Raw genomic sequence first — 112,931 nt, 5'->3', positions numbered from 1 at the left:
TGAGCAGAATTACCGCTCCACCGGGCATATCCTCGCCGCAGCGTCGTCGCTGATCACATCAAACGAAGGCCGCCTTGGCAAAACCCTGTGGACCGATGCTGGCGACGGCGAGAAGGTTACCGTCAAGGGCGTGTGGGACGGCCCTGAAGAAGCGCGGTCCATCTGTGAAGAGATCGAAAACCTGCAGTCCAAACAGCATGCGCTCAGTGAAATCGCGATCCTGGTGCGCACCGGTTTCCAGATGCGTGAGTTTGAGGAACGGCTGATCACCCTCGGCGTGCCTTACCGCGTTGTGGGTGGCCCGCGCTTCTATGAGCGCGCCGAAATCCGCGATGTGATGGCCTACCTGCGGGTGATCGCCCAGCCCGATGACGCGCTGGCGTTCGAACGCATCGTTAATGTGCCCAAGCGCGGCTTGGGCACAGCCAGCATCCAGAAGGTGCATGGGCTGGCGCAGTCGCACGGTGTGTCGCTGCCCTATGCCGCGCGCATGATTGGCGGCATGGATATCCTCAGGCCCGCCGCACGCAACAAACTATCCGCCCTGATGGATGATTTCGACCGCTGGCGCGCCATGCTTCACACCCACAGCCATGTGGAAGTCGCGGAAATCGTGCTCGAGGAATCGGGCTACATGGAAATGTGGCAGAACGACAAATCACCCGACGCACCCGGCAAGCTTGAAAACGTCAAGGAAATGGTCTCGGCCATGGGTGAATTCGAGAACTTGGGCGGCTACCTTGAACATATCGCACTGGTGATGGAAAACGACAATAACGACACCCGCGAGAAGGTATCGCTGATGACGCTCCACGGCGCCAAGGGCCTTGAGTTCGACACCGTCTTCCTGCCCGGCTGGGAGGAAGGCCTGTTCCCGAACCAGCGGGCGCTGGATGAAACCGGCGTCAAAGGGCTCGAGGAAGAGCGCCGCCTGGCCTACGTGGGCATCACGCGGGCGAAGAAGAAGGCCAATATCTATTTTGCCGGCAACCGGCAGGTGTTCGGCCAGTGGCAGTCAAGCCTGCCCAGCCGCTTTATTGACGAACTGCCCGGCGACCATATCGAGATGGAATCAAGCCAGGGGCTGTACGGCAACCAGCGCCAGAGCCGCGGCTGGGGCGATGATTTTGCCGATGAGGGCTATTTCACGTCCGGCGGCGACAAATATGGCCCCGGATGGCAGCGGGCCCAAAGTTGGCGGCAGGAGCAGTCGTTTGACCAAACGCCGCACCGCGGCACGCCACCGACCATCACCATGAAGCCCTCGCGGCCCAAGAAGAAAAAGGCCCCTGCCCCCATCAGCGATTTCGCCATCGGGGAACGGGTATTCCATGACAAATTCGGCTACGGCATGGTTGAAGACGTTGAGGGCAACAAGCTGCTCGTCGAATTCGACAAGGCTGGCGCCAAGCGCGTGGTTGACACGTTCGTCACCCGCGCCTGAGGAGATTATGATGAGTGATATCTGGTGCCTGAATGGCGAACTGCCGGAAGCCCGCGCACGCGAACTTGAAGCAACCCTGGAGATGGTCGCGGACGAACGCGGCGAGTTTCCGCCCACGCTGTCCTATTTCGAACAGCCCGGCGAAGCTGAATGGCGCGTGGAAATCTTTTTCGCGACCCAGCCAGATAGCGAGTTCCTGACGGCTGTCCTCTCGCGCATGGGCCTCGGTGACTGGCCGCATGAGCTTGCCCCGGTTGAGGATAAAGACTGGGTCAGCGAAAGCCAGAAGCTGCTGGCGCCAGTGGAAGCAGGCCGCTTCTTTGTTTATGGCAGCCATGACGCAGACAAAGCCAAGGCGGATGCCATCAACCTCCAGATTGACGCGGGACAAGCTTTCGGCACCGGCAAGCATGAAACCACCGCCGCCTGCCTTGAGGTGCTGGATCAGCTCGCGGACGACCTCAGCCCCAAGACCATGCTTGACCTGGGGACAGGCTCGGGCGTGCTGGCGCTTGCGGCCCAAAAGGTCTGGCCCAAAATGCGTATCACCGCATCAGACATTGATCCCATCGCCATCGAGGTGACGGCAGAAAACATCACGGTTAATGATGGTGTCGCGCGGCAAGTGGGCTCTGGCCTGCCCGGCATGGCTGTTGTGGTGGCGCCCGGCCTTGATGACCCGGCCTTCAAGGATGAGAAACCGTTTGACCTGATCACCGCCAATATCCTGGCCGGCCCGCTTGTTGACCTCGCGCCCGATATTGTCGACGCGCTGGCGAAAAGCGGCACGCTTGTGCTGTCCGGGCTTCTTGTGACGCAGGAAAAAGAAGTCCTCGAACCATATTTGGCTCGAGGACTAGTATCTCTGGGCAGAGTAGAGAAAGGGGAGTGGCTCGCGCTTGTTTTGCGCAAGCCGTGAAGCATTCCCGGGAAGGTGAAATGCTCCGGGGAGGATGGGCCAGCCTTGTTTCAGGAGAAGGCTGCCCCACTGGGAAATTCTAATGGTTGACTGTCAGGCCAGAGCCGCGTCAACCGCAGGGACTAATGAGCGAACGCTCCGCCGCCGAGAGCACCACCGCTCATGCCACCAAAACCACCACCGAGGCCGCTTGGGCGGGTGATTTTGATCCGGAACGGTTTCTTCTGCTTTGGCTCGACAGGGCGCATCATGCCTGCTTCGGTCATCAGGGCGAAGAAATCACCAGTTGCTGTAAGGTCGGATGCCAGCTCGTTAGCCGCTTCTTCGGTTGCTACCAGGAAGAACTGCTTGTCAGCAGCACCGCTTACCACACCAGGAATTTTACCTTCGCTCGCCATCAGGCCCATAAAGCTGAATGCTGCGATTTGTTCGTTCAATTGCGCTGTCTTAGCCATTGGTCTTCTCCTTAACCAATCATGCCCTTTGTGGGCTCCGTCAGCCCTTGCTGACAGGGCTTAGATAGGCCTGTCGGTCATGATTAAGAAGTGGTTAAAAACGCAAACAAGATATGCATTAAACGCATAGCTTGAAAGTTTAAGCCTCCCGCTCACCGAATGGGGAAGCAAGGATATACGCCAACTTTTTCAGGAAGGTGTCGCTCCTATGACGAAAATAAGAAGCAGCAATAAAAGGCTCCATACCGCCATGCCTGACAGAATATAGGGTGTGGCCATGCGCCGTTCGAACCACAGGCGGGGCCGAATACCCTTGGCGAAGAAAACCAATAAACCTGCAAGGTTCACACACACCACATTGACGATCAGCAGCAGAAGCGCCCCATTGGCCAGCTGCCACTGTTTAATACCCAGCATGAAACCAAGCGTCGCAGCCGGCGGCAGCAGCGCCACGGCCACCATGACACCCACAAGCGTCATGGACAGCCCGGACGTCAGTGACAGGACGCCAGCAATACCGCTCGCGGCCGCCAGCGCCATGCCGCCAAGGCCGACTTCGGTGCGACCAAGAAGTTCCTGGCTTTCAGGAAGCTCACCCCAGATCATGCCCACAATAGCAGCCATGGCGATCGCCACCGACATGCCCGTGAAAGCGGTCGTGAAGGCGTCGCTCATCAGTTTCTTGTCGCCCAGAGACGTGCCAAAGGCAAAGGCAAGATTGGGGCCCAACAGCGGCGCAATCACCATGGCGCCAATCACAACAGCCACATTGTCCTGCACCATGCCAATAAGCGCCACAATGGTGGACAGAAGCGTCAGCACCAGATAGCCGCTGTCCAGATGCGCGCCCTGGCGCATCTTGATCATCAGTTCTTCACGGGTGTCTCCCGCCTCGCGCGCCTCCACGTCAGGCAGCGTTGCTTCAACCGGCATGATATTGATGCGCGCCCGGGAGGATGTCGCCAGCAGCTTCTGGATATCGTCGATGACCTTCTGGCGTTCGCCCGCACGCGTCAGCAGGACATATTGGACATGGTCGCCATCAAGCTCTGCCAACCGTTCGCAACTGACCACGCTATTGCTGGCAGCGATTTTCTTGACATGCGCTTCGGCCGCGACCGGCACGGTAACCTGCAACATCTTGAGCGGCATAGACTTTCTCCCCTAGAGGGGGAAATCTAGCGAAGCCACTGCTCAAGCACAAGCTTTAGCCTGCGATGTGTGCGAGCCACTCGTCTTCGGTCATGACCCTGACGCCAAGCTCTTCGGCTTTCTTGAGCTTCGAGCCCGCGCCGGGGCCGGCCACAACGATATCCGTTTTCTTGGAAACAGACCCCGCCACCTTGGCGCCCAGAGACTCGGCTTTCGCCTTGGCTTCATTGCGGGTCATCTTTTCAAGGCTGCCCGTGAACACGACGGTCAGGCCAGACACTGGGCTGTCGGTCGCCTGTGCTTCCACTTCGCGGACATTCAGCGCATCCAGAAGCCTGTGCAGCACCGCACGGTTGCGTTCCTCCAGATAGAAATCCGCGAGGCTCAGCACCACATCACCGCCGATGCCGTCGATGTCTGTCAGTTCACTGTTGTGCGACCTCAAGGCCAGCAGGCCTTCGTTGGACAGGCTGACGCCCTTAAGCCCAGCCACGGTACGCAAGCGGCTGACACGGATATTTTCTGCCTTCAACGTCCCCGCATCAATGCGCGCAAGCCGCGCAGCCACTAGGCCAATAAAGCCCTCGCCCGCCGCGAACAGGTCTGTCGGCTGCAGGGCCGCTTCGAAATCCTTCAGGTGCCCAAACGCCAACAGGCAATAGTTTATAGCGCTGGCTTCATGGGCGGTGAGCCCGGCAGATGTCAGGCCGTTCATCAGCTCCAGCCCACGCGCGAGGTAAGCCACCATGGCGTCCGGTGTGCCGAAATTGCGCGCCAGCAGCTTTGCCGTTTCTGCTCCGATGCCCGGAATGCCCAGGCCAAAAATCACCCGGTAGAAATCAATATCGCGGCGCTCGTCAATCGCAGCCATCAGGTTGGAGACGGAGAGGTCACCCCAGCCTTCCCATTTCTGCATGGCGCCGCCTTCTGCCTCGTTCTTCTCTGAAAGCGCGAAAATATCGGCGGGCTCTGCGATCCAACCGCGTTCAAACAGCTGTTCCACCTGCTTAGAGCCCAGGCCTTCAATGTCGAACGCACCACGGGAGACGAAATGGCGCAGGCGCTCAACCTGCTGGGCGGAACACACCAGGCCGCCGGTGCAGCGAATGACCACATCATCGTCTGACGCTTCGGCATGAGAGCCACACACCGGGCAGTTTTCCGGGAACTCAAACGGCACCGCGTCCGCCGGGCGCTGGTCCGTCACCACAGACACCACCTGCGGGATCACGTCACCCGCGCGCTGGATGACAACCGTATCGCCAATACGGACGTCCAGGCGCGCGATCTCGTCCCTGTTGTGCAGTGTGGCGTTAGAAACAACCACGCCGCCCACAGTGACGGGCTCCAGCTTGGCAACCGGTGTCAGCGCGCCCGTGCGCCCCACCTGAATGTCGATGTCACGCAGGATGGTCATGGCCTTTTCGGCCGGAAACTTGTGGGCAATGGCCCAGCGGGGAGCGCGCGCCACCATGCCAAGCCTGTCCTGCAGCGCCAGGTCATCCACTTTATAGACGACGCCGTCGATATCGTAATCGAGCGTCGGGCGCTCGCGTTCGATCAGGCGGTAATGCTCGATGGCGCTGTCCGCGCCGTCGCATTTCACCAGAAGCGGATTAACGTCGAAACCCCAGGCCTTGAATAAGTCGATCATACCCATCTGGCTGGTGGACGGCATCTCAGACACCTCGCCCCAGGCATAGGCGAAGAACTTGAGTGGGCGGGACGCAGTAATGCTGCTGTCAAGCTGACGCAGGGAGCCTGCGGCGGCGTTGCGCGGGTTCGCAAATACCTTCGCGCCCTTTTCTTCCTGCGCCTTGTTCAGCGCGAGGAAATCTTCCTTGCCCATATAAACTTCACCGCGCACTTCGATCACATCTGGCCAGCCTTCACCAGCCAGTTCGGTCGGGATACTATCCAGCGTGCGGGCATTGGCCGTGACATTCTCGCCCACACTGCCGTCACCACGGGTCGCGGCCTGCACCAGTTTACCCTGCTCGTAGCGAAGCGCCAGCGACAGGCCGTCGATTTTGGGTTCAGCCGTCAGATCGACAGGAACATTGTCGCCCACCCCCAGGAAACGGCGCACACGGGCCACGAATTCCCGTACGTCATCATCATTGAAGGCATTATCGAGCGACAGCATCGGTTTCGCGTGCTTGACCTTCTCGAACTTGCTGGCACGAACGGACGCGCCAACACGTTTCGAGGGGCTGTCCTTCCTGACGAGGTGCGGGAACTGGGCCTCGATCTCATCGTTGCGGCGACGAAGGGCATCATAATCCGCGTCGGAAATGCGGGGCGCATCCTCACCGTGGTACAGGCGGTCATGCGTCGCGATTTCCATCGCCAGCTGCGCCAACTCGCGGCGCGCCTCGGCTTCCGTTAAATCCGTGGCGGGTACTGTAAACAAGTCAGTCATCAACTATCCATCAAGATGCAAAAGTTGGTCTGCCGCCGCGCGGGCCGCATCCGTAATCACATTGCCGGCCAGCATGCGGGCGATTTCTTCGCGGCGGGCTTCGTCTTCGAGCGCAACCACATCGGTGCGCGTTTCTGCGCCATGGTCGCCTTTTGAAATCTGGAATTGGCGGTTGCCGCGCGCGGCCACCTGCGGGCTGTGGGTAACAACCAGCACCTGCGCACTTTCAGACAGACGCCTGAGACGTTCGCCCACCGCACTCGCGGTTGCCCCGCCAATACCCTTGTCGACTTCGTCGAACACCATGACGGGCGTGCTGGAACCGCGCGCCAACACCACCTTGAGCGCCAGAATGAAACGTGCGAGCTCGCCGCCCGATGCGATCTTGACCAGCGATCCAAACGGCGTGCCGGCATTGGTTTTCACTTCAAAGCTCACCCGGTCCGCGCCTTGGGCAGTCCAGTCCCCTTCTGGCAGTGTTTCCACGGCCGTACGGAACTGGGCGTTTTCCAGTTTGAGGGGCGGAAGTTCCGCCATCACGAGCTTGTCCAATTCTGCAGCGGCAGCCTTGCGCTTGGCAGTCAAAGCTTCAACCGCCGCCTTCATCGCCTGTCTGGCGCTGCCCACACGGACGCGGGCTGCGGCAACCATTTCATCGCCTGCACTAACGGCGGCGTAGCGCGTTTTCAAATTCTCAAGAAGGGCCGGCAGTTCATCGGGCTGGCAATTGTGCTTGCGTGCCAGGCGGCGGATTTCAAACAGGCGCTCCTCGGTGCGCTCCAGCTCATGCGGGTCGAAATCCAGGTCCTGTGCCAAACGGTCCAGCGCTGCCATGCCCTCGCCCAGCTCGATCGCTGCGCGGTCCAGTGCTTCAATTACGGGAGACAGCAAATCACCGGCAGCACCCTCTGTGCGTTCCATGCGGCGAAGCACACCGCGCACGGTTGCGTCAACACCGCCATCTGCGGCCAGGTCATCCTGATAAGCCTTGAGGTCATCCGCCAGCTTTTCGCCTTGCATCATCAGGGTCCGGCGTTCCGCGAGTGCTTCTTCTTCGCCTTCTTCAATGCCCAGCGTATCCAATTCAGCCACCGCATGCTCAAGAAATTCCTCGTCTGCTTTGGCATTGGCCAGCATCTCTTCGGCTTCTGCCAGTGCTTCTGACGCTTCACGAAGCTCATTGTGTGCTGCAGCAACCGTTTTCAATTCCGTGCCATAGCGGCCAAAGTCGTCCAGCAGGCCACGGTGTCCGGCGCTATCGAGAAGGCCGCGGTCATCGTGCTGGCCATGAACTTCCACCAGCAAGCTGCCCAGTTCAGCAAGAAGCCCCTGCCCGATTGGCTGGTCGTTGGCCCAGGCCTTGGAGCGGCCATCAGCGGTAATCTGACGCCTGAGGATGATTTCACCCTCGCCGCCATCCAGACCTTGGTCTTCAAGAAGCGCGCAGGCGGGATGACCGGTAGCTACCGTAAAGGCTGCCGAAACCATGCCTTTTTCCTGGCCCTGACGAACGAGCGCCCGATCCGCACGTGCGCCGGTCGCAAGGCCAAGACTGTCCAGCAGGATAGATTTGCCCGCACCGGTTTCACCGGTCAAGACCGTAAGGCCCGCCGCAAAGGACAGGTTCAGCTTTTCGATTAAAACTATGTCACGAATGCTGAGACTGGTCAGCATCGCGCTCTCCCCTTAATTGACCAATCCCTAGAATGGCCAGAGTTTGCTCAGCCAGGAACCGCTTTTGCCTTCCGGCTTCATATCCTTGCCGCTGAGTAGTGCATAGCTATAGCGGTACCATTTGCTGCTTGGATAGTTGTGTCCCAGAACCGCCGCAGCCATCTTGGCTTCGTCATAGACACCAAGCGCCAGGTAGGATTCCACCAGTCGGTGGAGGGCTTCAGGCGTGTGGCTGGTGGTTTGGTAATTCTCGACCACATTGCGGAACCGCATTGTGGCCGCCAGATACTCCTGCCGCTTCATATAAAAACGACCGACCTTCATGTCCTTACCAGCCAAGTGGTCCAGCGTCAGGTCCAGCTTCAGGCGGGCATCACGGGCATATTCCGTGTTCGGAAAGCGGCGGATCACTTCTGTCAAAGAGCTTTGTGCCCTTAGCGTCTGCGCCTGGTCCCGGCCAACGTCCGAGATCTGCTCATAGTGGCTCAGGGCAATCAGATAATAGGCATAGGGTGCGGACCGGTTGCCCGGGTGCAATTGCAGGAAGCGCTCGGCAGCCAAGGTCGCATCGTCATAGTTGTTGGTCATATAGTGCGAATAAGCCGCCATCAGCTGCGCACGGCGTGCCCACACCGAATAAGGGTGCTGCCGCTCAACCTCATCGAAGGCGTACGCTGCCAGTTGGTAGCGCTTTTTCTTCAGATTGTCCTGACCGAGGTTGTAAAGAACCTCAACGTCGCGCGCGACATAGACGTCTTCTTCATCCTTGGAACTACACGCAGCCACACTGATAAGCGCAACGCCCAGAATAGATGTTTTCAGCCAATTTGCTGTCATGTCAGTCCCTTACTCCCGCACATCTTAAATGCATGCTTGCAATTCCCGCGTAAGATTTCTAGTCTCAGCCTAATGCAACCATTAGTATATTTTCAACAATCACTGAAAGGTAATTCCCACCCAACAATTCAGCGTAGGCGAATTCTCTAGCACAGGAAGCCGCAAGCGCCAACGGGGAATAGCCCTTTCAACAGAGAAGGAGACTCTATGGCGCCGCAAAGTGACGAAATTGAGGACAAGCAGGATGGCTTGTCGGCGCGCAAAGCAGACCTGATCGACAAACATGTCGGAAGGCGCCTTCGGGATCGCAGGCGAACACTTGACCTTAGTCAGCAGGACATCGCCAATATCCTTGGCATATCCTATCAACAGGTCCAGAAATACGAAAGCGGCCAGAATCGTGTCAGCGCGGGGCGGCTTTATCTGCTTGCCCATATCATGCAAACAAGCGTGTCCCATTTTTATGAGGGGCTTCCGGCCGGTGATGAAATCCTAAGCGGCCGGATCACAGACATGGACCTGATCATTCCGGAACTGGAAACGCTCCCGAACGTGAATGTCCGGGATGCGCTCAGCGATTTGGTCCGTGCAATCAAGGATTCGAAAATCATGACCTCTTGAGGTCATGGTAAAAAAGCATACGGGGGTCGGGAAGCCGTTCAGGCTTCCCCTTTGACCAGCGCGTCATAGTCCAGCATCAGCGTTTTGGTGATTTCACCAACTTCAAACCTGTAAGGCCCGATCTCGCTCAGCGGTGTCACTTCGGCGGCGGAGCCAGTCAGGAACGCCTGCTCGAAGCCTTCCAGTTCTTCCGGCATGATAGCGCGTTCGATCACCTTGATCTGACGCTTTTTCGCGAGCTCTATCACTGTCTGGCGGGTAATCCCGTTCAGGAAGCAATCGGGCGTTGGTGTGTGAAGGTCACCGTCTTTGACGAAAAAGATGTTAGCGCCGGTCGCTTCGGCCACCTGGCCACGATAGTCATACATCAGCGCGTCGTCATACCCTTTGGCTTCAGCCGCATGTTTCGACATCGTACAGATCATGTAAAGGCCGGATGCCTTGGCATGCACAGGCGCAGTGTCTGCCGCGGGACGCCGCCACTTGGAGATGTCGAGCCTCAGGCCCTTCATCCGAGCTTCCGGCGAGAAATAGGACGGCCATTCCCACACGGCAATCGCCGCGTGAATGGTGTTATTCTGGGCCGAAACACCCATCATTTCGCTGCCACGCCACACAATCGGACGGCAGTAGGCATCAACAAGCTTGTTCTTTTCAAGAAGCTCCATGCAGGCGTCATTGATCTGGTCCTGCGTGTAGGGGATTTCATAGCCCAGCAATTCAGCCGACTTGAAAAGACGCTCGGTATGCTCTTTAAGCTTAAAGATCTTTCCGTTATAGGCTCGCTGTCCTTCAAAGACCGCGCCGCCATAGTGCAAGGCATGGGTTAACACATGGGCGTTACAGTCGCGCCAGGGGCGGTATTCACCGTCCATCCAGATCCAACCGTCGCGGTCATCATAAGGGGCAGATGCCATTTTAGTTCTCCAAACACACGAAACAAATAAGAATATGTCGCTTTTTACTTGATCGATGTAACATTCTGTCGATATTATGTCAATAACACTGACATATATCGCTAATCAGGCTTATGCAAAGAAAATTACCACATTCAAACCTTTATTTACGTGAGGAAGAGCTCAGGCGCGGCATCGAGTTGCTGTATTTCGCCTATCGCGACTTCACGCGTGACCCAGACAATATCCTCGCTGATTCGAGCTTCGGCCGGGCCCACCACCGCGTGCTCTATTTTGTCGGGCGCAATCCGGGCACGACTGTCTCCGGGCTGCTGAGCCTGTTGCGCATTACAAAGCAAAGCCTGTCGCGGGTTCTGGGGCAACTTGTTGAGGACGGCTATGTGGACCAGGTGTCCGGCGTTGAAGACCGCCGACAGCGGCTGTTGTATCTGACCGACAAGGGCAAGGCGTTTGAAAAGGAACTGTTCGAAACCCAGCGCCAGCGCGTAGCCGAGGCTTACAAGAAGGCTGGCCCCGAAGCAGTGGCGGGATTCTGGGAAGTGCTTCTCAACATCGTGAATGAAGAAGAACGCGAAGCGGTCTTGCGCCAAATCGAAAAATAACGTGCAATAGGGCCTTCAGGTTGCAAAAGGAGCAAACCAGGCCCGAATGTTTAATCTGCCACCAGAGCTGGACCGTTTCTTTACCGTATGGAAAGCCCTCCCCCGAACGGCCCATTCCCTGCTTCCCTGCAAGAATGAAATAACGCCTGCTGCGCTCGGCGATCTCCTGCACTCTACGGGCATCGCCAAAATGGTCGCGCCCTTTAACCTGCAGGTCACATATGCTGGCAGTGGATATGAAAAAAGTGCAAGCACCCAAGTCACCGGCAGCAATTATTACGACCTGTTGCCACCCGCGTTCCACAAGCCCATGGCCTTGTTCCACAACAACTTGTTGGGCACCCCCTGTGGCGCCTTTGTCGCAGATGTGATTACCACCACATCAGGCAGTCAGTATCTGCACGAGACCATTCAGCTGCCGATGGCCGACCCTCAGGGTGATCCGGTTTATCTGGTTGCTTATGCCCATGGTCGCAGGCCATACGGTGATACTGGCGAACGGAAGCCCGGTAACCACAATGCTTCCAGTGTCAGAGATATGTTTTATCTGGATCTTGGGGCCGGTGCGCCTGGGGACTATATCAAAAACTTCCGCCTTTGCGCGCCAGCGGGTCGGCAGCCTGTTTGAACCACCCGCCCTTTCACCGCGTATCAATTAAGCAAAAAATAACCGGATTGCGCCATGCTGAACAAGCGCGCAGCTGAAGGAAAAAGATGTTTGTACCACCCGGAGAATTTTCGCCGTTTCTGACAGCGTGGGAAAACCTGCCTCGCAAGCATCACCCTCTACTACCTCACAAGAAGGATATCAGCCCGGTGCGGTTCGGCGAATTCCTGCATTTGGTATGCATCAGTGAGTTTATCGGGCAACGGCAAATGGAGATCAGGTTCGCCGGCACCGAATTCGAACGCCTGGCGGGTTTCGGGACCGAGCTCAAGAATTATTATGACATGTTGCCAGAAAAGTTCGTCAAGCCCACCGAAACATTCCATCGCCTGATAAGAACCACCCCCTGTGGGGCGTTCGTTGGTGATGTCATCACGGCCACATCGGGTGCCCGCTACCTGCATGAAACCCTTCATCTGCCGCTGGTGGACGACGCCGGCGACGCCAGGTACCTGATGGTTTACGGTGTGGGCCGCAAGCCCTACGGTGACCAAACGCCCAGGTCGGCGGGCAACCATAACGAATCCAATATCAAGGAACTGCATTATCTTGACCTTGGCGAGGGCGCCCCAACGGCGCATGTAAGCGACTTCAGGTTTCATGCAGGATAAGCCTGAGCTACCTTCCCCCCATAAAAGATATGCCCTGGATCAATCGCTGCAGAATTGCCATGCCCCCGGTTGCGTGCCAAGATAGCGCCTCTTGCACGAGGGGAAGCTGCATGAAGGTTTTACCGGAAACATTTCGTCCATTCACGGAACGATGGAACGACCTGACACGGGGCGCGCATACTATCCTGCCCTGCCGCTCAGACCTGTCGCCCCTGCGGTTTGGGGAATTCCTGCCCCACATTTGCGTTACTGAAAGGATTGGACCAATGGACTTGCCAATCCGCTATGCCGGCAGCGCGTTTGAACGGGCCGCTGGCTATCCGTTGACAGGCAGGAACTATTACGACCTCCTGCCCGAGGCCTTCAAGAAGTCGGTAGCCGTTTTTCACGATTATATTGTGAACACACCATGTGGCGCTTTCGTCCGTGATATCATCTCAACTGACACAGGCAGCCGGTATCTCCATGAAACCATTCACTTGCCGCTGGCAGACGATGCCGGACAGGTTCGGTATGTCATGGCTTATGGCCTGGGCCGAAAAGATATTGAGGACCGGGGCATCCGGCCACTGGAAGACCAGAGCGACTCACACATCAAGGATTTGTTCTATTTGGACCTCGGTGCCGGGGCACCGACAGATTATATTGAAAACTTCATCTTCCATAAAAACGGGTCCGGCAAAATCCCCGTCAAATTGACCTTGCAACACTCCGAAAAATGGACGAGTTAAGTCATATGAGCAAGATCGACGATCGCCTTATCAAGGGCTACCAGAAATTCAGGGATACGGTTTTCGAAAGTGACCGCGCCCTGTATGAAGAATTGGCATCCTCTGGCCAAAAGCCCCATACCTTGATGATTGCCTGTTCAGACAGCCGTGTACTTCCGCAGCAGATCCTTTCTGCCGGTCCTGGCGACTTGTTCGTTGTCCGCAACGTGGCGGCCATGGTCCCACCTTATGAACGCGACAGCGGGTATCACGGCACATCTGCAGCCATCGAATTCGCAGTCACCGTGCTTGAGGTCGACAACATCGTCGTGATGGGGCATGCGGGCTGCGGCGGTGTGGCCAGCGTTATCGACCACAGCATGCCTACTGACAGCTTTGTCCATAACTGGATGCGCCCCCTCAGGGAATGGCTGCGCGCCCACGAAGACTTCGACGAACAGGATGACGCCGAAAGCAAACGCATGCTGGAACGCGCCGCGGTACACCTGAGCCTGCAAAACCTCAAGAGCTTCCCCTTTGTGCGGGAGCGCATGGAAGCCGGGACCCTGTCTGTCATCGGCTTCATTTTCGACATCCACAACGGCGACCTGAGCCAGGTTCGGGCGAAACAGAAAATCACGCTTGATGTCGAGAGCCTGGGATAGTCATGTCACAGGAAACCCAGCAATCTGTTGCCGCCTGGGCAGAGGAAACCTTTGGTCCGGCCGGAGACCAGACTGTGTTGGTCCGCCGCGCACAGGTGGAACTTGATGAGCTTCTGGAAGCGACAGCGGCAGGCGACAAAACAGAAATCGGAAAAGAAACCGCCGATATCGCCATCCTGCTTTATCGCCTGATGGAACTGAATGGCCTGGATCTCGGGGCTGAAGTCACCAAGAAAATGGCGGAAAACAGGGCCCGAACCTGGCGCGCCAAAGGCGACGGTACCGGCAGCCATATCAAGAATTGAATCTGTCCCAGCTTGCCAGCTGGAATGCCTATGCCTAAGCTCTTCCGAAATCCCAAGGGAGGGGACAGCAGCATGATTATGCCCACCATATTCCGGACTCTTTCGTCAGTAGCATTCATTGGTGCCTTTAGTTGGGTATCGAATGCCGATACGCTGACTGACCTGATGCCTGAACCCGCGCTTACGGCCATTGCCGAAGAAACTTCAGGCGTGCTCGCCAAACGGAATCTTGACCGGATAACGCTGTATCACCGCATGCGCGCCAGCGATCAATTCGACGAGGCGGCGGCCTTTGTTCTGTCGGAACTGAAGTCATACGGCTTCGACACCGCCGAGATCATGGCGTTCCCGGCCGACGGAGAGACAATGTTCGGAACCCAAAAATCCCGGCTCGCGTGGCAGGTGGATTTTGCAGAGCTTTGGGAAGTTGAAGGAAAAGACGCCGGGGAGAAACGTATTCGCCGCCTTGCTGACTGGAAAGCTCGCCCACTGACCCTGGCCCAGGATAGCGACAGCGCCGACGTAAGCGCAGAGCTGGTCTATGTTGGCAAGGGTACAAATGCCACAGACTATGACGGCAAGACAATAGCAGGAAAAATTGTACTGACCTCCAGCCAGCCGGCAGCTGTTGAGGCCCTTGCGCTCCGCAGATATGGCGCTGTAGGCATATTGTCCTATGCAGCCAATCAGAAGACGGCATGGTGGCAGCTTGACGGCAGTCTGGTACGCTGGGGGCACCTGTCATCTTTCCGTCAGGAACCTGCATTCGCCTTCATGACCAGTCTTGGCGAGGCCCGCGCGCTGCAGGCACGCCTGACGGCAGGGGAAACGATCCGCCTCCACGCCAAGGTGGTCGCACGCCGTGAGCCCGGCGAATATCGTATTGTCACGGCAACCATTCCCGGGAGTGACCCGAAACTGGCCCAGGAAGAAATTGCCTTCAGTTGCCATCTGGACCACCCCCGCCCGGGCGCCAACGACAACGCCAGTGGGTGCGTGGCAATCCTGGAAGCCGCTCGTGTAATCAGGGGGCTGGTAAATGACGGCGCCCTGCCCGCCCCCAAACGCACTATCCGTTTTTTCTGGCCATCCGAGATAGAAGCCACTTTGATCATGCTCAATGCCCGCCCCAAGCTGGCAGCGCGACTGAAGCATGTCATTCATATGGATATGGTTGGCGGCGGGCCTGCCACCAAGGCCGTCTTCAGGGTGTCGCGCGGGCCCAAAAGCAGTGCGGATATCTCAGGCGAAATCGCTTTTGCTCTTGCGGACTTTGTCAACAGCCACACCCAGGCGTACGCGGACGGTAAAGCCACAGCCTTCACGCTTGCATCCCCTGAAGGGGGGCGCGAACCGCTAATGGCACTCAAGGAATGGCTGTCGGTTGGCAGTGACCATGATGTATTCGCCTCCGGCAGTTGGAACATCCCGGTAACCTATCTGCATGACTGGCCGGACCGCTATATCCATACGACAAAAGACGTGGCAGCCAACATTGACCCGACAAAGCTGAAGCGCGCTGCCTTTATCGGCGCCGCTCAGGCGGCCATTCTCGCGGGCCTGACAGACAGCGATGGCGATACGCTGGTCTCACTTATGGGGCCCAATATTGTGACGCGAACGGGCGAGCTGATGGCGCAAACCTCTAAGCTTGGGACAGATGACCGCAAGGCAGCCCTGCGAGGCCACTGGAGCATCGAGAAGAGGATAAGACACAGTATCACGTCCTATGTCCCTAATGTCGACATTGGGGCACTACACGCACTTCAGTCCGCCCTTGAACAGCTTGTTGGAAATGGTGGCCAAAGCACCGCGGGCACCGTTTATATCCATAACCCCAATCTCAAGGGCACCATGCATGGCTTTGGATATTCTTATCTTGAGGACAAGCTAGGTACAGCGGCGACAGCCGCTCTTGCGCTGCCAAGGCTGGAACTGGGATATGAAAAGGCCTATGAAGCGCTCAATTTCGTTGACGGCAAACGGACCGTAAATGATATTCACGACCTGCTCGTAGCAGAGTTCGGTCCCGTACCCTTCACGGCCCTGTCAGACTATCTGCTGGCGCTATCCAGCATCAAGGTGATCAGCGCACGTTGATCATTGCGCGTCGGTCACTGTTGCCAGACACTCAATCTCCACCCTGGCGCCCAGCGCCAGGCCTGACGCGCCCATGGCGCTGCGGGCAGGAAACTTCCCATCAGAGAAGTAAGTGCGGTACACGTCGTTCATCGCGGCCCACTCGTTGATGTCCGCCAGCATTACAAGACATTTCACCACATGGTCCATGTCTGACCCGTTGGCTTCCAGCGTGGCCTTGATATTGTCCATCGTCTGTCTGGTTTCAGGGCCAATACCGCCGGGTACCAGTGCCATCGTGCCTGGCTTTGCCCCGAGTTCCCCGGATAGATACAGCATGTCGCCCACACGCACCGCTTTGGAAAAGGGCAAGGACGCCTGTTCATCCGCGATGGCAGCGCTTCCGACACCAGCCAATGTGCACAGGGCGACCATCGCAGCACCAACTTTCAAGTTCACCTTCATAGGTCACCTCTTTTAATGTTGCGTTTGATCATACGTGTCCCAACACATGCGGGCAATGGGGCGGCAAATCGAATGCGGCAAATCAGGCCAAGTCTCGCGCAACCCAGATATTGGCAAGATTAGGACAAATCCAATAGGCATGGCGCCCCAGAAGTGCTGATGTCAGGCGCAGATATAGGCTCAGCCACACCGGCGGGGCATGCTTCCATACACCACCACCATAAGGGCTATAAACCGGATAATGATCACGCCATGCACGATGATCTTCAAAGATCAAGGTCTTTGCCTGCGGTTGAAACCGTTGCCGCAACCGCCGCAGATGCCACGGCGTTGGGAAATGATTGAACTCCCTATGCCTGACACCAAAAATCCTGCAGAAGCCACTACGCCAGGCAATGGGCAACCAATGGGAAAACGGCACGCGGGCATCATGGCTAACCAATGGCGAAAGCTGGTTCGGCGCTGTTAGAATAATAGCCTGACGGGTTATGCGGTCCATGTTGGCAACCGCCGCTGCAATATTGGCCCTCCCCACGTGCTCCAGTGTCTCGACAGACGCAAAGACATCGACGGACTTGTCAGGTAAATCCAGACCCTGGAGCAAATCGCTGCGGAACTCGCAACGATCAGCAACGCCCAGTATCTCTGCCAGCTCCCGTGCTGCTGACAGCTTACCGGCGTGGGGCTCCACCAATATGGCGCGGGCGCCACCCGAGAGCAGAAAGGCAAAAGAGAGCCAACCGAAACCTGCCGCGCAGTCGCACAAAACAGCATTCTTGATCTGGATATGGGATTGAAGCGGCGTCACATACAATGTGGCCATATAGTGCAATGTGTCGGCTACCGACAGGGTGTTATGCTCCCTGTTCCCGCTCAACCCATTGACCTGCCCAATCGCTGTCTGCTGCACAGTAGAAACAGTGAAATCAGACACTTCAACCCCCGTTCGTGCCAGTCCTAATTTGTATAATTTACGCGATCTAAACACAGTGGCAGGAATCCAGCAAGACTGAACCGCTGGTTCATGGCTTTGACTTTGGCGAGAAACCTAATCCGAGCAAAGAAAAAGGGCCGCGCAACGCGCAGCCCTTTCAATCATTCACTCTGGAAAGGCTTACTTCTTGTAGAAGTTTTTGCCTTCTTTAACCGGCTTCCAGATCTTCTTCATGGAGAAGTAGAGTACAACAACCAGCACCAGCAGATACAGCAGTACATTGAGGCCCATGTGGTGGCGAGCCTCAAGCTTCGGCTCAGCCACATACATCAGGAAGTTCACAACGTCCTTGGCCATCTGCTCTTCCGTTGCGGCAGTACCGTCTTCATATTCAACGATACCTTCCATCAGCGGAGGTGCCATAGAAATGTTGCCACCCGGGAAGTATGGGTTGTAGCTCTTACCAGCTGGCGCTTCATGATCAGCAGGCGCGTCCTCGTAACCTGTCAGCAGGCTATAGAGGTAATTCGGACCATCGTGACGCGCTTTGGCGATCAGCGACAGATCCGGTGGCACGGCGCCGCCGTTGGATGCTGCAGCAGCTTCCGGGTTCGGGAACGGGCTTGGGAACGCATCCTGTGGCAGGCCATTGCGCTCTTTCGGATCCCCTGCATCGTCAACACCGTCAACAACGGTGTATTCAGCGGCCCATGCCTTGATCATATCCTCTTCGTAGCCCAGCTCAGCCAGGTTGCGAAAACGGAAATACTTCAGGCTGTGACACGCGGAACATACGTTCTTGTAGATTTGCCAGCCGCGCTGTGCGGAGGCAAGGTCATACGTGCCGGTTGGGCCCTCGAAGGACCATTCCATTTGCATTGGATGCTTCGCAGCACCTGCGCCCATCGCAGTGCCGGCAAAGCCGGCAACAGCAGTAAGGGCAATCGCGATAGTCTTAGCGAGTTTCATCGTCATAATCCCCTTACTCTGCAGCTTTGACTACTGGGTTCGCGATGCTTTCCGGCAGCGGCAGCGTCTTCTCGAATTTAGCGAGGAGCGGCAGGACCACCAGGAAGTGAGCGAAATAGTAGGCTGTGCCGATCAAACCAATCACTGGCCAGATACCCTCAGGCTTCTTGCCGCCAACGATGGTCAGAACAACCATGTCGATCACCAGGAACCAGAAGAACCAGCGGAACATCGGACGGAACTTGCCCGAGCGTACCTTGCTGCGATCCAGCCATGGCAGGAAGAACAGCACGAGGATGGCAGCGAACATTGCAATCACGCCCAGCAGCTTCGCAGGAATGATCACAACATCAGTGAACGGGATGCCAATGTCGAACGTGATCGAGCGCAGGATCGCATAGAAAGGCAGGAAGTACCACTCAGGTACGATCGAGCCAGGCGTCACCAGCGGATCAGCCGGGATATAGTTGTCCGGGTGACCAAGCGCGTTCGGCATGTAGAACAGGAAGGTTGCAAAGATGGCGAAGAATACCGCAGCACCGAAAGCGTCCTTGACCGTGTAGAACGGGTGGAACGGGATCTGGTCTGCGCTGGACTTCACATCGATACCCAGCGGGTTGCCGCTGTCGGATACCTTCTTGGCCCAAATGTGCAGGATAACAACACCGGCAATCACGAACGGCAGCAGATAGTGCAGGCTGAAGAAGCGGTTCAGCGTTGGGTTATCAACGGAGAAGCCACCCCACAGCAGGGTCACAATGCTGTCGCCCACAACCGGAATTGCAGAGAACAGGTTGGTAATCACGGTCGCGCCCCAGAAGGACATCTGGCCCCATGGCAGCACGTAGCCCATGAAGGCTGTTGCCATCATGAGAAGGAAGATCACCAGGCCCAGCATCCACAATACTTCGCGTGGCGCCTTGTAGGAGCCATAATAAAGACCGCGAAGGATGTGAATATAAACGGCAATGAAGAAGAAGCTGGCGCCGTTGGCGTGCATGTAGCGGATCAGCCAACCATAGTTGACGTCGCGCATGATGCGCTCAACGCTATCGAACGCCATCAGCGTGTTTGGCGTATAGTGCATTGCAAGCACGATACCGGAGATGATCTGCACCACCAGCATGAGGCCAGCCAGGGAACCGAAGTTCCACCAGTAATTCAGGTTGCGCGGGGTTGGTGTGTCCACACCCACGACATTGTTCACGAGACCGATGACCGGAAGGCGTTCTTCCAACCAGGCGGCAGCCTTGTTTTTAGGCTTTGCGTCGATCCATTCAGCCATGATTGCTCCCCTTAACCGATCTGCAGCGTCGTATCATTGAGGAAGGTGTATTCTGGCACCGCGAGGTTCTTCGGTGCCGGGCCCTTCCTGATACGACCAGCCGTGTCATAGTGCGAACCGTGGCAAGGGCAGAACCAGCCGCCAAAGTCGCCTTTATCTTCACCGTCGGATGTACCAACTGGCACACAGCCAAGGTGTGTACAAATGCCGGTTACGACCAGCCACTCGTCGCGGCCTTCCTGGACGCGCTCTGCGTCGGCTTGCTTGTCAACCAGCTCAGACATGTCAACAGAGCGAGCTTCCTCGATCTCTGTGGCTGTGCGGTGACGAATAAAGATTGGCTTACCCTGCCACATCACCTTTACCGCTTCGCCTACGCCAATGGCGCTAAGGTCCACTTCTACAGTGGCCAGGGCCAGTGTATCGGCTGCTGGGTTCATCTGATCGATGAATGGCCAGGCTGCCATAACGGCGCCCACGCCACCCAAACCGGTGGCAGCTACGTGAAGAAAATCACGCCGTGTGGCGCCCTCTTCACCCTCAATTGTTTCGTTGATTGTGCTCATCTAATCTTCCCTGACAGGAACGCGATGCGAAAGGCGATCACTCGTTTGCTTCCCGAATTTGCTTCCCGAAAGTTTATGTCCAGTCGCGCGTATTTCTACCCGAGCTTGGTTGCAAAGTCCCGCGTCACAAAGTCGCAGCAAATGCTTACCATAAATTCAATCGCCGGACAGCCCCTGCCCAGCGAATTGGGATTTGTTTAGTCGTCTGGACCACAAGAGGCAAGGCTTTATCCTGAATATTTCCAAAAAAAAGCCCAATTTCGCTCACCTGATCCCGCTTGTCATTGCACCGCCCGCGCCTTGCCATTAGCTTCGCCGCCATGGATATTGCAATTTTTCAACCAGACCAGCCACAAAATACCGGCACAATGCTGCGCCTTGCCGCCTGCATGGATGTGCCCGCGCACGTTATTGAGCCCTGTGGCTTTCCCTTCTCTGCCAAGGCCTTCCGTCGCTCGGCGATGGACTATGCTGACCTGGTCCAGCTCCACCACCATGGCGACTGGCAAGCTTTTGAGGCCTGGCGTACCGATCAGCGCAAGCGACTCGTTCTCTTGACCACAAAGGCTGATTGCGCCTACACGGAATTCGCTTTTGAGCCGGACGATATCCTGATGGTAGGCAGCGAATCTTCCGGCGCGCCGGATTTCGTGCATGATAACGCAGACGCGCGGATCACTATCCCGATGCAACAGGCAGCGCGGTCCATCAATGTCGCGGTCTCGCTCGCGATGGTAATCGGCGAGGCACTGAGACAGACAAACACTTGGCCAGATACAGGGCCGCGAGGATAACGAGATGAATATACAAGAAAAAAAGCAAGCCGCTGCAGACTGGTTCAAAGACCTGCGCGATCAAATTTGCGCCAGTTTCGAAGCCATTGAAGACGACAACCAGGGCCCGATGGCCGACCGGGAGGCTGGCCGATTCGAGCGTAAAACCTGGGACCGAACCAACCAGGCAGACGGAGCCCAGGGCGGTGGCGGCACCATGTCCATCATGCGTGGCGGCCGTGTGTTCGAGAAAGTCGGTGTGAACATCTCCACTGTGCACGGCACCTTCACACCGGAGTTCGCCAAGAACATCCCGGGCGCAGACGAAGACCCAAGCTTTTTCGCCACCGGCATCTCGCTTGTGGCCCACATGAACAGCCCGCGTGTCCCGGCTGTGCATATGAACACTCGGTTCATCGTTACCACCAAAGACTGGTTCGGCGGCGGGGCAGACCTGAACGCACCGCTTCCCAATGCTCAGGACACGGAAGATTTCCACAAGGCACTCGAGGGCTGCTGCAACCGGCACGACCCGGCCTACTACGCCAAATACAAGAAATGGTGTGACGAATATTTCTATATCCAGCACCGGAACAGGGCTCGCGGCGAAGGCGGTATCTTCTATGACCAGCTGAATTCGGGCGACTGGGCCAAGGACTTCGCTTTCACCCAGGATGTTGGCCGTACCTTCAACGAGATTTACCCGGCGCTTATTCGCCGTCATATGAATGAAGAGTGGACGCCAGAAGAACGTGAAACACAGCTTGAGTATCGCGGCTATTATGCCGAATTCAATCTCGTCTATGACCGAGGCACTACCTTCGGGCTGAAGACCGGCGGCAACGTGGAGGCCATCCTGATGTCCCTGCCGCCCGAGGCCAAGTGGCCATAGCATGCCTGACCTTGCCATCTATGCTGGCTTGTTCCTGAACGCCTTTGTGGCGGCGACCTTGCTACCGGCCTACTCGGAAGTGACATTCGCGGCATTGCTGGCGGCCGGCAAAGGCGACCCCGGCCTCCTGTTCCTTGCGGCGACGTCCGGCAACACGTTGGGCGCCATCCTGAACTGGTGGATCGGCCGTGGGATCGCCCGGTTCCGTGACAAGCGCTGGTTCCCGGTGAAGGAAGAGCAGTTTGAGCGCGTGTCGCGCTTTTTTGTGAAATACGGTCGCTGGTCACTCCTGCTCGCGTGGGCACCAATCATTGGCGACCCACTCACCGTTGTCGCTGGCACATTCCGTGTTCCCTTGCGCTGGTTTATTCCCCTGGTCGCGGCGGGTAAAGCCTTTCGTTATGGTGCGATTCTCTTCGGCATAGACGCCCTTGCGCTTGCACCCTGACAGGCCTAACCTGCACTGAAACTCCAACGAACACAGGCGGTTAGTATATGGCCACCCATACAGACTTTATGGCTGAAGCGCTCAAGCAGGCGCAAAAGAGCTATGATGAAGGCGGCCTACCCATCGGCGCCGTCATGGTCGAGAATGGTGAAATCATCGCGCGCGGCTACAACAGACGGGTACAGGACGGTGATCCCACCGCCCACGGTGAGATGGATTGCCTGCGACAAGCCGGGCGGCGGGCGCGCTATGACGGTGTTACGCTCTATACCACGCTCAGCCCCTGCATGATGTGTGCTGGCACCATCGTGCAGTTCGGTATTTCGCACGTGGTAATCGGCGAAGCGGAAAACTTCCATGGAAACGAGGCGTTTCTGAGGGAAAATGGCGTAAACGTGATCCGACTGGACGACCCGGATTGTATAGAGTTGATGAGTCGATTTATTGCTGAAAAACCAACCCTTTGGGACGAAGATATTGCTGGAAATGATCCGGCCTGAGGCCTGCTGTCACAGAGCTGCCACGTTTGCGGCATATCTCTGTTCCCAGGGACATAAACAAGAAAAGAGGCATCCCCATGAATGTACTTCGAATTTCGACAGTTCTTCTGTTGGTTTTCGCCGTTTCCATGCCCAGTTTTGCCGACAAACGGGAAAAGAAACGGCTGGAAATCCAGGAAATGCGCGAAGAGGTTCTCACTGACCTGTTCAGGGAACGCCCCCAGGCCCGGGCGGAAATTGATGAAGCCGAAGGCTATGCCGTTTTCTCGAACATCGGCGTTCAGATTTTCCTGATTGGCGGCGGCGGTGGTCGCGGCGTGGTTCGGGATTTGAAGTCAGGCAACGATACCTACATGAAAATGGCCACGGCCAGTGTGGGCTTGGGCCTCGGCCTAAAGGACTTCCGTGCTGTCTTTATCTTTCATGACCGCGAGGCACTGAACACCTTCATTGAAAATGGTTGGGACTTTTCAGGCGAAGCTGATGCCGCTGCTGTTTCCAACGACAAGGGCGGTGAAATCGGCGAAGCCGCGTCTGTCAGGAAGAAAGTCAGCGTCTACCAGTTCACGCAGGCAGGCCTTGCGCTTCAGGCATCGCTGCACGGTACCAAATACTGGCAAGACAAGAAACTGAACAAGAAATAGCCACTGTATAGGGGATGGGGACCTTCCATCCCCTTCTAACACTTGGCAATTATCGCTGTGCCCGCAGCAAGTCTTCTTTTGTGAGCTTAAAGTCGCTGGCGACCCAGGCTTCTTCCAACTGCTTCAATGTCTTTGAAATCGCGGGCCCAGGCTCCATACCACGAGCGATCAGGTCCCGTCCCCGCACCGGCAACTCAGGGATAGGCCAGTTAGCCACCATGTCCGCCAATTCATGTCCGCACGCTTCCGGATGGGCCATCACCACGCCCTGCCCGGCATCACGCCCCTTCCGGTAAAGATAGACCCGCATGGATTGCGCGTCCTTGGGCACGTCATCGTGGAAGCCTGCGCTGAAATCCTTCAGCGTCTGCAAGTCCCGGTTGGACATCTTTAGGAGCCGCCCGACAGACCCGGCCCGATTGCCCACCAGGCCAACCAAACGCATCAATATGTCCGCGCCCATACCAAGCGTTTTCTCTGCGGCCATAACACGCTTAAGGCCATTGAGGTCCACATCGACGACAGGGGTATGCGACCAAATATCTGCCTGCTGCATCGCATCAAGGCACTGCAGCGGATTCGGCGCCGCCAGGAGCTTGCACACTTCATCCCGGATGCGCTCAACCGACAGGCGCTCAAGCATGTTCACATTGGCCTTCGCGGCCTGAAGCCCGGCTTCGTCCAATAGGCCACTGCCATAATGGGCATGAAAGCGGAAAAAGCGCAGAATCCTGAGCGCGTCTTCGCGGATGCGTTCGCCTGCATCACCTATAAATTTTACATGCCCTGCGCGGACGTCGGCTTCGCCACCGAAGGGGTCATAGAGCGTGCCGTCCACGGCCATATAGATGGCATTCATGGTGAAGTCGCGGCGTTTGGCGTCCGCGAGCCAGTCGTCGGTAAAAGCCACGACAGCGCGGCGGCCATCGGTTTCCACGTCGTGCCTGAGTGTTGTGATTTCAATAACCTCCGCACCCCGGACGGCTGTGACCGTGCCGTGATCGAGGCCGGTTGGAATAACCTTGATACCGGCAGCCTGCAACTTCTCCATTGTTTCGCCCGGCCGCCAGCGGGTGGCGGCATCAATATCCTTGATGTCGCGCCCCACCAAAGTGTCGCGCACCGCCCCGCCCACAAACCGGATGTCCGCCGGGCCAAGGATGAAGGCGATTTCCTGTATGAAGGGGGATTGGAGCCAACTAGCCTGGATCTTGCTCACGCTGGTCGTCGCTTTCCGGGTTGGTTTTATCAGCTTCTGCTGGCTCTTCGTCTGCCGGCACCAAACGGCCAGGCACAACTCGGCCATTCTCGCTGTGGGGAGGGATATATTTGGTGCCGGGAGCACCTGTGTTGCTGTCAGTGAATTTCAGCCCCAAACCGGCTCCAACCGCAACAAGGATAAGGATAACAAGTGTCTTCCGAAGCGTTGCCACATCCCGCACCAAATCGTCTTCGGTGCGGTCCGTCCGCATTCGCCACCGAAGCCACATCAATACCGCAACCACAGGAAGCAGCAGCAGAACAATTCTCAAAATCGCAGCAATCACGTGGCATTCTCCCGCACGGCTTCCATTACATCACACAGATTGACAAGCATAGCAGCCGTCGCGCCCCAAATGAAATAGTCACCATATGGCATGGCATAATATTCGCGCCGGATACCCTGCCACATTGCGCTCTCGCGCTGGTGGTTGTTGCGGTCCAACAGGAAATGAAGGGGCACTTCAAACGCGGCCTGCACTTCAGATTCCTGCAATGTCAGCTTAAAACCAGGCTGGACCAAGCCAACGACAGGTACAATCTCGAAGCCTGTACCCGTGCGGTAAGTATCCAAAAAACCGCAAACCTCCACATGGTTAGGCTCCAGGCCCACTTCCTCATGCGCCTCACGCAGGGCGGCTGCAACAGCGTCTGCGTCGCCCTCATCCACCTTGCCGCCCGGGAAGCTGACCTGCCCGGCATGTTTGGTCAGATGGTCTGTGCGTTTTGTCAGCAGAATTGTCGGCTCGCCAGGGTGATTGACAACAGGCACAAGCACGGCTGCATCCCGAATGGATTTGCCCTGCTGCTCCAGAAGCTTGGCATCGCGGTTCAGATCATAGTCACTGCGCCGACCCCGGGCCGCCGGGTTACCCTCGCTGAGTGCATCGGCCAACCAGTTCCTCATGCGCCCTCAGCCTCCACACTGCCAAGGCTGAAACGCTTGCCAAGGCTTTCTACAGACAGTTCGCCGCCCTTCAGCTCAGCCCATTCCACCAGTTCATAGAACACTGACCGGTTGATCAACGCTTCCAGACGCCCCCGAACATGAATATACGGGCGCGGTTCACCGGTTTCCTCGTTCACTTCCACCCGGATTGGATGGTCGGGGCCTGCAATCACTTCATCGCCCACATTGGTAGTGAATTTGAAGGCTGTCTGGTCACCGTCTTCGATACGGTCCAGATGTACGGCCACAAAGGGCGCGTCATCAACGGTGATCCCGATTTTCTCAACCGGGGTCACCAGATAGGTTTTCCCGTCCTCGTCCTTGCGGAGGACTGTGGCAAACAGCTTGACCATGCGTTCCCGCGTGATGGGTGTGCCCATGTAGAACCAAGTACCGTCAGCCGCAATCCGCATATCGATGTCACCGCAGAAATCCGGGTTCCATTTTTCAACCGGCGGGCGCTTTTGCCCTTCCAGCTGTTTCAAAATATCTTCCAGTTTCAAGCCGGTATCCGTTTTCGCAGCCATATGATCCTCCTTGTCTCACTATATGGGAGTTCGTGAGCCAAAGAAAAGCATCAGGTTGGAAAAGATGCCTCGATGGTGGCTAATCAGGCCACTTCCGTCAGTAAGCTCGCAGCTGATGGCACATGCACAGGTTCCGGCGTTAGGACCACAATCTTGCCCACCGACGGCAGCGAACTGATGGTGGCTGGCTGACGCACCAGAAGCCGCCGTGCGTCCTTACCGCCTGGTAACGTGATATAGCGCGGCAGCACGGGCTCGAACCCGAAGCGGGCATAATAGGCATAGTCGCCAACCAGCAAAATCCGCTGGTGCCCGGCGCCAGTAGCCGCTGCCAAGGACTTATGCATCAACTGCGCACCGACACCTGCGCCCTGCAGGGCAGGCGATACCGCCAGCGGCCCCAACAGCAAGGCCTCCAAAGGCTTACCGCCCAGAAGATCATGCACGGCAATGGGCCAGTAACGGACAGTACCAACAATTTTGCCCTCATGCCGCGCGACATATGACAGGCCGGCAACAGGCTGGTTGTTTTTCCGAAGGCTGTAAGAAGATTTATTGAACCGGTCAGGTCCAAAGGCCACATCCAGCAGCTTCTCAATTGCTGCCTTGTCGAAGGGCCGTTCCCGATCAAGTGTGATCATCGGCTTTTCCCATATCCTTGGTGCATACAGCACCACTATGCAAATAACGCTTGGTGTTCAGTTGCTTAAGCGTCGTCGCATTCGGCAATGCCGTCTGATATGGGTGGTCTTTACCATGCCTAACATGATCCTTTTATGTCCGAATTGCGGAACATAAGTTGCAGTCGAAATGCGCATTAACAACATTTTATGCAGTTATGCAAGAATTTTCTGCAGATTATTCTGTTTAATACACTGTATGCTGAACAATATAAACTAGCAAGGGAGCGCTCCATGGACCTGATCCGTATTATCATTGCCATCCTTCTGCCGCCGCTTGGGGTCTTCCTTCAGGAAGGCCTTGGAAAGCATTTCTGGATCAACATCATCCTGACCCTGTGCGGCTATCTGCCGGGCATCATTCACGCGGTCTATATCATCGCCAAACGCTGATCCCGCGCAAAAAAGCGGCGGGACAAAGCCCGCCGCAAAAAGTCTTGTCATACGGTGAAACAGGGTTGGCTTACCAGTCAACCTGGAAGCGCAGGCCCAGCGTGTCAGCGGAATTTTCCCCGTCCGCGCCATTAGCCGCAACGTCGAACGCTTTGTCGATGTTTACATAGCTGTAGTTGGCAAGGAAACGCGTGTGGCGGTTCAGATACCAGTTCACACCGAGGGTCAGCGTATCCTGCTCACCGCCATAAACGCCGTCGCCAGTCAGGTCGATACGGTCAAAGCGCGCAGCAATCTGCCAGCCACCCATACCGCCCTCGTGTACCGGGGCTTTGATCTTTGGCCGGTTCCAGACGCCTTTGGCAAGGTTCAACGGCTTGGTTTCACCGGTGATGAACCAACCGGCTTCAACATAGCCGCCATAGAAGAAAGCATCACGGCCGCCAGCGCCACCGTTCTGGGCAGTCAGTCCAGCCCATTCCGCCGTCAGGTTCAGGGAACCATACTGAACGGCGCCTTCAAGGCCATAGAAAGTGTCTTTCTCTGCAATGCGGCTGGTTGCCAGCAAGCGGTCAGCTGAGTGCAGGTACGCCCGTTGGCGGTAGCGCAGCAGGTCGCCGTCACCACCCACGTCGCGGAAACGAACGGACGCACCAAGCATCCAGTTACCATTGTCAAACGTGTCACCATAGGTTGCGCGCGCGGCAAACACCTGGCCTTCATTGTCAACGGAACCATCATTACTGCCGCGGTACACACCGGCGTTAAATGTCCAGTTGTCGCCGCCGTTGCCGTACCCGATACCGATCATACGCGCCAGGGCGAAGGCGTCGGTAAAGGCTGCGCGTTCGATAAAGTTGCTGTTGAGGGAGGATTCCTGCTCCTCCAGCGAGTTAGGCGTCTTGAACTGACCGAATGTCCAGCTGCCCATGGAAGTCTTATACTGCATGTAGGCGTCTTTGACTTCAACATCGTTGCCGGCGAAATCAGCCTCGAACTTATATTTCACGTCTTTCCAGGCTTTGCCTTCAACGCCGATCCGTGCGGCGCGAAGCTCGGTCGTGTCTTTATCCATGCTGCCGTCGCTATCGGACGACCAGCCAGCATCAGCAAGCACACGGCCGCGGATGTTGAACTCAAACAGGCCGTCGTCGGAGCCAAGGCTGAAAGCAGGATCGGCTTTCTTGACCTTCGGTGTTTTCTTCTGCTGCTTTTCAAGCTCTTCAATGCGTTTTGAGAGCGCCTCAAGCTGAGCTTTCAATTCTTCGATGGATTGCGCTTGTACAGGCGCGGTCATCGCTGTGGCCAAGGCTGTCGCAGCCATAAAACCCGCGATACGTTTCCCTTTGAGCATCATAATTTCCTATCATAACTTTTTTTGGCTCGCACCCAACTGCGGCCTTTTTTCCTTGAACGGTTCGCCTCTTAAGCCTGGCTCGCATTTCTCGCAAACCGGCAGCGGGCGTTTCCGCTCATGATGGGCGCATTTAGAGCGACATATGTTTCCGTTTTATTACAAGCAGAAACAGAAAACAGCAACCAGAACTAAGTCTCTGATATTATTATATTTTTTAAATTTCGACCATTTCGGATGCCTATCTCAGGCAATTGTTACGGCAGATGCCTGTTAAGCGACTCAATTCTGTTGATCTGATTTCGCTCGGGTTACATGCTTCTGGCTTGCTCAAGAAAGCGGCTCACTTCCAGCTTCTCAGCTGCCGATAAAGAAACTGATAAAACTGCCATGCTTCTCGCTGCGGTGCTGCCCACAAAACAAAACCCCCGGCACTTTCGCACCGGGGGCCTGTTACTCGAAACCGAGTTTTGTAGTAGGTTAGCTGGCTTAGAAGCCCATGCCGCCCATGCCGCCCATGTCAGGCATGCCGCCGCCGGCAGGCATAGCTGACTTTTCTTCTGGCAGCTCGGCAACCATGGCTTCGGTCGTGATCATCAGACCCGCGATGGAAGCGGCGTCCTGCAGAGCAGTACGAACAACCTTGGTTGGGTCGATGATGCCTTTGGCAACCAGATCACAGTATACTTCGTTCTGTGCATCGAAGCCGAAGTTCACGTCGTCCTGCTCCAGAAGCTTGCCGGCAACAACAGCGCCGTCAACACCTGCATTGGCAGCGATCTGACGAACAGGAGACTGCAGGGCACGACGGATGATGTCGATGCCTTTGTTCTGGTCGTCGTTTGCGCCTTCGAGGCCTTCGAGAGACTTGGTCGCATAGAGAAGCGCAGTACCGCCACCGGCAACAACGCCTTCTTCAACAGCAGCGCGGGTTGCGTGCAGCGCGTCGTCAACGCGGTCTTTACGCTCTTTCACTTCAGTTTCAGTGGCACCGCCAACCTTGATCACAGCAACACCGCCGGACAGTTTCGCGAGACGCTCCTGGAGCTTCTCTTTGTCGTAATCGGAAGTGGTTACTTCGATCTGTGCTTTGATCTGCTCAACGCGGGCTTTGATATCTTCCTCGGAGCCAACACCGTCAACGATGGTGGTGTCTTCCTTAGTGATGTTCACGCGCTTCGCGGTACCGAGCATGTCGATGCCAACGTTTTCAAGCTTGATGCCCAGATCTTCAGAGATCACCTGACCACCCGTGAGGATGGCGATGTCTTCGAGCATGGCTTTACGGCGGTCACCGAAGCCAGGCGCCTTAACAGCAGCGATCTTCAGGCCACCGCGCAGCTTGTTCACAACGAGGGTCGCAAGTGCTTCGCCTTCGATGTCTTCAGCAACGATCAGAAGTGGCTTGCCGGATTGCACAACTGCTTCAAGAAGCGGCAGCATTGGCTGCAGGTTGGTCAGCTTTTTCTCGTGCAGAAGGATCAGTGGGTTTTCAAGGTCCACAGTCATCTTCTCGGCGTTGGTGATGAAGTAAGGCGACAGGTAACCGCGGTCGAACTGCATGCCTTCAACAACGTCCAGCTCGCTCTCGAGGCCTTTGGCTTCCTCAACAGTGATAACGCCTTCTTTGCCAACTTTTTCCATCGCAGCAGCGATGTCTTTACCAACCTGAACTTCACCGTTAGCGGAGATCGTACCAACTTGCTCGATCTCTTCAGTGGTGGTCACGTCTTTGGTGCGGGCTTTGAGGCCTTCGATAACCTTGGTGGTTGCGAGGTCGATACCGCGCTTCAGGTCCATCGGGTTCATGCCAGCCGCAACAGACTTCATACCTTCGCGAACGATGGATTGAGCCAGAACAGTTGCTGTGGTGGTACCGTCACCGGCCACGTCGTTGGTGCGGGAAGCTACTTCCTTCACCATCTGTGCACCCATGTTCTCGAACTTGTCTTTGAGTTCGATTTCCTTGGCAACCGATACACCGTCTTTGGTGATGCGTGGTGCACCGAAGGATTTGTCCAGAACAACGTTACGACCTTTAGGGCCGAGCGTTACTTTTACTGCGTTAGCAAGGATGTCCACACCAGCGAGGATCTTCTTGCGCGCGTCTTCCTGAAGTTTAACTTCTTTAGCAGCCATGATTTGGGCTCCTGTATTTCGTGTGATTAACTAACTAATCGAGACGGGTATCGAGTGGATTACTCGATGATGCCCATGATGTCTTTTTCCTGCATGATCAGAAGGTCAACGCCGTCAACCTTCACTTCAGTGCCGGACCATTTGCCGAACAGGATCTTGTCGCCAACTTTAACGTCGAGCGCGATCACTTTGCCGTCTTCGGCGCGGGCGCCAGCGCCAACAGCGATCACTTCACCTTCGGATGGTTTTTCTTGTGCGGTGTCTGGCAGGATAATGCCGCCAGCGGTTTTCGCTTCGCTTTCAAGACGCTTGACCAATACGCGGTCGTGCAGCGGACGAAGTGCCATGGTTTGTCTCCTAAATGATAAACCGTAAAATTAGGGTCTGTTAGCACTCACTAGCCTTGAGTGCTAACTGCGAGACCCTATGTATGCCTGCGCGGGGTATGGTTCAAGGGGATTCAGAAGATTTTTTTGTGATTTTTTCAGGCTGCTTTTGTCCCAACGATCACTGGCTGGAAGAAAATATCGTTGACGCGCTTCACGTCTGCGAAGCCCGCTTCCCGGAACAGGCCCATCATCCGCGCGGGCCGAAGGGCATAGAAGCTTGAGCGCATCACTTGGGTCTTGAGCTCCGCACTCCCGTCATCAGCCGTGAAATACATGCTGAAATCATAGATGTCGTTACCGTCTCGCCATTCCCAGACCTGATAGACACTCCAACGCACACCGTCCACATCCCGCACACCGAAGGGTTTGAACTGCACGCCGCCGCGCTCAACCGTATCATAGTCCCGCATGGAAACCAGGCATCCGCCGCCCGGTTTGGCGGCTTGATGGAATGACCTGAGCGCCCCAAGGATGGCTTCTTCGCTCAACAGATGGGTCACCGCATTGTCTGCCGACATCACAATGTCGAACGTGTCCTGATGGGCTTCATGCACCTTGCACATGTCTGCAACAGAAAAATCGATGCTGAGGCCGCGTTTTTCGGCTTCGGCCTTCGCCCGCTCGACGGCGGTTGCAGAAAGGTCGCTCGCCGTCACGTCATAACCAAGCCCAGCCAGCCCCAGCGCCTGGGTGCCAATCCCGCAGGTGACATCCAACACAGTCTCCGCCCTGCCCCATGTATCTTTGATGATCTGGTCCAGGGCTTTCGACTGGCGCGTGATCGAGGCTTCCCAATCCCCGTGGATCAGGTGATAGAAAGGCGCCATCGGGTCGTAGAAATCATTTGTGGTCATGTACAGGCCCGCCTAGCACTTATTGGTTAAGCCACCATAGTATGAATTGTAAAATAGCCACACAATCCGATCTTCGTCAAAACTGTATAAGGCGTTGAAGTCAGTGGGGCCGCCATCATGCATCCCTAGGTACGTTTGTGACGTTTCTTCAATCTCAGACGGACTTATCAAAGTCTCGAATATGTCGCGTGGCGCGCCCTTGACCCGTATAAATTTCTGACCGTCAACTTCAAAACCCACATATTGTCGAAAACTGTTTTGCAGGAGGTCCTCCAGTTGGTCCTCTTCATTGAAGTTGCAGAACAGCGGGCGAAGAAAGGATGGCGCATCGACCGCGTCGGATGGAGGGTGCTCATATACATACTGCCGTAATGCCTTCTCAAAACCCACCAACTGTTGCTCAGATGGCTGCCAAAATCCTTCAATAGGTTCTCCACGAAAATTCGCCTCCAACACACCACCAAATACCTTGATAGCAAGTTCGCTCTTGGGGTCCTCCACGGCCAACACCACGCCCGGCACACCGTTCAGCATCGGCAGGTCAACGGTATAGGTCGGCTTGTAAGGCTCCGGCCACAGCTCATAGACACCGTATGCGGCCACAACGGCAAGCAGCGCGAAAATACTCGCGGCAATCTTCAGGAAAATCTTCAAGTCGGCCCCCATCAAGTTTCAGCATCAATAGACCTAAGCATTCGAACGGTGCGATAAAAGCCCCAACCAGAATTTTCTCGCCTGTCCCTGTGATTTGAGGCACAGTCACGGACGGGGAAATATGGAAGACAGTTTTGAGTATCCACTGGAGCACCTTCCAAAGGGGAACTGAAACATGTCACGCATCATAATTATGGCTTACGGCCTGGTCTGCTATGTCCTGGGCGTTGCAAGCCTTGTCCTTTTCATTCTGTTTGCCAATAACCACATCGGCCTTCTGCTGCCGGAATACATGAGCCTGGGGATCGACCACGCCAACACGGCGCCAACGGGCCCGGTGATGGCCTTCGCGATCAATGTGGCACTGATTGTCCTGTTCGGGCTTCAACACACGGTCATGGCCCGGCAGAGCTTCAAAAGCCGGCTGGTCGCGCTGCTGCCGCCGGCGGCTGAACGCAGCACCTATGTGCTGATGACTGCCATTGTCATCATGGTGATGGCTCAATATTGGCAGCCGATGACAGGCAGCATCTGGCTCGTGGAAAACGAGACCGCGCGCCTGGTGATCACCGGCATCTATTATTTCGGCTGGGCCTTCACGTTGGCGGCAACCTATATGCTGAACCACAACCACCTGTTCGGCCTGCAGCAGAGCTTCAAGCCAGACGATCCGGACGCAGGGGCCAAGGAATTCGTCACCCCCATGTTTTATAAGGTGGTGCGCCATCCGATCCAGACCGGTGTCCTGATTGCCATGGTGGCAACACCGGACATGACAGTGGGCCGCGCCACGCTGGCGGTCGGCATGATCGTCTATATCCTTGTCGGCCTGCATTATGAGGAGCGCGACCTGATCACCGAGTTCGGTGACACTTACCGCGACTATATGAAACGCGTTGGCGGCCTGCTACCGCGCTTCCGGCACTAAGCACCCCCATATCAGGGCTTCGCGTCACCGTGCGGCCCTGACCGCTTTCCTGAATAAAACATAGGTTTACGTATCCCTGACAGCTTTCTATGCTGCGCCTACTTTTATCAGTTCTCTAGGGGGTAACACACATGGGACGTACAGCCATCCTGACCACAGCTGTGGTCGGGGCCGCCGCGATTGGCGGCTATTTCTTTCTTGCAAACAGCTTCGAAGCCCAGGTTCAGGCACAAGTTGACAGCATTATCAGCAATCCGGATCTCGACGTGGATGTCACCTATGACAGCCTGAAAACCGACCTTTTTTCCGGCACAGCCATGATTGAAGGCATCAAGGTTATCAATCCGGAAAGGCCGGACAGTGAGGCAACGGTCAAGTCGGTCAACCTGGATATTGGCTTCAACCCCATAGCGGGCAGCGCCACCGTCGACGGCTTTCGCATCGAAGGTTTAGATTTTAGCGAGAAGGATGGCTCTTTTTCCCTGGAATCTGGTGAAGTCAGGGGCGCCGACCTCCCAGCTGTCATGACTGCCTTCCAGGAAGAAACGCTGCAAGACTGGCCTTTCACGCTTGTGGAAGTTCAGGGCGCCAAAATGGAAGGCACGCCTGCGAATAACCCTTCGCAGAAAGTTATGATGTCCCTGAACACAGCACGCATGGCTACCAATGGTGACCTGACGCGCGTCAATGAATTTCTGATCGATGACTTCGTACTGAATGCGGCAAACAATGGGTCATTCACACTGGGACGCTACGAGGTCACAGGCTTTGACATCGGCTGGATCAAAGACCTGATAGCGATGAACAGAGCCCCGGAAGACGAAGAAGGCTCAGGCGACGCGCTTGAAATGGCTGCGGCTGCATCCCTCGCCAAGGCTTCCCTCAACTATATGGGTATCGACTCCTTCAAGATCGAAGATTTCAAGTTCGACATGCCGATGCAAGGCATGGCGATGTCCTTCAAGGAAATTTCAGTAAAAGATCTTGTCCGCCCAGCCGACCTGGTCCTGGGTGGCACCATGAAAATCGACGCGTTCGAACTGAAAGGCATGCAGAACACCTCACCGCAGGCGATGCAGATTCTCACCCTGGCTGACTTGGACACCATCCGGATCGACATGGACACCAGCACACGGTTTGAAAAAGCGACCGATGCAGTCACCACCGTCACGACCCTGGCGCTGGACAAGCTGATCAAGCTTCAAAGTGAGGGCACAATTGGCGGCATTGATGCCGCCCGGATGTCAGAAAAACTGTTGGCCTATCAAACCGAACAGATGCTTGAGGCCTTCCGTGCAGCTGACGCCGAAACGCCGCCACAGCAGGACCCGTTCGCCCAGGTTCTTGAGGCCCTCAGCGTCTACACAGGCTATTATGACAGCGTCGACTTGACGTTGGGCCTTGAAGACCAGGGCCTAATCTCACGCAGCCTGAAGGTCTATTCAGCGCTTTCCGGTATGCCGGAAGATCAGCTGCGCGAGCAATTCACCATGATGGCAATCGCCCAAACGGCGCCCGCGCTGGGTGAAGGCGCGCCTGAAAACCTGGCTGACGTCATCCAGGCCTATATGGCACCCCAGTCGCAACCGATGCGCATCAGCATGCGCTCACTAGTGCCGATGACAGAAGAAGCCCTGAACGGCATCACACCACAAACCTGGCAGGATGTATTCGGGCTGAAGCTGGAGACAGTTGCTTCCACAGGCACGCCAGCCAGCAACTAAACCACCATCACATAACAAAAAAAGAGGGCCGCGCGGCCCTCTTTTCCGTTCTGGCAGATACTGCCTGGTCTTGGGCTCTAGCCGAAGATAAAGTCATCGGCACTGATGTTGCCGGCATTAAAATCTTCGAGGATAATCAGCGTCTTGCCTACTGTAATGTAGGTGTCATCGCCTTCCTGTGAGACATCCATGTGTTTCACATGCCCCTTCGGCAGGTCAGACAGGTCAATCAGGTCGACCCCATCTTCGAAGTCGCTAATGACGCCGCCATCGGCTTTCTTCTCAAAGACAAAGACATCTGCACCGTCACCGCCGGAGACGGCGCCGTTCACTTCACCGCCCCGGCCGAAGGTGAAGCTGTCGTCGCCCGCACCCAAGGAAACATCACCGTCGATCAGGCCGTAGTTCACGACCGTATCGTCAACGCTGGATACCTCATCAGGAAGAGACGACAACAGAATGGCGTAGCCTTCGCCATCGCCATCTGTATCCGCTTCGATCACGCCATCTTCCCCGTTCACGATCGACACCGAGCTCAGGGCGAAAATGCCGTCATCCGCGCTGGCAATCAGACCGTTGTTCTCAATGCTGGCGTCACCGATCAGGCCGAACAGGCCCACGCCCACAGTATCCACGAGGCCTAAGCCGTCGCCGCTGCCGTCACCGCGGCCTTCAATCACGCCATTGTTTACCAGGCTGAACGGAGACTGGATGTCGCTGCCGTCCGGCTGGATGCCCTGAACACCGATCCCTGCTTCGCCGCCGGTGAACAGGCCATCATTGACCACATGGCCGCCGCCAGAGAGCATGGCGCCTGCGCGGATACCATCCAGCACACCGCCTTCATGGTTGTTGATGGTGGTCAGCCCTGCTGCGATGTCTGCCTCGTCAGTCGTGGAGAGCGCGAAAGACGAGATACCGTCATAGGCGGACCATCCGCCACCGATCACCCAATCGCCGGCGCTTTGGATCGTACCCCAGTTGTCCACGGTGCCACCATGCATGCGGATACCGTCATCGCCACCCTCAATCAGTCCATGGTTGACGATTGTGGTGTCGCTGGATGCAACAATACCACTTTCTGTATAGACACCGGCGATCTCAATGCCGAACCGCAAACCGGAGATAAGACCGGTTTCGTTGTTTGTAAGGGTCAGCGTGCCGTTTCCGATCGCCAGCGCCCCGCCCCAACCAAAAGGCTCCTCGCCGTTCGTCAACCAGGCGGTACTGATGATAGAACCATTGTTGGTAACAAGTGTCTGGTCAGCATCTGACTCTACGGCTCCGCGTCCTGTCAGAAGTTCACCGCCAAAGGAAATCACCCCACCATTGACCAGGCTGTTCACATCCCCACCTGCCAGATCGATGCGACCGTCAACAAGGACGCCGGATGTTACCAAAACCTCATCGTCTGCGTCGGTCAGCAAAACATCGCCCAGCTGATCGGAATCAATAATTGTTGTAGGCATGCCTGATATCCCCTTAAAGATGGCGAAGAAGCTGCTATCCTGCGCTTTTCGCTATGGTTAAAAAAGAATTAATAGAACAACCTATAGAAGATTTCCGGAAGATCAACCGCCCTGGACTATAATTTTTTCAGAACAAAAAAGAGGCCCGCGGGCCTCTTTGGAAACGCCATATTTTCTGCGTGTCAGAGGCGAATTGGTGCCACACCTTCCATGTCACGGCTTGCGTTTTTCAGTAACGCTTCGATCGCGGCAGCTTCGGCATTACGGCCCTGCGCCTCATGCGTCCGCATCAGGCCGTATAGCGACCAGGCACTGTTCGGATGGCGCACCAGACTGGCCTTGAAGGCTTGCTCCGCCTCATCCAGCCGTCCGGCTTCAAAAAGTGCACCGCCCAGGCTTTGCTCCACGGCGTAGTACCAGAAGGGTGGTTCGGTATAGCCCATGCTGTCCTGCACTTTCACCGCTTCAGTGAAGAGTGCGACAGCCGCATCTGGCGTGCCCGCCTTCATTGCCGACTTGCCCGCAATGGTCAGGCTGGCCAGCTTCAGAATGCTCGCGGCCGGAATACCCGCACTGGTAATCTTCTCGTGACTCATCAGCGCATCGATCGCGGCCTGTTCCACGGCTGCGCGTGCGTCCCCCGCTTCGGCCAGCTTCACGCCGCGGGCATAGTGCCACATGGCCTTCAGGTACGGCACCGCATCGCCGGGGTCCGGCAGTGCCAATACCTCATCAAGGTCCCCAAACTGGGCGTAGGCAAAATAAGGTGCGGCTTTGATCGGCGCGATCCATTCGGCGTGTGCCAATACCTCTGTCGGCACCAATGGGTCCAGGCGGCTGGCGTAATCAAGCGCCACATCCTCATCACCCGCCATCTGGGCCGAGACCAGAACAAAATGAACATTATGCGGGTAATAGCCGTACCGGTAGAGCATCGATCCACTCACACTGTCCAGATAGGCCTTATCCACCGCCACCGCATCGATGTTGGTATCCAGGCTGTCCAGATAGCGGCCAATCCGAAAATAGATATGCCCCGGCATATGCACCAGATGCCCGGCACCAGGCGCAAGACCCGCCAGTCTGTCGGCATAGGGTTCCGCCTTTGTGGCCATCGTGCTGGCTTCATAAAGGTGAATATACAGGTGGATGGCACCGTAATGGTCCGGGTTGGCACCCAGCACCTTTTCAATCTGGTCAAGCGCGGTCCTGATATGCGCCTTCGGCGTGGTGAAGTCACGCTCCCAATAATCCCAGGGGCTCAGGTCCATCAGAGATTCGGCATAAAGGGTCGCCACATCCTGATCATCGGGGAACTGGGCCGCTACAGCCGCCATGGCATCTGCGTATCCCTGCGCGTCCACATCCATGCCCGCCCGGTAGCGCACAGCAAGCGCATCAATCAATGCCTGTTCACGCGCATCGGCCTTATCTTTCAGCGCAACGGCCTGCGCGATGGCCGTCAGGGCCTTTTCGTTGGCGTCAGCGTCCATCCCCGCGTTGATATTGGGCCCCAAGGCCACGGCTTCGCCCCAATAGCAAGCTGCACAATCGGGGTCCAGCATCTGGGCGGTTTTGAAGGCCCGGATGGCTTCCCAGTGATTAAAGCCGTAAAGAAGTGCGAAACCTTGCCTGAAATAGGCACGTGCTTCGGCGCTTTTGCTTGAGATGGGGAATGCCCGGTGATCCAGCCCCGCAATCAACGGCACAGATGCATCAGCCGTATCGCTGGCCTGCACGGCGCTCGCGATCAGGTGGGCAATATCCGGACGGAACAGGCTACCCCGCTTGGACCCGATCGGGCCACAGATATTCTGGCGCACTTCGCCAGGATTGAAGCTAAAGCTGGCGCCGTCCTCAAGCGGCGTTGTGGGCAGCAAGGTGTGAACGCCCGCAATCGCGGCAAGGCACACCGCTGGTGCAATCAATGACTTCATAATTCCCCCTATGGCCCTTCATAGGCCCCGATTTCCTATCATCAGGTTGAACCCCGAGTGAGCTTACCAGAAAGTGGGGGCCAAATCACCTGCTACGGCCTCTTGGCCCACGCAGGAAATCATGGCATGCTTTCCTCAAATACAAGGGAGGGACATATGGTGGCTGACGATGCAGCGAATGGATCAGACACGCTATCGGTTGCTGTGATTGGCGCAGGCCCAGCGGGATATTATACCGCAGAGGCGCTCACCAAAAATGACGCCAATGTCCGGGTCGATATTATCGATCGCCTGCCAACCCCCTTCGGCCTGATCCGCGCGGGCGTCGCGCCCGATCACCAGTCCATCAAGAATGTCTCCCGCCGATATGAAGCCACCAACCAGCGTGAAAATGTCCGCTTCGTTGGCAACCTGTCCCTGGGGCGTGACGTCACGCTGGCCGAACTGCGCGACATATATGACGCTGTTGTTCTGGCGACAGGTGCCGCCAAGGACCGCTCGCTGGGTATTGACGGTGAAGACCTGCCGGGCGTGATCGGCTCCGGCCCGTTCGTCGGCTGGTATAATGCCCACCCCGATTTCAAAGACCTGAACCCGGACCTGCGGGTGGCATCCGTGGCTGTTATCGGCAACGGCAATGTGGCGATTGATGTGGCCCGTATCCTGGCCAAGACTGCCAGCGAAATGGCGGAAACCGACCTTGCCCCCCACGCTGCCAAATCAATCCATGGCTCTCCCATTCGCGACATTTACATTCTGGGTCGTCGCGGGCCGCTTGAGGCCAGCTTCACCCCCAAGGAACTGGGCGAATTGAACCAGTTGGAAAACTGCGTGGCCCTTGTGGACGGCAACCAGCTGCCAAGCGAAGACATTGACGACATGATGACCGGCGCCCAGCGCAAGAATATGGCGGCGCTCCGGCAGATGGCGCAAGCAGACCCCGAGAGTAAACCTGTGCGCCTGCATGTGAAATTCTTTCTACGCCCCATGGCGGTATTGGGCGACGAGTGCGTGTGCGGTCTGCGGCTGGAAGAAACCAAGGTCGAAGACGGCAAATGCGTTGGCACCGGCAAAACCGAAGTTCTGCCAACGGGCCTTGTGGTGCCCTGCATCGGTTACCGCACCAGCCCGATCCCGGATGTGCCATACGACGAACGCTATGGCTGCTTTGAAAATGAAGACGGCCTGATAGGCCCGCGCCTTTACTGTGTCGGCTGGGCCAAGCGCGGCCCCACCGGCACCATCGGCACCAACAAGCCGGACGGCGCTGAAGTCGCGCAAAAGATCCTCGCTGAGGTCAGGCCCGCAGGCCGCCCGGGACGGTCAGGTCTGGATGCGCTTGTCAAGGAACGAGACCTGCACATTGTAACCTTCCAGGACTGGAAGAAGATCGAAGCATCAGAAGAAGCCATGGCAGCAGAAGGTGCTCCGCGCCAAAAACTAACAGACATTGGCGAAATGGTGCGGATTGCCGAAAGCTAATCCGATCAGCCTTTATGCTCGCCCCTGCCCTTGACCTTCTTGATAATACCGCTGAAGGCCATGATCGTGCGGTCACCGGAAAAGATTTTACCACGCACGAAAATCAGCGACCGCGTGTCACGTGTGATCTCGCCTGTTGCCTCGACCAATTCCCCCGCCTGCCCGGCGGAAACGAATTCGCTGTTGAAAGCAACCGTGACGCCAAAGCCGCCCAGCACTTCCTTCGCAATGGCGAACAAGGCGAAATCAGCAAAGCTCATCAACAGGCCGCCATGTAGCATGCCGCCCGCGTTGCAGTGCCGTTCGGCTTCCGCCACAAAGGCCGACCGGTGTGTGCCGTCGCCATTGTCCTTCAGGTAGAAGGGGCCGATCAGGTCCTCAAACGGGTCCACGTCGCCCCAGGTTCTGTATCCTGCAGCAACAAGATCATCATTTGTTTCAATGGTCATAAAGCCCCGCCTTAATCAATCTCCAGCACCGTACATTCGATGCCGCGTATGCCTCTTTCGTCCGTGATATAGTAGGCAATTACAATTCGTCCATCCGCGAGTTGCGTTGCAGACGGATAACCCGTGTCGCGGCTTGGGCTATCGTCCCTGACAATGACCTCGGATGCGTCCTCAATCGCTTGCCCGGGCGCAACCAAACGGGCCCTGACCCCCATGGGGGCGTGCCTGTAGCCATATACCAACAAAAGCCGGCCATCCTGCAGCACGAACGGGTCATAAGGATGACCTTTGACCTCCACGGTCTGCGGGGGCCCGAACGTCGCGCCCCCGTCGTCCGATCTGGCTGTAACCAGCCTGTCGTCATTTTCCGAAGTTCGGTTGAAAACGGATATCGCGCCTGCAGGCCAAGGGGCAAGGGCCGGCTCCTGCAAACCAATATCATCCATGGCGACAACATCAGGGTGCAGCTGCCAGCTCGCCCCCATATCCAACGACTTGAAAACCCTGAGCGCGGTATATGGTCGACCTTCAAGACGCCCTTGGTAGCCAGCGACCATCAACGTGCCGTCACCCTGTTCAATCATTCTGCCGCGCAGCGCTGCACCGCCCGGGCGATGGCCATAGCCGAAATCGAAAGTTTTATCATCCACCGGCACCATCTGATGATCCGACCAACTGGCTCCGAGATCATCACTGAACCGCGTGTAGCCACCCCAGTTGAGATAGGCTTCGCCATCCTCTGACGGTCGTCTGAACCCCAGCAACCCATGGTCCATCAGTCGGTTCGCATCCGCAGTCGGCACTGGATACCAGAGAAAGCCATACTGGATCAGTCGGCCTGTGCTGGTCAGAAACATATTGGCGTCCTGATCCGCCGCTTCGGCATGGGGAGGCAGGATTTTGACCGGTTGAGTTGGCGCAAGCGTTTCATCCAGCTTCACGCAGGCTATGTGCGAGCGGAAATGCAGATGATCCACAGAGTCAAAATGCTCATCACGATGCTCGCCCAGCATCCAGCGGTGATCCGGCGCACGGCGAAAAGACAGGATTACCCCACCGTCCGGCAAGGTAACAACACAGGGGAAAGCTGCGAAAAAGCGCTCGTCCCGATAGAGGATCCTGTGTTCCTGAATGCGCAATCCCACCGCCGAAGCCACCCTAGAAATTGTCGCCGTCAAGCATACGCCCAACACCGCCCAAGATAGACCCTTCGCCTTTGTCTTTGCCACCATGCTGGGGCGCGCAGGCGAGGACGCGGCCTGCTAGCCGGCTGAATGGCAGGCTTTGCAGCCATACCTTGCCTGGTCCTTGAAGGCGCGCAAAGAAGACGCCCTCGCCGCCGAACACCATGGACTTAATACCGCCGACGCGTTCCACATCCATGTCGACTGTATCAGTCATGGCCGCCAGACAGCCAGTGTCCACATGCAGCACTTCGCCGGGCTTGAGCTCTTTTTCAACCAGCGTGCCGCCGATATGAATGAAGGCCCAGCCGTCACCGTCCAGCCGTTGCATGATAAAGCCTTCACCACCAAAAAGGCCGGTCAGGATTTTCTTCTGGAAATGGATACCTACCTGCACACCACGGGCGGCCGCCAGAAATGCGTCTTTCTGGCAAATCAACCGCCCACCATAGTCAGTCAGTTTGACTGGCAGGATATTGCCTGGGTATGGGGCCGCGAACGCCACACGCGCCTTGCCGCCGCCTTCATGAGTAAACACCGTGGTAAACAGGCTTTCCCCGGTCAGCAGGCGCTTACCTGCCCCCAGGAGCTTGCCCATGAAGCCGCCATCCTGGCCGGACCCGTCGCCAAACACAGCGCTCATGCCAATATACTGGTCCTTGAACATCATGGCGCCGGCTTCGGCGATGGCGGATTCACCCGGGTCCAGCTCGACCTCCACAAATTGCATTTCGTGGCCCTTGATCTCGAAATCCACATCGTCGGCAACGCTGGCCGACCGGGCATGATGGCTTACAGGAACCTCTGGAACATGACTGGTCATTTGCTGTCTTCCTTAGTTTTTTCTCATTAATTCTTCAAAAGCGGGCACATTCTCGCGAGCCACTCTTGACGCTAGCGGTCTGAGGTCGCACTTTCATACTTAAGAAGGCATTTTTGCTGGCATATTTCAAGGTTTGGAGAAGCTCCGTATGAAGGGCGTGTGGGAAATCATTAAGACTATTTTCAAATTCATCCAGGGACTGGGTACCCTTACCCTCGGGATGTTGACCCTTTTCGCCATGTTCGGGATCGTTCTGGCCTTGTCAAGCAGAGGCGAACCCCGCGTCAGCGTGCCGAACGGCGCCGTGATGGTGCTTGATCCAGCCGGCGCGATTGTTGAGCAGGTTGAATATCCAGACCCGCTCGATGCGGTCTTTGCGTCCGAATTCAACCGCGAGCCGCCCCAAACCAGCATCCATGACATCACAGGTGCGCTCAAGCTGGCAAAAACCGATAACCGCATCGCGGCTGTGGCACTGATCACCGACTCGCTCGGCCCCATCGGCCCAAGTCACCTGCATACGATCGCCCAGTCCATCCGCGATTTCAAGGAAAGCGGCAAGAAGGTCTATGCACTCTCAACCGCCTACAGCCAGGCCAGCTACCTGCTGGCCGCTGAAGCCGACAAGGTCTATATGAACCCGGCGGGTAACGTGTTCCTGACCGGCTATGGCTTCTATCCGACCTACTTCAAAAGCTTGCTTGAAAAGCTTGAGGCCAACGTGAATGTGTTCCGTGTGGGCACCTACAAGTCCGCCGTTGAGCCTTTCATCCGGGACGATATGTCACCGGCGGCAAAGGAAGCCAACCTGGCGTTCCTCGGCAGCCTGTGGGATCAATATGAGGGTGCCGTTGTGGAAGCGCGCGGCCTTGAGGCTGGTGCACTGACAAACAGCATCAACAACCTGCCCGACCGGTTGCGGGAAGCGGAAGGCAATTTTGCCAAGCTGGCGCAAAACGGCGGCCTGGTGGATGAGCTGGCGCCGCGCACAGTTTGGCGGAATGCCCTGAAAGAGGAATTCGGCGAAAATCCAGGCGGCGGCAACACCTTCAAGCAAATCCATTATCAGAGCTATCTCGCGGCCAAGCAGGAAAGCCGACGTGGCGGTAATGAGATCGCAGTGATCACGGCCCAGGGCCAGATTGTGATGGGCGATGGCCCGATCACCGTCAGCGCGGCTGAAACGCTTGTGGGCTATATCCGCAACGCGCGCAACAACCCGAACACTGCCGCGATTGTACTCAGGGTCAACAGCCCTGGCGGGTCAGCCTTCGCGTCTGAACTGATCCGGCAGGAGCTGGTCGCGGCCCAGGAACAAGGCCTGAAGGTGATCGCCTCCATGGGGCCCGTTGCGGCCTCAGGCGGTTACTGGATTTCCGCGACCGCTGACGAAATTTGGGCTGCCCCTTCCACCATCACCGGTTCCATCGGCATCTTCGGCGTGATCCCGACGTTCGAGAATACACTGGCAAAAGCCGGCGTCTATACGGACGGGGTGGGCACCACGGAGATGGCAGGCGCCTTCTCTACCGCACGGCCGCTGTCTGACATGACCAAGGATGTGATCCAGCAGTCTATCGAGAATGGCTACAGCCAGTTCCTGTCGCTGGTCGCAGAAGGCCGCAACATGACAGTTGAAGACGTGGATAAGATTGCCCAGGGACGTGTCTGGGTGGGCTCCACAGCTAAAGATTTGGGCCTTGTCGACCATCTGGGCGGCTTTGGTGACGCTGTTGCTGCCGCGGCAACCGCAGCCGGCATTGAAGACTATGACGTTGTCTTCTACCGCGATTTCCCAAGCAAATGGGACCAGATGATCGCAGACATCCTGAATTCCAGCCTGGGCATCGACTTCAAGTCGCAAGCATCCCAAAGCCTGTCGCCGGTGATGCAGACGGCCATGAAGCTGAAAGGCGAAGCCGACATGCTGCTGAACTTCAATGATCCGATGGCCAGCTACGCGCTGTGCCTCTTGTGCAAGGTGGAATAGCCATGACTGACGTCAAGAAAACGGACGCCGAGTGGCGCGAGGAACTGACGCCTGAACAATATGCCGTGTGCCGCTGTGGCGGCACCGAGGCGCCCTTCACGGGTGAATATTGGGATACCAAGACGCCCGGCACCTACCACTGCGCCGGGTGTGGAGCCCCGCTGTTTTCAAGCGACACCAAATATGAAAGCGGTTCGGGCTGGCCCAGCTTCTGGGACGCAATCGATGAAAACGCAGTCGCGGAAAAAACGGACACCAGCCACGGTATGGTGCGCACCGAAATCCTGTGCGCCAAATGCGACAGCCATCTGGGCCATGTGTTTCCGGACGGGCCGCAGCCCACGGGCTTCCGCTACTGCACCAACAGTGCGTCCCTGAAACTGGAACCCCACGACAAGTAACGTTCGCAAATATGCAACACAGGCTTGGCAATTATCGATCTATCTAACCACCTGGCACAACCCTATCTTTCCTTCAAACGCAGCACCCGCTGCCCGTTATTGAAGGAAAGATAAATGACCAGCACCACGCAAGCCCCCCGCACCATCCTGCGCGTAGACGGAAGCGTCCGCACCAATGGTTCCGTAACCCGTGACCTGACAACCCGTTTCATCGAGTCCATCACTGAAAGCAATGATGTCGCCGTTCTGCGCCATGACCTGGCAAAGGGGCTGCCGTTGATTGGTGAAGACTGGGTCGGCGCCAACTTCACGCCTGAAGAAGACCGCTCAGCCGAACAGAAGCAAACGCTGAAACTGTCCGACGACCTGATCGCGGACCTGAAGGCTGCGGACGTTCTTGCAATCGGCCTGCCCATCTATAATTTCGGCGTGCCAGCCGGGCTCAAAGCGTGGGTTGACCTGATTGCCCGCGCCCGTGTCACCTTCCGCTACACCGAGAATGGCCCCGAAGGGCTTCTGACCGGCAAGAAAGCCTATCTGCTTGTGGCGTCTGGCGGCACAGTCGTTGGCAGTGATATCGACTTCGCCACCACTTACATGAAGCACGCGCTGGCTTTCGTCGGCATCACGGACGTGACAATCATTGCCGCTGACAGGATGGCTGTGGATGCCGAAGCCAGCCTTGCAAAGGCAGATGGTGAACTGACAGCCGCGGCAAACACACTAAAGCTTGCGGCGTAAAGCATGACAGACGGCGCCTATCACCCTTGGGCGCCCGCTATGCCTCCGTCTCAAACGCCGAAGTGTCGCCCATCAGAAGGTCGAAAACATCAATATCGCCAAGACCCGCGAACACGATGAAGAACATCACCAACATCATCACAGCAAAATAGGACACCCAGATGGGCCCGGCCTTGAAAAAGGCCTTCAACCAACCCTGCCCCTGGCCGATCTTCAGCGCAATGATCAGATAGATCGAGGTAACCCACCAGAAGATGGTGATGCTCAAGTCGCCACCATAGGTTGGCACGATCACCGTCATGGCCGTCATCAGCAGGAACAGGAAGGTATGGAAATGCAGTGAAAAGACAAATTGCTGCAGGTACACGCGGTCCTTGCCCCAATGGAACACGCGCAGAATGAACGCAAAAATCGGCATCAGCACAAATAGCGCCGGCGGCAGCCAGTCGTTGAACAGCTCGTTAAACGCTTCCGGGTCCTGAAGGGCTTCAGAAAAGCCTCTGGTCGCGCGTTTGAGAAAGGCCGGGTTTTCCGGATCATTGAGAATTTCGTCAATATCCTCCTGTTTCAACCCTTCCCGTGGGTCGTTGGAGTTTTTGACAAACATGGCGATTTCCACGTCATAAGGCCAATCGGTGTCAATCCTGACATCGCCACCCGCGCCGCCCGGGTCGCCACCTCCCATCAGCGACCGGATCAGGTCATCACCGTCAATCTTGACGTTTTTACCGTCCTTGGCTTCCCGGATCGCCTGTTTGGTTTCCTCCGGCAGGCGTTCAAAGCCTTCATCCCCCAGAACAAGGCGCACCTTTTCTTCAGGTGTCAGGTCCGGGCTTTTAATCGCCTCCAGGTCCTCTTTGGACAGGCCTTCCTTGGCAATTGGCTTGGTATCCTGCGCGGCAGTGCCGCCCTCGGTCGTGCTGGCCAGATCAGATTCCGCGAGCCCCGAAGACGCAACCTCCGGCGTCTGCCCCTCTGGTGGTGCCACGTCAGCAGGTGCTTCGACAACGTCTGGCCGGTCAATCGGTGTGACATGGATATCCAGGATGAGGATGTCGGCCACCTTCAAGATCACGAAAAACAGGATCGATATCACCAGATACAGCCGAAGCGGCGGCACAAAGCGCGCCCGCCTGCCGTCCCTGAACGCCCGCGTCAGACCACCAGGTACCAGCACAAGCAGGATCAATGTTTTGAAAAGGCGGCTGTCGGTTGAGATCACATCATCCAGAATTTCCCTGATCAGGGTCCAGATCGGTCGCTTCAGGTCGTCATCTTTCTGGCCGCAAATGTGACAGAAGGGACCGGTAAGCGGAGCATTGCAATTACTGCAAAGCGACCCGGTCTCCTTGATGGAGTTTTCCAGCGTTTTATAGTTGCCACCCTCGCGCAAATGCCGGTGATAGCGCTTGCGCTTAAGATGCAATATCCATTTGCGAATTAGATTTTTCATAAAGCCAGCCCCTTAAAGCCCTTATACAGAAAGACTTTTTCAGGCGCCAGCCCAAATGGGGCTGTGGTATCAGGCGCTCCTTAGCGCCTGGTCCCCGACAAATGGGTTGGACTGCCGCTCTGCGCCGAAGGTGGACAGCGGCCCGTGACCCGGCACAAAGGTCACCTCGTTCCCCAATGGCCAGAGCTTCTTGGTGATGGCGTTCACAAGGTCATCCATATTGCCGCGCGGGAAATCGGTGCGACCAATGGAGCCCTTGAACAGAACGTCGCCCACAAATGCCACCTTGTGGGTGGGCTCAAAGAAAACCACATGGCCCGGCGTGTGGCCGGGGGCATGAATCACCTGCAGCGTCACATTGCCTACCGTCACTTCGTCGCCGTCATCCAGCCACTGGTCGGGGGTACAGCACCTGAGGCCCGGCATATTATAGTTGGCTGCGTGTTCTTCGATGCCGTCGAGCCAGAATTTGTCGTCCTTGTGCGGGCCGATGATCGGCAGGCCCAGCTGTTCCTTGATGTCTTTCGCGCCGCCAGCATGGTCAAGGTGGCCGTGGGTAAGCAGTATCTGCTTCACGTCTACGCCCAGCTGCTTGGCCGCCTGCAGAAGCTTTTCAGCTTCCCCGCCCGGGTCAACAAACGCGCCTTCCATGGTTTCATCGCACCAGATGATGCTGCAGTTCTGCTGGAAAGCCGTTACCGGAACAATTTGCGCTTTTAACATCCTATACTCCTTGGGGCCCCATACATCCTGGGACAGCAATTCGGGCGGCACCCTACCCTGACAGGCGGCCGGCTGCAAGCAGGCCACCCCACTTTGACAATTTATGTCCTTGCCTTTGCGATTCAAGCTGAGCCAATCTAAGAACACAAATCGGGGAGGACATTTGGGTGAAGATACTGCTGGCGCTCATAATGGTGACTGGGCTTGGCGCATGCTCCGTCGTCACCACGCCCATCAAGGTAGCCGCAACCGCTGTGGAAACCACTGTGGATACAGCCACAACAGTTGTCAGGGTAACTGGTAAAGTGGTCGATCTGGCGGCTGATACCAAAGATGTGGTGAAAAAGGCCGATGACGTGGCCCGAAATTAACAGCAGCCAGCCTTATTGAACTCCCCAAATTTATGCGATATGATGCATTTAGTTTAGACCTAAAATAAATGCAGGTGAGAGAATGGCAACCGACCGCAAAGAAGACCAGGGCCCCGCAACGTCCGTTGATGTAACCGGCGAGGATATTCACTGGAACCAGGACATCAGCTATGGCTCCTACCTGCAGCTGGACAGGCTTCTGGAATGCCAGAACCCGCTGTCGACCAAACATGACGAGATGCTGTTTGTCGTCATTCACCAGGCGTCAGAGCTGTGGATGAAGGCCTGCATTCATGAACTGGGCGCCGCGATGAACCATCTGGCGGCTGATGATCTTGGCCCGGTGCAGAAGATGCTGTCGCGCGTGGCAAAAATTCAGGCCAACCTGCAGCAGTCGTGGGAGATCCTCTCGACTATGACGCCAGCTGATTATGCCGCCTTCCGGGACGACCTGGGCCAGAGCAGCGGCTTCCAAAGTTTCCAGTACCGCGAGATTGAGTATCGCCTGGGCAACAAGAACGCCCGCATGGCCGAAGCGCACAAGGCCTCGCCCGCGCGCTATAACCACCTGCAGGAGGTACTGGACAGGCCCAGCTTTTATGACCTGTGCCTGCAGCTTCTGGCGAGGCGCGGCTTTGACATCCCTGCCGACAAGCTGGAGCGCAAGTGGCGTGAGCCCTATGAAGCCTCGAAAGGTGTTGAAGACGCCTGGCTCAAGATTTACCAGGACACAAACAAATATTGGGACCTCTATGAGCTCGCCGAAAAGCTGGTGGACCTGGAGCATCACTTCCACGCCTGGCGCTTCGCCCACATGAAAACCGTTGAACGCATCATCGGCTACAAGAAAGGCACCGGCGGCACGGGCGGCGTGTCCTATCTGGTGAAAGCGCTGGACCTCCGCTTCTTCCCTGAACTCTGGACGCTCAGGACAAGCCTGTGACCAGGATTTATGACATCAGCCAGACCATTCGCCCTGGCATCCCGGTGTGGCCGGGCGACAGGAGCTTTGCGCTTAACCGCACCTGGAACATTGAGCCCGGCTGCCCGGTGAATGTGAGCGAACTTGTCATGTCCACCCACACAGGCAGCCACGCAGACAGCCGCCTCCATTTCGATGAGCAGGGTGTGGACTGTGCGGCGACACCGCTTGACGCCTATATCGGCCCCGCCACGCTGATTGACCTGTCGGCTGAGGTGCCGTCTGGCGGCCTTGTGGAGCCCCGGCATCTGGAAGGCAAGCTGCCCGCGCGGGTCGAGCGTGTGCTGATCAAGCTGTTTGATCGTTTCCCGCACGAAGGCTGGGACCCGAAGTTCCCCGCCATGCACCCAGACAGCATCCAGTTGCTGGCGGACCGGGGCTGCAAGCTGATCGGCCTTGATGTGCCGTCCCTGGACCCACAGGACAGCAAAACGCTGGACGCCCATTTCAAGGTGGATGCCACGGGCATGGCCATCCTTGAAGGGCTTGTGCTCGATAATGTTCCAACGGGCGACTATGAGCTGATCGCCCTGCCACTGAAGATTGAGGGCGCCGACGGCAGCCCCGTACGTGCTGTATTGAGGAGTATCCCATGATCCCAACGTCACTTGATTGGTGCCAGGAGCAAGACCGCAACGACCCGCTGGCTCCGATGAAAGATCGTTTCGATCTGCCGGAAGGCGTCATCTATATGGACGGCAACAGCCTTGGCGTGCTGCCAAAGGGCGTGGACGCCCGCATCGCTGACGTTGTCAAAAAAGAATGGGGCCAGGACCTGATCAAAAGCTGGAACACGGCGGACTGGATTAACCTGCCTGCCCGGGTCGGCAGGAAAATCGCCCCCCTTGTTGGCGCCAAGCCGAATGAGGTCGTGATGGCCGACAGCACGTCGATCAACCTGTTCAAGGTAGCCGCCGCCGCCTGCCGGATGAACAAGGGCCGCACCAAAATCATAACGGAACCCGGCAATTTCCCGACCGACCTTTACATGCTGCAGGGCCTCTCGGACTTCCTTGGCCCCGATGTGGCACTCCAGGTGGTTGAGCGCGACCAGATTATTGACGCTATTGATGACGACACGGCTGTCGTGGTGCTCACGCACGTGCATTATGTCACCGCCGATATGTTCGATATGAAAGCTGTCACCGAAGCCGCGCACGCAAAAGGCGCACTGATGGTCTGGGACCTCAGCCATTCAACAGGCGCTGTACCGGTGGACCTGAACGCAGCAGGCGCCGACTTCGCCGTCGGCTGCGGCTATAAATATCTGAACGGCGGCCCGGGCGCGCCAGCCTTCCTTTATGTGGCAGAGCGCCACCAGGCGGCCGTCAAGCAGCCGCTCACCGGCTGGTTCGGCCACAAAACACCGTTTGAGTTCCTCGATGACTATGAACCCGCAGGCGATATCCGCCGGATGCTGGTGGGCACCACAAGTGTGATGGCCGCCAGTGCACTGGATGAGGCCATGAATGCGTTTGAAGGCGTGGACATGATGGTGGTCAGGAAGAAATCCCAGGCGCTGACGGACCTGTTTATCGCGCTCTGCCGCGAGAAGCTGAAAGACCACGGCGTTGGCCTGGCCACCAGCGAAAACCCGGGCAAACGCGGCAGCCATGTGTCACTCAAGTGCGAGAACGGCTATGCGGTGATGCAGGCGCTGATCGAGCGCGGCGTGATCGGTGATTTCCGCGCGCCAGACTTCATGCGCTTCGGCTTCACCCCGCTCTATCTGGGCTTCGAGGATGTCTACCGCGCCGTTGAGATCATGGCTGATATCTTCGAAACTGGCTTCTGGAAGGAAGCCCGCTTCAATGAAAAAGGCGCCGTGACCTAGCCTTAGCCCTGCCGGCGCCAGATTTTCCCGTCTGGCGCCACCTGGATGCCACCCACGTAACGTTCGGCGCCAACATGCGTCATCCAGTCTTCGCGTCCTTCTAGGCACGCACGCCCGAGATCCGTGATCAGGAAACTCATTTCCGGCCAATCGTTCCCCGTTGCCGTCAATGCGCCGCCGTCCCTCAGCCGCTTCAGGTCGTACCAATACATCTGGTCACCCAGATAAGGCAGCGGTTCGTGTTCATGGGTCAGCGCCTTGAACAGGTCACCTGCACGCATCTCGTTGCCTGTAGCGAGGATTTTGAGGGTCAATTCCTCTGTCAGGCTGAGGCCCGATGATTTAGCCGGTAGCTCCTTCAGATGCCGCATGATGGCCGGGGCACACAGGGGCACATCGGGTGTGCCCTTTTGTGCGATGCGAACAAGACTATGCGGTGTGCCCTCCGTCAGTGCCGTCCACACCTCCGCGCCCAGTTTCAGCATGCCGTCTGTCACCTGAACGCGCGCTTCATAAAGCTTCGCCAGGTCATCCCCAGCCAGTTGGCCAAGGCCAATAAAGCGGGGTTCAACTGGATAGTCACCGACACACACCAGCTCAAGCGCCGGGCGCTCTTCGAGCGCACCGAAATGCTTCAGCAGATACATCAGGATCAGCTGGTCATAGCTGTCGTGCTCAAACCACAAAACAACCCGCTCAAAGGCGGCAGCATTCGCCAGCCGGGCATACCTAAGCCGTTGTTTCTTCAAGGCCTGTGCGGGGTCCAGCCCATAAGCGTCGGTAATGAAATTCAGCCGGCTTTCAAGAAATTTTTCCTGCGGCAGGTCCAGCACCGGCCCCTGACAGAAGGGATCGGAGAAATCCAGAAACGCCCCGCTGATGCCGGCGCCTTCAAGAGCAGCCTGAATGTCGCTACCGCAACGGATATGCAATGTCTTGTCACTGTCCATGGGCCGCACAGTTGCAGAAAAGACAAGCGGACACAACGCTTTAGCGCTGTGAAATCGGATAAATTTTCGTGATAATTCTGAAGAAGGGAGAACTGGCTGGGGCGGCAGGATTCGAACCTGCGCATGCCGATACCAAAAACCGGTGCCTTACCGCTTGGCGACGCCCCAACTGGTTCGTGGCGCGGTTTTAGTAGAACCGTCCGAGACTGTAAAGACTTTTTTTTGTACTTTTTTTTGGATTTCGATGACGGATCAACTTCACAAAATTTCAAGCATCTTTTTCAGCCGCCTCCAGCACCCAGATAGTCCGCCATAACCCACCAATTCCTGCGGCTTTCACCAATTTTTCGGGCGGCGACTTCAGCTTCCTCCGCCGTCTCAAAAAGGGCGAAACAGGTGGCCCCGCTGCCGGACATACGCGCCAGTGTAACACCGTCCTGGCACATGAATTCATCAAGCACATCCGCAACCGCCGGACAGATCGACCGCGCCGCGCCTTCAAGCGCGTTCCGGCTGCTGGCTGCAAGGTCATGCACATTGGCGCATAACGCTTCAGCATTCTGAAGCGGTGCATCAAAGGCCGCTGCCGCAACGTGATAAGCCTTGAACACCGCCGGGGTCGAGAGCGGCTCCATCGGATTTACCAGAACAATACCGGCCTGCCAACCAAGCGATACAGGCTTCAGCTCTTCACCGATTCCGCGCACCAACAGAGGCACCTGATGCAGGCATGCGGGGACGTCAGCGCCCAGTTGAAGCGCGATTCCCTCAAGCACACTCATGGGCAGCTTCAGCTTCCAGAACTGGTTCAGCGCCAGAAGCGCCGCGGCCGCGTCAGATGACCCACCACCAATGCCCGCTGCCACTGGGAGGTTCTTTTCAAGCGTTACAGCTACGTTTGGCTCAAGCCCCGCATGAGACGCCAGCAGCATGACAGCCTTGGAGACCAGGTTGCCCTCGCCTGCCCCACCCAATGCCTCGAGAGCCGACGCAAACGGGCCTTCCAGTGTAAAGGTAAACTCTGGTGCTGCGGCCACAGTGACCCTGTCGCCACCTTTAGTGAATACGAACAGGCTCTCGAGCTCATGATAGCCGTCAGCGCGGCGGCCTGTAATATGCAGGAACAAGTTCACTTTGGCCGGCGCCGTCACGCTGACAGGCGGCAGGGCTGCCCACAAGGGCATGCTCATGACGGCTCTTCAAGCCCCAGCTCGAGCTTTTCCTTGAGGGATTCTCTCTCATCGTCCGAGGGGCTGTTGTCCATGGCGTGACGCCACTGGAAGCGGGCTTCGATCCGGCGGCCAACGCGCCAATAGGCGTCACCAAGGTGGTTGTTGATGGTCGGGTCTGTGGGTTCGAGCCGCACAGCTTTTTCCAGATATTGGACCGCGGCCAGGTAATCGCCTGTCAGGTAATGAACCCAGCCCAGGCTGTCGACAATGAAGCCATCATCTGGCTGTTCGGCCACAGCCTGTTCAATCATCGCCTTGGCTTCATCAATGTTCTCGCCCCGGTCAATCCAGCTGTAGCCCAGGTAATTGAGCACGCTGGCTTCTCCCGGATTGAGCTGAAGCGCGGTCTGCAGGTCGGCTTCGGCCCGCTGCCAGTTACCCATGCGCTCATAACAGACACCACGGGCGAAGAAGATGAACCAGTCAGATTGCTGCGCAGAGCGAATCTGGCCAATCGCCTGCGTATAATAATGTACGGCTTCTTCAAATTTCTCTTCATCCCGCAGGAGATCCGCGAGCGCAGACAGGTGAGCGCTCGAATTTGGTGCGTCCCTCAGGGCTGCGCGCAACAGAGCCTCCGCCTCGCCGTCCCGGCCAGCGGACCTGAGCGCCCCAATGCGACGCAGCTCCGCCAAAGGCTTGAGCGGGCTGGTTTGCGGCACAGCAGCGTATGCTGACACGGCAGATTCAGGGGTATCAATCTGCTCCAGCAGGTTTCCCAGCAGGAAATAAATCTCGGACACCTCTGGTGTCAGGTAAGAAGCCACACGCAAATAAATGATTGCAGCTTGCTGCGACCGGCTTTGGGCAAACTCTGTGGCCAAACGGTAGAACACCAGGCCTGCTGCACCGCGCGGGTTGGTGGCGTCCTGGCTGGGGCCGAAGCCGCCCGTGATGCGCATGCCTTCGCGCAGCAGGAAGCGGTTGTCGCCAAAGCGCTTGGTCTGCTCGCCCAGGAATTCCCGCGCTTGCTGTTCCTTGCCTGTGCGCGTCAACATGTCAGCGTAGGCCACAAGCGGCTGCAGGGATGCCGGGCGCTCATCTGACGCCAGGGTCTGATAGGCACTGGATGCCGCGTCATACCGACCGAGGTGATCAAGGATATAGGCGTAATGCTCCTGCCCGATCACACCAAGCCGCGGGTCATTGATAAGCGGCGCGAGCGCCTTGCTGGCGGCCACCAGGTCATTTTCCGCTGCATAGCTCCAGGCCCCGAGGATCGGTGTGATCAGGAAACCGTAGCCAGCCCCCTCCTGCTCGCTCAACCGTTCACGTACAGCTGCCCAATCTTCATGCTTGTAGGCCTCAAGCACATACATCAGGTGCACCAGATCATCATCGACCGGCTCCTCCGAACCTTGCATCCTGACGGCGAGCGAGGCCGCCTCATCCATTCGGCCGGCATACACAAGCTGGAAGAAAGCACGGTCAGCGACAAAGCCGCTTTCCGGGTCAGCATTCAGGGCTTCAAGGAAATAGTGGGCTGAAGAGGCGTGTTGCTCATTCTGCTGGGCAAGCGTGGCGGCGACAAACGGACCATACATGGTATTGTCCGCGTCCACCGCCCGAAATTCGCTATGAAGCGTCGATGGCGCCGGGGCCAGCGTGGCAGGGTCGGAACCCTGACCCGCGCATCCCACAAGCGCCAAGGCGAAAGCCAGTGATTTGATAGGCTGCATGCCTGCCCTTTGTGCTCAAAACGTTACATATTGGGGTAGTTGGGGCCTCCACCGCCCTCAGGCACCACCCAATTAATATTCTGTGTAATATCCTTAATATCACAGGTTTTGCAATGAACACAGTTCTGAGCATTGATTTGCAAGCGCTTTTCTTCGCCGTTTTCACCCACGAATTCATACACCCCCGCGGGGCAATAGCGCTGTTCCGGACCGTTATAGTCAGCCAGATTGACTGTCACCGGAATGCTCTCGTCCTTGAGTGTCAGGTGAATAGGCTGGTCTTCCTCGTGGTTGGTGTTCGACAGGAACACGCTTGAGAGCTTATCGAAGCTGATCACCCCGTCTGGCTTCGGATAATCGATTGGCTGGCAGTCGGCCGCCTTTTTGGTGGCTTCGTTATCCTTGTGGACATGTTTCAGCGTCGGCATCAGGAAACCAAGGCCAATGGTATTCATCCACATGTCGAAACCGGCATACATGGTGCCCCATTTGGCACCGAACTTGGCAAGTGCCGGCCGGGCATTCCTGACCTTATAAAGATCTTTGTGAATCCAGCTCGATTTGAATGCATCTTCGTAGCCGCTTAGCTCAGTTTCACCGTTCGAGCCCGCAGCGATGGCGTCAAACGCGCTTTCCGCCGCCAGCATGGCTGACTTCATGGCGTTATGGGTGCCTTTGATGCGTGGAACGTTCACAAAGCCTGCCGCACAGCCGATCAGCGCACCACCAGGGAAGTAAAGCTTCGGCACGGACTGCAGCCCGCCTTCGTTGATCGCCCGAGCGCCATAGGCCACGCGGCGACCGCCCTCGAGGATCTTGCGTACTTCAGGGTGCGTCTTAAAACGCTGCATCTCATCAAACGGTGACAGATACGGGTTTTCGTAATCCAGCGTGACAACAAATCCGATGGCGATCTGATTGTTTTCCTGGTGATAGATAAAGCCACCGCCCGCTGTGTTGCCAAGCGGCCAGCCCTGGGTGTGAATCACCCGGCCCGGCACATGCTTCGATGGGTCGATGTCCCACAGTTCCTTGATACCGATACCGTATGTCTGGAACTGGCAGTTTTCCCGAAGGGCAAATTTGGCCTCAAGCTCCTTCGAGAGCGAGCCACGGCAGCCTTCCGCGAACAACGTGTATTTTGCGTGCAGCTCCATACCCGGCGTGTAACCAGCCTTCTGTTCACCGTCACGGCCAACGCCCATGTCACCCGTGGCAACACCTTTGACGCGGCCATCTTCATGATAGAGCACCTCAGAACCTGCAAAGCCCGGGTAAATCTCGACGCCCAGTGCTTCGGCCTGTTCTGCCAGCCAGCGGGTCAGGTTACCGAGCGACAGCGTATACATACCGTTGTTCGACAGAAGCGGCGGCATCATGAAGTGTGGCAGAGAAGACTTCCCGGTTTCAGACAACACCCAGTGCTGGTTGTCGGTCACCGGCGTATTCAGCGGTGCACCCTTTTCTTTCCAGTCAGGGATCAGCTCATTGAGCGCGATGGGGTCAACAACGGCGCCAGACAGGATATGCGCCCCGATTTCCGAGCCCTTTTCGATCACACAGACCATCAGCTCCTGGTCTTTTTCCTGGGCCAGTTGCATCAACCGGATCGCCGCAGACAGGCCTGCTGGCCCGCCACCTACGATCACGACATCAAATTCCATGGATTCACGTTCCATGTTGCGCTCCTTCAAACTTCCCTAACGTCCGGTGCCTAACTTCGCCACATCTTGCATGCGACCTCAACCCCAAACTGGACCGAAAACAATCATTTTCAAGTGTTTATGCCGTGCGTAGTGGCAAACGTCAAACGCTTGAAAGCAGATTCTTTTCGCACTGCAACATAAGTCATTGATGACGCGACGTCAGGCAGGATTTTTTTATGTGACCTGAAAGCGGAAAGTTTGAGCAAAATTTCAATGCATTTTTTACTTCTGTCTGACTATAGTGGTGCCCACGAGAGGCCGACAACTAACAACATTGGTTAAAAATGAGTTCACCTGAGCCCCAACATATGGACCCGGCAAGCCTTCTGGCATGGCACATCGCCATGGGCGCGGACGAGGCGATCGACATTGATCCGATCGACCGTTTCACGACAGAAGTACAAGCCCCGGTTATTGCCCGGCAGCACCCGCAGGCACAGAAGCCCGCGCCGCCTTCCGGTCCAAGACCTGTGGCTGCGAAGCCTGTGCAGGCCGTTGTTGGCGCCGGCCCCGAGGCCGCTGGCCGCGTTGCGGCGGAAGCGAGCACTCTTGAGGAACTCAAAGCTGCCATGGAAGCCTTCGATGGCGGCCTTCTGAAACGATCAGCCAAAAACACCGTGTTTGCGGACGGCACCCCTGGAGCCCCCATCATGGTGATCGGCGAAGCTCCCGGCGCAGACGAGGACCGTGAAGGCAAGCCCTTCGTTGGCATGTCTGGTCAGTTGCTGGACAAAATTCTGGGAGCTGCTGGCTTCTCGCGCACTGAAAACGTCTATATCACCAACATGGTGCCCTGGCGTCCGCTGGGCAACGCCACACCGGACGGGGCGACAATCGCCATGTGCATGCCGTTCGTGAAGCGCCATATCGAGCTTGCAAAGCCGAAGGTAATTCTGATGGTTGGCGGCGTTTCCGCCAAGGCCCTTCTGGGCACGGAGGAAGGCATCACGCGCCTTCGCGGCCGCTGGAAAGAGCTTGACATCGGTGGCCAGAAAATCGCCGCATTGCCTGTTTATCACCCAGCTTATCTGCTGCGCCAGCCCGCGCTCAAGGGCCATGCCTGGCGCGATATCCTGTCTGTGAAGAGGAAACTGTCCCTGTCATGAGTATCCGTGCTGTGTTCCGTCTGATGTTCGCCTTCTCGCTGCTATCCGCTGCTGCGCTCAGCGCAACTGCACGGGCCGACGTCGATGTACCGGATGTGCTCAGCAAGGAAGATATCAATCGTTACCAGAGAATTTTTGAGCTTCAGGAACAGGCCCGCTGGGAAAAAGCGGACCGCATGATCAAATATGTCGAGGACCCCATTTTGATGGGGCATGTGTGGTTCCAGCGCTATATGCACCCGACCGGATACCGCAGCAGCTATTCGGAGCTGGCAGGGTGGCTGAAATCCTACGCGGATCATCCCAATGCATGGCAGGTTTACCGCCTGGCGCGCAAGCGGCAGGGCAATGCACGGGCCCCAAGGCGCCCGATTGACACCCGCTATCCTGGCGTGACCGGCCAGGCCGCAGCACCAAAGCCGCCCCTGCCCCAGCGCACCCGGCTCGAGCGCACTGCCATCACCCGCTTCTTCGCCAACGTACGCCGGTATGTCCGCAACGGCCTGCCGGAGCGCGCCGAGAAGCGCTATTGGGCAATGGAAGCGCGCGGGCTTCTGGTACCCTATGAAAAGGCCGAAGCGCTGGAGCGCATTGCGTCGAGCTACTATTATAAATCCAACAACAGCAAGGCGCGCATCCTGTCGACAATGGCGGCAGAGTTTGCGCGGGAAATTGAACCCCATGCCGATTGGATCGCAGCCCTTGCCTATTGGCGGGATGGCGATTATGCGACGGCTTACCGGCATTTCAAATATGTCGGTGAAGCAGAACGCGCCGGTGACTGGCTGGCCTCTGGCGGGCAGTTCTGGGCCGCGCGCGCAGCCTATCAGATGGGTGATCCGATCACCGCGACAGAGCACCTGCGCACGGCGGCCAGCTTTCAGGAAACCTTCTACGGCATGATTGCCGCACGCCAATTGGGCATTCGCCCCAAAATCGATTGGGCCGTGCCGGACCTGGAGCGCGACGCCCTTGATAATCTGATGCAGTACCCTGCAACACGGAGAGCCATCGCCCTGGCCGAAGTGGGCTGGCACCATATTGCAGACGAAGAGCTGCGCCTTCTTTGGGGCCGTGAAGGCACCGCCGTGCAGGATGACCTGCTGCCGCTGGCGGCCAAGCTGAACCTGCCAAACATCCAGATCAGACTGGGCCGCGTTGGCGGCACAGGGCACCCGGCCTCAACGGCTGTGCGCTATCCGCTGCCGGACTGGGAACCTGCGGGCGGCTTCACCGTCGACAGGGCGTTGATCTTTGCCATGGTACGCAAGGAAAGCGATTTCCGCATCCGCGCCAGAAGCCACGCCGGCGCTGGTGGCCTGATGCAGGTTATGCCGGCAACGGCCAGCTACATCTCCAAGAACCGTCGCCTGCGCCGGGACCGCAAAAAGCTGTATGAGCCAGAATTCAACATGGCGCTGGGGCAGCAATATATCGAATATCTGATCGATTCCGATTATGCCGAAGGCAACCTGTTCATGGCGCTTGCCGCCTATAACGGCGGGCCCGGTAGCCTGATGGAATGGCAGAAGGAAGTGATTTACGAACAGGACCCGTTGCTGTTTATCGAATCCATTGGCTTTTATGAAACACGCAGCTATATCGAACGGGTGATGGCCAACTTGTGGCTCTACCGTATGCGCCTGGGCCAGGAGACGCCAAGCCTGGACGCTGCAGCCTCAGGCGCCTGGCCTGTGCTGGAACGCCTGGATACAGAAGCGACCGCTGTTGCCATGAAGCGCGCTCAAACCCGAACCGTTACAAGGACAAGAACCCTTGCCGAAGATTGATGAAAGCCGCCCGTTCATTCCGGTAAACATTGCCGTTTTGACCATTTCCGATACTCGTACTTTTGAAGACGACCGCTCAGGCGATACGCTGGCGAGCCGCGTTGAGGAAGCCGGACATAAAGTGGCGGACCGGAAGATCATCAAGGATGATATCCCATCGATCACCAATCAGGCCAAAGCCTGGATTGCTGATGCGGGTATTGACGTGATCATCGCCACTGGCGGCACGGGCCTGACCGGGCGGGATGTCACCCCGGAAGCATTTGAAGCGCTTTATACAAAGCCCATCCCCGGCTTTGGCGAGCTGTTCCGCATGCTGTCATACGACCTGATCGGCACCAGCACGATCCAAAGCCGCGCCACCGGCGGCCTTGCGGGAACAACCCTGATGTTCGCCCTGCCCGGTTCAACCGGCGCGGTGAAAGATGCCTGGGACAAAATTCTCGTCACGCAGCTCGATAACCGCTACCGCCCCTGCAATTTCGTGGAAATGATGCCCCGCTACGGCGAGAAATAGCGCCTTGCACAATTGCCATCAGTAATTGTATTTGATACAAATCCTTGAGACTTTCGTTTGGGGGATTGTTGTCATGAAACGTCATCTTGCTGCGGCACTGCTTCTTTCCGCGTCCTTGGGCATTACCACTCCAGCTTTTGCAGGCCTCAGCCTTGAGGAACATGAGGCACGGGCGCAAACCATGACGGTGCGCGAAGCCTATGCAGCCTATGAGGAATGGGTGAAGAAAGAGTCGCGTTATTATGCCGAACCTTACGCGCACCGCGTCTATTCCCTACTCAAAGAGGCGGCGGCACAAGACGAAAGGCATGCCAAAAATCTGGCACAGGCGAGCTTGAATTATGGTCGCCTGCTCTTGTCTGTAAATAAGCGCGATCAAGCGGAAGAAATCCTTGAGGAAGCCTTGGTACTTTTTCAGAGCCAGTATGGCAATGATGCCCCAGAGGTTATTGATCCACTGATGGATCTCGGCCATGCAGAGACAAAGTTTCTGAGCGGGACAACCGGCGGCAAATATTATCGGCGTGCAATTGAAATAGCTGAAAAACTAGAAGGGGAAGACTCCGCCCTCGTCGGCCAGCTCTATTATGAGATGGCCGAACAGCAACTGGTTATGGGCGCAGGAAAACGTAACCTGGCAGTCGGCAATCTCAAAAAAGCCTACAAAATTTTTCAGGCGACGCTGGGCGAAAATCATGGACGCACCGCCTTGGCAAGCTATCGCCTTGGCGAGCTGAAAAAGCTGGATAAGCGGTATGATGCTGCAGCGGAATTTCTGGAAGCCGCAGTGCGGGTCTACGATAGCGGCGCACCGAACGAGCGACTGACGCAACGCATGCATACCCTATTGGTAGAAACCTATGAAAAAATGGGCGAAAGCGACTTGGCGACCAAGCATTGTCAAGCCGTTGGCCGCATCAAGGAAGCCAACCGCGACCCCGTGGAGACGGGTGAAAGCTACGAACCCTTGTTTCTTGCCCAGCCCAAATACCCTGTATCCGCACAACGTCGAGGCCTTGAGGGCACAGTGGTGCTTGAACTGACCGTCACCAAAGATGGGCGCACCAGTGATTTTCGTGTGATGGAACGATATGGCCCCGATGACTTCGTTAAGGCTTCTATCGAGGCTGCCAGAAAATTTCGGTACTCCGCACGCCACGAAAACGGCCAGCCGGTAGACACAGCGGGGGTAAAATACCGTTTCGTTTACTCACTCCGCTGAAGCAGCCCTGAGGGCGGCAATGAAATCCCGCTATATTCGTCGGTCCGGTGACAACACAGCCGTAAACACGCCAGCTAGCAGCGGTACGGACCTGAAAAAGAAAATCCCGCACAGAAGACTGGAATCAGAATTTCATGCGGGATTCCGCCGTTTGAAGTCGCTCAACCAATTTTTGGCTTCCATCCGGGTGCCCCCTCGCCTACTCTGCCCGGCAAATAACACAAGATAACTCTGGGGAGAGGACGTGTTTCAGTTCAAGCGTATTATGGCAGCCAGCTTGGCCAGCCTGGCAATCACCGCACCAGCATTGGCACAAGATGGTGACGCCCGCAGTGGTGTCGTACAGATGCTGGCAGATGGCATTAATGCCTTGGGTGACTTTGTTTTCCGGACCGTAAACATCTTCGGCCTGGAGGTGGAATGGATTGTTGCCTTCCTCGCCCTGCCAATGATTATCCTCACTCTCTATTTCGGTTTTGTGAATCTGACCAGCTTCAAACGTGCCTGGCGGATTGTGAAAGGGGATTATCACGACCCCAAGGCCGACGGCGAAGTAACTCAGTTCCAGGCCCTATCCACTGCCCTCTCAGGTACAGTCGGGCTTGGTAACATTGCAGGCGTGGCGGTTGCCATCTCTACTGGTGGCCCTGGCGCCACTTTCTGGATGATCCTGATTGGCTTCTGCGCCATGACCCTGAAGTTCGCGGAATGTACGCTGGGTGTGAAATACCGCGATGTACGCGAAGACGGCAGCGTAGCTGGTGGCCCCATGTATTATCTGGAACGTGGCCTGAAAGGGCGCGGCGAAGGATGGGCCAAGGTTGGCAAGATCCTCGCATGGTCCTACGCGATCCTTGCATGGCCGACGCTTCTGCAGGTCGCCCAGGTTAACCAATCATTTGAAGCTGTTTCAGCCGTAACCGGCATCGATAGCGAACCAAGCCGGTGGGGTTTTGGGGTGATCATGGCCGTCCTGACTGCAATTGTGATCATCGGCGGCATCAAGTCGATCGCCAGCGTGACAGCACGCCTGGTACCCGCCATGGCTGGCATCTACATTTTGGGGGCGCTGGTTATTATTGGCTCTCACATTACTGAGGTTCCAGCCGCGTTTGTCACAATCTTCGAATCCGCATTCTCGCTTGAAGCTGGCTTGGGAGGGTTGGTCGGCACGATCATCATTGCTATGCAGCGTGCCGTCTACTCCACCGAAGCTGGGCTTGGCTCGGCTACCATGGCGCACGCTGCAGCAAAGACGAGTGAGCCTGTTTCAGAAGGTATGGTTGCCCTGATGGAGCCCTTCGTGGACACAGTTGTGGTTTCCACCATGACCGCATTGGTGATTGTGATAACCGGTGTCTATTTGGATCAAGCAGATGCTGCGGGCATATCGCTCACCTCTTCTGCATTCGGCAGCGTCATCAGCTGGTTCCCATGGGTCTTGGCCGTCGCGGCCTTCCTCTTCGCCTATTCCACGATCATCAGTTGGGGCTATTATTCAGGGAAAGTCTGGGAATTCCTGTTTGGCGGCAGCACGCGCTCCATGAACTTCTTCAAGGTCGTCTTCTGCGTGGCACTGGTGCCAGGTGCGGTCTTCTCGGTGTCGGAAGTCTACACGTTGATGGACAGCATGTTCTTCCTGATGGCTGTTCCGAACGTGATCGGTATTTACCTCATGGCACCGGAATTGAAGCGGGACCTGAAAGACTATCTGGCGCGCCTGAAGTCTGGCGCGATCAAAGCCAACACCTAACTTTTTGGCGGCGCTGACGGCTGTCGGCGCCGCACCTATTTTCGGAGATATACCATGCGCACAATGATTGTATATTTTATCCTGATCTTCGGGTTTATGATGCCCGCCCAAGCCGGTGATGAGGACCTGGCAGGGGTGAACCGCACGCTTGATACCTTTCATGGCGCTGCATCTGATGCCGATTGGGATACCTATTTCGCGCTGCTGACCGAGGATTCCACCTTCCTGGGTACCGATGCGTCAGAGCGTTGGGACAAGCCCACTTTTCAGGCTTATGCCCTGCCAACCAAGGGCTGGACCTACACGGTGCGCGAGCGACACGTCAATTTCACACCGGACGGCAACACCGCCTGGTTCGATGAGCTTCTGGATAACACCAAGTATGGCACCAGCCGGGGCACCGGCGTGCTGATTCGCACAAATGACGGCTGGAAGATTTCACAGTACCACCTGACCTTCCCACTGCCGAATGACCTGGCGAAGGGAATCACCGAGCAGATTCAGGCATTTGAAGCGCGGCAAAAAACAGGCCAACAATAGGTCAGCAGCCTTGTCTTGAAACAGTAGCAAACGCGCCTCATGATTTCCCGACCAAAGGGGTTCCAATTGAGGGAAGAGGAGGCGTGTATGCCCGTTTCCGGTGTTTTGGGGCGTTTACTTGAGTATTGGCACACTTTACCGCGCGAAGCAGGCGCGGCCATGCCCAGAAAATGTGTGCTGCATCCAACAGATTTACACGAGCTGCTGCCACGCATCTCGCTGATGAAACGCATAGACCGTTATGACGTGCAGGTGTCCATGATTGGCACGTCGCAGGATGCCCTCTGGCAGGCACCAATGGCAGGCATAAACGCGTTTGACCTGACAACACCGAACATGCGGGAAAATACAGCCCGCCTGTATGAAGCCATTCTGGACCAGCCCAGCGGCGTACAGATGCAGGAAACCGTCAGGCGCAGGACCGGCGACAGTGCTGAAGTGGAATCACTTTATCTGCCGCTGGCCGACGATGACGGTACGCCAACCTTTATTATCGGCTGCTCGGTCTATCTGAAGCAACCACGGTATGGCCGGATCAATGACCGCCTGATGCTGGATCACCAGAAAGTTTCCAATCTGGAATTCCTGGACTTGGGACGCGGTAAGCCACTGGTGACGTTTGAAAAGCCAGCGCCAAGGCCACGGCCCGAACCTGAAACGCGTTGGTGGGACCGCTTCATGCCGTCAAGGCCACGGCCAGGTAGCGATGAGTATCTGGACGCCTGAGAATCCTCCTGGAGGATGGTCGGGAGACAGGTGCCGCAGATGTAAATCCGTGCACTGATGCTCCCTGACCATCTTCAGGCCAATCTTCAGGCCAATCTTCAGCTCATTCTTTCAACCATCCTGAACAGCATATTGGGGAAAAAGCGCTTCACCCACAGGGCTTTCATTTCGCTGCCCTCGCCCACCGGAATCTCTTTTTTGCCCTTCTTGAACCCTTGCATGATGACCCGCGCGCATGCGTCCACATCCATGCCGCCGGCGATATTCTTGTCTACCTTGGCAAATTCGGAGCCATCGCCTTTGAGGGCATTCTTGGCGATATTGGTGCGTATGAAGCCAGGCGTGATGGTGGTGACATGAATGCCGTCTTTCGCCACTTCAGCCCGAAGGGCGTCAAAAAAGCCCATCATCGCGTGTTTGGCAGCGCAATAGCCCGTCCGCTGGGATACACCGATCTTGCCAGCCACCGACGCTGTGACCGCCAGATGGCCACTTTTTTGAGCCCGCATGATCGGCAAAACAAGTTTGGTGAGGGCGATCTGGCCGAACACGTCGACTTCGAAAAGCCTACGGTAGGTTGCCATTTCCGTGTCCACGCACAGGGACCGCTGCGAAATGCCCGCATTGTTGATCAACATGTCGATCCGGCCGGTGAAGGCCTTGGCCTCGGCAACCTTTCCTTCAAGCGCTGCTTCATCCGTGACGTCCAGGGGAAGGACGAGAATGTTACCCTTGTCTGCCCCCTCGCTGACACAGGCCTCCCGGACACGCTCCAGTTCCTCTGCGCGGCGGGCAGACAGGATGAGCTTCGCGCCTTCTTTGGCAAACTGGTGTGCCAAGGCTTCGCCAATTCCTGACGATCCGCCAGTAATCCAAATGGTTTGACCCTCAAACATGATATTCTCCCGATGTGATCTTGACGGTGATAATAAACCGAAAGCTTTTGGCTTCAACTGGCCGTGCTATCAAAGAACGGTGAATTTCCTTTTCAAAACAATCCCCTTCCCTTAGGTTGAGCGTGATCGGAGCAAACCCAATGCAGTTCCAGACACCGACAATTGCGGGCCTTATAAAGGCCGCCATTCAAGCCGCAAAAGCCCGCTTTGAGCTGCTGGTGCTTTTAGGCCTGTTGGCCGGCATTGGCAGCAGCATTGTCTATGCCCCAGCCGTTGCAGTGCTTGAAGGGCTGATCGAAATTCAGCAGGAAACCGGCACACCAGACGAAAAGAGCGCCGAATTTGCCGCCGCCTTCAATGATGGGGCCTCCATCTTACTTCTTGGCCATCTGGCCGCCACAGCCGTATCCACATTCTTGCTGGTGCCGTTTGCCAGGGCCTCTGCCCCGGGGCAATTAGTGCCGTCAGCAGGTGGATTGAAGGCCTTTTTGATACGGGGCCTTCGGTCGTTCCTCCATATGGTCGCAGTGAACGGCATCACCATTCTTGTCGGCCTCTTTGTCCTGTCGCTTACAGCAGGGCTCGCGTTAGCTTTGGGTCCACTGGCCAACGCCCTCGCCATGGTTGGCGGCGGCGTGGTGATCTGGATGTCAATTGTCCTGACAGGCACCGCCCACCTGGCGATCGCCGCTGAAGCCCGTGACCGGCGTGAAACACTGCCGTCCGCTTTTATGCGAGCCCGTCTTTTCATGGTGCCCATTGCCGCCTCCTTGGGGCTGCTATTTCTGATTGCTGCGGTGTTTTATCTGGTCATCGGCAGCCTGGCCATAAGCCTGGTGCCGGAATCGTTTGAACCCCGCATGGGCCTGATCGTGTCCGGGTTCGTGGTGTACCTGACATCAGCACTGCATGTGGCGGCACTCTATCAGGTACCGGATTTTCGCGACCTCCGCCCCAACTAGGCCTCACTGCCCCCGTTCCAGCGGAAGGCAGGGCTACGCTTCTCAAGAAACGCCCTGACACCCTCAGTCGCGTCCTCGGCTGTGTGGGCATCCTTGAACATTTGCGCTGTCTGGTCGTCATCATCATGCTGGCCGTCAAGGATCAGGCGAATGGTCTGTTTAATGCCGCGCACCGAATATTGTGACACCTGGGCGATTTGCTGCGCAAATGCCTGGGTCCTTTCCGCCAATTCACCTAGGGAAAACAGCTCATCCACCAGGCCAATACGCAGTGCTTCATCGGCGTCCACCACCCGGCCGGTAAACAGCATGCTTTTGGCCTTCGCTGGCCCCACAAGGTCCATCAACTGCTTGGTGTCATTGAGGGGATAGATCAGACCCAGCTTGGCCGGCGTGATTGCAAACCGTGCTGTATTGGCTGCAAAGCGCATGTCGCAGTGAATGGCAAGGCCACAGCCGCCGCCCATGCAGGCCCCTGCCACCTGGGCGATGGTTGGCTTCTTCGCCCGTGCCAGCGTCCGCTGGGCTTCCCGAATAGCCAGCCTGTTACTTTCCTGCCGATCCGGCGACGTCGCAATCTGTTCCAGCTCTGCAATGTCTGCCCCAGCGGAGAATGCTTTTTCCGTAGACGAACAGACAATGATGACGCGCACGTCCGGGTCCGCATCAAGCCGCGCCACAGCGCCTGGGATTGATGCCCACATGGCTTCCGACATGGCATTGCGCTTCTCCGGCCTGTTCAGCACCAGGCGACCGATGGGACCAACTTTTTCAAGGAAAACAGGGCTTTGGCGATCATTCAGGTCAGTCATTCGTGTCTGCTTTCCTTAAAACAAAGTGTGTTGGCGTTCTTGCTCTGGCGGCTCCAGGCATTCCGGCGCATCAAACCGCACATCATTGAGACGGCTGTTAACTGCGCGCCACTCGAATGCAGTCTCTGGCATAAAATCAAAACTTTCCAGGAAGCCGCGGGGTAGCGGGTCGTGGGGTGTGAGCCAAGCCCCATACTGCTCCCGCTTTACAACAAGCGGCATCCGGCTATGCAGGCTGCGCATCGGCCCGTTGGTCGGCCCCGTCAGGATCGCCATGGTTTCCAGCCAATGTTCGCCTGCCGGGCCATGCCAGGTGGTCCAGATGCCCGCAAAGGCCTGCAGGCCACCGCCGACGGGGGTGATCAGGAAAGGCTGCTTGCGTCCATTCACTGTTTTCCATTCATACCAGCCATCAAAAGGCACCAGGCAGCGTGTCCGCTTCATCGGAGACCGGAAAGAAGGCTTCTCAGCCACGGTTTCCATGCGTGCGTTGATCAGCGGCTTGGCACCCAGTTCCTTTTTCCACTCTGGCACCAACCCCCACTCGACTGCGGCAAGCTCAGCCAAACCGCTCTCGTTATTGCGGACAATCAGCACCGGTTGACCGGGGGAAATATTGTATCGCGGCGGTATGTGTGCATCTGCGCGCACGCCAAACAATGCCTTCATTGCATCCTTTGGCGATGTCATCAAATAACGTCCACACATAAACCCTTGCCTCTTTTGTCGTCCACTCCCATTGTGGGGCTTATGTGCAAAGAAATAGCATGCTTATGACAGAGGCAAGTGAAAAGCCGGATCACCGGCAAAATCCGACGCGTCCGGTCGTGGGCGTTGGTGCCGTGGTGATGAACGGCAACAATGTTCTTCTGATCAAGCGCGGCAAGCCCCCCAAGGAGAATGAGTGGAGCCTGCCTGGTGGTGCTCAGCTATTGGGGGAGACAGCGTTTGAGGCCGCTGCGCGCGAAGTGTTCGAGGAAACAGGCCTTACGATCCAGCCAACCTGCCTGTTAGACGTTGTCGACTATATTGACCGGGCGCCTGATGGATCGCTCGAATTTCACTATACCTTGATCGATTATCTTGCCCTGACCACCGATCGTCATCCGGTTGCTGGCACTGATGCGGTCGATGCACGCTTTTTCCCTCTTGAGGAAGCCCTTGCGCTGCCGCTATGGGCGGAAACCCGGCGTATCATTGCCTTGGCGGCGGAGAAATTGGCGACGCTTTAAACTGTTGCATAGAACAGCCGCTCATGTCTCATCTCCATGCCTCCAGCGGTCCCAATGCGGTATATTGCCGCCCAGGTTAGTGACCATGAAATCGATAAAGACACGTACCTTTTCAGGCAGATAGCGCTTCTCCGGGAAAACCGCATATATCGCCTTATGCGGCATTTCATAATCAGACAATATGGGCACCAGTTTCCCTGATTGAATATCCGGCCCGGCAACAAAAGTCGGCAAGCGTCCAATCCCCAGGCCCTGCAGCAATGCCTCGTGCAAAGCTTCGCTGTTGTTCACCTGGTAATTGCCTTCTATCCGAACGCGGTCTTCCTCACCGTTCCTGATAAACACCCACTCAGGTACCCCTGTATGATACGTAAACAGGATGCAATTATGCTGTATCAGGTCCTGTGGCGATTTTGGCATACCGTGCCTTGCGATATAATCCTCAGATGCGCAAAGAACGCTGTGGAGCGGCGCCAGCTTCCGGGCGATCAGCGACGAATCCGGCAGGTCGCCTGCGCTTAATGCAACATCGAAGCCCTCCGCAATGACATCACGGGTCTGGTCGCTCATATCCATATGAATTTTAACATTCGGATACTGCTTTAAGAATTGTGGGATGATCGGCGCAATGTGAAGGCGCCCAAATGACATTGGTACGCTGAGGCGCAGCGTCCCTTGCGGCGTCGCCTGCAATTCCATCGCCGCATTCTGGGCATCCTGCGCGGCATTCAATGCCTGCACCGCATGTTCAAGATAGCGTGCACCCGCTTCGGTCAGGCTTAATTTGCGCGTCGACCGCTGCAGCAATTTAACGCCCAGCTGACCTTCCAGCCCACTTATCCTCTTGCTCACCGCCGACTTGGTAATGCCAAGCTTTCCGGCCGCCTTCGAGAAGCTGCCCTCTTCAACCACACAGGTGAAAACTGGAATTGCGGAAATATCCTGCATGACGCCCAACTGTTTCCTATAAGTTAACAATATTTTTCAAAACAACCATATTATCACCAATTTAGAAACGCAATAGATTGTCTGGGTACAGTCATTACAGAAGGAGAGCAGACAATGGCTCGATTGGAACATGTGAATCTGGTTGTCAAAGACCTCGACGCGACATTGGATTTTATCCTGACTGCGTTTCCAGACTGGCGGGTGCGCGGAACAGGCGAAGGCGACTGGTACGGCACAAAACGAAAGTGGCTGCACGTTGGTACCGATGACCATTACATCACGTTGAACAATGGGGGTACCGGCAGCAACCGCGACCTCAAAGGGCATCTGCCAGGTCTCGCCCATATCGGGTTTATCGTTGATGATATGGAAGCCGTCGCAAACCGGCTCCAAGCCAAGGGATACGAAATAGCGACCATTGGCGCCGATCACCCCTTCAGGAAAACTATCTATTTCATCGATCCGGCCGGCTTTGAGTTCGAATTTATCGAATATCTGAGCCAAAAGCCGGAAGAAAAAAACATGTATGGCGGGGAAACATCAGGGATCACCCGCGTCAGCACAGCAATTTAAGGATAACCGCAATGAACAGCACAAACTTTATAACAGACCTCTACAAGAATGCGGTTGACGGTATGGATACAGCCCAGCTTGCCCCCTTCCTGGCGGAAGATGTGCGCTTCCGTATCGGCAACCATGATCCCGTGAAAGGGAAAAAGGCAGTTCTGGACGCTAATCACGCTTTTTTCTGCAGCATTGGCAGCATGGCCCATACCATCGACAATATCTGGCCTCATGGTGACGACATCATATGCAATGGCACGGTTGACTACGTCAGGCTGGATGGCAGTGCGCACTCAGCCACATTCGCGACAGTCTTGACGCTGAAGGATGGAGAAATTAGCGATTATCTCGTCTATGCCGACCTGTCTCAGCTTTGAAACCGGGAATGTTCAGGCATGAAAGCTTCACATGTGGGCCATAGATCAGGCATCTACTGATTGCTAATTGCAGTCTATTCCATGTAGAGAAGAGGTCGCGGCAGCGGTCAGGCAGCGTCCCACACCTTCCTGGCCGTGCTTTTATAGGGCCGCAACTGGGCCAACCACAGCGCAAGAAAGTAGACAGACATGACCGACGAAAAACCATCCTCCCGCAGCGCGATCGGGATGCTTGCCCTGATTTTCGGCCTGATGGCTTATGCCTTCCTGGCGGCTGCTATTGGCGGCATGATGGCGGAATGGTCGGTCGCGATCCAGACAGTCTATTACCTGATCGCCGGTCTGCTGTGGATCTGGCCCGCCAAGAAGCTGATCTACTGGATGGGCGGCAAAAAGCCCGAATAGGCACCACGCCAAAAGAAAAGCCGCAGTGCAAAACACCGCGGCTTCCTTTTTGGTCTTTCCCAAATCCATCAGGTGCCCGGGAATTTATAGTCCTTGAACTGATCTCTGAGGTCTTTCTTCGAAATCTTTCCTGTGGCGGTGTGCGGAATCTCGCTCACCATCACCACGTCATCCGGTAGCCACCATTTGACCACCCGGGTCTCAAGGAAGGCATTCATCTCTTCGGTCGAGACAGTCTTGCCCGCTTCCGGCACGATAATCATCAATGGGCGTTCATCCCATTTAGGGTGATGCACACCAATCACTGCAGCTTCCACCACATCCGGGTGCGCGACAGCCTCATTTTCAAGGTCAATCGAGCTGATCCATTCGCCACCAGACTTGATCACGTCTTTGGCGCGGTCTGTGATCTGCATATAACCATATTCGTCGATACAGGCGATATCGCCGGTGTCGAACCAGTTGTCGTCATCGAGGATCTTGCCGCTGTCGCCCTTATAATAGGTGTCGATCACCCACGGGCCACGTACCATCACCCGGCCTGAGGTCTCTCCGTCGCGCGGCAGGATGTTGCCGTCGTCGTCCTTGATGCACATCTCAACACCCAGGACCGAGCGGCCCTGTTTGGTCTGCACATCCAGTTTTTCTTCGGCGGGCAGGTTTGCCACAGCCGCATTCTCGCTGCCAAGGCTGCCAAGCGGGCTTGTTTCCGTCATGCCCCAGGCATGGTTCACCCGGACACCGTATTTTTCCTGGAAGGTCTGGATCATGCTCCTGGGCACTGCCGATCCACCAATGGTCACGATCGTCAGCTTACCCATGTCCTTGCCGGTTGCCTCAAGATACTTCAGCATGCCGGACCAGACAGTCGGCACAGCCGCTGTCACTGTGACGTCTTCGTCAATAATCAGTTTATGAAGCACATCCGGTTCATGGTGCGGGCCATTGAAGGCAATCTTGGCGCCCGTGGCCGCCGCAGCATACGGAATACCCCAGCTGTTGGCATGGAACATAGGCACAACCGGAAGAATGGTCGACAGCGACGTGATGCCCAGCGTGTCACCGGAGATTGCCAGCAGCGTGTGCAGGAAGTTTGACCGGTGGCTGTAGAGAACCCCTTTCGGGTTGCCGGTTGTTCCGGACGTGTAACAAAGGCCGCAGGCTGTGTTCTCATCAAATGTCGGCCAGCTGTAATTACCGTCTTCAGCATCCAATAGCTCTTCGTACGACAGCACATTCGGGAGCTTGGTCTCGGGCATATGCTCAGGCCCGACCATGATCACATAATGCTCAATCGTTTTCAGATGATCCTGAATGGCTTCGATCAGCGGCACGAAGGTGATGTCCAGCATCAACACTTTGTCTTCCGCGTGATTCATGATGTAGATCAGCTGTTCGGGGAACAGGCGCGGGTTCACCGTGTGCGTTACAGCGCCCATGCCGGACGCACCATACCAGATTTCCATATGTCGGTGGCTGTTCCAGGCAAGCGTCGCCACCCGGTCGCCCATTTCCACTCCCAGGCGTCCAAGCGCCTGCGCACACTTCTTGGCACGTACAGCACAGTCGGCATAGGTATATTCAAACTTCCCGCCTTCCGGCAGAAGGCCGACAATTTCGCGGCGTGGATGGTTTACTTCGGCATGCTCAAGAAACTTGGATACCAGCAAAGGCCAGTCTTGCATCTGTCCCAGCACAGGCACTTCTCCCCATAATCGAAAACAAAACGCCGCTGCCTTCCCAAACAGCGGTACATTCAGGCGTCTGATTGACTATAGGTCTGCGACGGGGCTTTTCAAACGCTTTGTGGCGCTTTTTCGCTAGTCTGACGAGACTTTGAGCATGCACTCATCAAGCTGGTGCGGATCGCCTGTTCCTGCCCGGAAGGCGCCGTGCTCACACATACCGTCCCTGACACCGGAAATAAGCCAAACCCAACCGGGTTCGACAGACTGTGCCCTGTCCGTGTCCGACGGCCTCGCCACCCCATTCGGATGGCTGTGCCAGACACCCACAATCTGGGGCCCACCAGCCCGTGCTGCTTTCTGCATCAGGATATGCATGCCAGGGTCAATCTCGAAGCTGGTTTCGGGGTTACCTTCGGTAACATTGTCGGTGACAACGGCCTGGGTAAGCCTGACTTCACTACCCCCGACCTCGCCCAGCAACAAGGCGCAAGCCTCATGCGGCTCCGCCTGCCAGGCCGTGCGCTCCAGCATTTCAAGAAGGGTGGCGCTCAGCCGGACGTTTACTTGTCCTGCCATACCAGCGGAACGTCCACTTTGGCCTGTTCACCCGTCACGCGGTTGAGTGTGATGATGGTATCGCCGGCATTCGACCGGAAATGGAACACCAATTCAGCGCCCTGGCCGGTCACGGACATCAGCGTGGCGCCCGCTGGCCGTTCGATCTGAAAGTCACCATAAGATTGAGCCGGTGCCATAACAGGCGCCGTGGCCACGGCCTCGGTGTCACCCTCACCCATCAGGCTTTGTGCCGCACGTTCGGAGATCTTGTAGACCATCAACCCCACCATCGCGAGGATGGCGATCCCCAGCCCGATCACCAGCACCTTCATACCGGTATGGCTGGGCACTGCCTCGTCGTCACCGCCGGAAACGGCAGCGCCTTCATTCTGGGGCGTGACTTTTTCGTCTTGTGGCATCATAAGATGTCTCCATGAGCGACACATTCAAAATTCATATCGAGCCAGAGCTTGCCGGCAGCCGCCTTGATAAAGTGCTTGCCGACGCAATGCCAGACTTTTCGCGCTCGCGCCTCAAGGCACTGATTGATGATGGCCAGGTGCTTGAGCAGCAAGCGGGCGGTAAAATCAGCGCGTCGCGCAAAGTCAAGGCTGGCGAAGAATACCATATCAATGTGCCCGAGCCAGAGGACCCTGAACCACAGGCCGAGGACATCCCGCTTGATATCGTGTTTGAAGACGAACACCTGATTGTGGTCAACAAGGCGCCTGGCATGGTGGTGCACCCGGCGGCTGGCAGCCCGTCCGGCACGCTTGTGAATGCGTTGCTGCATCACTGCCACGGATCTTTGAGCGGCATCGGCGGCGTCAAGCGCCCGGGCATCGTGCACCGGATTGACAAGGACACCAGTGGGCTCCTGATTGTGGCCAAGCATGACAAGGCCCACAATGGCCTTGCCGAGCAGTTCGCGGACCATTCCATTGAACGCCTGTATTCCGCCGTGTGCAAGGGCCACCCCGTGCCGCCCAGTGGCCGGATTGAAGGCAATATCGCGCGCCATCCGGTGGACCGGAAGCGCATGGCCGTTACAGACCATGGCGGCAAATGGGCGGCAACGCACTACCGCTCGCAAACTCACTTCGCGCAAAATGGCAATGCTATCGCCAGCCTCATCGAATGCCAGCTGGAGACAGGTCGCACCCATCAGGTGCGCGTTCACATGGCCCACATCGGCCACCCACTGGTCGGCGACCCGGTTTATGCCCGGTCTGCAGTGCCTGGCAGCATAAAAGGTGCGGCCCGCGCAGCGCTCCAATCCTTCAAACGCCAGGCACTTCATGCCCGGGTTCTGGGTTTTCGCCACCCCATCAGCGGCGAAACCTTTAAATTCGAGAGCGACTTACCATATGATATGAAAGAGCTTTTGGAGACACTGGCACCCTACCGGGTGTAAGTGCCTCTTTTTGCGTGTTTGACGAAGAATAGAAAGCCGCAGTAAACTAAGCGGCAAACAATAAAGCGGTTAGGGATAGGAATATGTCGACTCCAAGCAACTTACCAACGTTGTCGCCTGAAGGCAGCCTCAGCCAATACCTGCAGGACATCCGGAAATTCCCGATGCTCGCGCAGGAAGAGGAATATATGCTGGCCAAGGCCTGGACCGAACACGAGGACCGGGACGCAGCCCATAAGCTTGTCACCAGCCACCTGCGTCTGGTTGCCAAGATTGCTATGGGCTACCGCGGCTATGGTCTGCCCGTGGCTGATCTGATCTCTGAGGGCAATGTGGGTATGATGCAGGCGGTCAAACGCTTCGACCCGGAAAAAGGTTTCCGCCTTGCCACCTACGCCATGTGGTGGATCAGGGCCGCAATCCAGGAATATATCCTCAGAAGCTGGTCGCTGGTGAAAATCGGCACCACCGCTGCGCAGAAAAAGCTGTTCTTCAACTTGCGCCGCATGAAAGGCCAGATCGCCGCGGTTGAAGAAGGCGACCTGACACCCGAACATGTTGCCAAGATCGCCAAAAAGCTGGATGTGCCGGAAGACGATGTGGTCAATATGAACCGTCGCCTGGCCGCCATGGACCACTCGTTGAATGCGCCCCTGCGTGCGGACGCGGAAGGCGAATGGCAGGATTGGCTGGTTGACGAAAACCCGGACCAGGAAACTCTGGTGGCAGACAAGGAAGAACGGGACCAGCGCCTGGACCTTCTGTCGGATGCCATGGGTGACCTTAACGACCGTGAGCGCCATATTTTCCAGGAACGCCGTTTGGCGGAGCCGCCGAAAACCCTGGAAGAACTCAGCCAGGAATACGGCGTCAGCCGTGAACGGGTACGCCAGATTGAAGTGCGTGCTTTTGAAAAAGTCCAGAAGGCGATGCGGCTTGCGGCATCAGAAGCTGGCCTGGGCAATCCCGGCAAACAACAGCATTAAGGGTCAGGCGCTTGGACGCCGACCTTGTGCCCAGCCAGGCTCTTCTTCGGGACCGTCCTTGTCTCCGATCACATCTGCCCCCCACTGTTCGATCAGGGCCTGTCGCTGCTGGTTCAGCGTTTTAATGCGCTCCTGCGCCAGGCTTTGCAGCACGATGGCCGCAAGCATAGGGCCCACGTGGACAAGGGCATAACCGACTGCCGCCGCACCATACATGGTAGCCAGGTTAATTGGGTTGAACAGGATAAACATCAGTTCCCGCGGTTGGTCCATAACCATTGCGATAAACGGTAGAACGCCAGCGATATTCATGAACCCCACGCACTGAACGCGCTCAGCCTTATTAATACCTTTGGCAGTGAGGCTGAGAACAATCGTCGGCGCCAACCCCACGATGGCAACACCGACCGCGTTGAGGCTGGCGATGCCAAGGCCAATCAAGCCGGCGACAAGAAGCGGCCCAAACGCACTCATTTCCTGGCGTTTGTTGATCTTGCGGCGCATCCGCATCGGTGTAGCTTGCTTCTTCTTTTTTGCCATTCTTCTTTCCAAAGGCCCCTGTGCGCTCACCCCTTATGCAGGGAAAAACGCCATAAACCCAACAAGTAACATGACGACAAACGCGACCAGCCTACTGCCCCGCAGCCCCTTGGTCCGCGCGTCTAAATCTGTTGGCAGTATTTTACGCCCCAGCTTGGCCTTTTCCCGGTCCAGTTTCATCAACGCGTTACGGGCTTGGGCAAACTCCCTTGAATCCTCGACCTGGATACGAGACATGTTCAGTTCTGTTGTCAGCTTATGAACATCACCGCCTTTCTTCACTTTTTCAAGCAAGGCTGTCACGCGCTCCCGGCGCTTCTTGTTCTTCAGCGCCTTCACGGTGTTTGACAATCCATCGACCAGCTTCTCGGTCAGGTTATGGAGCGGCTCAAGCTTAAACCGGCGCTGCAGCATACCGAAAAACTCAGCGCTCAGGCTGTTCAGGCGCACCGGGTCATTCTGTGCGGCGGCAATCTTGTTGAAATCGCGCTCAAGATCACTGCCATGGGCGGTACAAAAGGCAGCGATATGGCGATCCAGCAGCACATTCTTCAGTGGCCCGACCGCCGCCATTCGATCAAGCGCGCGCATCATCTGTTTGATGGACCCGATCCAGACATTGCTGAAACGTTGACTGACGCAGGGCAGGATCGGGTTCATGGCATAGAGCACCCGCTCCATGCCACGCCCAAGCGATTTGCTGCTGCCGTGGATCATGATGGGGCGGAGGCCACGAACCTGGGTCATGAACCTATCGTTTCGTTCGGCGCAGACCTCAGCAAGGGCATTGAGGAAGCGTTCATCAAACAGATCCAGAATGACACCGATCAGGTCACGGTCATCGCGCGAAAATGCATCGGCCAGTGCCGACGGCAAGCCATCCAGGAAGAAGGAGTGGCCTTTGAAATGAACCGGTCCCGTTGGGTGCAGGAACATGCAGACGCGGGACACCATTTTATAGTCGTCGGGCCGCGTGCCGCCAAGGCCACCGCCAGGCACGACATTCAGTGTGGCTTCAAGCCGCTCGGTCAGAATTTCATCGCGGAACGAAAGCTGAACCCAGGCAGGAAAGTCGATTCCCTTCAGGAAATTCGCGGCTTCCCGCGGATCGCGGGCAAATGCATCGGCCAGCAGGCGACGGTCCACATAAGCAACACCCTTGAAGCTGGTCGGCCGGTTCATGGACCACGCCTTCATACTGGTGCGCTTTGGTTTGCCCACCCCCTCGAACCAATCAAGGATATCTTCGGCGCCCCAGCGCTCGTCCTCGTCATCTGCCATCAGGCCTCGGATGAGGTTGCCGAGCGCCCCGGGAATTTCACGCCCTCCACTCAGGGCCCAGAAGGAGCTCTGGTTCACCCGTGCCATCAGCAAACTGTCGCGGTCCTTGCCGCGCCACAGGGCTTCACCGAAATAAAGGCTCTGGAGGCAGGCACCCAGCTGATAGAAATCGCTTTCGATGTCCCCTTCACCGCGGGCTGTTTCATCCGCAAGCGCAAGCTTTAGCGGCTCAAGGGCAAAGGGATGCTTGTAGCCCGGCGGCGCGCTGTAGCATTCGCCGATGCAGACCTCATCGCCATCTGGGGCCGCGAAAAAAAGATTTGTCGGCATGATACTGCGGTGCGTGAAACCGCGTTTGTGAACTGCCGCGATTGCCTTCAAGGCAGACAAAACAATACTTTGCCTGAGCTTATTTGTGTTAACCCGCGGATGTACTTTGCCGTCCGGCCCAAACAGGGCGCCGCCTGTCGGTCGTTCAAAAATGGTGACCAGCCGCTGTTTCTGGCCTTTCAGGTCCAGATTCATCAAGCCCCGGTCGATGGGGTTTACCACATTCGCAACGGGGCGGCTTTTCAGGCTTTTGTAAACTTCATTCCGGACCGGAATGGTGGGGTGCTGTACCAATGCATATATGTCTTTGCCAGGGCGTTCCTTGTCGACAGCCATGAAGGCATCGCCGCCACAGGTGGTGAACTCCGGCAACGGTGCCGACGTCTTGACGTCGTACCGGTCACCGAAAGCGCTCTGACCGCTCGGAACTGGTGCACTATCACCGCTCAAGCCAAATTCCCCTTAGCACGCAAACAGCGGCGCTCCCGTGCCCCTTGGCAGCGCCACAATCAATTCCTGTACCCCTTATGCAGGAATACAGTTAACAAATTAAAATCATATTGCTCAAAGATGCAACATATTCACAAAAAAAACGCCGCTGCTCCGGGGAGTTAGCGGCGTTTTGTGTCTTTTTTGCTTAAGCGCTGATTATTGCAATCGCATTAGTCCAGGAAAGGATCCCGCACCAGAATTGTATCGTCGCGCTCAGGGCTGGTAGACAGGAGTGCCACTGGCACACCGATCAATTCTTCAATACGACGGATATATTTCACTGCTGTCGCAGGGAGGTCGGCCCAGCTGCGCGCGCCGAACGTGCTGTCTCTCCAGCCTTCAAGCGTCTCGTAAACCGGCTCAACGTCGGCCTGATCTTCCATACCGTATGGCAGATAGTCGATCACTTCGCCTTTGTGCTTGTAGCCGACACAGACCTTCAGTTCGTCCATACCGTCCAGAACGTCCAACTTGGTCAGGGCGATACCCGTGACACCGCCAATCGTCAGGCTCTGGCGCACCAATACTGCATCAAACCAGCCACAACGACGGGACCGACCGGTTACAGTACCAAACTCATGGCCCTTTTCGCCCAGATACTGGCCAATCTCGTTTTCCTGTTCTGTTGGGAACGGGCCGGAGCCAACACGTGTCGTATAGGCTTTGGTAATCCCCAGCACGTAGCCAAGTGACGATGGGCCCATGCCGGAGCCGCCAGCTGCCTGGCCTGCAATCGTGTTGGATGACGTCACAAATGGGTAAGTACCGTGGTCAACGTCCAGAAGCGTGCCCTGCGCGCCCTCAAACAACACCTTCTTGCCCGCCTTGTCGGCGTCATCAAGCGTGCGCCAGACATTGGTCACGTACGGCAGAATTTCAGACGCCATTGCCATCAGCTCGTCAGCCATTTCCTTGCTGTCGATTTCTTCGTGGCCAAGACCGCGACGAACAGCATTATGGTGCGTGAGAGCGACTTCAAGGCGGGCTTCAACCATCGCACGGGACTGAAGGTCGCACACACGGATCGCACGGCGACCAACCTTGTCCTCATAGGCTGGGCCGATGCCGCGGCGCGTAGTGCCGATCTTGACACCTTTGGTGGCGTCTTCACGGATGGCATCCAACTCGCGGTGGTACGGCATGATCATGGTAGCATTGGCTGCAATCTGCAGCGATTCAGGCGTGATATCAACGCCCTGCCCGCGCAGTGTTTCCATTTCCTTGAGGAGCGCCCAAGGATCAACAACCACACCGTTACCGATAACGCTGGTTTTGCCGCCGCGGACAATGCCGGATGGCAGCAGGGACAGCTTGTAGACGTTTCCGTCGATTACGAGCGTATGGCCGGCATTATGCCCGCCCTGGAAGCGCACCACCACATCAGCGCGTTCTGAAAGCCAATCGACAATCTTGCCTTTGCCTTCATCGCCCCATTGGCTACCGACGACAACAACGTTGCCCATGCGAAATCCCCTTTACTGGTCTCTTAAAAACAGAGCTTTTATACGGGTCGAACCCGTTCATCAAGCAAGATATGGCTGCAGCCAAGGCGCTTTGCTTCCACAAGCGGGTCAGCGCCCGCATCAAGGCCCTGTACCGTACGCCAGCCCTCGACGCGCAACTTATTGCCATCACTGGATTTTGTGCCAAAAGGCAGGAAAACATGATCGGTCTTTTCAGCTGCTGGCAGCGCCTTCATCAGGCTATCCAGATAGACAGAAAATCCTGTTGCTTCCTCTTCATGGCCGTCAGGATGGGTCACCATGTAGCGCCCACCGCGGCCCAGCTCGCCCTCGCCACCCTTGGCAAAGAGCGCGAATCCGATTCCGCTTTTATATTCGAACCCATGGCTTTCGCACGGGTCGATTGTCAGCGACAGGTCTGGCAACCGGTCAGCGACCATTTCAGTCAGGCGGCTGAGGCGGGCAACAAGCTTGCCGGCGCCGCCCTTGAGCTCCAGTCCAGAAAGCATTTCATTCGCCTGCTTGGCTGGGCCCGCGGCCTGCAGCAGTTTCTCAAACGCAGCCCGGCTTGCATCAGGCAGTACCGCGAGGCCACCGATATCCTTGGCTTCAAGGGCTGCCATCACGCCTTCCCGCACGTCACCCGCAAGCTTATGCTGGTCACACATCATGGCAACAAGGGGCGCAACCGTCAGGTCCAGCGACAGCTCACCAATGCCGACAGCTGCAAGCGCTTCAACGGCCACGGCGATCACTTCAAGCTCAGCCTCGAGGCTGGGGCTGCCCACCAGCTCAACGCCCGCCTGCACAAACTGGCGGGTGGGGCGAAGCTGACTGCCCTTGGTCCGGAGCACATTCCCTGTGTAGGCAAGCCTGAGCGGGCGCGGCGCGTCCGCAAGTCGCGTGCTGGCAAGCCGTGCCATCTGCATGGTCATGTCGGCCCGCACTGCCATCATGCGCTGGGTATCCGGGTCCATCAGGCGGAACATCTGCTTGGCGCGGGTTTTCCCGGCACCAACCAGCAGGCTGTCTTCATATTCGACAAGAGGCGGGGCCACACGGTCGTATCCATGCGACAGGAATGTATCCACCAGACCGCGCACCAAAGCTGCTTCTTGTTCAGCCTTGGGTGCCAGTTGATCACGAAAGCCTTCCGGCAAAAGTGCCTGACGGGCGTATGCACCACCCGCCATCTGTTTCATTGGACCATTCACGTGTCAATTGACCACTAAACGTGGCCCCTCTCGTTAATTTTAGAACGTCAGACGTTTTGCCTGCCGTACATGCGCGAGCGCGGTCACCTGGTCAAGAACAATATCCTGAACCGGCTGGTCAACCGACACCAGACACACGGCCTCTTCGCCCTCGATCTTACGGCCCAGCGCAAAGGTTGCGATGTTCACACCGTTGTAACCCAGAAGCGACCCCAGCGCACCGATGAAGCCAGGTTTGTCATCGTTGATGACATAGAGCATGTTTGGCTCGACCTCAGCTTCAAGGCGCACGCCGTTGACTTCCACAATCCGCGGTGCGTGGTTGGCGAACAGCGTGCCGGTCACGGTCCGGGTCTGCTTTTCGGTTTCAACCGTCAGCTTGATCAGCGTGTGATAGTCGCCTTCACGGTCATGCTTCACTTCCGTTACCTGGATATTGCGTTCTTTCGCGATCACAGGCGCGTTGACCATGTTAACGCTGGACATCAGCGGCGACAGTAGGCCTTCAAGCACAACAGCCGTCAGTGGCTTGGTATTCAGCTCGGCAACTGCGCCCTCATATTCTACCATGATACGCTTCAGGCCATGTTCTGTCAGCTGGCCAGCGAAACCACCGATCTGTTCAGCAAGCGCCATATAGGGCTTCAGCTTCGGTGCTTCCTCAGCGGAAAGCGACGGCATATTGAGGGCGTTGGTGACACCGCCGGTCAGCAGGTAATCGGACATCTGTTCGGCAACCTGCAGGGCCACATTGACCTGTGCTTCGGTCGTGCTTGCGCCAAGGTGCGGCGTACAGATGACATTGTCATGGCCGAACAGCGGGTTGTCGGTTGCAGGCTCAACCTCGAATACGTCGAGGGCGGCACCAGCCACCTTGCCGCTGTTGAGCGCATCGAGAAGCGCTGCTTCGTCGATCAGGCCACCACGGGCACAGTTCACGATGCGAACACCGTCCTTCATTTTCTTGAAGGCCTCAGCACCCACAACGCCGCGCGTCTGGTCAGTCAGCGGGGTGTGAAGCGTGATCACGTCCGCTTTGGCGAACACGTCATCCAGCTCAACCTTGGCGATGCCCAGGTCCGCCGCGCGCTCGGGCGCCAGGAACGGATCATAGGCAACAACCTTCATCTTCAGGCCCAGTGCACGCTCTGCCACCACGGAACCGATGTTGCCGCAACCGATCAGGCCAAGCGTCTTGCCGGTGATTTCCATGCCCATGAATTTGGACTTTTCCCACTTGCCGGCATGCGTGGATGCATTGGCCTGCGGGATCTGGCGCACCAGCGCCATCATCATGGCGATCGCATGCTCAGCTGTCGTGATGGAGTTGCCGAAGGGCGTGTTCATCACCACCACACCGGCGTTGGTGGCCGCTGGCACGTCCACATTATCCACACCGATACCGGCGCGGCCAACAACCTTCAGGTTCTTGGCGGCTTCAAGGATTTTCGGGGTAACTTTGGTCGAAGACCGGATGGCCAGGCCATCATAGTCACCAATAATTTTCAGAAGCTCGTCCTTATCCAGGCCGGGCTTATAATCAACGTCCACGCCGCGATCTTTGAAAGTCTGTTCGGCAAGTGGGCTCATTTTATCGGAAATCAGCACCTTAGGCATGATTGGTCCTTCTCTGATGTCTTTTCTCTGTTGGGAAACAGCCGGGGCCGCACGGCGCTTGCCGGGCCCCGGATACAAATCTTTTACGAATGCGCTGCTTTGGCTTCCGCGTAGGCCCAATCGAGCCACGCGGTCAGGGCCTTAAGGTCTGCGGCTTCAACAGTCGCGCCGGTCCAGATGCGAAGGCCCGGAGGGGCATCGCGGTAGGCACCGATGTCATAGGCCACGCCTTCAGCGTCCAGAATGGAGGCCAGCTTCTTCGGCACAGCCGCCTGCGCTTCTGCATCCAGGCCCCGGAACCATGGGTCCACAACCTTCAGACACACACTGGTGTTGGACCGGGTGGCTTTGTCAGCCGCCAGGAAATCAACCCATTCGGTTTGCTCTGCCCAGTCCTCCAGAACCTTCAGGTTGGCTTCGGACTTGGCGATCAGGCCCTTCAGGCCACCAAGGCCATCGGCCCACTCAAGCGCGTCGATATAGTCTTCAACACAGATCATGGATGGGGTGTTGATGGTTTCACCCACGAAGATGCCTTCGATCAGCTTGCCACCTTTGGTCAGGCGGAAGATTTTCGGCAGCGGCCATGCAGGGGTGTAGCTTTCAAGGCGCTCAACAGCACGCGGGCTGAGGATGATCACGCCGTGGGCTGCTTCGCCGCCCAGCACTTTCTGCCAGCTGTAGGTTACAACATCGAGTTTGTCGAAAGGCAGGTCCATCGCGAAAGCGGCCGAAGTGGCGTCGCAGATAGTCAGGCCCTTGCGGTCGGCGTCGATCCAGTCACCGTTCGGCACTTTCACGCCAGACGTGGTGCCGTTCCAGGTGAAGACGACGTCATTGTCGAAATCGACCGCGTCCAGATCCGGCAAGTTGCCGTAATCCGCATCAAACAGGCGTACTTTTTCAAGTTTCAGCTGTTTGGCAACATCTGTTACCCAGCCAGAGCCAAAGCTTTCCCAGGCAAGCATATCAACGCCGCGCGCACCCAGAAGCGACCAGAGCGCCATTTCAACGGCGCCGGTGTCTGAACCGGGCACAATACCGATGCGGTAGTCCGCAGGTACACCCAGAACTTCACGAGTTTTATCGATGGCGTATTTCAGCTTGGCCTTGCCAGGCTTAGACCGGTGAGACCGCCCTGTGAGGGCGTCATTAAGCGCGTCCACGCTCCAACCTGGACGCTTTGCACATGGGCCAGAGCTAAACTCCGGGCGTGCGGGTGCCGTGATAGGCTTTGTCATATCGCTATCCTTCCAGATAGTAAGCGCCTCGTTGGGGAGGCGTGTCCCAAGGGTTTATGCCGACCTCACAGACAGCTGGTTCCCAGTTGGGGGAACTACCAAGGCCGGAAACTAGCGATATAGGCGCCAAAGTCAACGAAAGATTTGTGTCAGGACACAGAAGTTTTTGTAACGATATTGCGCACATTAAAAATCGTCAGGATTCCGAAGGGTTAGCGCGCGCAGCCCGTACCACCATCGAATACCGGCCCTGCCCGGTCACAATCAGTTGGAGGAAAACAATGCGCGTACGCCCCATTCACTTCATCATCTTTGGAGCTGCCTTTGGCCTCGGTGCCTGCGCGAGCGGGCCGGACCGTGGTCGCGGCGGCCCGCCGCAGATGGACATGAACCCAGAAGCACATGCAGAACGGGTGCAACAAGTTTACCGCCAGTATGTTGAACGCTGGGACTATAACGGGGACGGCGAAGCCACCTGCGAAGACATCAATGTCCAGCGCAGCCGCCTGTTCCGCGTGCTGGACGAAAACAAAGACGGCAAGCTGGTCTCAGGTGAGTATCGCCACGCGAAATTCGAAGACAAAAGTTTCATGTTCTTCGATTTCCTGCGCGTGGATACAAACGGCACAGCCGCCGTGGAACTGGAAGAACTGGTGGCCGTCCCCCACAGCCAGTTCCTGAATGCGGATAATGACGGTGACTGCTATATCAGCCCGCCGGAAGCCATGGCTATGATGCGTGACATGCAGATGGGCGCAGGCGGCGCTGAAGGCCGTGGCCCAGGCGGCCGAGGCGGTAAAGGCGGTCGCGCACCCCGAGGTGGTGGCCCTATGGTTACCGGGGATTAGTCTGAAGCATTAAGCAAATAGTGGGGCAGCCAAGGAAACTGGCCGCCCCGACGTCACACCCAGTTATTATACCGCATGTAAGGGGTACAGGTCACACAGGCCTTCCGGCATGCCGTTAGTTATTTTTTCCGGCACCTGGTCCTCTCTCAGCTCCAGATACAGCTCCATTGAGGCATGAATGGCACTCCTCACAGACTTCGCGCAACAAGCGGGGACTGTGGCGGCAAGCATAGCGCCTCCAATTTCTTCGATACGCCGAACGCCACGTTGGTTTTGCCCATGGCGACGGTGAATCATTGGCCCCAACACTTGATCTCGAAAGAATGAAAGCATGCCGATCGCTTCATAAAACTCGCATCGCATCGCCTTCGTTATTGCGTAGTGCAACCAAATCCAAGCCCGGTCTTCGAACCATTGCGGCGACTGGTTAGGCCATTCAATAATGGCTGCATCCAGTTTTTGCTGAATAAGGTCCATGTTACGCGCCCACAGAACGGCTGGTATTTCAATCCTGGCATCCAGGTCGGACACGGTCACAAACTTCATATCCACATGGAGAAGAGCGTTTTGATAGAGACATATCAAAAGCCGGGGTTCGCCCACATGCTCGCCCGTAAACGCGGACACAAGGACATCAACAGATTCTGCGAGAGCCCTTCGACTCTCCATCACTTCCGGATAAAACTCTTCTTTGACAATAATGACCAAGTCGAGGTCAGAATGCTCGTCAAAGCCTCCATGCACAAGGGAGCCACCGCCTAACAGGGCTTCAAATCTATGGTCATTGGAAAAAAATTCACGTGCTTTCTCAATGAAAGCAACATGCTGGCTGGGTAAAGTGCTAGTCATAACATTCTCCTGGCTAGCACCTCAGAATACTAAAAAGCTCCGTCCTGAATCAACTCCAATTTACCTTTCCAGGACTTCCACCCATTTAAGCGCGATCACCTGTATTTCTTCAACGAATGCGCTTTTGGCGTCCTGATAGGCCGGGCCAGGCATTTCAGCCAGGTTGGCCTTCAGGTCTGAATAGGCCTGAGCCATTTCCGGATGTGCCCGCATGAAATCACGGAAGGCGACATGCCGCACAGCATGATGACTTCCTTTTTCAAACACGTGAACATGGTGGGTACGGCGCCCTTCTCCGTCCGTTAGGCGGAAATAGCGACGTCCCGGTATGCCGTATTCGCCTTTGGCTTCAAACCCGGCCTCAAGCATTGCAGGCGTTGCTTCGTCAACAGCATCAATATCAGCCACTTCAACAAGAATATCGATAATGGGCTTGGCCAAGATCCCTGGAATTGCCGTGCTACCTATGTGGGCAATGCACACGGCATTGTTCCCCAGCGCATGCCGAATTACCGGCACCTGTTCATCAAAAGCAGCCTTCCAGCTGGTGCTGTGGGGAACAAGGTGAACCGACTTTGTCATGACTAACGACTCGTCGAAGTCTCAAATTCATCAAGCGCTGCCACCCAGAAGCGGGAAGATAGACGCTCAACCGCACTGGTCTGCGCATTCGCCATGATAGCAAAGCCAAGGTCCAGGTCTTTTGAGTAGGATACGAATGTCCTGAACCCCTTCACACCTCCTGCATGCAGCACAACATCATGGCCATCAACGGCATAGATGCGCCAGCCGAAACCATAATGTGCGTCTGTCAGTTTGCCACGCCAACCGCGGCGCCTGAGTTCACGCGATGTATCCACGCGTTTCTCTGTCACCATTTCAAGGACAGGTGTCGGCAACACCGCGTCGTTATACCCCATCTGGGCCACAACCCATTTAGCCAGATCTTCGATGCTGGCATTCACACCGGCGGCTGGCGCCACCCGGTAATAATTCCTATCCACCATCACCCTGATCCAACCGTTCCGGCGCGTGAAAATATGGGGTTCGGCCCGGTTCGCTGTGGAAAGGTATGCCTCCAGCCCTAGCGAGGCATGCTGCATGCCAAGCGGCTTCAGAAGTCTGCTTTCCACCAGCGACGGATAGCTTTTACCTGTCGCCTGCTCAATGGCCGGCTCAATCAAGCTAAACAGGATGTTCTGATAGCCGTAACAATCCCCCGGCTGGCACATGGGCTCGATCCGGTCAAACCGGGGAACAATCTTATCAAGTGCCCAGCCATCCTCGAGCATATTGTCATAGGCATTTGGGGTGATGCCGGCGCTGTGGCTCAAAAGATGCTTCAGCTTTACCTTGTTGGCAAACCCATTTGATTTGAATTCAAGTGCGGGCACGAACTTTGTCACGGGTGTCTCAAGGTCAAGCTTGCCCTCTTTCGCCAGAATTGCCGCAAGGTCTGCCGCGAACGTCTTCGAGACAGACGCAAGGCGGAACACTGTCTGGCTGGTGACCGGCAAATCAGCGTCCACCGCACGCGTGCCATACACCTTCACGGCCACTACGCGACCACCCTTGATAATCGCGTAAGCCGCACCGGGCACCTTGTTGGTTTCCACCTCGTTCAGGAACTCTTTTTCAAAGTCCGGGATCAGGCCGGCAGCCTGTGCGCCAGCCATGCCACCCAAAAGAGCTGCCCCCAAAATACCGCCGAGAATTACTGCCTTCAGACGTTTCACACCCAGTTCCTGTTTAAAGTTCATCTTTCAAAAAACGTGTTATCACACGCGCCACCAGATCAGGTTTTTCTGCATGAAGCCAGTGTCCCGTGCCTTCCACTGTGCGCACAGTGGCATTAGGGAAAAGTTTCAGGATCGTGTCCCGATGCTCGGCCGTCACATAATCGGAGTCGCCGCCTCGCAGGAACAGAACTGGCGTATCCACCGGGTCCCCTTCAACAGCTGCGCTGATTGAACCGTAGTCATCGCGAATGGCATCAATATTCAGGCGCCAGCGCCAGGTGCCATCATTCCCACGTCGCCAGTTGGTCAGCAGGAAACTGAGCACGTCAGGTTCCTGAACATAAGAGGTCAAAATGGCCTCGGCCCCGGCCCTGTCTTGCGGGGCAGCATCTGCCACTTTCCCCATACCTTCAAGAATGGTGTCATGGTGGTGGCTATAGGCAACAGGCGAGATATCCCCTACCACCATGCGGTCCACCCGGTCCGGCGCAAGCAGCGCCATTTGCATGGCCACCTTGCCGCCCATGGAATGGCCAAAAACGTGCGCCTTATCGATGCCTTCACGGTCCATCACGTCAAGAATATCTTCGGCCATTTCGCCATAGCTGTTGGTGGGTACATGGGGGCTGCGGCCATGGTTACGGTGGTCCACCATCACCATGCGGAACTCATTTTCCATCGCGCGGGCCAAGCCGCCCAAGTTGTCCCCTGACCCGAAAAGGCCATGCAACATCACAAGAGGTGGTCCGTCGCCACGCGTCCGGTAGAACAGGTCCATCAGTCAATATCCAGACGTACGCGTGCGTGCCCAAGCGGGCCATGACCACCGCCAAAGCCAGGCGCGGCCTTGATAGCCATATGGACGAAGGTGTGAGCTTTTTCAAAAGCGGCTTCCAGGGTCAGCCCTGCGGACAAAAGCGCGGCAACAGCGCTTGCGAGCGTGCAGCCAGTACCGTGGGTATTTGTGGTGTCGATGCGATCACTTGTAATGCGGCATTCGCCTTTCGCACTCACCAGAACATCCGTCGAAGTTGCGCCTTCAAGATGCCCGCCCTTGATCAGGACAGCCTCTGCACCTGTATCCAGAATATCATTCGCAGCCGCGATCATGTCGTCCACCGTATTGATCAGTCGGCCGGTCAGCACTTCCGCTTCATTGGCGTTGGGTGTGACAAGGCTAGCATGGGCAATCAGTGTCTTGAGCGATGCAACAGCGTCCTTCTGCAACAGCATACTACCACTTGTCGCCACCATCACGGGGTCAACAACCAGGTCGCCATCAAAGGCCACGTCATCAATCACAGCCAGCACGGTCTCAATCACTGCTTTGTCGTGCAACATACCGGTCTTGATTACATCCGCGCCGATGTCGGACAGCACAGCCCGCATCTGCGAGGCCACAATACCCGGCGCCATGGCCTCTACGTCTGTCACGCCCTTAGTGCTTTGCGTGGTCACAGCCGTCACGGCTGTTGCGGCATACTGCCCCAGCATGGTTACCGTTTTGATGTCAGCCTGCAGGCCTGCACCACCGGAGCTGTCTGATCCGGCAACAATCAGTACCCGGCCCATCTGCTTTGGTCTCTGCTCCATGATGTCTGGCCTTCCTGTTAAGCGCTTGCTTCGATCTCGGCACAAATCTGGTCCACCACCCGGTTCACAACGGCTTCGTCATCACCTTCCGCCATTACGCGAATTACCGGTTCGGTGCCCGACTTACGGATCACCAACCGCCCGGTACCGTTCAGGTCGGCTTCTGCGGCAGCTATAGAGGCCTTGACCGGGCCAGTTGCAAGCGGATCGCCGCCCTTGAAGCGGACATTCTTCAACAGCTGCGGCACACGTTGGAACTGGCGGCAAGCTTCAGAGGCTTTATGGTCAGATTGCTTAATTTCCGTCATCACCTGCAGGGCAGCAATCAGGCCGTCTCCTGTAGTGGCAAAATCACTCAACACAATATGGCCGCTTTGTTCGCCGCCCACGTTAAAGCCTTTTTCGCGCATACGCTCCACCACATAGCGGTCACCCACCTTGGTGCGTTCCAGCGTCAGGCCTTCGCCCTCCAGCAAGCGCTCGAGCCCCAAGTTGGACATAACGGTACTCACAAGCCCACCGCCCTTCAAAACGCCCCGCTTGTGCCAATTGCGTGTGATGAGCGCCATGATCTGGTCACCGTCCACTATGGCACCGGTCTCGTCGCACAGGATCAGGCGGTCTGCGTCACCGTCCAATGCGATGCCAAGATCTGCGCCTTCAGCTACCACCCGTTGGCACATTGCATCAGGGTGGGTCGAACCACATTCCTTGTTGATGTTGAAGCCATTCGGGTCAACGCCAATTGAAATCACATCTGCACCCAACTCCCACAGCACCATCGGGGCCACTCGGTAGGCCGCGCCGTGGGCGCAATCCACCACCACCTTCAGCCCGTCGAAGGTCACCCCGTTGGGAACCGTTGCTTTGGCAAATTCCACATAGCGCCCGCGGGCGTCCTCAAGGCGGGTTGCCCGGCCCAGCTTTTCGGAAGGCACCAAAGACTTGTGGAAACCATTGTCTACCAGTGCTTCAATTTCCAACTCGGTTTCATCCGACAGTTTGAAACCATCAGGGCCGAAGAATTTAATGCCGTTATCCTGGTGTGGGTTATGGCTGGCGGAAATCATGACACCCAGGTCCGCGCGCAAGCTTTTCACCAACATGGCAATCGCGGGGGTTGGCATGGGACCAACCATGATCACATCCATCCCGGCGGCGGTGAAACCAGCCGCCAGCGCTGGCTCATACATATAGCCGGATCGCCTGGTATCCTTGCCGATCACCACCCGGTGCACATGGTCCCCACGGCGAAACACCCGGCCTGCAGCCAGGCCCACCTTCATCGCAACATCGGGCGTCATGAAGCCTTGGTTGACCTCACCCCGCATGCCATCTGTGCCAAAATATTTCCGGCTCATACCCAAGTCCCTAATAGTCAAATGAATGGAATTTTAAAATTGAAGGCAATTGTAACCAGTTCGGCCCCAAGCGTCCACTCGGAAGGCGATTTAGTCAGGCGTTATCCCCCTGCCCCCATCATGGCCGCATCATGCATGGCCTGCGAGAGCCTGACCGCCTGAACCGTTTCCACCACGTCGTGCACCCGCACGATCTGGACGCCCTGTTCAACACCTTTCAGCACAGCGGCAAGCGAGCCCGGCATGCGTTCAGCCGCCTCCTCGACGCCCGTGATCGCCCCAATGAAGCGCTTGCGTGAAGCCCCCAACAGAACCGGGCATCCCAGCGAGTGGAAGAAGGCCAGGCCGTTCATCAGGGCCAAGTTATCCTGCACCACACGCTTACCAAATCCGATACCCGGATCAACGATCAATCGGCTGCGGTCAATTCCAGCAGCGGTACACGCCTCAATCCTGTCTTCAAGATAGTCGTATACGTCCAGCACCACATTGTCATAGTCCGGCGCGTCCTGCATGGTCTTCGGGGTGCCCTGGGAATGCATCAGGATGATCGGTGCGTCCGTCGCCACGGCTGCTGACATGCTGTCGCCGTCATACGTCAGGGCCGATACATCATTGATGATGTGGGCGCCCGCATCCACTGCCTTTGTCATCACGGTGGAGTGCCGCGTATCGACAGACAACGGGATGCCGTCAGCTGCCAGCGCTTCGATCACAGGCACGATCCGCTCAGCCTCCTCGCCTTCCCATACCGGGGTTGCGCCAGGACGCGTGCTTTCGCCGCCAATATCGATAATGTCGGCGCCTTCAGCCCGCATCTGGCGCGCGCGCCTTATGGCCGCGTCCGTGTCCAGGAATTTGCCGCCGTCAGAAAAGCTGTCCGGTGTGACATTGAGAACTCCCATCACCAGGGGACGGCTGAATCCAAGCGGTGCATCCCGGCCGGGCAGCGCCATGGGTGGGCGCGGTGCGGCATAGCGTTCAAGCTGGGCTTCCGCCAGCGAGCGCACGGCCTCAGGAAGTGGCGCAAGCGCTGACGCCAGGCTATCGGCTGGTACCGTATGGTCCAATTGTATTTTGGCGCCTTCCCGTACGATCAGCCTGAAGGACGGGAAAGACAGCCCGGGAATACCGGAACTGAACCCATGGAGGGTCCCCCAAACGGCACCGACGGGCACGAGATATGCTCTCGCCCCGTCGGTCAATTTTTCTAAAGCCTCAACCGTCACCGGCCGTTAGCCTTCAGGCTGCGGTTCGCCGTGATCAATACCGGCGCTTGGCACAGCCGAAGGCGACGCTGGTGGCACGTCAGACCTGCCGCTGGGCTTCTTTGGTTCGGTCCGTATCTTTTCACCAGCAATCAGCTTCTTGATCTCGTCACCAGACAGCGTCTCATATTCAAGAAGCGCATTGGCGATGATATCCAAATGATCACGATGATCGGTCAGGATCTTCTTGGCCCGATCATTGGCTTCACCAACGAACCGCTTGATCTCTTCATCAATCATCTGCGCTGTTGCTTCTGATACATTCTGCTGCTGCGCTACAGAGTGCCCAAGGAACACTTCCTGTTCGTTGGCAGCATACTGCAACGGACCAAGCTTGTCTGACATTCCCCACTGGGTCACCATGGCCCGGGCCAGCTTGGTCGCATACTGGATGTCGCTTGACGCGCCGCTGGTGACTTTGTCGTGACCGAAAACGATTTCCTCAGCCACACGACCACCCATGGCAATCGCCAGATTGTCGTGCATCTTCTCGCGGCTCTGGGAGTATTCGTCCCGCTCCGGCAGGCGCATCACCATACCCAAAGCACGACCGCGCGGGATGATAGTTGCCTTATGGATCGGGTCAGACGCTTTACAGTGCAACGTGACGAGAGCGTGGCCGCCTTCGTGGAAGGCTGTCAGCTTTTTCTCGTCATCAGTCATGACCATGGAGCGACGCTCTGAACCCATCATCACCTTGTCTTTGGCGTCCTCGAATTCCTGCATCGCGACAATTTTCTTGCCGCGGCGGGCTGCCAGAAGTGCAGCTTCGTTCACCAGGTTCATCAGGTCAGCGCCTGAGAAACCGGGAGTGCCGCGCGCAATCACATTGATATCCACGTCAGGTGCCAGTGGCACCTTCTTGATATGCACGCCAAGGATTTTCTCGCGGCCATCGATATCCGGATTTGGCACCACAACCTGACGGTCAAAGCGGCCCGGACGCAGCAGCGCAGGGTCCAGCACGTCTGGACGGTTGGTCGCAGCCAGGATGATGATGCCCTCGTTGGCTTCAAAGCCGTCCATCTCAACAAGGAGCTGGTTCAGGGTCTGCTCGCGCTCGTCGTTACCGCCGCCAAGGCCCGCGCCCCGATGACGACCGACAGCGTCGATCTCGTCAATGAAGATGATGCAAGGCGCGTTTTTCTTGGCCTGTTCGAACATGTCGCGCACGCGGCTTGCACCCACGCCCACGAACATCTCAACGAAATCAGAACCCGAAATCGTGAAGAAGGGTACATTTGCCTCGCCTGCAATAGCACGCGCCAGAAGCGTCTTACCCGTACCAGGAGGGCCTACGAGCAGTGCACCTTTCGGGATTTTGCCGCCCAGACGCTGGAACTTTTGCGGGTCTTTCAGGAAGTCCACGATTTCCTCGAGCTCTTCCTTGGCTTCTTCAATACCCGCCACGTCTTCAAACGTCACCCGGCCTTGTTTTTCCGTCAGCAGGCGTGCACGGCTTTTGCCGAAGCCCATGGCCCCGCCACCGCCGGACCGGCCCTGCATCTGTCGCATGAAGAAAATCCATACCCCGATCAGCAGGATGAACGGCAACCAACCGATCATCGCGTTCAGGAGGCCATTTTCCTCACGTTTGATTTCCCTGTAGGTCACGCCGTTGTCGATCGCGAGCCTCAAGAGGCTATCGTCAATCATGAAAGGTGCAGTGACGGTAAATTTCTCGCCTGACCCCTTATAGGTGCCGACGATATCCTGTTCCTGCTTTTCAACGCGGTCCACACGGCCCTGTTCTATCGCTTGCACGAACTCACTATAGGCAAGCTCAGGCGCCTTCGGGGCATTGCCTTGAAACAGATTGTAAAGCGTCACCAGCAGAAGGATGATCAATCCCCAGACCAGCGCGTTTCTCATAAAACCATTCACTATAACTGCCTTTCATATGTCGCCCCTATGGCGGCGACTGCGTCAGATGCATTTATCCTGCATTCTTCCTTTAAAAATGCTTACCCAAGAGATAAGCGTGGCCACCCTCCATGCAAGGGGGAACCGGCCAATAAAGCTACTTTTTCGGCCAACCGTGGGATTTAAGCGACAAGCTTACCGCATTTCCACGGCCCAAGGCTACTTCCAGGTGTGGAACTGCCAACGGATCTTCTCCGTCGAACACCGCCGGCAACACGATCCGAGCCGCAAGCGGCAGGGTTGTTTGCCTGATATCCGGCCACGCTTTCAGCGCCCTGTTCCACCCCTCTTGCCCAAGGGGCCCAATTTCCAGCCCTGCAATATCACCCTTGGCTGAAATATCAAAACGGTTATCCCAGCTGCCGCCCTCTGCCACGGGCACTCGCCCCTGCGCTGCGCGCAGCTCCCGCGTTGCCAGAACTTGCGTGCCCGACACAGGAATAAACTGGACACCATAAAGTGTTAGCCCTGAAAAAACCGGTGCGCGCATCGCATCAGCGGCGCGCTCCAACTTCTCCATTCTGGGCACATAGCGTTCACCGCTGACTGTCCGACACATGCTGGCAATAGCCCGCAGCATAATTTCTTCAGGCACCGAATCGAACGCGGCAGGGTCGAACATCAGCGTACCGTCATGCCGATATTCTACGTTCTCCGTAAGCCAACGGTTTTCATAATATTCGAGTGCGTCCCGGGTACGCCTGAGGCGCCCCGCCGTTGCAGCCAGGCGGTCAGCCCGCAGCCCTTCAAGGGGCGGGTTCTCCAGAAACAAGCGCACTTTTACCCGGTCAAACTGCATGGCCTTGTTGCTGGGATCTTCAAGCCAGCCAACCTTCATGGCTTCAAGCGTAGCCATGAGCTGTTTCTTCGGAACCCCGAGGAGCGGCCTCACCAATGTGATCCGCCCGTCTGTGCCCGGCATGTTTGATGTCGGCGGCATCGCGGCGAGGCCGTATACGCCGCTGCCCCGCGCCAAGCGAAGCAGCAGTGTCTCGGCCTGGTCATCCTGGTGGTGGGCCGTCAGCAGGTACCCAACCCCGTTTGCTACGCACCAATCGTTCATCAAGTGGTAACGAGCAATCCGTGCCTCGGCCTGGATGTTGGCTTCAGGTTTCTTGCCTTGCCAGACCAACCTATGGCAGGGAATGCCTTTATCTGCCATCAGCTTTTCCAAGGTTGCCGACTCTGCTGCGGATTCAGGCCGCAGTCCATGATCAACTGTCAGGCAGACGACATTGGCAATTTCAGATGCCAGCAGAACAAGACACAGGCTGTCAGGCCCACCGGATACTGCAACAGCAAGTGGGGCGCCATCGGGCACCCCACAGGCGCTGAGCGCCTCTTTCAGGTCTGTTGATGTTAGCCGCTGTGCCAAAGCATCCGCCTGTCTGGTTGTCGCTAGGTCGCGCAGCCGGCTTCGGCAGCCGTCCGCTCGGCCCGAGCTTTCAGGCGGTCTGATGCGTTATCTGCGCTACGGCGAAATTCCGCCAAGGCGTTGCAGGCGTCCGGCTTGCTGCCAAGGCCAATCAATACATCCGCCAGATCCAGAAGCGCGTCTGCGCGTTTGCCGTGATTGGGATGTTCCTCAATCAGCGCCAGCAACTGCTGTGCTGCCTGCGGCAGGCGCCCTTTCAGCAGGTGAATACGCCCCAACCAAAATTTAGCATTGCCCGCGAGGGAATCATCGGGATGCGCCTTGAGGAACATATCCATGGCCTTGAACCCGCTATCGAGGTCATTTTTCTGGATGAAGCCAAATGCATATTGATATTGATCCGAAGGCTCTCCTTCAGGCAATGAAATTTCCGGCTCCTTGGGTGCTTCATCGACCTTGGCGGCAGGTGCTGTGTCGGCGGGTGCCGTCACCGGCTGGGAATTTGGCTGTGCCGCCTGGCTGGCGCGATAGTCGGCGGCTTCCTGTTGCTGCAGTTGCAATTCGCGGCGCAGCAGGTCCAGCGCCTCGTCCAACTGCCGTTGCTTATGCTCAAGCTCTTCCATACGGCCGGTCATGGCGCGCATCTGGCGCTCTACCGTTCCGATCTTGGCTGCTAGATCCGCCAACAGCGTCCTGTCATCAAGACTACCCTGCGCACCAGCTGATGCGCCGGTAGCAGAGCTGGTCGCAGCCCCGCCACGCAGCCGATTTTCAAGGGCGATCATTTCGCGTTCCAGCCGCTCAACCTTGAGCGCCAGCTCCGCACGACTTTGGGCTTCGACCTCAATGGTTACAGACAAAGTGAGAATACAGATGGCAACAACACGCCAGATCATATCCTGGTTCTCCTTAACTGACAGGCCCGCTCAGAACTGGAGCGAGTACAGGTATAGTTGTTAAATGCGGCCCGATAATGGCTGCGCCGCACCCCACCAAAGGGGCGGCCGATAAAAAAACGGCCCCGCACCGGCAATCCGGGCACGGGGCCACTTGTCCTGAGTGCGCCTAAGGCTTACTGGACGCGGAGCACACCGCGACGGTTCTGGCTCCAGGTGCTTTCACCGTTACCAACAACAGCAGGACGTTCCTTGCCGTAGCTGATGGTGTTCATGCGGGAAGCCGGAACGCCAAGGGCGATCAGATAATTTTTGACAGCGCTTGCACGACGCTCGCCCAGCGCGAGGTTATATTCGCGGGTACCGCGCTCATCACAGTGACCTTCAATCGTGATGCGTACACGTGGGTGACGTCCCAACCATGCCGCTTGCTTCGACAGAGTTGCGCGCGCTTCTGCCGTAATCTCAGAGCTGTCATACTCGAAGAAAACACGGTCGCCAGCGTAAGCCGTCAGGCCTTCCTGACCTTGCACCTCGATTGGGTCCAACGTATCTTGCGTAACCTGGCCCATATCAGGCTGGCTCGGCTGGCCTGTATCTGTCTGCGTTTGGTCAGTCGACGTATCCGTGGAGGATGTATCCGTCTCTGGTCCAGGGGTGGATGAACAGGCTGCCAGAATCAGTGCAGCCGCGGAAATGATGGCGATATTTTTGCCCAGGCGCTCGGACTTCATTATTGCTCCCTCCAACGGAGCGGGGGTTCCCCGCGTTTTATACATGTGTCATCGCTCGCCCGGCCTCCCCCTATTAGAAAGCTGGTAAGCGACACCTGAAGTTCGTGGCAACTATAGAACGCGAATCTTTCGCAATCAAGCAATCAAAATAGCTCAAATACTTGTTTCGACGTGAAATTTCCGCCGAATTTTCACAAAAATGTCATGATTGATCAAATCGGCAGGAGGCTGACGAGGGCCCCAAGCGCAAAAAGCCCAATAATTGCCGCGGACACATGGTTTATCATGGTGAGCAGATTGTCGTTTACCTTGTCCCGCAGGTACCGGCCAATCCCCACCAACAGCCCCCACCAGAAACAACTGCCCAGAAACACGCCCATAATCAGCATGACGGCATCGCTCGACGCATGCCCAGAGGCAGCCCCCAAGTCTCCAATCCCGGCAAGGGCATACATGCCCAGAAAACCGAAGAAAACACCAGGGTTCGTCAGCGTCAGAACCAAAGCACCCAACATGCCGCGCTTGACCCCGCCTTCCATGGGTTCGCGGTCCAGGTGCGGATGGGCCCGCCAGATACGCACTGCAAAAACAAGCATGATAGCGGCGCCAACCAGGCGCAGCAGTGTGTCATAACTGTCAATGATCGCAAGAAATGCGTTGAGCCCGAGCGCTGCCAGCCCGGCATAAAAGGCATCGCCAAGGGCTGCACCGGTACCGATTGCAAACCCGTCGCGCGCACGTCCAAACAGACTGCGGCGCAGACAGATAATGTTGACAGGGCCGATGGGGGCGGACAGCGCGAAGCCAAATCCCACGCCCCACAAAGCATATTCCAGCCCACCAATCACCAGTATTTACCCCCCACCTGCACTTATTCAGGCGTCTTCAAATCCCGCGAACCGCCATTCCAGCGTTTCGCCGGCCAGGAACGGCACCAGCTCGTTGCCCCCGCCTTCAACCTTTTCCGGTACGGTGACTGGTGCGCGTTCAAGCACGATACGGCGCTCATTGAGTGGCAAGCCATAAAACTTCGGGCCATTTTCGGACGCGAAGGCTTCAAGCTTATCCAGCGCGCCTTCTTCTGCGAAGGTCTTGGCATAGCTTTCCATCGCAAACGGTGCGTTGAATACGCCGGCACAGCCGCAGGCCGTTTCCTTGGCCTCCTTGGTGTGAGGCGCACTATCTGTGCCGAGGAAGAACTTTGTTGAGCCGGATGTCGCTGCCTTCCTGAGCGCCAGACGGTGTTCCTCCCGCTTGATCACCGGCAGGCAATAGAAATGCGGCTTGATCCCCCCCACCAGCATGGCGTTCCTGTTGTACGCCAGATGCTGCGGCGTAATGGTTGCGCCGATATTATCGCCGCTTTCCATGACAAAAGCTGCCGCATCAGCAGTGGTGATATGCTCAAACACCACCTTCAGGCCCGGAAAATCGGCAACGACCTGCTTCATCACCTGGTCAATGAACACGGCTTCCCTATCAAAAATATCCACATGGCTGTCTGTCACTTCCCCGTGCACCAGAAGCGGCATACCGATACGCTGCATTTCTTCCAGCACCGGATAGATGTTTTTCACATCGCTGACGCCATGACTGGAGTTGGTCGTGGCGTTCGCGGGATAGAGCTTGCAGGCGGTAAACACACCTGATGCGAAGCCCTTGGAAACCTCAGCCGCATCGATGCTGTCTGTCAGGTAGCATGTCATCAACGGCGTGAACTGAAGGTCAGAAGGCACCGCCTTCAGGATACGGTCCCGGTAGGCTTCCGCGGCCGCCACGGTTGTCACAGGCGGCGTCAGGTTCGGCATGATGATCGCCCGGGCAAACTGGCGTGCCGTGTAGGCCGCCACCGTTTCCAGCATGGCACCGTCCCGCAGGTGGACATGCCAGTCATCAGGCTGGCGAATAACAAGGCGATCCTTGGTTGCGTCATGGGTTTGGGAAGCGGGCGCGTTCATTGGTGTATCCCTGTTTTTACTTCATACCTACGTGAGGGCTGTTGTAACGGGCTTCGCTGCGCCTTACAACTTGAAAGCCGCAATAAAGTGGCTATGTGTAGCGTGAATATCAGCACCAGATAGGAATTTTATGTCAGCCGCCCTGTTGAACCTCGATCACCGCGCCATCCTTCGTCTGAAGGGCCCGGATGCCCGCAGTTTCCTGCAGGGGCTGGTGACCAACGACGTGATGCCTGTAACGGCCGGCAGAGCCGTGTACGCTGCCATGCTGACCCCGCAAGGGAAATATATGTACGACATGATCATCATGGCGGATGGCGACGACCTGCTGCTGGATATTGAGGCAGAACGAAAGACAGACCTGATGCGGCGCCTGATGATGTATAAGCTTCGGGCGGATGTGACAATCACGGACGAGACCGACCTCGGTGTCTGGGTATCGCTGGAACAGCCAAGCGCAAACGGCGTGTCAGTGCCTGACCCTCGCGACGCAATGTTGGGTTGGCGGCTTGTAACCGCAGAAAAGCCGGATGCCCCCGCCCTGGAGCGCGACACCTATGAACAGGCCCGGCTGCGGTTGGGTGTGCCGGACGGCAGCCGCGACATGGAAATTGAAAAATATTTCTGGCTGGAAACGGCGGCCGAACGGCTGAACGGCGTATCCTTCACCAAGGGGTGTTATGTCGGGCAGGAATTGACCGCCCGCATGAAGCACCGCACCAACCTGAAGAAAATGCTGCGCCCCGTACGCGTTGAAGGCGGCGCGCCTGAAGAAGGTGCTGTCATTGAGACAGCAGAGGGCAAGGCAGCGGGCACCGTTCGCACCTCAAACGGCGAATTTGCGCTCGTCTACTTCCGGCTGGAGCACGAAGCCGCAACGCTCACATGCGACGGCAAACCGGTGATCCTGTTATAATTATTGCATTTGCAGTTCTTTAACCTCCGCAATCTAGTCTTGGTCTTTGCGTGTAACAATCAAGACGGGGACTTTGCGTGCGCACTGGACTGATCCGGGGTGTGACTGGGCTTTTACTGGCATTTATTGTCAGCGCCGTCCCCGCGCATGCTGAAAACAAACCCACCATCACTTGGCTAAAGCTTGATTGGCAGCCCGCCTGGATCAATTCGGGGCCCTGGGCAGGTAAAGGCTATGCGCAGGCAGGCGAACGCATGCTGCAGGCCCGCATGCAAGAATTCGATCATGCCGTCCAATCCGTTGTGAATGTCCGCATCTACACAGTCATCAAGACAATGGAGGCCTGCTTCGCAACCGCGCCCTACCGCGGCATTGACCTGAGTCCAGACCAGAGAGACGGCCTGGTTTTCAGCGCCCCAACGTTCCTGTTCTTCTATCATGGCATCATTGCCCAGGAGAAGGCGTTGCCCGTTATTCAGGCCCACGCCGATCAGGGACGAGTCGACTTCAAAAGACTGATTGAAGACAAAGCTGCCAGAGGTGCCTTCCAGCCGGGCCGTGTCTACAGCCGCTGGCTCAATGACATTTTCGCGAATGATCCAAACACGGGGAATATGTTTCGCTGGTCCGGGCGCACCAGCCTGACCCAAAGCATGTTCAAAATGATGGATGCCGGGCGCTTCGATTATTTTGTCGACTATTATGCCATGCTGCGATTTCATCAGCTGACCGAAGGCAACAGCGGCCACTACAGCTATTATCCGATCCTGGAACATGAGAATGAGTTTGGCATGGGCGGCATTGTCTGCAATGACACGCCCCAAGGACGCATGGTGATTGCGCGCATCAATGAAATTCTCTCCAGTCTTCGGCAAACAGATGAATTCACCAACGCCAACGCCTTCTGGCTGATGCCACCCGGCCAGGAAGCCAAATACTGGCGCCTCTGGCATCAGGAACTGCTAACCCGCACAGATTGACGCACTCACACTAATAGTCTTGTCTTTTTTCCCCGCTTGTGGTGCCATTGGGCAAACGGGGAAGGGCTATGACCAAGAGCAAAAAACAACGCACACAGGAAAAGAACAAGGCGCATGAGCGGCACAATCTGTTTGTGCTGGGCGCCGCTGTCGCCTCCATCCTGATCATCGTGCTGGCACTGGCCAACTAGTCAGCCAATAGCTTTGCTGGATGACGGCCACCAGCATGCCCCATGAAGGGGGGATGTATCTGATAGCCCAGAAGCGCCTGCATACTCTCGGGCATCTGCGCCACATCCTCACGCGGGATGGACAGGAAGAAATTCTCCTGCTGGCGCGCCCAGGTGGCGCAATACTGCGGGAACAGCCCAAGCCTGCCGTGGTCGGTCACATTGCCCCCTGCCCTGTGCCACAGGTTCCCCAGGAATATCAGCACCGATCCCCGCGGCATTTCCGCCGTTACGATCTCTGCGTTTTTTGGCGATGCCCAGCCGTCCGCCTGTCCGGCTTCATGAATCTGAAACGCGTCATAGGTTTCCAGCACGCCTTCGGGCCTCTGATCGTCGCCCCAGGTGTGGCTGTAGGGGATCAGCTGTGTGGCGCCGTTTTCAGCCGTGAAATCATCCATCGCCCAGATGGCACCAACGGAGAACGCGGGCCGAGGCCGGGGGATAGGATAGAAACTGTCGTCTGTATGGAACGCTTGGGGCTGTTCGCCAGGCAGCACATTGGCCGCCAGCGCCGCCGTGATCAGGCAGTCACCCCACAGAAGCGGCTTGATGATCTTGAGGACATCTTCATTATCAAAGAAAGGCCACAGCGCCGGACCGTATTTGGGCAGCGAATAAATGCGCTGGGTCTTGAAGCCTTCAAACTGGTTCCGCCCTGTGCGCTGGCCGTCAAATATCGGGTCCAGTACCGCGCGGCAGGCATCCAGCTTTGTCTGCGGCATCAGGTTTTCAATAATGAAATAGCCGCGGTCCTTGATGGTCTCGATAATGTCAGCGTGGTTCATGGCCTTCTCCCTTGAAACTGAGGTAGGTTCAAAACCACCAAAGAAAAATTCTTAAATCAAACTGCTCTTATAAGGCCCAGCAATACTTCACCAATGAAACGCACGATTTTGCCGTCTTCGTCCACCAAGTAAAGTACCACCGACCCCAGGATGATTGTTCCGATCACTCTATAGACCAGCTTGGAAAGCTTCCGATCGTCCACATTGCTCCCCCAAATGCAAAGAGGGCCCGAAGGCCCTCTGAAACCTAGTCCTTCAGCGCTGCCTGTGCGGCCGCCAGCCTTGCGATCGGCACCCGGTACGGCGAGCAGGACACATAATCTAGCCCCGTGCGGTGGCAGAACTCCACCGACGCCGGATCGCCGCCGTGCTCACCACAGATGCCCAGCTTCAGGTCAGGCTTGGTAGACCGGCCGCGCTCGGCGCCGATTTCCACAAGTTCGCCCACGCCTTCCTGGTCGATGGAAACGAATGGGTCCTGCGCGAAGATGTCTTTCTTCACATACTCGTCCAGGAACCGTGCTGCATCATCCCGGCTGATGCCGATGGTGGTTTGCGTCAGGTCGTTGGTACCAAACGAGAAGAAATCAGCTTCAACGGCAATCTTGCCCGCCTGCAATGCAGCGCGCGGCAGTTCGATCATGGTACCGACCAGATATTCAACGGTGTGGTCTTGCTCGCTGAACACCAGGCTCGCCGCGGCATCCACCACCTGGCGGAGCATACCCAGTTCCTTGCGGGTCGCCACCAGCGGGATCATGATCTCAGGCACGACCGTTTCGCCGGTTTCCTTTTCAACCGCGATCGCCGCTTCAAAGATGGCGCGCGCCTGCATCTCATAGATTTCCGGGTAGGTAATGCCGAGGCGACAACCCCGGTGACCCAGCATCGGGTTAAACTCATGCAGTTCAGACGCCCGGCGTTTCAGATGGTCCACATCCGCGCCAATGGCTTTCGCCACATCTTCGAATTCGTCTTCCTCACGCGGCAGGAATTCATGCAGCGGCGGGTCCAGAAGGCGGATTGTCACCGGCAGGCCGCGCATAATCTTGAAGATTTCTTCAAAGTCGCTGCGCTGCATCGGCAACAGTTTCTCAAGGGCGGCTTTCCGGCCCGCAAGATCATCCGCCAGGATCATCTCACGCACGGCAATGATGCGCTCGCCTTCAAAGAACATATGCTCCGTGCGGCACAGGCCAATGCCTTCCGCGCCAAACTCACGGGCGGTCGAGGTGTCATGCGGTGTATCGGCATTGGTACGAACCTTCAGCTTGCGGTAGCTGTCGGCCCATTCCATCAGCTTGGCGAAATCGCCCGCGAGCTCAGGCTGCAGGGTTTTCACTTCTCCGATCATCACCTCACCCGACGCGCCGTCGATGGTGATGATGTCGCCTTCCTTGACTTCACGGCCCGCGCAGGACATCACACCTGCCTTGCCGTCGATGCGCAACTGACCAGCGCCAGACACACAGGGCCGCCCCATGCCGCGGGCCACAACAGCCGCGTGGCTGGTCATACCGCCGCGGGCGGTCAGAATGCCTTTGGCAGCGTGCATGCCGTGAATGTCCTCGGGGCTGGTTTCAACCCGGCACAGGATCACAGCTTTGCCTTCCTTGGCGGCTGCTTCGGCGTGGTCTGCGTCAAACACCACCTCGCCAGAGGCCGCGCCAGGCGACGCCGGAAGGCCACGTGTCAACACATCACGCGGGGCATCCGGGTCCAGCGTTGGGTGCAGCAGTTGGTCAAGGGCTGCGGGCTCAACCCGCAGCACGGCTGTTTTCTCGTCGATCAGGCCATCAGCCGCCATTTCAACGGCGATCTTCAGGGCCGCTTTCGCGGTCCGCTTGCCGGCGCGGGTCTGCAGCATCCACAGTTTGCCGCGCTGAACGGTAAACTCGATATCCTGCATGTCCTTATAGTGTTTTTCGAGCTTGTCGAACACGTCCGCCAGCTCCTTGAACACTTCAGGCATGCTTTCTTCCATCGACGGCAGCGTGGCGCCAGCAGCTTCGCGGGCAGCCTTGGTCAGGTTCTGCGGTGTGCGGATACCGGCCACCACATCTTCGCCCTGCGCGTTGATGAGATACTCGCCGTAATATTCGTTTTCGCCGGTGGATGGGTCCCGCGTGAAGGCCACACCCGTCGCTGACGTGTCGCCCATGTTACCGAACACCATGGCCTGCACATTTACGGCCGTGCCCCAGTCTTCCGGGATATTGTTCAGCTTGCGGTATACCTTCGCACGCTCAATCTGCCAGCTTGAGAAAACGGCACCAATAGCGCCCCAAAGCTGCTCACGCACATCCTGCGGGAACGGCTTGCCAAGCTCTTCTTCCGTCTTGGCCTTGAACTGCTGCGCCAGATCTTTCCAGTCATCCGCGTCAAGGTCGGTGTCCAGATCGACACCCTTTTCTTCCTTGTGGATCTCGATCAGTTCTTCGAAGTGATAGTGATCAACCCCGAGCACCACGTCAGAATACATCTGAACAAACCGGCGGTAGCTGTCCCAGGCAAAGCCGGGGTTGCCGCTGTTTCGTGCCAGACCTTCAACCGTTTCGTCATTCAGGCCCAGGTTCAGGACCGTGTCCATCATCCCTGGCATGGAAACCCGTGCACCAGACCGCACGGACACCAGAAGCGGGTTTTCCTTGTCGCCAAATTTGGCGCCAACACTTTTTTCAATTGCTGCGATGGCCTGGTTGACTTCGCTTTCAAGCGTGTCGGGATATTCCTGGCCGTTGGCGTAATAATAGGTGCAGACTTCTGTGGTAATCGTCAGCCCCGGAGGCACCGGCAGGCCCAGCGAGGCCATTTCGGCCAGGTTTGCACCCTTGCCGCCCAGGAGGTTCTTCATATCTGCACGGCCTTCAGCCGCGCCATCACCAAAGCTGTATACCCATTTGGTCATGCTCTACAGTCCTTTGTCGCGTGCCCGGGTCCCCTTTAAAGGCACGCAGATTTCAGAAGGGCGCCGGGCAGTTTTTATATCTGGTTGCCCGGCCATTTTACGATCAGCCCTCGATCAGGCTGAAATCGGCCACGGTATTCACCGCGGCTCGAATTTGGCTCAGAAGCGCAAGGCGGTTGGCCCGCAGCGCCTCATCATCGGCGTTCACCGTTACCTTGTCAAAGAAGGCATCGATTGGCGCTCTCAGTGTAGATAGAGCGGCCATCGCCTTTTCAAAATCTTCCGCGGCCAACGCATGCTCCGCGTCGGCGCCCGCGCGGGTCAGGGCAACAGCAAGTGCTTCCTCTTCCGGATCAATGAGGGCGGCTTCATGAACGTCCTGGTCATAGGACTTGCCGTCTTTCTTCTCTTCGATCTTCAGGATGTTAGCGGCCCTCTTGTAGCCCGCCAGCAGGTTGGACCCGTCATCGCTTTCAAGGAAAGCCGACAGGGCTGCAACCCGGTTCAGGATGCGCACCAGGTCATCATCGCCTTTGGCAAACACGGCGTCGATCAGGTCGTGCCGCACACCAAGGTCACGCTGCTGCACTTTCAAGCGGTCAGCGAAGAACGGCAGAAGATGCTCTTCGAACATGCTTTCCAGATGCTTGAGGATTGCGTCCTCACCGCCTTCGGCGTGCAGTTCCAGATACGGCTTGAGCGGCTTGGCAGCCAGGCCCAGCACATGCTCAAGCGGCAAGCGGATACCGTTTTCTGTGATCAGGCGAATGACACCCAAGGCTGCGCGGCGCAGCGCATAAGGGTCCTTGGAGCCTGTCGGACGTTTGTCGATCGCGAAGAAACCAACAAGCGTGTCGATTTTTTCTGCCAGAGCCACAGCAACAGATACCGGTGCACTAGGGCAATCATCCGATGGGCCCGCAGGCGCATAATGGTCCCGGATGGCGTCAGCCACCGCATCGCTTTCGCCCTGTGCCTTGGCATAATAGCGGCCCATGATGCCCTGCACTTCAGGGAATTCGTAAACCATGCCGGAAACCAGGTCAGCTTTCGCAAGCTCTGCGGCGCGCTCTGCCTCTGCCGGGTCACAGCCTTCGATGTATTCAGCCAGGAAGCCTGCCAGCGCTTTCATCCGCGCAACACGGTCAGACATGCGGCCCAGTTCAATATGGAACACGATGTCCTTGAGCTGCGGCAGATTGTCCTCCAGCTTGCCCTTGAGGTCCTGTTCCCAGAAGAATTTTGCGTCTGCGAGGCGTGCGGCAATCACCCGGCCATTGCCGGTTGCGACAGCCGCGCCGCCATCCTTTGCTTCAAGGTTCGACACCGTGATAAAGTGCGGCGCCAGCTTGCCGGTTTCCTTGTCGCGGGTAACGAAATATTTCTGGTCCTTCTTCATGGTCAGGATCAGCACTTCTTCCGGCACTTCCATGAAGCTTGGGTCAAAGCTGCCCAGAAGCGGCACAGGCCATTCAACGAGGCCCGCCACTTCCTGCAGAAGCCCCTTGTCTTCGACCCATTCAACGCCCTGCTTGTCAGCAAGGGCCTTCGCGGCTTCAGCGATCTTGGCTTTGCGCATCGCTGGGTCCAGCACCACTTTGGCGTCCTGCAGCTTGGTACGGTAGTCAGCGAAGTCTGTCACCTCAAAGGCGTCCGGCGCCATGAAGCGGTGACCGCGCGTGGTGTTCCCCGCTTTGATGCCGTCGATGTCCAGTTCAACCACATTGCTGCCGAACAGGCACAGGATGGATTGCAGCGGGCGCACCCAGCGGAGGCTGCCATCGCCCCAGCGCTGGGACTTGGGCCATGGGAAATTGCGTACGGTGGCTTCAAGCGCTTCGGCGATCACTTCTGTCGTCGCGCGCCCCGGCTTTTCGATCATGGCGAAGAAGAAAGTACCTTTCTTTTCTTCGCGTTCCTCAAGCTGGTCACGGGTTACGCCTGCGCCGCGCATGAAGCCTTCAAGCGCTTTTTCCGGCGCGTCAACGCGGGGGCCGCGGCGCTCTTCGGAAATATCAGGTGTTTTGTCAGGGATGCCGCTGATGGTCAGCGCAAGGCGGCGCGGTGTCGCGAACGCTTCGGCGATCTCATACACAAGGCCCGCTTCCTTCAGCGCAGTCGTCATCATTTCCTTGAAGTCGTCAGACGCTTTTTTCTGCATCCGCGCCGGAATTTCTTCGGACAGGAGTTCAATCAGAAGGTCACTCATGACTTATACCTCCCAGCCGTTTTTCTTGATCCAGGCTTCACAGCAGCCCTTCGCCAAATCCCGCACACGGCCGATATAGGCCTGTCGTTCCGTTACCGAAATGACGCCGCGCGCGTCCAGCAGGTTGAAGGTGTGGGAAGACTTGATGCACTGCTCGTAGGCCGGAAGCGGCAACTCGGCTTCCAGAAGCTTGGCGCATTCCTCCTGTGCCTTTTTGAAGTCCGCGAACAGCTTGTCGGTGTCGGCGTGCTCGAAATTGTAGGCAGACTGCTGGCGCTCGTTTTCAAGGAACACGTCGCCGTATGTTGCGCCGGCGCCGTTGAAATCAAGGTCATACACATTGTCGACGCCCTGCACGAACATGGCCAGGCGCTCCAGCCCGTAGGTCAACTCACCTGAAACCGGTTTGCAGTCAAAGCCGCCCACTTGCTGGAAGTAGGTATATTGGCTGACTTCCATGCCGTCGCACCAAACTTCCCAGCCAAGGCCCCAGGCGCCCAGGGTTGGGCTTTCCCAGTCGTCCTCGACAAAACGGATGTCATGCAGCTCGGCATCGATGCCGATCGCTTTCAGGCTGCCCAGATAAAGTTCCTGCATGTTCGCAGGGCTTGGCTTCAGGATCACCTGAAACTGGTAATAATGCTGCAGCCGCATGGGGTTTTCACCGTACCGGCCATCGGTCGGGCGGCGGCAGGGCTGCACATAAGCGGCTTTCCATGGCTCTGGGCCAAGCGCCTTCAAGGTGGTCGCCGGGTGAAATGTACCCGCGCCCATTTCCATGTCATATGGCTGAAGGATGACACAGCCCTGATCGGCCCAGTAATTCTGGAGCGTCAGCAGCATTTTCTGGAACGGCATGGCGTCCGGATTGCGTTTTGCAGTGCTTGAAGAGTCTGTCATGAATGACCGCTTTAAAAAATCGAATCTGTTACTCGGAATTGCTGCGCTGCAAACTAACGGGCGGACCCCATGGGGTCAAGCAAGAGAATCCCTTGGCGTAGCAAAGATTTTCAAGGCTCACGCTGTCAGGATAATTGGCGCGCCTTTTGTGACGATAAAGGTATGCTCGAACTGGGCTCCGAAGCCGCCATCAGCCAGGCGGAGGGTCCAGCCGTCCTCGTCCTCATAATATTGGTCGCTGTGGGTTGCCAGGAACGGCTCGATGGTCAGCACCTGCCCTTCGTGCAAGCGCTCGCGCTCACGCGGATAATAGATGTTCGACACCGTCGGCTCTTCATGAATCCAGCCACCAACACCGTGACCATTGAGGCCCTCGATAATCTTGAAACCATATTTGGCCGCTTCGCGCTCCACCACCTTGGCGATGGCGTTCAGGGGTTGGCCCGCACGCGCCGCGAACATGGCTTTCCGCTGCGCTGCCTTGGTGGCATCCAGAAGGGTCTGCAGGTCAGGCGAGATGGTGCCCACCGCGAAGCTGGAGCCCGTGTCAGCAAAAAAGCCGTCCTTCTCAGCCGACACATCGATATTGACCAGGTCGCCTTCCCGAAGCGGAATGTCGTTCGGAATGCCGTGCGCGACCGCGTCACCCACGGAAATACAGGTGAAGCCGGGGAAATCATAGGCCAGCTTGGGCGCCGATGTCGCGCCGCGCTCTGCCAGCATCTCGCCCGCCATGGTGTCCAGCTCAAGCGGGGTCACACCGGGCACTACCCTTGTGCCCATAGCAGCCAGCACATCGCGGCAGATAGCGCCAATTTCCTTCAGCTTTTCAAGCTGGTCCGGCCCGTCAACAGTCATGCCCTAAAGCTCGCCTTTCTCTTTGATCCGCTCATGGTGCTGGATCACTTCCCGTATGATGAAATGGAGGAATTTTTCGCTGAATTCCGGGTCCAGGTTGGCGGAATTCGCCAGCGTACGCAGCCGTTCGATCTGCTTCTGCTCGCGCCCTGGGTCAGCCGCCGGCAGGTCATGCTCGCGCTTGTAGAAACCAACCGCCTTGGTGATCTTGAAGCGTTCGGCCAGCATGAAAATCAACGCCGCGTCGATATTGTCGATGCTTTCCCGGTAGGCATTCAGCTGGGTCTCGTGTTGTTCGCTTGTCAAAGCGCTTCCTCCGTAAAGTATACTTTAGGGCCCTATAGCCCGAAACGGTTCCAAAACAGCCGTTCCTCGATCGCCGCCAAAAGCCCATGCGGCATATCTTCGATCTGGCCGATCCCGCTTGTATGCTGGGTGTCGCTGCCGCGGCCAAGGCCAAGGATCGACCCCAGGCGGGGTTTGCGTTCGCCAATCAGGCGCAGCCGCACCTTTTTGCCGAACCGGTCCCGAAGAACTTCACGTGCGTCGCCCAAACCGTCCACAAGACCCATTTTGACGGCGTCGGCACCCGTAAAGACATCCCCGGAAAACAAGCGCCCACGTAGCCCCTTGAGGCGCTTGCCCCGGCGCTCGCGCACCAGGGATTTGAAATGTTCGTGGACCTCTTCCTGAATTTCCTTCAGGCGTTCCACATCTTCTTCCTTCTCTGGCGAGAAGCTGTCCAGCATGGCTTTCCGCTCGCCTGCTGTGTAAAGGCGCCGATCAATGCCCAATTTCTCGATCGCCTTATCGAAGCCAAATCCGCTCGCGATCACGCCAATACTGCCGATGATCGACGACTCGTTCGCGTAGATCTCGTCGCCCGCCAGCGCCAGCATGTAACCACCTGATGCTGCAACATCTTCAGCAAATGCAAGCACTGGCACATCTTTTTCGCGCGCAAGGTCGCGGATGCGCTTGGTAATCAGTGCACTCTGCACAGGTGATCCGCCGGGCGAGTTAATCTGCAGCGCCACAGCAGACAAGCCCGGAATGGTGAAAGCATGCTCAAGCGTTTCAGCCAGGGACGCCATGTTCAGATTCTGCTTGAAGCGCTGGCCCGGGGCAATCACGCCATAAAGCCGTACCACTGCCACAACGGGGGGTGGGTCGCCGAACAAGCGGCGACGCAGTTCATAGAAGAATTTGGACAGTCGGTTAGCCATGGTTGCTACTTTGGATAATCATTCTGCCCCTGATTAACGGCTTTGACGCGGATGCGCAAAGGCTTTCAGGTCAAGAGCCGCGCCATCACGCAAAATTTCTTCGGCTTCACGGGTATAGCGTTCCACCTCGCCATGCAAGGCAAGCCCCGGCAGAATACTGGCGGTGCCGTGCATGCCCTTGCGCCCCTGGATGATCACCCGCTTGGCGGGAGAGCCGTAGCGCGGCCAGAGTGGCATGATCTTCAACTCCCCCACACGCCGGTGCAGGTGGGCAATCACTTCATCCACCCGGTCGGCCCGGTAAATAATGGATACCGTGCCCTTGTTGCGCACCAGATGAATGCAGAATTTCACCCAGTCGCGCACGCCAGCGCTGAGGTCCATGTGCGCAAGTCCCTTGGTTTCCGCCGGCGGCCGAATACCCTTGCCGTCCGCCAAATAGGGCGGATTGACCATGACATGATCATAGGTAGCTTCATCTTCCTGTTTGAGGTCTGTAATACTGCCCTCATCAACGGTCACCCTGCCCTCAAGGCCGTTATAAGCGATGTTGCGGCGCGCGAAATCAAGCATATCCGACTGAATATCAATGCCATGAACAGACACGCCGGGAACCCGCCGCGCCAGGCAAAGGGCCGCGCCTGCAGACCCAACACCGCCTTCAATCACCCGCTCGCCAGCCTTGGCGGGCACGCAGGCGGCCAGCATCACGGTGTCCATCGACACACGATAGCCGCACTTGGGCTGGATCAGCTTTACGGCGCCGCCAAGGAAATCATCGACCGTTTCCCCTTCACCCAGGCGTGGGATCGCGGGAAAGAGATGCGCGCTATTGTCTCGGGCTTGATCGTCCACGGGGTTTCGTTCACCACTTGTTTATTTGATACGCTTAATTGTACGTGGAAATTATCTGGGGTCAATTGACCTAAAATGCGTGCAAATCCTTGCCAGCCCTGATGTCAGGCAGTAATGTCCGCGCGCTAAATATAAAAATGAAAGCGGGGATCGAATGTCCAGCAACGTTGTAAATATGCGCGATCACAAGCAACCAGCCGCCGATAAGGAGGCAATCGACCGCCTTCAGGCCATGACCGCTGATGACATGCAGTTGGTAAACGAAACCATCCTGAAGCGCATGGACAGCCCCGTGGCCCTCATTCCTGAGCTGGCCGGACACCTGATCTCCTCAGGCGGAAAACGCCTGCGTCCCATGCTGACCTTGGCTTCGGCCAAGCTTGTTGGCTATGAAGGCAAGCGCCATATCGGCCTCGCTGCCGCCGTTGAATTTATCCACACCGCCACGCTTCTGCATGACGATGTGGTGGACGAAAGCAACATGCGGCGCGGCAAGAAAACCGCCAATCTTATCTGGGGCAACCAGCCGACTGTTTTGGTGGGTGACTTCCTTTTCAGCCGGTCATTTGAGTTGATGGTGGAAAGCGATTCGCTGCGCGTCCTCAAGATTCTGGCAAATGCCGCTGCCGTTATCACTGAAGGTGAAGTTCTGCAGCTGACCACTGCCAATGACCTGACCACGTCAGAGGAAAAATACCTGGAGGTGATCACCGCCAAGACGGCCGTGCTGTTCGCCGCTGCCTGTGAAGTGGTGGGTGTGGTGTCCGAACAGGGCGCAGAGGTTGAAAGTGGGCTCGAAGCCTACGGCCGCTATCTGGGCATCGCCTTCCAACTGGTGGATGACGCGCTGGATTATTCTGCCAAGCAAGCGACATTAGGCAAGGAAATCGGCGATGACTTCCGCGAAGGCAAGGTGACCCTGCCCACCATTCTGGCCTACCGCCGCGGCAGTGAAGAAGAGCAGAAATTCTGGAAATCCACCATGGAGCGCCGCAAACAGGCCGAGGGTGATCTCGAAAAAGCCATCGACCTTCTGAGCCAGCACGGCACACTGAATGACACCATCGAACGTGCCCGCCATTATGGCAACATGGCCAAGGACTCGCTGGCAATTTTCCGCGACAGCCCGGCCAAGAAGGCGCTGATCGATATCGTCGATTTCTGTGTGATGCGGGCCTACTAGGGCGCCTACTCTATTGGTAGCTGTCCGTTGTGGTTCATGACAGGTCGCACCCAGCCACTCTGTGTCCAACTCACCACAGCAAGCTCAATGGGCTCTCCCGCACGGCGCGTAATGCGCCCAAGGTCGCAGTCTGGGCGTCCAATGATGGCCATTTCCCGGGGACATTCAAACGTCACAAAATAGGCTGGCTGTGCCTGAACCATGGATGCCTGGTAGCTAAAGTTTGCTGACACATAACCTGCTGGCAGGTCTGCCCATTCGGCAACGGTCATCACACGGCCGAGGTCAAATGCTCCAACATAATGCACCGCTGCTGGCACCACCTCAAATCCAAACGCTCCTTCAGAATAGCTGTCATAAGAAATTGTACGGGCATTATAGCCGCGCAAGGAATAGGCGACAATTTCCTCAAGAAACCAATGACCTGGCTCAAACGTGGCTTCAACAAAATACTCACCTGTCGGCATCTTCCCGTATGGGCCCGATTTGACAGACCCCTTTGGAGCGCTCACAGACACAGTCTCCTTGAAAGCTTTCCCGGTCGAAGGGTCATATTTGCGAAATTTGAGTTCGGGACGGACCATACCCTTGAAGTCTATCTTCATGACAACTAGGCCAAGGTCCCTTTGGGCCAAGTAGCTAATGTCTTTCTTATCGCCGCCCATACAGCCTGAAAGAAGAACGGCCAAGAACAAAAACCGGGTCACGTTTTTCATATTATCCCCCAATATCGCGCCTTGTATAGAGCACACGAACCTATGTAACAGATATCGCGTAACTGTATGGCCTGCAAGGCCTTGTTCCTGCGCCTGAACTGCTGTAATTTTCGGTTCGGCGTATCGGGGAGTAGCTCAGCCTGGTAGAGCACCGTCTTCGGGAGGCGGGGGTCGCAGGTTCAAATCCTGTCTCCCCGACCAATTTCTATCCAATGTTCTAAGCCTTCAGCCAATTGACGCGCTTATCAACTGATGATCTGATCCTTTCATCTCTTGGGGAGGAACAGATGATCAGATTAGCCATCGCTGCGCTACTTGCGGCCACGACCAACATGGCGGCTGTGGCCGCAGACCTTGGACCGACGGCTCTACACAGATACGTATCCAACCATATCAGCTGGAACACCAACAGCTATTGGATTGAAGGCGACGACAGCGTCGCACTTATCGACGCCCAACTGCTGCCGTCGGACGCGAGGCGCCTTGCGGACCAGATCAAGGCCAGCGGTAAACCGCTTGCAGGCGTTATCATCACCCACCCGCATTCAGACCATTTCGGCGGCCTGCCGGTTCTGAAAGATGCCTTCGGTGACTTTCCGATTTACGCCACTCAGGGCACGGCTGACGGCTTTGCACCCACGCTCCAGCAGATGCTGGCGTCATACAAGATGCCGAATGCCTTCGGCGAAGCCTTGGACGAACGACTTGTGATGCCAACCGACATCATCAAGGATGGTGAGACAATCACTATTGCCGGGATCGATTTCCAAATCCACGACCTGGGCGCCGGTGAAGCCGCCAACAATATCATCGCCTACCAGAAGGACCTGAATGTGGTGTTTGCGGGCGACACTTTCTATCCTTTCACCCATTATTATGTTGGCGAAGGCCATATCGATGGGGCCCTGAAACATCTTGAATTCCTGAAAGCCAGCTACGATCAGGATACCTATGTTCTGCCGGGCCACAATGATGCGAGCCGGGTCAGAAGCGCAGACAAGCAGATTGCTTATATCAATGGTTTCATCGATGCCGTGAAGGCGGCACGGGCCGCGGAAGGTGCGCTCGACGCCAATGGCCGTCTGACCCGTGCGGCCAGAGGCACCATGGTTAGCGAACTGATGCAAGACTATG

114 protein-coding genes and 2 tRNA genes (2 of these 116 running past the window's edge) are annotated in these 112,931 nt (G+C 56.9%); 47 read left to right on the top strand and 69 right to left on the bottom strand.

Going from position 1 to position 112,931, the window contains the following annotated elements; translation table 11 throughout:
* On the top strand, positions 1 to 1,444 hold the 3' portion of the coding sequence (locus KORLAC_RS07720) for an ATP-dependent helicase (protein WP_068305128.1). The gene continues 914 nt to the left of window position 1, outside the view; the window shows 1,444 of its 2,358 coding nt (coding positions 915-2,358); the start codon falls outside the window, past its left edge; its stop codon occupies positions 1,442 to 1,444.
* Positions 1,445 to 1,454: 10 nt separating this feature from the next.
* Positions 1,455 to 2,363 carry a 50S ribosomal protein L11 methyltransferase gene (locus tag KORLAC_RS07715; protein WP_068305126.1) on the top strand — a complete coding sequence of 303 codons (909 nt, stop codon included), beginning with the start codon at positions 1,455 to 1,457 and terminating at the stop codon, positions 2,361 to 2,363.
* Positions 2,364 to 2,485: 122 nt separating this feature from the next.
* On the opposite strand, the gene KORLAC_RS07710 is transcribed toward KORLAC_RS07715, so the two are convergent.
* The 5 genes from KORLAC_RS07710 to KORLAC_RS07690 form a co-directional block, all read right to left on the bottom strand.
* A complete protein-coding gene (locus KORLAC_RS07710) occupies positions 2,486 to 2,818 on the bottom strand; it encodes a hypothetical protein (protein ID WP_068305124.1) in 333 nt (110 codons plus the stop codon).
* Between the two features lie 189 nt (positions 2,819 to 3,007).
* The gene (locus KORLAC_RS07705) at positions 3,008 to 3,970 is read right to left on the bottom strand and encodes a TIGR00341 family protein (RefSeq protein ID WP_068305122.1); all 963 of its coding nucleotides are present in this window, start codon (positions 3,968 to 3,970) and stop codon (positions 3,008 to 3,010) included.
* A 55-nt stretch (positions 3,971 to 4,025) separates the two neighbouring features.
* The gene (gene ligA / locus KORLAC_RS07700) at positions 4,026 to 6,392 is read right to left on the bottom strand and encodes an NAD-dependent DNA ligase LigA (RefSeq protein ID WP_068305120.1); all 2,367 of its coding nucleotides are present in this window, start codon (positions 6,390 to 6,392) and stop codon (positions 4,026 to 4,028) included.
* A gap of 3 nt (positions 6,393 to 6,395) precedes the next feature.
* Positions 6,396 to 8,066 carry a DNA repair protein RecN gene (recN, locus tag KORLAC_RS07695; protein ID WP_068305118.1) on the bottom strand — a complete coding sequence of 557 codons (1,671 nt, stop codon included), beginning with the start codon at positions 8,064 to 8,066 and terminating at the stop codon, positions 6,396 to 6,398.
* 27 nt (positions 8,067 to 8,093) lie between these two features.
* Positions 8,094 to 8,903, bottom strand: coding sequence for an outer membrane protein assembly factor BamD (locus KORLAC_RS07690; RefSeq protein ID WP_068305116.1), 810 nt, complete (start codon positions 8,901 to 8,903; stop codon positions 8,094 to 8,096).
* 207 nt (positions 8,904 to 9,110) lie between these two features.
* Here KORLAC_RS07690 and KORLAC_RS07685 point away from each other — a divergent pair, with 207 nt between their 5' ends.
* Entirely contained in the window at positions 9,111 to 9,524 is a 414-nt protein-coding gene (locus KORLAC_RS07685; protein WP_068305113.1) for a helix-turn-helix domain-containing protein, read from the top strand.
* A 38-nt stretch (positions 9,525 to 9,562) separates the two neighbouring features.
* Here the strand turns inward: KORLAC_RS07685 and KORLAC_RS07680 are convergent, their stop codons facing one another.
* The gene (locus KORLAC_RS07680; protein WP_068305111.1) at positions 9,563 to 10,441 is read right to left on the bottom strand and encodes a branched-chain amino acid aminotransferase; all 879 of its coding nucleotides are present in this window, start codon (positions 10,439 to 10,441) and stop codon (positions 9,563 to 9,565) included.
* 113 nt (positions 10,442 to 10,554) lie between these two features.
* Between KORLAC_RS07680 and KORLAC_RS07675 the strand changes: the two genes are divergently transcribed.
* The 7 genes from KORLAC_RS07675 to KORLAC_RS07645 all read left to right on the top strand — a co-directional run bounded on the left by KORLAC_RS07675 (position 10,555) and on the right by KORLAC_RS07645 (position 16,101).
* Positions 10,555 to 11,043 carry a MarR family winged helix-turn-helix transcriptional regulator gene (locus KORLAC_RS07675; RefSeq protein ID WP_068305109.1) on the top strand — a complete coding sequence of 163 codons (489 nt, stop codon included), beginning with the start codon at positions 10,555 to 10,557 and terminating at the stop codon, positions 11,041 to 11,043.
* Positions 11,044 to 11,089: 46 nt separating this feature from the next.
* Positions 11,090 to 11,671: a PAS domain-containing protein gene (locus tag KORLAC_RS07670; protein ID WP_068305108.1), complete on the top strand. Its 582-nt coding sequence runs from the start codon at positions 11,090 to 11,092 to the stop codon at positions 11,669 to 11,671.
* An 86-nt stretch (positions 11,672 to 11,757) separates the two neighbouring features.
* Positions 11,758 to 12,321, top strand: a complete 564-nt coding sequence (locus KORLAC_RS07665) for a PAS domain-containing protein (protein ID WP_068305106.1) — start codon at positions 11,758 to 11,760, stop codon at positions 12,319 to 12,321.
* A gap of 29 nt (positions 12,322 to 12,350) precedes the next feature.
* A complete protein-coding gene (locus KORLAC_RS07660) occupies positions 12,351 to 13,052 on the top strand; it encodes a PAS domain-containing protein (RefSeq protein WP_082714568.1) in 702 nt (233 codons plus the stop codon).
* A 5-nt stretch (positions 13,053 to 13,057) separates the two neighbouring features.
* The gene (locus KORLAC_RS07655; protein ID WP_068305102.1) at positions 13,058 to 13,696 is read left to right on the top strand and encodes a carbonic anhydrase; all 639 of its coding nucleotides are present in this window, start codon (positions 13,058 to 13,060) and stop codon (positions 13,694 to 13,696) included.
* Between the two features lie 2 nt (positions 13,697 to 13,698).
* Positions 13,699 to 14,001 (top strand): pyrophosphohydrolase domain-containing protein, encoded by a 303-nt coding sequence (locus tag KORLAC_RS07650; protein WP_068305100.1) that lies wholly within the window; start codon positions 13,699 to 13,701, stop codon positions 13,999 to 14,001.
* Between the two features lie 72 nt (positions 14,002 to 14,073).
* On the top strand, positions 14,074 to 16,101 hold the full coding sequence (locus KORLAC_RS07645; RefSeq protein WP_068305098.1) for a M28 family peptidase: 2,028 nt from the start codon (positions 14,074 to 14,076) through the stop codon (positions 16,099 to 16,101).
* On the opposite strand, the gene KORLAC_RS07640 is transcribed toward KORLAC_RS07645, so the two are convergent.
* The 5 genes from KORLAC_RS07640 to petA form a co-directional block, all read right to left on the bottom strand.
* Positions 16,102 to 16,515, bottom strand: coding sequence for a RidA family protein (locus KORLAC_RS07640; RefSeq protein ID WP_420913271.1), 414 nt, complete (start codon positions 16,513 to 16,515; stop codon positions 16,102 to 16,104).
* Positions 16,516 to 16,627: 112 nt separating this feature from the next.
* The gene (locus KORLAC_RS07635) at positions 16,628 to 17,479 is read right to left on the bottom strand and encodes a class I SAM-dependent methyltransferase (protein ID WP_068305094.1); all 852 of its coding nucleotides are present in this window, start codon (positions 17,477 to 17,479) and stop codon (positions 16,628 to 16,630) included.
* Positions 17,480 to 17,659: 180 nt separating this feature from the next.
* Positions 17,660 to 18,448, bottom strand: coding sequence for a cytochrome c1 (locus KORLAC_RS07630; protein WP_068305092.1), 789 nt, complete (start codon positions 18,446 to 18,448; stop codon positions 17,660 to 17,662).
* 13 nt (positions 18,449 to 18,461) lie between these two features.
* On the bottom strand, positions 18,462 to 19,733 hold the full coding sequence (locus KORLAC_RS07625) for a cytochrome b (protein ID WP_068305090.1): 1,272 nt from the start codon (positions 19,731 to 19,733) through the stop codon (positions 18,462 to 18,464).
* 11 nt (positions 19,734 to 19,744) lie between these two features.
* Positions 19,745 to 20,299, bottom strand: coding sequence for a ubiquinol-cytochrome c reductase iron-sulfur subunit (petA, locus tag KORLAC_RS07620; RefSeq protein ID WP_068305088.1), 555 nt, complete (start codon positions 20,297 to 20,299; stop codon positions 19,745 to 19,747).
* 320 nt (positions 20,300 to 20,619) lie between these two features.
* Between petA and KORLAC_RS07615 the strand changes: the two genes are divergently transcribed.
* The 5 genes from KORLAC_RS07615 (at position 20,620) to KORLAC_RS07595 (ending at position 23,556) form a co-directional block, all read left to right on the top strand.
* Complete coding sequence (locus KORLAC_RS07615; RefSeq protein ID WP_068305280.1) at positions 20,620 to 21,093, top strand: tRNA (cytidine(34)-2'-O)-methyltransferase; 474 nt, start codon at positions 20,620 to 20,622, stop codon at positions 21,091 to 21,093.
* Positions 21,094 to 21,097: 4 nt separating this feature from the next.
* Positions 21,098 to 21,964, top strand: coding sequence for an oxygen-dependent coproporphyrinogen oxidase (hemF, locus tag KORLAC_RS07610; protein WP_068305087.1), 867 nt, complete (start codon positions 21,098 to 21,100; stop codon positions 21,962 to 21,964).
* Between the two features lies 1 nt (position 21,965).
* The gene (locus KORLAC_RS07605; RefSeq protein ID WP_068305085.1) at positions 21,966 to 22,412 is read left to right on the top strand and encodes a YqaA family protein; all 447 of its coding nucleotides are present in this window, start codon (positions 21,966 to 21,968) and stop codon (positions 22,410 to 22,412) included.
* A gap of 47 nt (positions 22,413 to 22,459) precedes the next feature.
* A complete protein-coding gene (locus KORLAC_RS07600) occupies positions 22,460 to 22,912 on the top strand; it encodes a nucleoside deaminase (protein WP_068305083.1) in 453 nt (150 codons plus the stop codon).
* A 77-nt stretch (positions 22,913 to 22,989) separates the two neighbouring features.
* Positions 22,990 to 23,556, top strand: coding sequence for a lipid-binding SYLF domain-containing protein (locus KORLAC_RS07595; RefSeq protein WP_068305081.1), 567 nt, complete (start codon positions 22,990 to 22,992; stop codon positions 23,554 to 23,556).
* Positions 23,557 to 23,605: 49 nt separating this feature from the next.
* On the opposite strand, the gene KORLAC_RS07590 is transcribed toward KORLAC_RS07595, so the two are convergent.
* The 5 genes from KORLAC_RS07590 to KORLAC_RS07570 form a co-directional block, all read right to left on the bottom strand.
* Complete coding sequence (locus KORLAC_RS07590; protein ID WP_068305079.1) at positions 23,606 to 24,775, bottom strand: CCA tRNA nucleotidyltransferase; 1,170 nt, start codon at positions 24,773 to 24,775, stop codon at positions 23,606 to 23,608.
* On the bottom strand, positions 24,756 to 25,103 hold the full coding sequence (locus KORLAC_RS18790; protein WP_068305077.1) for a hypothetical protein: 348 nt from the start codon (positions 25,101 to 25,103) through the stop codon (positions 24,756 to 24,758). The genes KORLAC_RS07590 and KORLAC_RS18790 overlap by 20 nt, the downstream gene beginning before the upstream one ends.
* Complete coding sequence (locus KORLAC_RS07580; RefSeq protein ID WP_068305076.1) at positions 25,100 to 25,723, bottom strand: CoA pyrophosphatase; 624 nt, start codon at positions 25,721 to 25,723, stop codon at positions 25,100 to 25,102. Before KORLAC_RS07580 ends, KORLAC_RS18790 begins: the two co-directional genes overlap by 4 nt.
* Positions 25,720 to 26,292, bottom strand: coding sequence for a DUF1285 domain-containing protein (locus KORLAC_RS07575; RefSeq protein WP_068305075.1), 573 nt, complete (start codon positions 26,290 to 26,292; stop codon positions 25,720 to 25,722). Before KORLAC_RS07575 ends, KORLAC_RS07580 begins: the two co-directional genes overlap by 4 nt.
* An 83-nt stretch (positions 26,293 to 26,375) precedes the next feature.
* The gene (locus KORLAC_RS07570; protein ID WP_068305073.1) at positions 26,376 to 26,933 is read right to left on the bottom strand and encodes a GNAT family N-acetyltransferase; all 558 of its coding nucleotides are present in this window, start codon (positions 26,931 to 26,933) and stop codon (positions 26,376 to 26,378) included.
* Between the two features lie 273 nt (positions 26,934 to 27,206).
* On the opposite strand from KORLAC_RS07570, the gene KORLAC_RS18655 reads away from it, so the two are divergent.
* Positions 27,207 to 27,365 carry a YqaE/Pmp3 family membrane protein gene (locus tag KORLAC_RS18655; protein ID WP_074519490.1) on the top strand — a complete coding sequence of 53 codons (159 nt, stop codon included), beginning with the start codon at positions 27,207 to 27,209 and terminating at the stop codon, positions 27,363 to 27,365.
* Between the two features lie 70 nt (positions 27,366 to 27,435).
* Here the strand turns inward: KORLAC_RS18655 and KORLAC_RS07565 are convergent, their stop codons facing one another.
* From KORLAC_RS07565 to KORLAC_RS07545, 5 genes are all read right to left on the bottom strand, one after another.
* A complete protein-coding gene (locus KORLAC_RS07565) occupies positions 27,436 to 28,719 on the bottom strand; it encodes a porin (protein WP_160328614.1) in 1,284 nt (427 codons plus the stop codon).
* Positions 28,720 to 29,208: 489 nt separating this feature from the next.
* A complete protein-coding gene (groL, locus tag KORLAC_RS07560; RefSeq protein WP_068305069.1) occupies positions 29,209 to 30,858 on the bottom strand; it encodes a chaperonin GroEL in 1,650 nt (549 codons plus the stop codon).
* Positions 30,859 to 30,917: 59 nt separating this feature from the next.
* Positions 30,918 to 31,205 carry a co-chaperone GroES gene (groES, locus tag KORLAC_RS07555; protein ID WP_068305067.1) on the bottom strand — a complete coding sequence of 96 codons (288 nt, stop codon included), beginning with the start codon at positions 31,203 to 31,205 and terminating at the stop codon, positions 30,918 to 30,920.
* 137 nt (positions 31,206 to 31,342) lie between these two features.
* Positions 31,343 to 32,101, bottom strand: coding sequence for a class I SAM-dependent methyltransferase (locus KORLAC_RS07550; RefSeq protein WP_068305065.1), 759 nt, complete (start codon positions 32,099 to 32,101; stop codon positions 31,343 to 31,345).
* A gap of 12 nt (positions 32,102 to 32,113) precedes the next feature.
* Entirely contained in the window at positions 32,114 to 32,755 is a 642-nt protein-coding gene (locus tag KORLAC_RS07545) for a hypothetical protein (protein ID WP_139167656.1), read from the bottom strand.
* 175 nt (positions 32,756 to 32,930) lie between these two features.
* Between KORLAC_RS07545 and KORLAC_RS07540 the strand changes: the two genes are divergently transcribed.
* Positions 32,931 to 33,683: a methyltransferase family protein gene (locus tag KORLAC_RS07540; protein WP_068305061.1), complete on the top strand. Its 753-nt coding sequence runs from the start codon at positions 32,931 to 32,933 to the stop codon at positions 33,681 to 33,683.
* Between the two features lie 131 nt (positions 33,684 to 33,814).
* A complete protein-coding gene (locus tag KORLAC_RS07535; protein WP_068305058.1) occupies positions 33,815 to 35,407 on the top strand; it encodes a hypothetical protein in 1,593 nt (530 codons plus the stop codon).
* 77 nt (positions 35,408 to 35,484) lie between these two features.
* On the opposite strand, the gene KORLAC_RS07530 is transcribed toward KORLAC_RS07535, so the two are convergent.
* Positions 35,485 to 36,876, bottom strand: coding sequence for a hypothetical protein (locus KORLAC_RS07530; protein WP_068305055.1), 1,392 nt, complete (start codon positions 36,874 to 36,876; stop codon positions 35,485 to 35,487).
* A 182-nt stretch (positions 36,877 to 37,058) separates the two neighbouring features.
* Complete coding sequence (locus KORLAC_RS07525; protein WP_068305053.1) at positions 37,059 to 38,813, bottom strand: tetratricopeptide repeat protein; 1,755 nt, start codon at positions 38,811 to 38,813, stop codon at positions 37,059 to 37,061.
* Positions 38,814 to 38,969: 156 nt separating this feature from the next.
* On the opposite strand from KORLAC_RS07525, the gene KORLAC_RS07520 reads away from it, so the two are divergent.
* Positions 38,970 to 40,295, top strand: coding sequence for an FAD-dependent oxidoreductase (locus KORLAC_RS07520; protein ID WP_068305051.1), 1,326 nt, complete (start codon positions 38,970 to 38,972; stop codon positions 40,293 to 40,295).
* A 5-nt stretch (positions 40,296 to 40,300) separates the two neighbouring features.
* Here the strand turns inward: KORLAC_RS07520 and KORLAC_RS07515 are convergent, their stop codons facing one another.
* The 3 genes from KORLAC_RS07515 to KORLAC_RS07505 are packed head-to-tail and all read right to left on the bottom strand — an operon-like array spanning position 40,301 to position 42,751.
* Positions 40,301 to 40,744: a PaaI family thioesterase gene (locus KORLAC_RS07515; protein WP_068305049.1), complete on the bottom strand. Its 444-nt coding sequence runs from the start codon at positions 40,742 to 40,744 to the stop codon at positions 40,301 to 40,303.
* Positions 40,745 to 40,755: 11 nt separating this feature from the next.
* Positions 40,756 to 41,889, bottom strand: coding sequence for an exo-alpha-sialidase (locus KORLAC_RS07510; protein ID WP_160328613.1), 1,134 nt, complete (start codon positions 41,887 to 41,889; stop codon positions 40,756 to 40,758).
* A 13-nt stretch (positions 41,890 to 41,902) separates the two neighbouring features.
* Positions 41,903 to 42,751, bottom strand: a complete 849-nt coding sequence (locus tag KORLAC_RS07505) for a TIGR00266 family protein (protein WP_068305045.1) — start codon at positions 42,749 to 42,751, stop codon at positions 41,903 to 41,905.
* A 220-nt stretch (positions 42,752 to 42,971) separates the two neighbouring features.
* Between KORLAC_RS07505 and sppA the strand changes: the two genes are divergently transcribed.
* The 3 genes from sppA to KORLAC_RS07490 all read left to right on the top strand — a co-directional run bounded on the left by sppA (position 42,972) and on the right by KORLAC_RS07490 (position 45,883).
* The gene (gene sppA / locus KORLAC_RS07500) at positions 42,972 to 44,741 is read left to right on the top strand and encodes a signal peptide peptidase SppA (protein ID WP_160328612.1); all 1,770 of its coding nucleotides are present in this window, start codon (positions 42,972 to 42,974) and stop codon (positions 44,739 to 44,741) included.
* Positions 44,742 to 44,743: 2 nt separating this feature from the next.
* Entirely contained in the window at positions 44,744 to 45,142 is a 399-nt protein-coding gene (gene msrB, locus KORLAC_RS07495; protein WP_068305041.1) for a peptide-methionine (R)-S-oxide reductase MsrB, read from the top strand.
* Between the two features lie 114 nt (positions 45,143 to 45,256).
* Positions 45,257 to 45,883, top strand: a complete 627-nt coding sequence (locus tag KORLAC_RS07490; protein ID WP_068305037.1) for an FMN-dependent NADH-azoreductase — start codon at positions 45,257 to 45,259, stop codon at positions 45,881 to 45,883.
* A 37-nt stretch (positions 45,884 to 45,920) separates the two neighbouring features.
* Here the strand turns inward: KORLAC_RS07490 and KORLAC_RS07485 are convergent, their stop codons facing one another.
* Together KORLAC_RS07485 and KORLAC_RS07480 are read right to left on the bottom strand one after the other, a co-directional pair.
* The gene (locus KORLAC_RS07485; RefSeq protein WP_068305034.1) at positions 45,921 to 47,336 is read right to left on the bottom strand and encodes a DUF3667 domain-containing protein; all 1,416 of its coding nucleotides are present in this window, start codon (positions 47,334 to 47,336) and stop codon (positions 45,921 to 45,923) included.
* Between the two features lie 69 nt (positions 47,337 to 47,405).
* Complete coding sequence (locus tag KORLAC_RS07480; protein WP_068305033.1) at positions 47,406 to 48,059, bottom strand: MBL fold metallo-hydrolase; 654 nt, start codon at positions 48,057 to 48,059, stop codon at positions 47,406 to 47,408.
* A gap of 167 nt (positions 48,060 to 48,226) precedes the next feature.
* On the opposite strand from KORLAC_RS07480, the gene KORLAC_RS07475 reads away from it, so the two are divergent.
* From KORLAC_RS07475 to kynU, 4 genes are all read left to right on the top strand, one after another.
* Complete coding sequence (locus KORLAC_RS07475; protein ID WP_068305032.1) at positions 48,227 to 48,430, top strand: hypothetical protein; 204 nt, start codon at positions 48,227 to 48,229, stop codon at positions 48,428 to 48,430.
* 82 nt (positions 48,431 to 48,512) lie between these two features.
* On the top strand, positions 48,513 to 49,373 hold the full coding sequence (locus KORLAC_RS07470; protein WP_068305030.1) for a tryptophan 2,3-dioxygenase: 861 nt from the start codon (positions 48,513 to 48,515) through the stop codon (positions 49,371 to 49,373).
* Positions 49,370 to 50,008 carry an arylformamidase gene (gene kynB, locus KORLAC_RS07465; protein WP_068305029.1) on the top strand — a complete coding sequence of 213 codons (639 nt, stop codon included), beginning with the start codon at positions 49,370 to 49,372 and terminating at the stop codon, positions 50,006 to 50,008. The genes KORLAC_RS07470 and kynB overlap by 4 nt, the downstream gene beginning before the upstream one ends.
* Positions 50,005 to 51,246, top strand: a complete 1,242-nt coding sequence (kynU, locus tag KORLAC_RS07460) for a kynureninase (RefSeq protein ID WP_068305028.1) — start codon at positions 50,005 to 50,007, stop codon at positions 51,244 to 51,246. Before kynB ends, kynU begins: the two co-directional genes overlap by 4 nt.
* 2 nt (positions 51,247 to 51,248) lie before the next feature.
* Here kynU and KORLAC_RS07455 read toward each other — a convergent pair whose 3' ends face one another.
* From KORLAC_RS07455 to KORLAC_RS07435, 5 genes are all read right to left on the bottom strand, one after another.
* The gene (locus KORLAC_RS07455; protein ID WP_068305026.1) at positions 51,249 to 52,196 is read right to left on the bottom strand and encodes a DUF1835 domain-containing protein; all 948 of its coding nucleotides are present in this window, start codon (positions 52,194 to 52,196) and stop codon (positions 51,249 to 51,251) included.
* Between the two features lie 93 nt (positions 52,197 to 52,289).
* A tRNA-Gln gene (locus tag KORLAC_RS07450) sits at positions 52,290 to 52,364 on the bottom strand.
* A gap of 113 nt (positions 52,365 to 52,477) precedes the next feature.
* On the bottom strand, positions 52,478 to 53,386 hold the full coding sequence (locus KORLAC_RS07445) for a 4-(cytidine 5'-diphospho)-2-C-methyl-D-erythritol kinase (protein ID WP_068305020.1): 909 nt from the start codon (positions 53,384 to 53,386) through the stop codon (positions 52,478 to 52,480).
* On the bottom strand, positions 53,383 to 55,107 hold the full coding sequence (locus tag KORLAC_RS07440) for a tetratricopeptide repeat protein (protein WP_068305018.1): 1,725 nt from the start codon (positions 55,105 to 55,107) through the stop codon (positions 53,383 to 53,385). The genes KORLAC_RS07445 and KORLAC_RS07440 overlap by 4 nt, the downstream gene beginning before the upstream one ends.
* A 23-nt stretch (positions 55,108 to 55,130) precedes the next feature.
* A complete protein-coding gene (locus KORLAC_RS07435; RefSeq protein WP_068305015.1) occupies positions 55,131 to 56,786 on the bottom strand; it encodes an electron transfer flavoprotein-ubiquinone oxidoreductase in 1,656 nt (551 codons plus the stop codon).
* Positions 56,787 to 57,121: 335 nt separating this feature from the next.
* On the opposite strand from KORLAC_RS07435, the gene KORLAC_RS07430 reads away from it, so the two are divergent.
* The 7 genes from KORLAC_RS07430 (at position 57,122) to KORLAC_RS07400 (ending at position 64,467) form a co-directional block, all read left to right on the top strand.
* Positions 57,122 to 57,919, top strand: coding sequence for a uracil-DNA glycosylase (locus KORLAC_RS07430; RefSeq protein ID WP_241493382.1), 798 nt, complete (start codon positions 57,122 to 57,124; stop codon positions 57,917 to 57,919).
* Positions 57,916 to 59,709, top strand: coding sequence for a lytic transglycosylase domain-containing protein (locus KORLAC_RS07425; RefSeq protein ID WP_068305011.1), 1,794 nt, complete (start codon positions 57,916 to 57,918; stop codon positions 59,707 to 59,709). Before KORLAC_RS07430 ends, KORLAC_RS07425 begins: the two co-directional genes overlap by 4 nt.
* Entirely contained in the window at positions 59,696 to 60,226 is a 531-nt protein-coding gene (moaB, locus tag KORLAC_RS07420) for a molybdenum cofactor biosynthesis protein B (RefSeq protein ID WP_068305006.1), read from the top strand. Before KORLAC_RS07425 ends, moaB begins: the two co-directional genes overlap by 14 nt.
* 73 nt (positions 60,227 to 60,299) lie before the next feature.
* On the top strand, positions 60,300 to 61,448 hold the full coding sequence (locus KORLAC_RS07415; protein ID WP_068305005.1) for a TonB family protein: 1,149 nt from the start codon (positions 60,300 to 60,302) through the stop codon (positions 61,446 to 61,448).
* Positions 61,449 to 61,713: 265 nt separating this feature from the next.
* Positions 61,714 to 63,201, top strand: a complete 1,488-nt coding sequence (locus KORLAC_RS07410; protein ID WP_068305278.1) for an alanine/glycine:cation symporter family protein — start codon at positions 61,714 to 61,716, stop codon at positions 63,199 to 63,201.
* Positions 63,202 to 63,255: 54 nt separating this feature from the next.
* A complete protein-coding gene (locus tag KORLAC_RS07405; protein ID WP_068305003.1) occupies positions 63,256 to 63,741 on the top strand; it encodes a nuclear transport factor 2 family protein in 486 nt (161 codons plus the stop codon).
* 39 nt (positions 63,742 to 63,780) lie between these two features.
* The gene (locus KORLAC_RS07400; RefSeq protein WP_082714565.1) at positions 63,781 to 64,467 is read left to right on the top strand and encodes a PAS domain-containing protein; all 687 of its coding nucleotides are present in this window, start codon (positions 63,781 to 63,783) and stop codon (positions 64,465 to 64,467) included.
* 98 nt (positions 64,468 to 64,565) lie between these two features.
* Here KORLAC_RS07400 and KORLAC_RS07395 read toward each other — a convergent pair whose 3' ends face one another.
* Positions 64,566 to 65,363, bottom strand: coding sequence for an SDR family oxidoreductase (locus KORLAC_RS07395; RefSeq protein WP_068304999.1), 798 nt, complete (start codon positions 65,361 to 65,363; stop codon positions 64,566 to 64,568).
* Positions 65,364 to 65,503: 140 nt separating this feature from the next.
* Here KORLAC_RS07395 and KORLAC_RS07390 point away from each other — a divergent pair, with 140 nt between their 5' ends.
* Positions 65,504 to 66,325 (top strand): hypothetical protein, encoded by an 822-nt coding sequence (locus tag KORLAC_RS07390; protein WP_068304997.1) that lies wholly within the window; start codon positions 65,504 to 65,506, stop codon positions 66,323 to 66,325.
* Here KORLAC_RS07390 and KORLAC_RS07385 read toward each other — a convergent pair.
* Positions 66,322 to 67,137, bottom strand: coding sequence for an enoyl-CoA hydratase/isomerase family protein (locus KORLAC_RS07385; protein ID WP_068304995.1), 816 nt, complete (start codon positions 67,135 to 67,137; stop codon positions 66,322 to 66,324). The genes KORLAC_RS07390 and KORLAC_RS07385 overlap by 4 nt on opposite strands.
* Positions 67,138 to 67,152: 15 nt before the next feature.
* The gene (locus tag KORLAC_RS07380; protein WP_074519492.1) at positions 67,153 to 67,845 is read right to left on the bottom strand and encodes an SOS response-associated peptidase; all 693 of its coding nucleotides are present in this window, start codon (positions 67,843 to 67,845) and stop codon (positions 67,153 to 67,155) included.
* 59 nt (positions 67,846 to 67,904) lie between these two features.
* Here KORLAC_RS07380 and KORLAC_RS07375 point away from each other — a divergent pair, with 59 nt between their 5' ends.
* Complete coding sequence (locus KORLAC_RS07375) at positions 67,905 to 68,369, top strand: NUDIX hydrolase (RefSeq protein ID WP_206594876.1); 465 nt, start codon at positions 67,905 to 67,907, stop codon at positions 68,367 to 68,369.
* Positions 68,370 to 68,390: 21 nt separating this feature from the next.
* On the opposite strand, the gene KORLAC_RS07370 is transcribed toward KORLAC_RS07375, so the two are convergent.
* The gene (locus KORLAC_RS07370; RefSeq protein ID WP_068304991.1) at positions 68,391 to 69,317 is read right to left on the bottom strand and encodes a LysR family transcriptional regulator; all 927 of its coding nucleotides are present in this window, start codon (positions 69,315 to 69,317) and stop codon (positions 68,391 to 68,393) included.
* A gap of 114 nt (positions 69,318 to 69,431) precedes the next feature.
* Between KORLAC_RS07370 and KORLAC_RS07365 the strand changes: the two genes are divergently transcribed.
* The 3 genes from KORLAC_RS07365 to KORLAC_RS07355 all read left to right on the top strand — a co-directional run bounded on the left by KORLAC_RS07365 (position 69,432) and on the right by KORLAC_RS07355 (position 70,663).
* Entirely contained in the window at positions 69,432 to 69,890 is a 459-nt protein-coding gene (locus tag KORLAC_RS07365) for a VOC family protein (protein WP_068304989.1), read from the top strand.
* An 11-nt stretch (positions 69,891 to 69,901) separates the two neighbouring features.
* Positions 69,902 to 70,258: a nuclear transport factor 2 family protein gene (locus KORLAC_RS07360; RefSeq protein WP_068304987.1), complete on the top strand. Its 357-nt coding sequence runs from the start codon at positions 69,902 to 69,904 to the stop codon at positions 70,256 to 70,258.
* Between the two features lie 189 nt (positions 70,259 to 70,447).
* A complete protein-coding gene (locus KORLAC_RS07355; RefSeq protein WP_068304984.1) occupies positions 70,448 to 70,663 on the top strand; it encodes a DUF2842 domain-containing protein in 216 nt (71 codons plus the stop codon).
* Between the two features lie 68 nt (positions 70,664 to 70,731).
* On the opposite strand, the gene KORLAC_RS07350 is transcribed toward KORLAC_RS07355, so the two are convergent.
* From KORLAC_RS07350 to KORLAC_RS07340, 3 genes are all read right to left on the bottom strand, one after another.
* Complete coding sequence (locus tag KORLAC_RS07350; RefSeq protein WP_068304982.1) at positions 70,732 to 72,360, bottom strand: long-chain-fatty-acid--CoA ligase; 1,629 nt, start codon at positions 72,358 to 72,360, stop codon at positions 70,732 to 70,734.
* Positions 72,361 to 72,483: 123 nt separating this feature from the next.
* Positions 72,484 to 72,927, bottom strand: a complete 444-nt coding sequence (locus KORLAC_RS07345) for a M67 family metallopeptidase (RefSeq protein ID WP_068304980.1) — start codon at positions 72,925 to 72,927, stop codon at positions 72,484 to 72,486.
* Entirely contained in the window at positions 72,912 to 73,331 is a 420-nt protein-coding gene (locus tag KORLAC_RS07340) for a hypothetical protein (RefSeq protein ID WP_068304978.1), read from the bottom strand. The genes KORLAC_RS07345 and KORLAC_RS07340 overlap by 16 nt, the downstream gene beginning before the upstream one ends.
* An 11-nt stretch (positions 73,332 to 73,342) precedes the next feature.
* On the opposite strand from KORLAC_RS07340, the gene KORLAC_RS07335 reads away from it, so the two are divergent.
* Together KORLAC_RS07335 and rpoH are read left to right on the top strand one after the other, a co-directional pair.
* Positions 73,343 to 74,323 (top strand): RluA family pseudouridine synthase, encoded by a 981-nt coding sequence (locus KORLAC_RS07335; protein WP_068304976.1) that lies wholly within the window; start codon positions 73,343 to 73,345, stop codon positions 74,321 to 74,323.
* Between the two features lie 83 nt (positions 74,324 to 74,406).
* A complete protein-coding gene (rpoH, locus tag KORLAC_RS07330; protein WP_068304974.1) occupies positions 74,407 to 75,309 on the top strand; it encodes an RNA polymerase sigma factor RpoH in 903 nt (300 codons plus the stop codon).
* 3 nt (positions 75,310 to 75,312) lie between these two features.
* Here rpoH and KORLAC_RS07325 read toward each other — a convergent pair whose 3' ends face one another.
* From KORLAC_RS07325 to KORLAC_RS07300, 6 genes are all read right to left on the bottom strand, one after another.
* Entirely contained in the window at positions 75,313 to 75,849 is a 537-nt protein-coding gene (locus tag KORLAC_RS07325; RefSeq protein WP_068304972.1) for a hypothetical protein, read from the bottom strand.
* A 33-nt stretch (positions 75,850 to 75,882) separates the two neighbouring features.
* Entirely contained in the window at positions 75,883 to 77,910 is a 2,028-nt protein-coding gene (locus tag KORLAC_RS07320; RefSeq protein WP_068304969.1) for a protein kinase family protein, read from the bottom strand.
* A gap of 212 nt (positions 77,911 to 78,122) precedes the next feature.
* Positions 78,123 to 79,415: an adenylosuccinate synthase gene (locus KORLAC_RS07315; protein WP_068304967.1), complete on the bottom strand. Its 1,293-nt coding sequence runs from the start codon at positions 79,413 to 79,415 to the stop codon at positions 78,123 to 78,125.
* 38 nt (positions 79,416 to 79,453) lie between these two features.
* A complete protein-coding gene (locus KORLAC_RS07310; RefSeq protein ID WP_068304966.1) occupies positions 79,454 to 80,617 on the bottom strand; it encodes an ATP phosphoribosyltransferase regulatory subunit in 1,164 nt (387 codons plus the stop codon).
* A 51-nt stretch (positions 80,618 to 80,668) separates the two neighbouring features.
* Positions 80,669 to 82,246, bottom strand: coding sequence for a phosphoglycerate dehydrogenase (gene serA, locus KORLAC_RS07305; protein WP_068304964.1), 1,578 nt, complete (start codon positions 82,244 to 82,246; stop codon positions 80,669 to 80,671).
* 83 nt (positions 82,247 to 82,329) lie between these two features.
* Entirely contained in the window at positions 82,330 to 83,487 is a 1,158-nt protein-coding gene (locus KORLAC_RS07300; RefSeq protein WP_068304963.1) for a phosphoserine transaminase, read from the bottom strand.
* 281 nt (positions 83,488 to 83,768) lie between these two features.
* Here KORLAC_RS07300 and KORLAC_RS07295 point away from each other — a divergent pair, with 281 nt between their 5' ends.
* Positions 83,769 to 84,335, top strand: coding sequence for an EF-hand domain-containing protein (locus KORLAC_RS07295; RefSeq protein WP_068304960.1), 567 nt, complete (start codon positions 83,769 to 83,771; stop codon positions 84,333 to 84,335).
* Positions 84,336 to 84,401: 66 nt separating this feature from the next.
* Here the strand turns inward: KORLAC_RS07295 and KORLAC_RS07290 are convergent, their stop codons facing one another.
* The 13 genes from KORLAC_RS07290 to pyrC all read right to left on the bottom strand — a co-directional run bounded on the left by KORLAC_RS07290 (position 84,402) and on the right by pyrC (position 98,031).
* Entirely contained in the window at positions 84,402 to 85,184 is a 783-nt protein-coding gene (locus KORLAC_RS07290) for a nucleotidyltransferase domain-containing protein (protein WP_068304958.1), read from the bottom strand.
* A 60-nt stretch (positions 85,185 to 85,244) separates the two neighbouring features.
* A complete protein-coding gene (locus KORLAC_RS07285; RefSeq protein ID WP_068304957.1) occupies positions 85,245 to 85,766 on the bottom strand; it encodes a GrpB family protein in 522 nt (173 codons plus the stop codon).
* Positions 85,767 to 85,768: 2 nt separating this feature from the next.
* Entirely contained in the window at positions 85,769 to 86,920 is a 1,152-nt protein-coding gene (locus KORLAC_RS07280) for a serine hydrolase domain-containing protein (protein WP_068304956.1), read from the bottom strand.
* Between the two features lie 13 nt (positions 86,921 to 86,933).
* Positions 86,934 to 87,701: an alpha/beta fold hydrolase gene (locus KORLAC_RS07275; protein WP_068304954.1), complete on the bottom strand. Its 768-nt coding sequence runs from the start codon at positions 87,699 to 87,701 to the stop codon at positions 86,934 to 86,936.
* Positions 87,701 to 88,516: a bifunctional hydroxymethylpyrimidine kinase/phosphomethylpyrimidine kinase gene (thiD, locus tag KORLAC_RS07270; protein ID WP_068304952.1), complete on the bottom strand. Its 816-nt coding sequence runs from the start codon at positions 88,514 to 88,516 to the stop codon at positions 87,701 to 87,703. The genes KORLAC_RS07275 and thiD overlap by 1 nt, the downstream gene beginning before the upstream one ends.
* Before the next feature lie 17 nt (positions 88,517 to 88,533).
* Positions 88,534 to 89,877, bottom strand: coding sequence for a phosphoglucosamine mutase (gene glmM / locus KORLAC_RS07265; protein ID WP_068304951.1), 1,344 nt, complete (start codon positions 89,875 to 89,877; stop codon positions 88,534 to 88,536).
* Between the two features lie 101 nt (positions 89,878 to 89,978).
* Entirely contained in the window at positions 89,979 to 91,055 is a 1,077-nt protein-coding gene (folP, locus tag KORLAC_RS07260; protein ID WP_241493379.1) for a dihydropteroate synthase, read from the bottom strand.
* 57 nt (positions 91,056 to 91,112) lie between these two features.
* Entirely contained in the window at positions 91,113 to 93,017 is a 1,905-nt protein-coding gene (gene ftsH / locus KORLAC_RS07255; RefSeq protein ID WP_175445660.1) for an ATP-dependent zinc metalloprotease FtsH, read from the bottom strand.
* Positions 93,018 to 93,165: 148 nt separating this feature from the next.
* The gene (gene tilS / locus KORLAC_RS07250; RefSeq protein ID WP_068304948.1) at positions 93,166 to 94,443 is read right to left on the bottom strand and encodes a tRNA lysidine(34) synthetase TilS; all 1,278 of its coding nucleotides are present in this window, start codon (positions 94,441 to 94,443) and stop codon (positions 93,166 to 93,168) included.
* Positions 94,444 to 94,466: 23 nt separating this feature from the next.
* Complete coding sequence (locus KORLAC_RS07245; protein WP_068304946.1) at positions 94,467 to 95,339, bottom strand: tetratricopeptide repeat protein; 873 nt, start codon at positions 95,337 to 95,339, stop codon at positions 94,467 to 94,469.
* A 176-nt stretch (positions 95,340 to 95,515) separates the two neighbouring features.
* Positions 95,516 to 96,073: a peptidoglycan-associated lipoprotein Pal gene (pal, locus tag KORLAC_RS07240; RefSeq protein WP_068304944.1), complete on the bottom strand. Its 558-nt coding sequence runs from the start codon at positions 96,071 to 96,073 to the stop codon at positions 95,516 to 95,518.
* 212 nt (positions 96,074 to 96,285) lie between these two features.
* Entirely contained in the window at positions 96,286 to 96,921 is a 636-nt protein-coding gene (locus KORLAC_RS07235; RefSeq protein WP_068304942.1) for a LysE family translocator, read from the bottom strand.
* A gap of 27 nt (positions 96,922 to 96,948) precedes the next feature.
* Positions 96,949 to 98,031, bottom strand: coding sequence for a dihydroorotase (gene pyrC / locus KORLAC_RS07230; RefSeq protein ID WP_068304940.1), 1,083 nt, complete (start codon positions 98,029 to 98,031; stop codon positions 96,949 to 96,951).
* A gap of 130 nt (positions 98,032 to 98,161) precedes the next feature.
* On the opposite strand from pyrC, the gene ygfZ reads away from it, so the two are divergent.
* The 3 genes from ygfZ (at position 98,162) to KORLAC_RS19160 (ending at position 100,118) form a co-directional block, all read left to right on the top strand.
* A complete protein-coding gene (gene ygfZ, locus KORLAC_RS07225) occupies positions 98,162 to 98,947 on the top strand; it encodes a CAF17-like 4Fe-4S cluster assembly/insertion protein YgfZ (RefSeq protein WP_068304939.1) in 786 nt (261 codons plus the stop codon).
* A gap of 77 nt (positions 98,948 to 99,024) precedes the next feature.
* Complete coding sequence (locus tag KORLAC_RS07220) at positions 99,025 to 99,927, top strand: hypothetical protein (RefSeq protein WP_068304937.1); 903 nt, start codon at positions 99,025 to 99,027, stop codon at positions 99,925 to 99,927.
* A gap of 68 nt (positions 99,928 to 99,995) precedes the next feature.
* Entirely contained in the window at positions 99,996 to 100,118 is a 123-nt protein-coding gene (locus tag KORLAC_RS19160; protein ID WP_277620377.1) for a hypothetical protein, read from the top strand.
* Here the strand turns inward: KORLAC_RS19160 and KORLAC_RS07215 are convergent.
* The 9 genes from KORLAC_RS07215 to KORLAC_RS07180 all read right to left on the bottom strand — a co-directional run bounded on the left by KORLAC_RS07215 (position 100,115) and on the right by KORLAC_RS07180 (position 109,898).
* A complete protein-coding gene (locus KORLAC_RS07215) occupies positions 100,115 to 100,942 on the bottom strand; it encodes a phytanoyl-CoA dioxygenase family protein (RefSeq protein ID WP_068304935.1) in 828 nt (275 codons plus the stop codon). The two genes, KORLAC_RS19160 and KORLAC_RS07215, sit on opposite strands and share 4 nt — an antisense overlap.
* Before the next feature lie 56 nt (positions 100,943 to 100,998).
* Positions 100,999 to 101,145 carry a hypothetical protein gene (locus tag KORLAC_RS18875; protein ID WP_160328610.1) on the bottom strand — a complete coding sequence of 49 codons (147 nt, stop codon included), beginning with the start codon at positions 101,143 to 101,145 and terminating at the stop codon, positions 100,999 to 101,001.
* Between the two features lie 44 nt (positions 101,146 to 101,189).
* Positions 101,190 to 103,850: a pyruvate, phosphate dikinase gene (gene ppdK, locus KORLAC_RS07210; protein WP_068304933.1), complete on the bottom strand. Its 2,661-nt coding sequence runs from the start codon at positions 103,848 to 103,850 to the stop codon at positions 101,190 to 101,192.
* Between the two features lie 103 nt (positions 103,851 to 103,953).
* On the bottom strand, positions 103,954 to 106,059 hold the full coding sequence (glyS, locus tag KORLAC_RS07205) for a glycine--tRNA ligase subunit beta (protein ID WP_068304932.1): 2,106 nt from the start codon (positions 106,057 to 106,059) through the stop codon (positions 103,954 to 103,956).
* 3 nt (positions 106,060 to 106,062) lie between these two features.
* Positions 106,063 to 106,959 (bottom strand): glycine--tRNA ligase subunit alpha, encoded by an 897-nt coding sequence (locus KORLAC_RS07200; protein WP_175445661.1) that lies wholly within the window; start codon positions 106,957 to 106,959, stop codon positions 106,063 to 106,065.
* A gap of 117 nt (positions 106,960 to 107,076) precedes the next feature.
* Complete coding sequence (gene map / locus KORLAC_RS07195; protein ID WP_068304929.1) at positions 107,077 to 107,817, bottom strand: type I methionyl aminopeptidase; 741 nt, start codon at positions 107,815 to 107,817, stop codon at positions 107,077 to 107,079.
* Between the two features lie 3 nt (positions 107,818 to 107,820).
* Positions 107,821 to 108,123, bottom strand: a complete 303-nt coding sequence (locus tag KORLAC_RS07190; protein WP_074519494.1) for a chorismate mutase — start codon at positions 108,121 to 108,123, stop codon at positions 107,821 to 107,823.
* Positions 108,124 to 108,155: 32 nt separating this feature from the next.
* Positions 108,156 to 109,043: a S49 family peptidase gene (locus KORLAC_RS07185; protein WP_068304927.1), complete on the bottom strand. Its 888-nt coding sequence runs from the start codon at positions 109,041 to 109,043 to the stop codon at positions 108,156 to 108,158.
* Positions 109,044 to 109,076: 33 nt separating this feature from the next.
* A complete protein-coding gene (locus KORLAC_RS07180; protein WP_068304925.1) occupies positions 109,077 to 109,898 on the bottom strand; it encodes a tRNA1(Val) (adenine(37)-N6)-methyltransferase in 822 nt (273 codons plus the stop codon).
* Positions 109,899 to 110,052: 154 nt separating this feature from the next.
* Here KORLAC_RS07180 and KORLAC_RS07175 point away from each other — a divergent pair, with 154 nt between their 5' ends.
* Complete coding sequence (locus KORLAC_RS07175; protein WP_068304923.1) at positions 110,053 to 111,081, top strand: polyprenyl synthetase family protein; 1,029 nt, start codon at positions 110,053 to 110,055, stop codon at positions 111,079 to 111,081.
* A gap of 5 nt (positions 111,082 to 111,086) precedes the next feature.
* Here KORLAC_RS07175 and KORLAC_RS07170 read toward each other — a convergent pair whose 3' ends face one another.
* Positions 111,087 to 111,797, bottom strand: coding sequence for a hypothetical protein (locus KORLAC_RS07170; protein ID WP_068304921.1), 711 nt, complete (start codon positions 111,795 to 111,797; stop codon positions 111,087 to 111,089).
* Between the two features lie 124 nt (positions 111,798 to 111,921).
* Between KORLAC_RS07170 and KORLAC_RS07165 the strand changes: the two genes are divergently transcribed.
* Positions 111,922 to 111,998, top strand: a tRNA-Pro gene (locus KORLAC_RS07165).
* A gap of 86 nt (positions 111,999 to 112,084) precedes the next feature.
* Positions 112,085 to 112,931, top strand: partial view of an MBL fold metallo-hydrolase gene (locus KORLAC_RS07160; protein ID WP_068304919.1) — the 5' portion only. The gene runs 92 nt beyond the window's last position; only the first 847 of its 939 coding nucleotides appear in the window; the start codon lies at positions 112,085 to 112,087; its stop codon lies off the right edge, out of view.

This window comes from Kordiimonas lacus (assembly GCF_001550055.1).
Classification (GTDB): domain Bacteria; phylum Pseudomonadota; class Alphaproteobacteria; order Sphingomonadales; family Kordiimonadaceae; genus Kordiimonas; species Kordiimonas lacus.
Note: the sequence above shows the minus strand (reverse complement) of the source record. Positions and strands in the feature narration are given on the sequence as shown.

What these genes read in the sequence shown, in the direction of transcription:
- KORLAC_RS07715 (WP_068305126.1), top strand. Translation starts at nt 1,455, where the DNA reads ATGAGTGATATCTGGTGCCTGAATGGCGAACTGCCGGAAGCCCGCGCA.
- KORLAC_RS07710 (WP_068305124.1), bottom strand. Translation starts at nt 2,818, where the DNA reads ATGGCTAAGACAGCGCAATTGAACGAACAAATCGCAGCATTCAGCTTT.
- KORLAC_RS07705 (WP_068305122.1), bottom strand. Translation starts at nt 3,970, where the DNA reads ATGCCGCTCAAGATGTTGCAGGTTACCGTGCCGGTCGCGGCCGAAGCG.
- ligA (WP_068305120.1), bottom strand. Translation starts at nt 6,392, where the DNA reads ATGACTGACTTGTTTACAGTACCCGCCACGGATTTAACGGAAGCCGAG.
- recN (WP_068305118.1), bottom strand. Translation starts at nt 8,066, where the DNA reads ATGCTGACCAGTCTCAGCATTCGTGACATAGTTTTAATCGAAAAGCTG.
- KORLAC_RS07690 (WP_068305116.1), bottom strand. Translation starts at nt 8,903, where the DNA reads ATGACAGCAAATTGGCTGAAAACATCTATTCTGGGCGTTGCGCTTATC.
- KORLAC_RS07685 (WP_068305113.1), top strand. Translation starts at nt 9,111, where the DNA reads ATGGCGCCGCAAAGTGACGAAATTGAGGACAAGCAGGATGGCTTGTCG.
- KORLAC_RS07680 (WP_068305111.1), bottom strand. Translation starts at nt 10,441, where the DNA reads ATGGCATCTGCCCCTTATGATGACCGCGACGGTTGGATCTGGATGGAC.
- KORLAC_RS07675 (WP_068305109.1), top strand. Translation starts at nt 10,555, where the DNA reads ATGCAAAGAAAATTACCACATTCAAACCTTTATTTACGTGAGGAAGAG.
- KORLAC_RS07670 (WP_068305108.1), top strand. Translation starts at nt 11,090, where the DNA reads ATGTTTAATCTGCCACCAGAGCTGGACCGTTTCTTTACCGTATGGAAA.
- KORLAC_RS07665 (WP_068305106.1), top strand. Translation starts at nt 11,758, where the DNA reads ATGTTTGTACCACCCGGAGAATTTTCGCCGTTTCTGACAGCGTGGGAA.
- KORLAC_RS07660 (WP_082714568.1), top strand. Translation starts at nt 12,351, where the DNA reads ATGCCCTGGATCAATCGCTGCAGAATTGCCATGCCCCCGGTTGCGTGC.
- KORLAC_RS07655 (WP_068305102.1), top strand. Translation starts at nt 13,058, where the DNA reads ATGAGCAAGATCGACGATCGCCTTATCAAGGGCTACCAGAAATTCAGG.
- KORLAC_RS07650 (WP_068305100.1), top strand. Translation starts at nt 13,699, where the DNA reads ATGTCACAGGAAACCCAGCAATCTGTTGCCGCCTGGGCAGAGGAAACC.
- KORLAC_RS07645 (WP_068305098.1), top strand. Translation starts at nt 14,074, where the DNA reads ATGATTATGCCCACCATATTCCGGACTCTTTCGTCAGTAGCATTCATT.
- KORLAC_RS07640 (WP_420913271.1), bottom strand. Translation starts at nt 16,515, where the DNA reads ATGGTCGCCCTGTGCACATTGGCTGGTGTCGGAAGCGCTGCCATCGCG.
- KORLAC_RS07630 (WP_068305092.1), bottom strand. Translation starts at nt 18,448, where the DNA reads ATGAAACTCGCTAAGACTATCGCGATTGCCCTTACTGCTGTTGCCGGC.
- KORLAC_RS07625 (WP_068305090.1), bottom strand. Translation starts at nt 19,733, where the DNA reads ATGGCTGAATGGATCGACGCAAAGCCTAAAAACAAGGCTGCCGCCTGG.
- petA (WP_068305088.1), bottom strand. Translation starts at nt 20,299, where the DNA reads ATGAGCACAATCAACGAAACAATTGAGGGTGAAGAGGGCGCCACACGG.
- KORLAC_RS07615 (WP_068305280.1), top strand. Translation starts at nt 20,620, where the DNA reads ATGGATATTGCAATTTTTCAACCAGACCAGCCACAAAATACCGGCACA.
- hemF (WP_068305087.1), top strand. Translation starts at nt 21,098, where the DNA reads ATGAATATACAAGAAAAAAAGCAAGCCGCTGCAGACTGGTTCAAAGAC.
- KORLAC_RS07605 (WP_068305085.1), top strand. Translation starts at nt 21,966, where the DNA reads ATGCCTGACCTTGCCATCTATGCTGGCTTGTTCCTGAACGCCTTTGTG.
- KORLAC_RS07600 (WP_068305083.1), top strand. Translation starts at nt 22,460, where the DNA reads ATGGCCACCCATACAGACTTTATGGCTGAAGCGCTCAAGCAGGCGCAA.
- KORLAC_RS07595 (WP_068305081.1), top strand. Translation starts at nt 22,990, where the DNA reads ATGAATGTACTTCGAATTTCGACAGTTCTTCTGTTGGTTTTCGCCGTT.
- KORLAC_RS07580 (WP_068305076.1), bottom strand. Translation starts at nt 25,723, where the DNA reads ATGAGGAACTGGTTGGCCGATGCACTCAGCGAGGGTAACCCGGCGGCC.
- KORLAC_RS07575 (WP_068305075.1), bottom strand. Translation starts at nt 26,292, where the DNA reads ATGGCTGCGAAAACGGATACCGGCTTGAAACTGGAAGATATTTTGAAA.
- KORLAC_RS07570 (WP_068305073.1), bottom strand. Translation starts at nt 26,933, where the DNA reads ATGATCACACTTGATCGGGAACGGCCCTTCGACAAGGCAGCAATTGAG.
- KORLAC_RS18655 (WP_074519490.1), top strand. Translation starts at nt 27,207, where the DNA reads ATGGACCTGATCCGTATTATCATTGCCATCCTTCTGCCGCCGCTTGGG.
- KORLAC_RS07565 (WP_160328614.1), bottom strand. Translation starts at nt 28,719, where the DNA reads ATGCTCAAAGGGAAACGTATCGCGGGTTTTATGGCTGCGACAGCCTTG.
- groL (WP_068305069.1), bottom strand. Translation starts at nt 30,858, where the DNA reads ATGGCTGCTAAAGAAGTTAAACTTCAGGAAGACGCGCGCAAGAAGATC.
- groES (WP_068305067.1), bottom strand. Translation starts at nt 31,205, where the DNA reads ATGGCACTTCGTCCGCTGCACGACCGCGTATTGGTCAAGCGTCTTGAA.
- KORLAC_RS07550 (WP_068305065.1), bottom strand. Translation starts at nt 32,101, where the DNA reads ATGACCACAAATGATTTCTACGACCCGATGGCGCCTTTCTATCACCTG.
- KORLAC_RS07540 (WP_068305061.1), top strand. Translation starts at nt 32,931, where the DNA reads ATGTCACGCATCATAATTATGGCTTACGGCCTGGTCTGCTATGTCCTG.
- KORLAC_RS07535 (WP_068305058.1), top strand. Translation starts at nt 33,815, where the DNA reads ATGGGACGTACAGCCATCCTGACCACAGCTGTGGTCGGGGCCGCCGCG.
- KORLAC_RS07530 (WP_068305055.1), bottom strand. Translation starts at nt 36,876, where the DNA reads ATGCCTACAACAATTATTGATTCCGATCAGCTGGGCGATGTTTTGCTG.
- KORLAC_RS07525 (WP_068305053.1), bottom strand. Translation starts at nt 38,813, where the DNA reads ATGAAGTCATTGATTGCACCAGCGGTGTGCCTTGCCGCGATTGCGGGC.
- KORLAC_RS07520 (WP_068305051.1), top strand. Translation starts at nt 38,970, where the DNA reads ATGGTGGCTGACGATGCAGCGAATGGATCAGACACGCTATCGGTTGCT.
- KORLAC_RS07515 (WP_068305049.1), bottom strand. Translation starts at nt 40,744, where the DNA reads ATGACCATTGAAACAAATGATGATCTTGTTGCTGCAGGATACAGAACC.
- KORLAC_RS07505 (WP_068305045.1), bottom strand. Translation starts at nt 42,751, where the DNA reads ATGACCAGTCATGTTCCAGAGGTTCCTGTAAGCCATCATGCCCGGTCG.
- sppA (WP_160328612.1), top strand. Translation starts at nt 42,972, where the DNA reads ATGTTGACCCTTTTCGCCATGTTCGGGATCGTTCTGGCCTTGTCAAGC.
- msrB (WP_068305041.1), top strand. Translation starts at nt 44,744, where the DNA reads ATGACTGACGTCAAGAAAACGGACGCCGAGTGGCGCGAGGAACTGACG.
- KORLAC_RS07490 (WP_068305037.1), top strand. Translation starts at nt 45,257, where the DNA reads ATGACCAGCACCACGCAAGCCCCCCGCACCATCCTGCGCGTAGACGGA.
- KORLAC_RS07485 (WP_068305034.1), bottom strand. Translation starts at nt 47,336, where the DNA reads ATGAAAAATCTAATTCGCAAATGGATATTGCATCTTAAGCGCAAGCGC.
- KORLAC_RS07480 (WP_068305033.1), bottom strand. Translation starts at nt 48,059, where the DNA reads ATGTTAAAAGCGCAAATTGTTCCGGTAACGGCTTTCCAGCAGAACTGC.
- KORLAC_RS07470 (WP_068305030.1), top strand. Translation starts at nt 48,513, where the DNA reads ATGGCAACCGACCGCAAAGAAGACCAGGGCCCCGCAACGTCCGTTGAT.
- kynU (WP_068305028.1), top strand. Translation starts at nt 50,005, where the DNA reads ATGATCCCAACGTCACTTGATTGGTGCCAGGAGCAAGACCGCAACGAC.
- KORLAC_RS07455 (WP_068305026.1), bottom strand. Translation starts at nt 52,196, where the DNA reads ATGGACAGTGACAAGACATTGCATATCCGTTGCGGTAGCGACATTCAG.
- KORLAC_RS07445 (WP_068305020.1), bottom strand. Translation starts at nt 53,386, where the DNA reads ATGAGCATGCCCTTGTGGGCAGCCCTGCCGCCTGTCAGCGTGACGGCG.
- KORLAC_RS07440 (WP_068305018.1), bottom strand. Translation starts at nt 55,107, where the DNA reads ATGCAGCCTATCAAATCACTGGCTTTCGCCTTGGCGCTTGTGGGATGC.
- KORLAC_RS07435 (WP_068305015.1), bottom strand. Translation starts at nt 56,786, where the DNA reads ATGGAACGTGAATCCATGGAATTTGATGTCGTGATCGTAGGTGGCGGG.
- KORLAC_RS07430 (WP_241493382.1), top strand. Translation starts at nt 57,122, where the DNA reads ATGGACCCGGCAAGCCTTCTGGCATGGCACATCGCCATGGGCGCGGAC.
- KORLAC_RS07425 (WP_068305011.1), top strand. Translation starts at nt 57,916, where the DNA reads ATGAGTATCCGTGCTGTGTTCCGTCTGATGTTCGCCTTCTCGCTGCTA.
- KORLAC_RS07415 (WP_068305005.1), top strand. Translation starts at nt 60,300, where the DNA reads ATGAAACGTCATCTTGCTGCGGCACTGCTTCTTTCCGCGTCCTTGGGC.
- KORLAC_RS07410 (WP_068305278.1), top strand. Translation starts at nt 61,714, where the DNA reads ATGGCAGCCAGCTTGGCCAGCCTGGCAATCACCGCACCAGCATTGGCA.
- KORLAC_RS07405 (WP_068305003.1), top strand. Translation starts at nt 63,256, where the DNA reads ATGCGCACAATGATTGTATATTTTATCCTGATCTTCGGGTTTATGATG.
- KORLAC_RS07400 (WP_082714565.1), top strand. Translation starts at nt 63,781, where the DNA reads ATGATTTCCCGACCAAAGGGGTTCCAATTGAGGGAAGAGGAGGCGTGT.
- KORLAC_RS07395 (WP_068304999.1), bottom strand. Translation starts at nt 65,363, where the DNA reads ATGTTTGAGGGTCAAACCATTTGGATTACTGGCGGATCGTCAGGAATT.
- KORLAC_RS07390 (WP_068304997.1), top strand. Translation starts at nt 65,504, where the DNA reads ATGCAGTTCCAGACACCGACAATTGCGGGCCTTATAAAGGCCGCCATT.
- KORLAC_RS07385 (WP_068304995.1), bottom strand. Translation starts at nt 67,137, where the DNA reads ATGACTGACCTGAATGATCGCCAAAGCCCTGTTTTCCTTGAAAAAGTT.
- KORLAC_RS07380 (WP_074519492.1), bottom strand. Translation starts at nt 67,845, where the DNA reads ATGTGTGGACGTTATTTGATGACATCGCCAAAGGATGCAATGAAGGCA.
- KORLAC_RS07375 (WP_206594876.1), top strand. Translation starts at nt 67,905, where the DNA reads ATGCTTATGACAGAGGCAAGTGAAAAGCCGGATCACCGGCAAAATCCG.
- KORLAC_RS07370 (WP_068304991.1), bottom strand. Translation starts at nt 69,317, where the DNA reads ATGCAGGATATTTCCGCAATTCCAGTTTTCACCTGTGTGGTTGAAGAG.
- KORLAC_RS07365 (WP_068304989.1), top strand. Translation starts at nt 69,432, where the DNA reads ATGGCTCGATTGGAACATGTGAATCTGGTTGTCAAAGACCTCGACGCG.
- KORLAC_RS07360 (WP_068304987.1), top strand. Translation starts at nt 69,902, where the DNA reads ATGAACAGCACAAACTTTATAACAGACCTCTACAAGAATGCGGTTGAC.
- KORLAC_RS07355 (WP_068304984.1), top strand. Translation starts at nt 70,448, where the DNA reads ATGACCGACGAAAAACCATCCTCCCGCAGCGCGATCGGGATGCTTGCC.
- KORLAC_RS07345 (WP_068304980.1), bottom strand. Translation starts at nt 72,927, where the DNA reads ATGGCAGGACAAGTAAACGTCCGGCTGAGCGCCACCCTTCTTGAAATG.
- KORLAC_RS07340 (WP_068304978.1), bottom strand. Translation starts at nt 73,331, where the DNA reads ATGATGCCACAAGACGAAAAAGTCACGCCCCAGAATGAAGGCGCTGCC.
- KORLAC_RS07335 (WP_068304976.1), top strand. Translation starts at nt 73,343, where the DNA reads ATGAGCGACACATTCAAAATTCATATCGAGCCAGAGCTTGCCGGCAGC.
- rpoH (WP_068304974.1), top strand. Translation starts at nt 74,407, where the DNA reads ATGTCGACTCCAAGCAACTTACCAACGTTGTCGCCTGAAGGCAGCCTC.
- KORLAC_RS07325 (WP_068304972.1), bottom strand. Translation starts at nt 75,849, where the DNA reads ATGGCAAAAAAGAAGAAGCAAGCTACACCGATGCGGATGCGCCGCAAG.
- KORLAC_RS07315 (WP_068304967.1), bottom strand. Translation starts at nt 79,415, where the DNA reads ATGGGCAACGTTGTTGTCGTCGGTAGCCAATGGGGCGATGAAGGCAAA.
- KORLAC_RS07310 (WP_068304966.1), bottom strand. Translation starts at nt 80,617, where the DNA reads ATGAAACAGATGGCGGGTGGTGCATACGCCCGTCAGGCACTTTTGCCG.
- serA (WP_068304964.1), bottom strand. Translation starts at nt 82,246, where the DNA reads ATGCCTAAGGTGCTGATTTCCGATAAAATGAGCCCACTTGCCGAACAG.
- KORLAC_RS07300 (WP_068304963.1), bottom strand. Translation starts at nt 83,487, where the DNA reads ATGACAAAGCCTATCACGGCACCCGCACGCCCGGAGTTTAGCTCTGGC.
- KORLAC_RS07295 (WP_068304960.1), top strand. Translation starts at nt 83,769, where the DNA reads ATGCGCGTACGCCCCATTCACTTCATCATCTTTGGAGCTGCCTTTGGC.
- KORLAC_RS07290 (WP_068304958.1), bottom strand. Translation starts at nt 85,184, where the DNA reads ATGACTAGCACTTTACCCAGCCAGCATGTTGCTTTCATTGAGAAAGCA.
- KORLAC_RS07285 (WP_068304957.1), bottom strand. Translation starts at nt 85,766, where the DNA reads ATGACAAAGTCGGTTCACCTTGTTCCCCACAGCACCAGCTGGAAGGCT.
- KORLAC_RS07275 (WP_068304954.1), bottom strand. Translation starts at nt 87,701, where the DNA reads ATGGACCTGTTCTACCGGACGCGTGGCGACGGACCACCTCTTGTGATG.
- thiD (WP_068304952.1), bottom strand. Translation starts at nt 88,516, where the DNA reads ATGGAGCAGAGACCAAAGCAGATGGGCCGGGTACTGATTGTTGCCGGA.
- glmM (WP_068304951.1), bottom strand. Translation starts at nt 89,877, where the DNA reads ATGAGCCGGAAATATTTTGGCACAGATGGCATGCGGGGTGAGGTCAAC.
- ftsH (WP_175445660.1), bottom strand. Translation starts at nt 93,017, where the DNA reads ATGAGAAACGCGCTGGTCTGGGGATTGATCATCCTTCTGCTGGTGACG.
- KORLAC_RS07245 (WP_068304946.1), bottom strand. Translation starts at nt 95,339, where the DNA reads ATGATCTGGCGTGTTGTTGCCATCTGTATTCTCACTTTGTCTGTAACC.
- pal (WP_068304944.1), bottom strand. Translation starts at nt 96,073, where the DNA reads ATGAAGTCCGAGCGCCTGGGCAAAAATATCGCCATCATTTCCGCGGCT.
- pyrC (WP_068304940.1), bottom strand. Translation starts at nt 98,031, where the DNA reads ATGAACGCGCCCGCTTCCCAAACCCATGACGCAACCAAGGATCGCCTT.
- ygfZ (WP_068304939.1), top strand. Translation starts at nt 98,162, where the DNA reads ATGTCAGCCGCCCTGTTGAACCTCGATCACCGCGCCATCCTTCGTCTG.
- KORLAC_RS19160 (WP_277620377.1), top strand. Translation starts at nt 99,996, where the DNA reads ATGACCAAGAGCAAAAAACAACGCACACAGGAAAAGAACAAGGCGCAT.
- KORLAC_RS07215 (WP_068304935.1), bottom strand. Translation starts at nt 100,942, where the DNA reads ATGAACCACGCTGACATTATCGAGACCATCAAGGACCGCGGCTATTTC.
- ppdK (WP_068304933.1), bottom strand. Translation starts at nt 103,850, where the DNA reads ATGACCAAATGGGTATACAGCTTTGGTGATGGCGCGGCTGAAGGCCGT.
- glyS (WP_068304932.1), bottom strand. Translation starts at nt 106,059, where the DNA reads ATGAGTGACCTTCTGATTGAACTCCTGTCCGAAGAAATTCCGGCGCGG.
- KORLAC_RS07200 (WP_175445661.1), bottom strand. Translation starts at nt 106,959, where the DNA reads ATGACAGACTCTTCAAGCACTGCAAAACGCAATCCGGACGCCATGCCG.
- map (WP_068304929.1), bottom strand. Translation starts at nt 107,817, where the DNA reads ATGACTGTTGACGGGCCGGACCAGCTTGAAAAGCTGAAGGAAATTGGC.
- KORLAC_RS07185 (WP_068304927.1), bottom strand. Translation starts at nt 109,043, where the DNA reads ATGGCTAACCGACTGTCCAAATTCTTCTATGAACTGCGTCGCCGCTTG.
- KORLAC_RS07175 (WP_068304923.1), top strand. Translation starts at nt 110,053, where the DNA reads ATGTCCAGCAACGTTGTAAATATGCGCGATCACAAGCAACCAGCCGCC.
- KORLAC_RS07170 (WP_068304921.1), bottom strand. Translation starts at nt 111,797, where the DNA reads ATGAAAAACGTGACCCGGTTTTTGTTCTTGGCCGTTCTTCTTTCAGGC.